74 protein-coding genes, 3 tRNA genes, 1 pseudogene and 1 CRISPR repeat array (1 of these 79 cut by a window edge) are annotated in these 109,297 nt (G+C 58.0%); of the genes and pseudogenes, 42 read left to right on the top strand and 36 right to left on the bottom strand.

The window, feature by feature from the left end; all coding sequences use genetic code 11:
- Positions 1-526: 526 nt before the first annotated feature.
- Positions 527-1,129 carry a hypothetical protein gene (locus H6650_19060; GenBank protein ID MCB8954109.1) on the top strand — a complete coding sequence of 201 codons (603 nt, stop codon included), beginning with the start codon at positions 527-529 and terminating at the stop codon, positions 1,127-1,129.
- Positions 1,130-1,137: 8 nt separating this feature from the next.
- On the opposite strand, the gene H6650_19055 is transcribed toward H6650_19060, so the two are convergent.
- The 12 genes from H6650_19055 to H6650_19000 all read right to left on the bottom strand — a co-directional run bounded on the left by H6650_19055 (position 1,138) and on the right by H6650_19000 (position 13,645).
- A complete protein-coding gene (locus tag H6650_19055; protein ID MCB8954108.1) occupies positions 1,138-1,749 on the bottom strand; it encodes a histidine phosphatase family protein in 612 nt (203 codons plus the stop codon).
- Positions 1,750-1,760: 11 nt separating this feature from the next.
- Complete coding sequence (locus tag H6650_19050; protein ID MCB8954107.1) at positions 1,761-2,006, bottom strand: YggT family protein; 246 nt, start codon at positions 2,004-2,006, stop codon at positions 1,761-1,763.
- A gap of 394 nt (positions 2,007-2,400) precedes the next feature.
- Positions 2,401-3,147, bottom strand: coding sequence for a YggS family pyridoxal phosphate-dependent enzyme (locus H6650_19045; GenBank protein ID MCB8954106.1), 747 nt, complete (start codon positions 3,145-3,147; stop codon positions 2,401-2,403).
- 104 nt (positions 3,148-3,251) lie between these two features.
- Positions 3,252-4,670: a PQQ-dependent sugar dehydrogenase gene (locus H6650_19040; GenBank protein MCB8954105.1), complete on the bottom strand. Its 1,419-nt coding sequence runs from the start codon at positions 4,668-4,670 to the stop codon at positions 3,252-3,254.
- A 10-nt stretch (positions 4,671-4,680) separates the two neighbouring features.
- The gene (locus H6650_19035) at positions 4,681-5,118 is read right to left on the bottom strand and encodes a D-tyrosyl-tRNA(Tyr) deacylase (GenBank protein ID MCB8954104.1); all 438 of its coding nucleotides are present in this window, start codon (positions 5,116-5,118) and stop codon (positions 4,681-4,683) included.
- Between the two features lie 5 nt (positions 5,119-5,123).
- Complete coding sequence (locus tag H6650_19030; protein MCB8954103.1) at positions 5,124-5,768, bottom strand: hypothetical protein; 645 nt, start codon at positions 5,766-5,768, stop codon at positions 5,124-5,126.
- Between the two features lie 5 nt (positions 5,769-5,773).
- Positions 5,774-6,994, bottom strand: coding sequence for an ATP-binding protein (locus H6650_19025; protein MCB8954102.1), 1,221 nt, complete (start codon positions 6,992-6,994; stop codon positions 5,774-5,776).
- Between the two features lie 236 nt (positions 6,995-7,230).
- Positions 7,231-8,298, bottom strand: a complete 1,068-nt coding sequence (locus H6650_19020; protein ID MCB8954101.1) for a glucose-1-phosphate thymidylyltransferase — start codon at positions 8,296-8,298, stop codon at positions 7,231-7,233.
- A 139-nt stretch (positions 8,299-8,437) separates the two neighbouring features.
- Positions 8,438-9,583 carry a DUF2029 domain-containing protein gene (locus H6650_19015; protein MCB8954100.1) on the bottom strand — a complete coding sequence of 382 codons (1,146 nt, stop codon included), beginning with the start codon at positions 9,581-9,583 and terminating at the stop codon, positions 8,438-8,440.
- Positions 9,580-11,316: a hypothetical protein gene (locus tag H6650_19010; GenBank protein ID MCB8954099.1), complete on the bottom strand. Its 1,737-nt coding sequence runs from the start codon at positions 11,314-11,316 to the stop codon at positions 9,580-9,582. Before H6650_19010 ends, H6650_19015 begins: the two co-directional genes overlap by 4 nt.
- A gap of 209 nt (positions 11,317-11,525) precedes the next feature.
- Complete coding sequence (locus H6650_19005; GenBank protein ID MCB8954098.1) at positions 11,526-12,173, bottom strand: CpsD/CapB family tyrosine-protein kinase; 648 nt, start codon at positions 12,171-12,173, stop codon at positions 11,526-11,528.
- 206 nt (positions 12,174-12,379) lie between these two features.
- The gene (locus H6650_19000; protein ID MCB8954097.1) at positions 12,380-13,645 is read right to left on the bottom strand and encodes a hypothetical protein; all 1,266 of its coding nucleotides are present in this window, start codon (positions 13,643-13,645) and stop codon (positions 12,380-12,382) included.
- A gap of 299 nt (positions 13,646-13,944) precedes the next feature.
- Between H6650_19000 and H6650_18995 the strand changes: the two genes are divergently transcribed.
- The gene (locus tag H6650_18995; protein ID MCB8954096.1) at positions 13,945-15,069 is read left to right on the top strand and encodes a hypothetical protein; all 1,125 of its coding nucleotides are present in this window, start codon (positions 13,945-13,947) and stop codon (positions 15,067-15,069) included.
- Between the two features lie 114 nt (positions 15,070-15,183).
- Here the strand turns inward: H6650_18995 and H6650_18990 are convergent, their stop codons facing one another.
- Entirely contained in the window at positions 15,184-27,489 is a 12,306-nt protein-coding gene (locus tag H6650_18990) for a hypothetical protein (protein MCB8954095.1), read from the bottom strand.
- Positions 27,490-28,266: 777 nt separating this feature from the next.
- On the opposite strand from H6650_18990, the gene H6650_18985 reads away from it, so the two are divergent.
- Complete coding sequence (locus H6650_18985; GenBank protein MCB8954094.1) at positions 28,267-31,833, top strand: glycoside hydrolase family 13 protein; 3,567 nt, start codon at positions 28,267-28,269, stop codon at positions 31,831-31,833.
- A gap of 47 nt (positions 31,834-31,880) precedes the next feature.
- On the opposite strand, the gene H6650_18980 is transcribed toward H6650_18985, so the two are convergent.
- On the bottom strand, positions 31,881-33,479 hold the full coding sequence (locus H6650_18980) for an NAD(P)-binding domain-containing protein (GenBank protein ID MCB8954093.1): 1,599 nt from the start codon (positions 33,477-33,479) through the stop codon (positions 31,881-31,883).
- Positions 33,480-33,786: 307 nt separating this feature from the next.
- On the opposite strand from H6650_18980, the gene H6650_18975 reads away from it, so the two are divergent.
- The 5 genes and pseudogenes from H6650_18975 (at position 33,787) to H6650_18955 (ending at position 44,511) form a co-directional block, all read left to right on the top strand.
- Complete coding sequence (locus tag H6650_18975) at positions 33,787-34,020, top strand: hypothetical protein (GenBank protein ID MCB8954092.1); 234 nt, start codon at positions 33,787-33,789, stop codon at positions 34,018-34,020.
- A gap of 113 nt (positions 34,021-34,133) precedes the next feature.
- The gene (locus tag H6650_18970) at positions 34,134-34,715 is read left to right on the top strand and encodes a hypothetical protein (protein ID MCB8954091.1); all 582 of its coding nucleotides are present in this window, start codon (positions 34,134-34,136) and stop codon (positions 34,713-34,715) included.
- 58 nt (positions 34,716-34,773) lie between these two features.
- Positions 34,774-35,980 (top strand): annotated as a pseudogene (locus H6650_18965) (IS630 family transposase).
- A 413-nt stretch (positions 35,981-36,393) separates the two neighbouring features.
- Complete coding sequence (locus tag H6650_18960) at positions 36,394-43,212, top strand: peptidoglycan DD-metalloendopeptidase family protein (protein MCB8954090.1); 6,819 nt, start codon at positions 36,394-36,396, stop codon at positions 43,210-43,212.
- 27 nt (positions 43,213-43,239) lie between these two features.
- On the top strand, positions 43,240-44,511 hold the full coding sequence (locus H6650_18955) for a PD40 domain-containing protein (protein MCB8954089.1): 1,272 nt from the start codon (positions 43,240-43,242) through the stop codon (positions 44,509-44,511).
- A gap of 313 nt (positions 44,512-44,824) precedes the next feature.
- On the opposite strand, the gene H6650_18950 is transcribed toward H6650_18955, so the two are convergent.
- Positions 44,825-45,232, bottom strand: a complete 408-nt coding sequence (locus H6650_18950; GenBank protein MCB8954088.1) for an IS5 family transposase — start codon at positions 45,230-45,232, stop codon at positions 44,825-44,827.
- 8 nt (positions 45,233-45,240) lie between these two features.
- Positions 45,241-45,561 carry a transposase gene (locus H6650_18945; GenBank protein MCB8954087.1) on the bottom strand — a complete coding sequence of 107 codons (321 nt, stop codon included), beginning with the start codon at positions 45,559-45,561 and terminating at the stop codon, positions 45,241-45,243.
- A gap of 248 nt (positions 45,562-45,809) precedes the next feature.
- On the opposite strand from H6650_18945, the gene H6650_18940 reads away from it, so the two are divergent.
- Positions 45,810-46,706, top strand: coding sequence for a hypothetical protein (locus H6650_18940; protein MCB8954086.1), 897 nt, complete (start codon positions 45,810-45,812; stop codon positions 46,704-46,706).
- A gap of 305 nt (positions 46,707-47,011) precedes the next feature.
- On the opposite strand, the gene H6650_18935 is transcribed toward H6650_18940, so the two are convergent.
- On the bottom strand, positions 47,012-47,977 hold the full coding sequence (locus H6650_18935; protein ID MCB8954085.1) for an IS630 family transposase: 966 nt from the start codon (positions 47,975-47,977) through the stop codon (positions 47,012-47,014).
- A 149-nt stretch (positions 47,978-48,126) separates the two neighbouring features.
- Positions 48,127-48,411, bottom strand: coding sequence for a hypothetical protein (locus H6650_18930; protein ID MCB8954084.1), 285 nt, complete (start codon positions 48,409-48,411; stop codon positions 48,127-48,129).
- Positions 48,412-48,946: 535 nt separating this feature from the next.
- Here H6650_18930 and H6650_18925 point away from each other — a divergent pair.
- Entirely contained in the window at positions 48,947-49,990 is a 1,044-nt protein-coding gene (locus H6650_18925) for a hypothetical protein (GenBank protein ID MCB8954083.1), read from the top strand.
- Positions 49,991-50,039: 49 nt separating this feature from the next.
- Here the strand turns inward: H6650_18925 and H6650_18920 are convergent, their stop codons facing one another.
- A complete protein-coding gene (locus H6650_18920; protein MCB8954082.1) occupies positions 50,040-51,257 on the bottom strand; it encodes a hypothetical protein in 1,218 nt (405 codons plus the stop codon).
- Positions 51,258-51,505: 248 nt separating this feature from the next.
- On the opposite strand from H6650_18920, the gene H6650_18915 reads away from it, so the two are divergent.
- From H6650_18915 to H6650_18870, 10 genes are all read left to right on the top strand, one after another.
- Complete coding sequence (locus H6650_18915; GenBank protein ID MCB8954081.1) at positions 51,506-52,366, top strand: CRISPR-associated protein Csx14; 861 nt, start codon at positions 51,506-51,508, stop codon at positions 52,364-52,366.
- A 195-nt stretch (positions 52,367-52,561) separates the two neighbouring features.
- Entirely contained in the window at positions 52,562-53,830 is a 1,269-nt protein-coding gene (locus H6650_18910) for a DUF1887 family protein (protein ID MCB8954080.1), read from the top strand.
- A 522-nt stretch (positions 53,831-54,352) separates the two neighbouring features.
- Complete coding sequence (locus H6650_18905; protein ID MCB8954079.1) at positions 54,353-55,525, top strand: hypothetical protein; 1,173 nt, start codon at positions 54,353-54,355, stop codon at positions 55,523-55,525.
- Complete coding sequence (locus H6650_18900) at positions 55,522-56,292, top strand: RAMP superfamily protein (protein ID MCB8954078.1); 771 nt, start codon at positions 55,522-55,524, stop codon at positions 56,290-56,292. The genes H6650_18905 and H6650_18900 overlap by 4 nt, the downstream gene beginning before the upstream one ends.
- Entirely contained in the window at positions 56,273-57,883 is a 1,611-nt protein-coding gene (locus tag H6650_18895; protein MCB8954077.1) for a hypothetical protein, read from the top strand. Before H6650_18900 ends, H6650_18895 begins: the two co-directional genes overlap by 20 nt.
- On the top strand, positions 57,883-59,388 hold the full coding sequence (locus H6650_18890) for a hypothetical protein (GenBank protein MCB8954076.1): 1,506 nt from the start codon (positions 57,883-57,885) through the stop codon (positions 59,386-59,388). The genes H6650_18895 and H6650_18890 overlap by 1 nt, the downstream gene beginning before the upstream one ends.
- A complete protein-coding gene (locus H6650_18885) occupies positions 59,375-59,896 on the top strand; it encodes a TIGR03984 family CRISPR-associated protein (protein MCB8954075.1) in 522 nt (173 codons plus the stop codon). The genes H6650_18890 and H6650_18885 overlap by 14 nt, the downstream gene beginning before the upstream one ends.
- Before the next feature lie 8 nt (positions 59,897-59,904).
- Positions 59,905-62,535: a TIGR03986 family CRISPR-associated RAMP protein gene (locus H6650_18880; protein MCB8954074.1), complete on the top strand. Its 2,631-nt coding sequence runs from the start codon at positions 59,905-59,907 to the stop codon at positions 62,533-62,535.
- A 9-nt stretch (positions 62,536-62,544) separates the two neighbouring features.
- Entirely contained in the window at positions 62,545-64,029 is a 1,485-nt protein-coding gene (locus tag H6650_18875) for an AAA family ATPase (protein MCB8954073.1), read from the top strand.
- 3 nt (positions 64,030-64,032) lie between these two features.
- Complete coding sequence (locus tag H6650_18870; GenBank protein ID MCB8954072.1) at positions 64,033-65,127, top strand: hypothetical protein; 1,095 nt, start codon at positions 64,033-64,035, stop codon at positions 65,125-65,127.
- A 126-nt stretch (positions 65,128-65,253) separates the two neighbouring features.
- Here H6650_18870 and H6650_18865 read toward each other — a convergent pair whose 3' ends face one another.
- Both H6650_18865 and H6650_18860 read right to left on the bottom strand, forming a co-directional pair.
- The gene (locus tag H6650_18865) at positions 65,254-65,640 is read right to left on the bottom strand and encodes a type II toxin-antitoxin system VapC family toxin (GenBank protein ID MCB8954071.1); all 387 of its coding nucleotides are present in this window, start codon (positions 65,638-65,640) and stop codon (positions 65,254-65,256) included.
- On the bottom strand, positions 65,637-65,867 hold the full coding sequence (locus tag H6650_18860; GenBank protein MCB8954070.1) for a type II toxin-antitoxin system Phd/YefM family antitoxin: 231 nt from the start codon (positions 65,865-65,867) through the stop codon (positions 65,637-65,639). Before H6650_18860 ends, H6650_18865 begins: the two co-directional genes overlap by 4 nt.
- 460 nt (positions 65,868-66,327) lie before the next feature.
- On the opposite strand from H6650_18860, the gene H6650_18855 reads away from it, so the two are divergent.
- From H6650_18855 to cas2, 9 genes are all read left to right on the top strand, one after another.
- On the top strand, positions 66,328-67,056 hold the full coding sequence (locus H6650_18855) for a hypothetical protein (protein ID MCB8954069.1): 729 nt from the start codon (positions 66,328-66,330) through the stop codon (positions 67,054-67,056).
- A 97-nt stretch (positions 67,057-67,153) separates the two neighbouring features.
- Complete coding sequence (locus H6650_18850; protein MCB8954068.1) at positions 67,154-67,474, top strand: type II toxin-antitoxin system Phd/YefM family antitoxin; 321 nt, start codon at positions 67,154-67,156, stop codon at positions 67,472-67,474.
- A complete protein-coding gene (locus H6650_18845) occupies positions 67,462-67,923 on the top strand; it encodes a hypothetical protein (GenBank protein ID MCB8954067.1) in 462 nt (153 codons plus the stop codon). The genes H6650_18850 and H6650_18845 overlap by 13 nt, the downstream gene beginning before the upstream one ends.
- Positions 67,924-68,102: 179 nt before the next feature.
- Positions 68,103-68,873, top strand: a complete 771-nt coding sequence (gene cas6 / locus H6650_18840) for a CRISPR system precrRNA processing endoribonuclease RAMP protein Cas6 (protein MCB8954066.1) — start codon at positions 68,103-68,105, stop codon at positions 68,871-68,873.
- The gene (locus tag H6650_18835; GenBank protein MCB8954065.1) at positions 68,870-69,250 is read left to right on the top strand and encodes a hypothetical protein; all 381 of its coding nucleotides are present in this window, start codon (positions 68,870-68,872) and stop codon (positions 69,248-69,250) included. The genes cas6 and H6650_18835 overlap by 4 nt, the downstream gene beginning before the upstream one ends.
- A 385-nt stretch (positions 69,251-69,635) precedes the next feature.
- The gene (locus H6650_18830; GenBank protein MCB8954064.1) at positions 69,636-70,028 is read left to right on the top strand and encodes a CRISPR-associated endonuclease Cas1; all 393 of its coding nucleotides are present in this window, start codon (positions 69,636-69,638) and stop codon (positions 70,026-70,028) included.
- The gene (locus H6650_18825; protein ID MCB8954063.1) at positions 70,015-70,290 is read left to right on the top strand and encodes a DUF370 domain-containing protein; all 276 of its coding nucleotides are present in this window, start codon (positions 70,015-70,017) and stop codon (positions 70,288-70,290) included. The genes H6650_18830 and H6650_18825 overlap by 14 nt, the downstream gene beginning before the upstream one ends.
- Entirely contained in the window at positions 70,244-70,741 is a 498-nt protein-coding gene (locus H6650_18820) for a ribonuclease HI family protein (GenBank protein MCB8954062.1), read from the top strand. The genes H6650_18825 and H6650_18820 overlap by 47 nt, the downstream gene beginning before the upstream one ends.
- A 1,294-nt stretch (positions 70,742-72,035) precedes the next feature.
- Positions 72,036-72,308, top strand: a complete 273-nt coding sequence (gene cas2 / locus H6650_18815; GenBank protein MCB8954061.1) for a CRISPR-associated endonuclease Cas2 — start codon at positions 72,036-72,038, stop codon at positions 72,306-72,308.
- Positions 72,309-72,319: 11 nt separating this feature from the next.
- Here cas2 and H6650_18810 read toward each other — a convergent pair whose 3' ends face one another.
- A complete protein-coding gene (locus tag H6650_18810; protein ID MCB8954060.1) occupies positions 72,320-73,747 on the bottom strand; it encodes a WYL domain-containing protein in 1,428 nt (475 codons plus the stop codon).
- A gap of 362 nt (positions 73,748-74,109) precedes the next feature.
- A CRISPR array of direct repeats spans positions 74,110-77,849; the repeat unit is 37 nt; unit sequence GTCCGAAAGGATGCTCCACCCTTTGAGGGATTAAGAC.
- 218 nt (positions 77,850-78,067) lie between these two features.
- The gene (locus tag H6650_18805; protein ID MCB8954059.1) at positions 78,068-79,777 is read right to left on the bottom strand and encodes a transposase; all 1,710 of its coding nucleotides are present in this window, start codon (positions 79,775-79,777) and stop codon (positions 78,068-78,070) included.
- A 462-nt stretch (positions 79,778-80,239) separates the two neighbouring features.
- Here H6650_18805 and H6650_18800 point away from each other — a divergent pair, with 462 nt between their 5' ends.
- Positions 80,240-80,584, top strand: coding sequence for a hypothetical protein (locus tag H6650_18800; GenBank protein MCB8954058.1), 345 nt, complete (start codon positions 80,240-80,242; stop codon positions 80,582-80,584).
- Between the two features lie 198 nt (positions 80,585-80,782).
- On the opposite strand, the gene H6650_18795 is transcribed toward H6650_18800, so the two are convergent.
- The gene (locus H6650_18795) at positions 80,783-82,270 is read right to left on the bottom strand and encodes a site-specific DNA-methyltransferase (protein ID MCB8954057.1); all 1,488 of its coding nucleotides are present in this window, start codon (positions 82,268-82,270) and stop codon (positions 80,783-80,785) included.
- A 12-nt stretch (positions 82,271-82,282) separates the two neighbouring features.
- Here H6650_18795 and H6650_18790 point away from each other — a divergent pair, with 12 nt between their 5' ends.
- Positions 82,283-82,471 carry a hypothetical protein gene (locus H6650_18790; protein MCB8954056.1) on the top strand — a complete coding sequence of 63 codons (189 nt, stop codon included), beginning with the start codon at positions 82,283-82,285 and terminating at the stop codon, positions 82,469-82,471.
- A gap of 6 nt (positions 82,472-82,477) precedes the next feature.
- Here H6650_18790 and H6650_18785 read toward each other — a convergent pair whose 3' ends face one another.
- Positions 82,478-82,678 (bottom strand): hypothetical protein, encoded by a 201-nt coding sequence (locus H6650_18785; protein ID MCB8954055.1) that lies wholly within the window; start codon positions 82,676-82,678, stop codon positions 82,478-82,480.
- Positions 82,679-84,480: 1,802 nt separating this feature from the next.
- On the opposite strand from H6650_18785, the gene H6650_18780 reads away from it, so the two are divergent.
- The 4 genes from H6650_18780 to H6650_18765 all read left to right on the top strand — a co-directional run bounded on the left by H6650_18780 (position 84,481) and on the right by H6650_18765 (position 91,342).
- Positions 84,481-86,499, top strand: a complete 2,019-nt coding sequence (locus H6650_18780) for a (Fe-S)-binding protein (protein MCB8954054.1) — start codon at positions 84,481-84,483, stop codon at positions 86,497-86,499.
- Positions 86,500-86,802: 303 nt separating this feature from the next.
- Positions 86,803-87,471: a hypothetical protein gene (locus H6650_18775; protein ID MCB8954053.1), complete on the top strand. Its 669-nt coding sequence runs from the start codon at positions 86,803-86,805 to the stop codon at positions 87,469-87,471.
- A 10-nt stretch (positions 87,472-87,481) separates the two neighbouring features.
- Positions 87,482-89,941 (top strand): transketolase, encoded by a 2,460-nt coding sequence (locus tag H6650_18770; protein MCB8954052.1) that lies wholly within the window; start codon positions 87,482-87,484, stop codon positions 89,939-89,941.
- A 93-nt stretch (positions 89,942-90,034) separates the two neighbouring features.
- Positions 90,035-91,342, top strand: coding sequence for a 2-oxo acid dehydrogenase subunit E2 (locus H6650_18765; protein ID MCB8954051.1), 1,308 nt, complete (start codon positions 90,035-90,037; stop codon positions 91,340-91,342).
- A gap of 128 nt (positions 91,343-91,470) precedes the next feature.
- Here H6650_18765 and H6650_18760 read toward each other — a convergent pair whose 3' ends face one another.
- The 6 genes from H6650_18760 to H6650_18735 all read right to left on the bottom strand — a co-directional run bounded on the left by H6650_18760 (position 91,471) and on the right by H6650_18735 (position 97,682).
- On the bottom strand, positions 91,471-91,812 hold the full coding sequence (locus tag H6650_18760; GenBank protein MCB8954050.1) for a hypothetical protein: 342 nt from the start codon (positions 91,810-91,812) through the stop codon (positions 91,471-91,473).
- Positions 91,813-92,109: 297 nt separating this feature from the next.
- Complete coding sequence (locus H6650_18755) at positions 92,110-92,925, bottom strand: RNA methyltransferase (protein ID MCB8954049.1); 816 nt, start codon at positions 92,923-92,925, stop codon at positions 92,110-92,112.
- 80 nt (positions 92,926-93,005) lie between these two features.
- Positions 93,006-95,141 carry a DUF3160 domain-containing protein gene (locus H6650_18750; GenBank protein ID MCB8954048.1) on the bottom strand — a complete coding sequence of 712 codons (2,136 nt, stop codon included), beginning with the start codon at positions 95,139-95,141 and terminating at the stop codon, positions 93,006-93,008.
- A 24-nt stretch (positions 95,142-95,165) separates the two neighbouring features.
- On the bottom strand, positions 95,166-95,510 hold the full coding sequence (locus H6650_18745) for an HIT domain-containing protein (protein MCB8954047.1): 345 nt from the start codon (positions 95,508-95,510) through the stop codon (positions 95,166-95,168).
- 99 nt (positions 95,511-95,609) lie between these two features.
- Positions 95,610-96,521, bottom strand: coding sequence for an NUDIX domain-containing protein (locus H6650_18740; protein MCB8954046.1), 912 nt, complete (start codon positions 96,519-96,521; stop codon positions 95,610-95,612).
- 234 nt (positions 96,522-96,755) lie between these two features.
- Positions 96,756-97,682 carry a hypothetical protein gene (locus tag H6650_18735; GenBank protein MCB8954045.1) on the bottom strand — a complete coding sequence of 309 codons (927 nt, stop codon included), beginning with the start codon at positions 97,680-97,682 and terminating at the stop codon, positions 96,756-96,758.
- Between the two features lie 129 nt (positions 97,683-97,811).
- On the opposite strand from H6650_18735, the gene H6650_18730 reads away from it, so the two are divergent.
- From H6650_18730 to H6650_18710, 5 genes are all read left to right on the top strand, one after another.
- Positions 97,812-97,892, top strand: a tRNA-Leu gene (locus tag H6650_18730).
- Positions 97,893-98,081: 189 nt separating this feature from the next.
- Positions 98,082-99,443, top strand: coding sequence for a trigger factor (gene tig / locus H6650_18725; GenBank protein ID MCB8954044.1), 1,362 nt, complete (start codon positions 98,082-98,084; stop codon positions 99,441-99,443).
- A gap of 275 nt (positions 99,444-99,718) precedes the next feature.
- On the top strand, positions 99,719-100,327 hold the full coding sequence (locus tag H6650_18720) for an ATP-dependent Clp protease proteolytic subunit (GenBank protein MCB8954043.1): 609 nt from the start codon (positions 99,719-99,721) through the stop codon (positions 100,325-100,327).
- 231 nt (positions 100,328-100,558) lie between these two features.
- Complete coding sequence (locus H6650_18715; protein ID MCB8954042.1) at positions 100,559-102,247, top strand: PPC domain-containing protein; 1,689 nt, start codon at positions 100,559-100,561, stop codon at positions 102,245-102,247.
- A 43-nt stretch (positions 102,248-102,290) separates the two neighbouring features.
- Positions 102,291-103,649 (top strand): DUF4352 domain-containing protein, encoded by a 1,359-nt coding sequence (locus H6650_18710; GenBank protein ID MCB8954041.1) that lies wholly within the window; start codon positions 102,291-102,293, stop codon positions 103,647-103,649.
- Between the two features lie 4 nt (positions 103,650-103,653).
- Here the strand turns inward: H6650_18710 and H6650_18705 are convergent, their stop codons facing one another.
- Both H6650_18705 and H6650_18700 read right to left on the bottom strand, forming a co-directional pair.
- Complete coding sequence (locus H6650_18705) at positions 103,654-104,139, bottom strand: hypothetical protein (GenBank protein MCB8954040.1); 486 nt, start codon at positions 104,137-104,139, stop codon at positions 103,654-103,656.
- Positions 104,140-104,300: 161 nt separating this feature from the next.
- Positions 104,301-104,374: transfer RNA gene (locus tag H6650_18700), tRNA-Pro, on the bottom strand.
- 131 nt (positions 104,375-104,505) lie between these two features.
- On the opposite strand from H6650_18700, the gene H6650_18695 reads away from it, so the two are divergent.
- Both H6650_18695 and H6650_18690 read left to right on the top strand, forming a co-directional pair.
- The gene (locus H6650_18695; protein MCB8954039.1) at positions 104,506-106,794 is read left to right on the top strand and encodes a DUF389 domain-containing protein; all 2,289 of its coding nucleotides are present in this window, start codon (positions 104,506-104,508) and stop codon (positions 106,792-106,794) included.
- A gap of 122 nt (positions 106,795-106,916) precedes the next feature.
- Positions 106,917-106,988, top strand: a tRNA-Lys gene (locus tag H6650_18690).
- A gap of 424 nt (positions 106,989-107,412) precedes the next feature.
- Here H6650_18690 and H6650_18685 read toward each other — a convergent pair.
- The 3 genes in view from H6650_18685 to H6650_18675 are tightly spaced (at most 1 nt apart) and all read right to left on the bottom strand, a layout consistent with a single transcriptional unit that may run on beyond the window.
- Entirely contained in the window at positions 107,413-107,676 is a 264-nt protein-coding gene (locus H6650_18685; GenBank protein ID MCB8954038.1) for a YdeI/OmpD-associated family protein, read from the bottom strand.
- The gene (locus tag H6650_18680; protein MCB8954037.1) at positions 107,673-108,770 is read right to left on the bottom strand and encodes a YcaQ family DNA glycosylase; all 1,098 of its coding nucleotides are present in this window, start codon (positions 108,768-108,770) and stop codon (positions 107,673-107,675) included. Before H6650_18680 ends, H6650_18685 begins: the two co-directional genes overlap by 4 nt.
- 1 nt (position 108,771) lies before the next feature.
- Positions 108,772-109,297, bottom strand: partial view of a SpoIIE family protein phosphatase gene (locus H6650_18675; GenBank protein ID MCB8954036.1) — the final stretch only. It continues 1,622 nt past the right edge of the window; the window shows 526 of its 2,148 coding nt (coding positions 1,623-2,148); the start codon falls outside the window, past its right edge — the gene reads right to left on this strand; it ends in the stop codon at positions 108,772-108,774.

Below are 109,297 nucleotides of genomic sequence, written 5' to 3'. Positions count from 1 at the left end.
GTCATCGGTCAAATCGCTGGTGTATGAACGCGTTTTTTGGGACAATGTTTACACCTGCTTGTGAATTGTTTGGTTTCGTTGCCTCACAATTATACAAGCAGAAATATTGACTCTACTGAAAAAAGGTCAAAAACCGGGTTTTTACACATGAACCACTCTGGTAATTTTGGCCGGGCACTCGAAAAACCCGGTTTTTTCAGTGAACGAAAAAAAGCCGACAAGTTGAGGCGAAACCCATATATTCTGGTTTCTGCGTCAAAAACAAAGCGGGAAACCACCATATGTGGGTTTGCTCATTTTAAGACATCCTTTTTTCGGAGAAGTCACCTCTTACACATTCAAGTTGCCGGCAAGTATAAAACAGCACGGACGTCCACGCTATAATCCGCGCGCGGGGTGGATTCCGGCAATTGGCCTGCTGCCGGCATACGCTTTCCATCTATCGCGCCCGATTGTCATGAGCCATGCTATAATCAACATAATCCACGCTTTCATCCCGACAACTGAGGCGATAGGTGAGAAACGCATGTCTAAGTCCAGATTGATCCCATGGTTTGCATTTCTGATTAGCTTGCTGGCGCTGGCGGCGCTGGCGTGCAATGCGCCGATTGGCGGCAATGAGACGCCGCCGCTGCCGCCCCCGCCCACGCTGACGCCGGGAGGCGCGCCCCCCACGCTGCCGGCCACGGCGACCACGGAAGACGGCGCGCCGACGGGCGAACGCCCCACGGCGATCCCCCTCCCCACTTTCACGCCCATCCAGACGCGCGCGGTGGGCACGCCGCCGCCGCATGGCGCGCCCACGGTCACGGCCACGCCAACCGTGACGGCCACGGCCACAATCACGCCGACGCCAACGGTTTCCGGACCGTTAGGGTTCAACTACGCGATTGTGTGGACGGGTACGCCGGACGCGGATGGCAACGTCGTCGCCCAGGTGACGGTCACGGCGTATGGTGGCACGGGCGAGTATCGGTATTATCACGATGATCTGTTGCAGGATGGTCCCGTTTTTCGGTACAAGTGGGCTGCCTGCCGCGACAATCCGGGGAGTTTGCGCGTGGATTCGGGGAGCGAGAGCGTGCGCGTGAATTATTTCGAGAAGCCGCCCTGCCCCGCCGGCCCCTGAGGCGCCGACTACAGGCTCAATTCCAGGTGAGCCGTGTCGTTGAGGAGACTGACGAAGGGGGGACGGTCGGGGCGGACTTCGATGCGGCTGAGGCCGGTGTTGCCGTGCAGGACGAAGGGGGCGAAGCTCTCAAGGGGGACGCCGAGAACGTACCCCAGGAGCATACGCAAGGTTCCCCCGTGGCTGACGATAGCGATCATCTCCCCCGCGTGGCGTTGCAGCAGGTTTTGGTAGGCACACATGACGCGCTGGTGGACGTCGGCGTGGCTTTCGCCGCCGGGGGGGTGCATGAGTAGGCCGTTTTGCCGGGCCTGGGGATAGTGGGCGGCTAGTTCGGCGGTGGTCATGCTGTGGAAAATGCCGGCATGTCGCTCCCGCCACGCCACATCCAACACCACAGACACCCCCAGCGCCCGCCCCACCACACGCGCCGTCTGCGCCGCCCGCCGCAAATCACTGCTGTAGACAGCCGTGATCGGATAGTCGCGCAAACGCCGGGCCAACGCCCCCGCCTGCGCCACCCCCGTCTCATTGAGAGGCACATCCATTTGCCCCTGCCAGCGCCCGGCCACATTCCAGTTCGTCTGCGCATGGCGAATGAGCAAAAAGTGCGTGGTCATCGCCGCCACCCTCACACCAGGCTCAGCAGCAGCCGACGCAGCAAATCCAGCACCACCAGGGCAATGATCGGGCTGAAATCAAGCCCCCCCGCCGGGGGAATCAGGCGCTGGAAGGGAACCAGGATGGGGTCAGTTACTTCGTAGAGCATACGCACGAGCGGGTTGTAGGGGTCAACCCGCACCCATGACAACAGCACACGCACAAACACGAGCAGGCTTATCAGGGAAAAGATAGTGTTAATGACTTGGTACAGCATGGGGAACTCCTTCGAAAATGTAGGGCGATTTTCCAAATCGCCCGCCCGATTTGGAAAATCGGGCTACGACGGCACATCATTTTCATTCATGGTGGTCGGCGGCAGCCGGTGAAGTCTCCTCTGAAAATGTAGGGCGATTGGGAAAATCGGGCTACGACGGCATATCATTTTCATTCATGGTGGTCGGCGGCAGCCGGTGAAGTCTCCTCTGAAAATGTAGGGCGATTGGGAAAATCGGGCTACGACGGCATATCATTTTCATTCATGGTGGTCGGCGGCAGCCGGTGAAGTCTCCTTCGAGAATACCACGTAGGGCGAGCTAGAAGCTCGCCCCCTGCAAAAGTGGAACGCGGATACAGATAAAAAGGCAGAAGGATGACGGCAGAAAGCATGGTTATCGCCGCACTCGTTCGCCGAAGATGGCGCGCCCAACGCGCACGTGCGTGGCGCCTTCGGCGATGGCGATCTCGAAGTCATCCGTCATGCCCATGGAGAGGATGCGCCAATCTGTTTGTAGGGCGTGGGCGGTCAGCCATTGCGCCAGCCGCCGCGCGCGGGCAAAGGTGGCGTGGAGGTCGGCGGGGGGCGCGTCCCAGGGGGCCATCGTCATCAGACCGCACAGACTCAGGCCGGGCAGTTGCCGTATTTCGGCGATGGCCGCCAGCAAGGCGTCTTGTTGCGCCGGGTCGGTTTCCCAATGGGTGCAGTCAAAGCCGGCTTTGCTGGCCTCGCCGGTGATGTTAACTTCCAGCAAGGTGGGCAGTTCGCGCCCCAGTTCGCTCAATTGAACCGAGAGGCGGCGGGCTATTTTCAAGCGGTCAAGCGCATGAAACACATCCGCGCTTTCCGCGACCAGTTCGGTTTTGCGGCTTTGCGTGGTTCCGATGCCGTGCCAGACGATACCGCTGTTCGCGCCCAGTACAGATTCGACAGCCTGTCGTTTGGCAGCCATTTCTTCGGGGCGGTTTTCGCCAAAGTGGCGCATTCCCACTTCGTAGGCCGCCAACACGACTTCCGCGGGCCAGGTTTTGGTGACGGCGACGAGGGTGATTTCTTGGGGGTTTCTGCCGGCATTTCGCGCGGCTTGTTCGATTCGGTCTTGTACGGCAGCGTAATTGCCGGCAATGGCAGCCAGATTCATACTCCTGATTATACCCATCCCGCGCCCGGAAAACACAGGCGACAAAAACCATCACAGATTTCGCAGATTTCGCAGATTTGGATTTATCCGTACCCGTCCACGCCCTATTCTCCGTAAAAAATGCGGAAAACCACCCCCGTGGCCCAATCCGCCACATACAGGCTGCCATCCGGGCCAACCGTCACGTCCGCAGGCTCGGCAAACCCCGTGGCAAAATCCGTCATCCCCTCCCCGCCAGGACCAAAACGCACTATCTTTTGCGCCCCCTCAAACGCGCTCCACAGTGCGAGGAATATGTTGTTGTAATAGCCGGGGAACTGCTCCGCCGTGTACGCCGTGATGCCCGTGGGGGCCACATGGGGGAGCAATTCGTACAACGGCGGCTCAATGGTCACGTCCGCGGGCGCGGGGAAGCAAGTGTCACACTCGTACCACGGATAGCCGTACATCTTCCCCGGCAGCACCAGGTGAAACTCGTCCGGCGGACCAAAGTCGGGGGCATTATCGGCGGCAAACAGCCTACCACTGGCGTCCCAGGCGATGTCGTAAGCGTTGCGCAGCCCCTGCGCGTACACCTCCACTTCCTGACCATCCGGGCTGAAGCGTAGCACGCTCGCTTCCCACGGATGCAGCGTGTCTTGTTGGTCCGTGTCCAGCACTTCCCCGTGGTCCGCGCGCGCGCCCACGGCCACGTAGCCGTATCCATCGGGGCCAAAAGCAAGGCCATTGGCGGCGTGCAGCCCGGCGTAGCAGCAGGGAATGCCGCCCAATACCTGCTGCGTCGCCCCCTCGGCGATGACGGAAATTTGCGCCTCGCTCCCTCCGGCGCGGCTGGAGACGTAAAGACGATCCGTGCCCGGCTGGAAGGCCAGCCCCACGGGCACGACGAAGCCATCTTGAAACAGGGTGGCCTCGCCTTGTGGGTCCAGAGTCCAGATCGCGCCCTGCATGGTGGCGATGTAGAGGAGGTCGTCCGGGCCAAAGGTGATGCTGTTGGGATTGCCGGCAACAACGGCAAAGTGGCGCACGTGAAAACCGGGGGGAACCTGGATACGCGCCTCCCAGCCGGCGGCGTCATCGGGGCAGGGGTAATCCTGGCAAGACGCGCCCCCTTTGGGCAGCGCGGGCACGGGATCGTTGAGCGGGCCGGAGGTGGGCGTGGGGCTGGGCAGCGGCGTGGAAGTAGGCGAGGCGGGAGGCGGCGTGGCCGTGGGCAGCGCGGCAACGGCGGCGGGCGAGGGCACGGGGGTGGTGGTGGGCGCGTCCGTGGGGGCGACGGTGGCCGTGTGCGCATCCGTGGGTGGCGGGAAGGGGGTGGGCGTGGCGTTGGTGGACGCGCCGCCACATCCCGCCAGGATGCCGGCAACGATGAGGACGAGCAGTAAATAGCGAGTCATGGATTGGTGTCTGTTCATGGGCACGGTTGCTCCCCCGGCGTGATACATGAAGGCGGATGAGCCGTCCACGGATTGCGCGGAGTTTTTTATCTGCGTTCTGCCGCGCTCGTCCGCGTCCTTTTGCATTTCGGGGAGTTCATTTTTCCAGCATGAGGGTGACGGGGCCGTCGTTGTGGATTTCCACTTGCATGTAGGCGGCGAAGATACCGGTGGCCACGGTGAAGCCAAGATGCCGGCATTGCGTCACGAAATAGTCCACCAACGGCTCCGCCTGCTCCGGGCGGGCCGCGTCCGTGAACGAGGGGCGGCGACCTTTGCGCGCATCCCCATACAGCGTGAACTGGGAGACCACCAGCAAGCTGCCGTCCACGTCCGCCAGCGAGCGGTTAAACTTGCCCGCCTCATCTTCAAACAAGCGCAGCCCGACGATTTTTTGCGCCAGCCAGTCCGCCTCCGCCGTCGTGTCGCTATGCGTCACGCCCAGGAAGACGACAAACCCCGGCCCGATTTGCCCAACCACGCGGCCATCCACCGTGACGCGGGCGGAACGCACCCGCTGCAACAAAGCGCGCATAAGGTTCACGAACTCCTGTCCGCAACTGTGATGGTCAGCATCAATTCGCTCCAGGTTATGCGGCAATCACGGACACGATTTGATGGCATCATGGTAATAATGGCGGAGTATGTCGCATTTTCTATGCGCCGCGTGTAATTGCTACGGGAGATACCACGTATGCCGGCAGGCGCAACGACAATTCCCGCAACCTTGTAACGCTCTGGTTGATCGCACGCCTGATTGAAAACGGCAACATTGGTGACTTGCTCGTTCAGATGGACCAGGATTTGAGCAATAGAGTTTTCGAGTTGATCGAGCTTGTCCTCACCCTGCCACTCGTTGACGAGAATGTCGCGCAGTTCGATGACCAGCAAGTAACAGTCGCCCCCATACCATCCCAAGGCCATGTAATCCGCGCGTCGCCCTACCCAGTCCCCGGCACTCTCCGCCAAGTTAGCATATTGTTCCAGGTGACAAGCGCACAAAGGCGTGTCATCCGCGTGTAGAACCACCCAGTAATAGGGTCTACCTTGTTGCTCTTCATGGAGTAAAATCTCATCATCAATTCCCACGAAATGGCAGCAATCGGCCAGTTTTTGTGCATCTTGCCGGCATCTGACCGCAGGAATATCGGGTAATTGGGGGCCGCTGCATGGCAAAGGCATCAACACACCTATTCCCACAGAATCCCATGGGCCATCAAATGGTTAAACTCTATTTCCAGATTGCCCAGCACCCGACCTAAGACCCCTTCATCTATTTGGCTTGACTCCGTCATAACAGGATATGCCGTGCCATCCGTAAACAGGTAAGCTATCACATTCTCAGGATTCAATCGCACTTGCGAGGATGGAAACCCATTCTGTAATTCGCTCTCGCCCAAACGTTGATACGCCAGTATCAGATTGTTAATGGCATACAGAAGCTCTAGCGAGTGCGTTGTAATGACAAGTTTGAAGCCACGATTCACAAGGAAAGCCAGCATCTTGACAATGGCAACCTGGGCAGCGGGATGTAAATGCGTTTCCGGTTCTTCGATATGGATATACTGGGGGCGCTGAGAAGCGGGCCAGCCCAACAAAGCCTGAATAGTGGAAACAAGTGGCCAGGTCCCCATCTGTCCTGAGGAAGCCATCTCAATTTCTAAAGGTTGCTGGCTATTCTCCGGCAACCATTGCCATTGTCGCGCAAAACGTCCTCTCGTAGCGATGGTCGCGCGACCACCCAACTCAGCCGCTACAATATCGTTAATTTGCTGAACTTCCGGGGGAATTCCTCTCTCGCGCTGCCACATCTGGTGTGTGTCCGCCGCTCGACTCAACGTCTTGGAGAACTCCCGCATCGTTATGGGAAGGGCGCTTTCCCCCAAAAGCGCCGGGCGAACATTGATAAACCGGGAATAAAATGTCCGTTCCGCCGGCACGAATAGCGCTTTCGCAAACAATCTACCTGACACGGAGGGATCATCGATCACCTGCTGTAACCATGCCGCCACATCGTTTTTGAAGGGAGACAAGGGATTGATCTGACGGTTAGACCGATAAAAAGCAATCTCTTTTTGATCGCCACGTTCGCTGCTGTAGTGGACGCGCACTTTGGGTGTCGTCAAAAAAGAAGCCAAAGCTCTATTCGTCAACTCTCCAGCGCGAATTCCTTCAACGACCTTCCTGACAGTGGCATCAGGGCTTTCCTGACTAAAATGATTAGAAAGGAGGTATTGGGCGTCACGGAAAAAATAGAGGAGCTGGCTCAACAAAGATTTGCCCGTTCCTTGTGGCCCAATGAAGACAGTCAGCGGCTTGATGTGAAGCTCTAATGGTATTTCCTCTTTGAAAGGTCCTAAGCCGCCTTCAACCGAGATTTTCTCTTGGGCAATTTCTGGATGCATTGACATGTCGCCATCCTCCACAAGATGACAAATATCGACTCTACTGAAAAAAGGCCCAAAACCGGGTTTTTACACATGCTCGAAAAACCCGGTTTTTTCAGTGAACTACGAACCTCGACCCACCAGATTTCGTCGAGAAGCAGCCCCGTAAACAAGCAAAACCTGGCAGGTCTTGCTTGAGAGGCTGGTAGTCACCCCAAAGTAATTTGCAATAGTGCCGGGAACCGTCCAATACGAATTTGTTACAGTATACCCACCTGACTGTAATCGCCCAGGGCGAGTTTGTGGGAGGTGGGACGGCTGGGGGAGCGGTTGATGGTGGCGTGGCGACCAATCAGGCTGTCCTGGATGCGCCCCTGGATGTCCTGGATTTTGGTGTGTTCCAGAACGATGGAGTGCTCGATCTCGCTGTTTTCCACGAGGACGTGATGGTAGATGCTGGTGAACGGGCCGATGTAGCTGTTGATGATGCGCGTGTTCTCGCCAATGATGGCCGGGCCGCGCACGATGCTGTTGATGATTTCCGCGCCCCGCTCCACAGTGACGCGGCGGCCTACCTGGCTGTCGCTGTCTACGAAGCCGTCAATATGGTAGTCGATTTCTTCCAGGACCAGGTCGTTGGCCTCCAGCATGTCGTCGGGGCGTCCGGTATCAATCCACCAACCCGCGTGAATGTAGGGATGGACGGCGAATTGATGGTCCACGAGCCATTGAATGGCGTCGGTGATTTCGTATTCGTCGCGCCAGGAGGGCTTGATGCGCCGCACCGCTTCCAGCACGTTGTGGTCGAACATGTAGATGCCCACGAGGGCGAGGTCGCTGGGCGGGTCTTTCGGTTTTTCGATGAGGCGCTTAATGCTGCCGTCGCTGTTGAGTTCGGCGACGCCGTACTGCTCCGGGTGTTCGATGCGGGTGAGGACGATCTGGCTGTTCCAGGCGCTGCCGGCAAATTCGGCAATTAACGGACTAATCCCACCTTCAATGACGTTGTCCCCCAGAAACATGACAAACCGGTCGTCGCCGAGGAAGTCGGCGGAGATGTGGACGGCGTGGGCCAATCCTTTCGGCTCCGGTTGGGGGATGTAGGTGATTTTGACGCCCCAGCGCGCGCCGTCGCCGACCGCTTCCATGATCTCCGGCGCGGTTTGCCCCACGACGATGCCGATGTCGATGATGCCGGCATCTCGTATCGACTCAATCACGCGAAACAGCACCGGTTTATTCGCCACCGGAATCAACTGCTTCGCCTTTGAATACGTCAGCGGATACAACCGCGTCCCCTTCCCCCCGCTCAAAATCAATCCTTTCATCAGTCTCTCCAATAGTTATGAGTGGCGAGTGGCGAGGCGCATCCTTCTGCCTTCCGCCCTCACCCTTCTACCTTCCCCCTGAGAGTATCACCACATGGAAATGCCGGCAAAACGCAAACCCTACGACTCCCCTCATACCTCATACCTCATACCTCATACCTCCCACTTCCACCAACAACGTCAGCAGCGGCACAACCAAACCATACACATCATTCACGCGCACCACCGCCAGCAAAAAGACGACCCAGGGCACGAGCAACGTCTGCGCCAGCCAGCCCAAACGGGCGCGCCCGGCGCTGGACTGACGCGCATACCAGGCCGTCCAGGGCAAATAAAGCAACACATGTTCATACGTCCAGACGTAGGGCGTCACCAACAGGGAGGCCGCCAACGCCAGCGCATAAACGGCGGCATCCGGCAGGCGCGGCGGGCGAAAAACGGCCAGCCCCACGCCGGCGGTGAGCGCGATGGTCAGCAGCAGCCCCACCAGCCACCACGCGGACCCGCCCCACTCCGCCGCCAGTCCCCAGAGGGTGGGCGTGATGGTGACGACGGCGGCTTTTTCGGTGACATTCAGCCAGTCGAAGAGCCAGCCGGGTTGAATGAGCCAGGTGATGAGGAACAGGACAATGGTGGTGAGCAGGGCGGCGGCGATGGTGCGCCAGCGCCGTTGCCAAAGGAGCCATAATCCCAACAGGGGGGCGAAGAGGATGAAGGGGTTGGGTTTGAGGAGGATGGCGGCGAGGAAAATGCCGGCACGCCCCTCCTCCCCTCGCCCCGCATAAACCACGCCCAGCGCCAGACACGCCAGCAGCACAAACGTCAACTGCCCGTTAATCAACGCCAGGATCGTGGCCGGCGAGAGAAACGCCCCCACCACCAGCAACCCCAGGTCCACCGGCGCGAGCGTGGCGCGCTCCCGCTCCCGTAACAGCCAGAACAGACTCAGCGCCAGCAGCCCCTCCCCGAACGTGAGCCAGGCCGCCGCCGCCCACGGCAGCGGCAGCAGCGCAAACGGAGCCGTCAACAGAAATGTCCACAAGGGAAAGGGCGCGCGCGGGTCTGGGAACCAACGGCTGCCATATTCGGCCCGCAGGGGTCCCCAAACGGCGGGATCATACGGGTTCAGGCCGCGCCACAATGCCTTGCCCCCCGTCCACAGACTCATGAAGTCTTTGTTGGCATAATCCAGCGGCGTGACGACAAACCGCCAATGCAGCCAGACGACGCCCGCCGCCAGCAGTGTGACGAAGAGAATGCGTGCCGGCATTTTCAATCGACTCAATACGCCCTCCCATACCTCGCCGGACGAGCCAGCCGCTCGCCCGAAAAGCGTTGCCCGCCGGCAGTTTGTCGTCCATTTTCGTGGATCGTCGTTGCCAACGGGCGCAGATCATAAGCCACCAGATACGCATCCGCAAACACCGGCGGCAGCGGGATCAGCTTCTCCCACGCCGCCGCGTCAAACTCGTAATCCGCCGGTTCCAGCGGCACGGCAGTGCGCGCAATCACCAGGAAGCCAACCCCCTGGCGCGCTAACTGCTCCACACCCGCACGCGCCGCCGCCGGCGTAGGCAGGGGACGACCATCGTCCAGGCGACTGGCCGCCAGCAGTGGATTGTTGTCAATGAAGGCGAAGGTGTTTATGCCGGCACGAGAGATAACCCCGCCAGTAATCGAATGCTGATGATACGTCTGATAGTACAAGTAGTATTTGTCCACCTGCCGCCCCACGGGCAGCGTCGCCAGAGGCACATCTGCCGGCACGTCCGCCAGATAGGTTGTGTAAAACTCAGACACTTGCGCCGGCGCGCGGGGCATGGGCAGCGGCAGATAATCGGCGCCCAACAGCAGCAGCGTCACGCCCCACACGACCCAGGCCAGACGCGGCTGCCGTATTTGCTGCTGCAACGTCTGCCACCCCAACGCTGCCAGCATCGCCAGCGCCAGTCCCAACAGGATATTCAAGCGATAGGTGTTGCGCAGGATGGGCACCAGGATGGTGGACCACGGCAGTACCACGTTCAGGTTGCTGCCCAGCAAGGTCGGCACGGGACCAATGCCCAAGAGGTAAGCGACCAGCAGGAGCCAGTACCAGAGGCGGCTGCGCGGCGACTGCTTGCGCGCCAGCCAGGCCAGAGCGGTCGGAATGATGCCGAAATAGAGGCCGCGCTTGAGCCAGACGAACCAGTGCGGCAGCAGCGGGGCGATCAGGTCGGAAACGATGGAATTGAGGGGGGAGATGAGGAAGTTGGTGTTGCCCGCGCCGAAGGCTTGCGCCAATTGGTGCGCGGTCAACGGCAGCACGAGCAGGCCACTGAGGGCGACGTAGATGAGCAGGATACGCCACCAGGAGCGGGACCATTCCCGCGCCAGCAGGAGGTAGAGGAGGAGGAATCCGCTCCAAAGGATGAGCATGAACAGAAGGATGGTGCTTGTTGCCGCGCCGAGGAAGACGAAGATGGCGGCGACGGCGGCCAGGCGCGGGCGGTTTTCGCGCAGGGCGCGCAGGAGGTAGAGGGTGGTCCAGGGGAAGCACCAGATGCTGACGAGGACGGGGTGGCAGCTCTGGTAAAGGCTGTGGGAGTTGAAGGCGAAGATAATGCCGGCAATCACCGCCGCCCGCCGCGATCCAGTCCAATAACGGGCAAGCTGGTACATCGCCAGCGCCGCCAGTGGATAATTCAGCAAAATCGCCACATTATACGCCCTGATCCGCCCCAGCAATGGGCGCAGCAGCAGGGAAACAGCCGTGTTCAGGTGGCTAAAACTATGGTACGTCAGGTCCGCCCCCCGTGGATAAAAAAGGTAATCTGTATGCCACAACGACAGGTCGGGGTCCGTGAGCGCCTTCTCCGTCCACCAATCCGCCCACGGATTGATGTACACGTCATTGTCGAACCCCACCAGCACCGGCCGCGTCGCCGACCACATCCCCCGGCTGAGGAACGCCGTCAGCAGCAGGTATAGTCCGCCCACCAGGAGCGTTTCCACGAACGCGGCACGGCGGGGAGGCATGGCGGCATCGTTCCTCATGGCATACACGGAGATGAGAGCTTTAAGTCGTTACGGCGGCGGATTAGCAGACTACGCTTTTCTATGTCTATCGCCAATCCTTAACTCGAGTCTGGCGAAATCCGCATAGGGTGATCGGCGTCGCGGCTTTAGCCGGGTCAAGCCAGATGGCCGGCTAAAGCCTCCACTCCAAAAACGCCACTGCCCTGGCCCTAACCGTAATAGTCTCCGACGCCGGCATCCTGGGGCGCATTGGTGAGGGTGGCGCCAATGATGCGCACGTTGGCGGTTTCCAGGAGTTCTTTGGCGCGAATGGCGTGGTCTCGGCGGGTTTTGCCGGCACTGATCACCAACATCACCCCATCCACCTTCGCCCCCAGCACCGTCGCATCCGTCACCGCCAGCACCGGCGGCGCATCGAACAAAACAAAGTCCGCCTGCTCCATTAGCGCGGCAATCACGCGATCAATCATCTTCGACCCCAGCAGATCGGCGGGGTTCGGCGGCACGGGACCGGCGGGCAGCAGCAACAGATTCTCCACACTCGTCTGCCGCAGCGGTGGCTCCGACATCTCCCCCAACGCCAGATTCGTCAGGCCCGGCTCACCTGGCAGCCCCAACAGCGTATGCAGCGCCGGGCGGCGCAAGTCGCAGTCCACCAGAATCGTTCGTCGGCCACTCTGCGCCATCGTCACCGCCAGGTTCGCCGCCGTGGTACTCTTTCCTTCGTCCGGCATGGGCGAAGTCACCACCAGGCTGCGAATCGGGTGGTCCAGGCTGTAAAAGGAGAGGTTGGTACGCAACCGGCGGTAGGCTTCAGATGCCGGGGAACGGGGGTCAGTCAGCGTAATCAAGTTCATAAGTTATTCCTTAAGTTGGCAATGGGCGTGTTTCATCTTAGTTGACTGTTGCTTGCTGTAGGACAATTCGCCGAATTGTCCGCCGCCGTGAAGGGACAATTTAGGCAAATTGTCCTACGGCGCGGGCAGCCGGAGCAACCCATTTGAAACACACCCGTTAGCAATAGGCGATTGTTCGCGGACAACGGATCAGATCGTTTGTTACGTTAATCGCCGCCTTGTGCTTGCTCGTTCATGAATAAGGCGATAATGAGGGCCTGTAGGATGAAAATGAAGTAGTTGTCACTAAAAAAACGGGAAAAATACTGCACCGTGAAGGAGAAAAGCGCGTACCCCATCCAGACGTTTGACAACTCATTCGCCCCTCGCTGTCGCCGCAAGAGCCAGAACAACACGGGCAGCCCCAATAATAGCTCAAATAGGCCGAAGGGAAACGCCGACTCCGCCACGGGAATCATGCCCAATGCCAACAGCAGCGTACTGAATCCCCATCCCTTGATGGGAAAACTATCCGGGCCGGACCCGGTGATGTATAGTACCGTGTCATCCACGAAGGCGCGCGCGTCCCAGAGCAAAAACGGCAACAGAATGGCCGCCACGACCGCGGCCATCGGCCACGTTTGCCGCAGCAAGTTGCGCAGTCCACGCCAACTGAGGCCATCGGGCAGCAAATACCAGAAATAGAAGGGAAGGAAGAACCAGGCGGAGTGCTTCACCATCAACGTAAAGCCGAGGATGATGGCGGAAATAGTGATGCGGCCCCGCAGCAGGAGGAACGTCGTCAACACCAGCCCGGCCAGCACCACCACGTCATTACGCCCATCCGCCAGGTAAAAATCAAAGAGGAAGTTGAGGCCAAAGGCCGTCAGCAGCGCCAGCTTGCGTCGCGGCTGGCGGGCAAACTGGGGCAGCAGCAGCAGAATGAGAAAGAAGGCCAGCAGGTAAACAAATCGCTGGTCGTACCAACCCCAGGCGGCCTGACTGAGTTTGTAAAAAGGGAGGGAAAGGATGAAGAGGAAGGGGAGGTAGGCATTGTGGTAGAGGGGGGCGGTGGTTAACGGCGGTTCACGTCCGGGGAAGTCGGCCATGGGGGTGTTGACGTAATCCTCGGTGTAGGGATTTTTGCCCGCAAGAAGGAACTTCACCGCCTCCTCTGTCTGAATCAAACCATCGTGGGCGTGCGTGGCCGGCCCTTCCTGCAACCGCTGCATGATGTTGAGACCTGCCGGCAGCGCCACCGCCATCACCACCGCCAGCAGCACAATCGTCAGCCGCGCCAGGTACAGCCACCGCGCCACCACGCCGCCCACCTCCTCCGCCCGCGGAAACGCCATGTCCAGCGCCACGTAAACGACCATCCCCAACACCAACAGGGCGTTACTCACCGGATTGAACCACAGATGTGGCAGCAGCAGCAGCAGCAGCAGCAGCGTGTCCAGGGAAAGGGGGATGCTTTCGCTAATCTTTGTCATCAAAAATCACTCTTCGCCTGAATTTCGCGCCGTTCCAGACGGGCTGGAAAGACGAAGCCCAATTTTAACGCGAAAACCTTCCGGCGCATCCCTCCAGGAGGGCGCATCCGTTAATGGATTTGTTAATGACCAACCCGTGACTCTACTGAAAAAAGGCCAAAAACCGGGTTTTTACACATGAACCACTCTGGGGTAGCACCACAGTAAATCGTGGTTGACCGTCAAAAACGGCCAATTTTGCAAAAAAGGATTCATCATGCATACTGGTAAGTTTTGCAGAACCGAAATCAGTAGGAGACATGATGAATCCAGAACAACTATTTTGCCCTAATATCGACTGTCCGGCTAGAGGACAACGGGGTGAAGGCAATATCACCGTCCATAGCCAAAAAGAAAAGCGATGTCATTGTCATGTCTGCAACACAACATTTGCCGTCAGCAAAGGGACATTGTTCTATCGCTTGCGCACCGACCCGCAAATAGTGATGTGGGTCATCGTCTTGCTGGCGTATGGCTGTCCCGTCCAGGCCATCGTCAAAGCCTTTGGGTTTGATGAGCGCACGGTCAAGAATTGGTGGCAACGAGCGGGTGTGCATTGCGCACATGTCCATGAAGCGGTCATTGCCAGCCAGCCACTGGACTTGCAACAAGTGCAAGCGGATGAAATCAAAGTCAAGGTACAAGGCGGTTCGGTGTGGATGGCGTTGGCGATGATGGTATCCACCCGACTCTGGTTAGGTGGCGTCATCAGCCCGCGACGGGATAAGCGCTTGCTGCAAAGCCTGACGGACAAGGTGCGCCAAATGGCCTTGTGTCGTCCGTTGTTGTTGGCGGTGGATGGCTTGCCCGGCTACGTCAAAGCCTTTGGCCGCAGTTTCCGCAGCAAGTTGCCCCGCTGGGGGCAGCCAGGTCGTTGTCAATGGCACGCCTGGTCCGAAGTGGCTATCGTGCAAGTCATCAAACGGCGTCTGCCATCTGGACTGGAGGTTGAACGACGAGTGGCTCAGGGTGACCCGCAACAGGTAGAGAAGCTGATTGCCACGACGCAAAATGGAGTGGGTGTTATCAATACCGCTTTCATTGAGCGGCTCAATGCCACCTTCCGCTCTCGCCTAAGCTGGTTGGGCCGGCGCACGCGGCATCTGGCGCAACAAACGGCGACCTTAACGGTGGGTATGTATGTCACAGGGTGTTTGTACAACCTTTGCGACCCCCATCGCTCTTTGCGTTGTCGTCTGTCTGTGGGCGAAAGGGGGTATCGTTGGGTGCCGCGCACGCCAGCTATCGCAGCGGGATTGACAGACCACATCTGGACAGTCGATGAATTGTTAATGTATCGTGTGCCACCACCGCGTTGGACACCACCCAAGCAACGTGGGCGGCCTTCTAAAGCGTTGCTAGAACTGATAAATCGATGGTGTTAACCGACCACGATTAACTGTGGTCTCACCCACTCTGGTAATTTCGGCCGGACACTCGAAAAACCCGGTTTTTTCAGTGAACTCAACCCGTTGTCTCCCGCCTGTCTCGCCCCTACGCTAATGGGTTTTCACGACGCGGCGGCGGCGGAAGGTAAGCCAGGTGGCCGCCAGTAGCAGGGCGAAGAGTCCGCCCCACAACGTCGGGGCCGCGTCCGGTACGCCCGTCGCGCCCGTCTGCAACTGAATGACGGTCGGTTCGGCCACTTCCAGTAGCGCCGTATCGCTGTCGCTGACGGAGCCGGCGGTGGCTGTGCCGTCGAAGGTGTAGACGCCATAGTCTGGCGGGATGACGGTGACGAGGAGGTTGGCGGAGTCGTGGGCGGCGAGGGTGATCACATTGGGGATCACCTGTGCTTGCAGCAGGCCAAACGCGCCGGCTATGTCGTAGGTGGTGGGCAGGTTGCCGGTGTTGGTGATTACCAGGATGTAGGAGACGGGGATGATCTCGTCTACGAGTTGTTCTGGCGGATCCCAGGCCACGTCTACGTTCACGCTGCCGAGGAAGGTGACGGGGGTCTGGTCGGCGTCCTGCACCTGGGCGTCGGTGGCCGAGGTGGCGATGGCGTGCAGTTGGTAGGTCTGCGCCAGGGGGAAGTAGAGGGGAGTGGTGTCTAGTTGTACGGTCTGGGATGCGCCGGGGGCCAGGGTGACGGTGTCGGGGGTGAAGGTGGCGTAGGGGGCAAAAATGCCGGCACTCGCCAATCCATACGTATCCCCCACCGACCCCATATTCGTCACCTGCACCTGCCAACTTCCCGGATCGCCCGGATTCAGCACCGTTTGCGCTGTGGGCAGAATGGCAATATCCACCCCCAGCGTCGTCAGCACCGCCGTAGCATTATCCGTATCGGACACATCCGCATGGGAGGTGGACACCGCCGTCACGCTCAGCGGGTAGCCACCGGGAGCCGCGCCCGCCGGGGACGTGACCACCAGCGACAAGTCGGCGCTGTTGAAGAGGTAGGGCGTCAGGGTGAGGCCGGTGACGGGTACGTTGTTCGCCGTCAGTTCGTAGCTCCAATTTGCCGGCACAATCACCGACAACGCATACGAATCCGCAACCGTGCCCAGGTTCGTCACCGTCACCGTGTACGGGATGGGCGACGCCACGCCGCCGCTGGCGCTGGCCGGCGTAATCGCCACATCCACCTGCTTCTCGCCCACCACATGCAGCACCGCGCTGTCGCCGTCCGTCGCCCCCGTTTCCTGGCTCACGCCATTAACGCTAAAGGAGAACGGGCCGGGCACGGGGCCACTAACCCAGACGGGCAGCGTCGTCGTGGCCTGCGCCGCCAGCGCCACCGGTCCGGGAAGGACCACGACGGGTGCGCCCACGGCGCTCAGGTCCACCGTCTGCGCCGTATCCAGGCGGTTGGTGAGGGTGAGGGAATAGCTGACCACCTGGCCGGGAACCGCGTAGCGGGCGGGTGGGTCCAGCGTCAGGTCGAGGCCGTCGCTCACAGTGAGCGCCGCCCCCGCCTCGTCCTGCCCGCCGCCAATGTTGACCACGCTGACCACGAACAGATGCGCGCTGTCTGCCGCCGTCACCGGCGGTTGCACCACCAGCGGCACGTCCACCACGCTGTTGGCGGGCATGTTCACGCTGGCGGGTAGCGCCACCCACTCCGGCGGCAATCCCGCCAGGGAGAGGGCATAAACGTCCGCCGTGGCGGCGGGATTGGTGAGGGTGACGGTGTAGGTCGCGCTGCCGCCGGGGGAGACGGTGCTCGTGGGCGGGGCCACGGCGATGATGTGCAGGGCGCTGACGAACAGCGGCGGCAGGGTGAGGTGGTTGCGCCCACTGGGCAGGCGGTAGACGACTTCCGTGCCTTCGCTGATCTGGCGCAGTTCGCCGGGGGTCATGTCCGGCAGAACGGCGTCGAACCGGTTGCCCCGGTTGGCTTCGTACCAGCGTTGCGTGTAGCCCCAGGCGTAATCTTGCCCGGCAATGGTGGGGGAGATGACGAAGGTGTCGGAGAGGACGTGGACGCCGGTGATGGATGCGGTGTGGGTGATGGTGACTTGATATGCCGGCAGAACCGTGTTCAACGGCGTCTGCGTGCGGTACGTATTGTGTACCAGCCAGCTTGGCGGCTCCGTCGGTGGCACGCTCAAGTCATCGCCCACATTGGTGATCGCGTAGTTGTACTGGTTCCACAGCGGGCGCGACGGCGCCCACACCGGGTCGAAACCCACCACGTAGAAGCCCTGGTCGTCGTTGGTGACGATCTCCGCCGCGCCGTCTCCGTCCACGTCGGCAATAATCGGGTAGTCAATGCGCGTGGTGGAGTTGATCAGCGGCTCATTGAACAGAATCGCCCCGTCGCTGCCGCGGAAGACGGTCAAGCCCTGGTTAAAGCCATTCCAGACCACTTCCCACACCCCATCGCCATCCAGGTCCAACACAGAAACGGAGTTGGCCGAGGTGGTATCGACCGCGGGCGCATTCCATAGCAGCGTGCCATCCGCGTTGAGCGCGTACAGCGTGCCGCCATCCACCTGGGCACTGGCGATGATTTCCACTTCGCCATCGCCATCGGTATCCGCGATGGAAACGCCGCCGGGCGCACCCGCCGCCGTCGCGTAGGACCACAACTCCGTGCCATCAGCGTCCAACAGGTGAATGGCCCCGCTGCTGACCACGACAATTTCCGGACCATCGTCACCGCCGGGCTGCTGCCCGTCTACGTCGGCGATGGCCGGCGTGCCGCGTCCGTCAATGGTGGCGGGGAGGGTGGTGGACCAGGCCAGGGTGGGCGGGTTGGTGCTGGTGTCGTAGAGGTAAAGCGTGCTGCCCGACCCGGTGAGGATGTCCAGGCGGCCATCCCCGGTGAGGTCGGCCAGGTTGGGCGTGAGCGGGTAGTTGAACGTGCCACGCCAGGTGACGGCGGAGCCATCCGGCTCGATCACGCAGGGGCAGTTCTGACCTGTGGTAACGATTTCCGGTTCGGGATCGTCGTCCAGGTTGCCGATGGAGATGGCCCGCCAGGTGCTTTTGACGGCGTTGGTGAACCAGTAGAGGGAGCCGTCGGCGTGGAAGGCGTAGAGGCCGGTGGGGCTGCCGACGACGATTTCGCTGCCCGCCTGCCCGTCGAGGTCGGCGAGGGCGGCGCTGTCCGGCTCGCCACCGAGGGCCACGCTCCAGATGAGGGGAGAACCTGTGCCGGCATCTTGCCCATCCCCGCGATACACATACATCGTGCCATTGCTGGACGTACTCACCAGTTCCGTCACGCCATCACCGTTGATGTCGCCGGCCACTGCCGTGTTCAGCACCGCACCCGTGATGTCCACATCCGCCCACTCCACCAACGGCACGCCGGGATCAAACGCCGTTGGATTCGCCTCAAACGCATCCAACCCCGGTTTCGTGAACCCCTGGAAGCGCAGCACGTGCGGTCCCGCATCCAGCCCCGTGTAATGGAACACCAGCGGCGAGCGCGTCCACTCGTAGTTCAGGTCCAGCACGCCATAATCCACGCCATCAATCCACACCTGGGCGCTGGCGGCGTCATTGCCATGCCCAAAGGCACGCACCGTCACCGCCTCCCCCGTGAAGCGGAACCAGGCGTTGCTGCCATCTTCCCAGAACGCCCCACCGCGCGCGCCCACATCGTTAACGATATCCCAATCGGCGCTCATATCCACACGGTCGTTGTCCGCGTAGGTGCGGTCCGCCTCGTACCAGCCATCCGCCTCATCCACGCCGTTCCAGACGTCAATGTAGTCCAGGTGAACGTAGGTGTTGCCGGCACTGGGGTTGGCATCATCCAACACAATCACCTCCAGCGTGTGCGTGCCGGAAACAAGACCGCTGTAGTACACCTCGGTCACGTCGTTGGTGGCGCTGTAGGTGTCCACAATGCCCCGACTGACACCGTCGAGGCGCACTTCCACATAGCCACTGCTGGTAGCCGTGACAAAGCCCAAACCGGCCCATGTGCCCGCGAAGGTGAGGCTGACGGTGTCGCTGAGCGTGTTGCTACGGGCCACGTAGCCGCGACTGGCGCGTGTGGCCGCATAGGAGCCGCTCCAGGAAGACGCCGTTTGCGCGATGGGGACACCGTTGAAGCGCAGCGCGGGGTGATCTTCTTCGTAGCGCACCAGCCCATCGGAGGAGGACGGCGTGAAGAAGGGGCCGCTGCCGGGCGTGATGAAGGTGTCCACGTTGGCGTTGCCGCGGTAGTTGGAGACTTGCAGCACATGCGGCCCGTCGCCCAGGCCGTCAAAGGAGATGGTGCGGCTGATGGTGGCGGGGCTGTATAGGTCAAAGTTGGTGATAAACTGGCCGTCAATGGTGACGCGCACGTTGCCCGCGCCGGTGAAGGCCAGGCCGCGATAGCTGATGGCGTCCCCCGTGAACGGGAACCACAGCTCCTGCCCATTGCGGATGTAGGCCCCTTCGCTGGCTTCCGGGCTGGCCGCTTCCGCCCACGAACTGCCGCGCCAGATGCGCCCGCCCACGTCTAGCACGCCCTCGACGACGCCATCGGGCATGGCCGTGCCATCCCAGGCGTCGAAGAAGTCCACGTTGACGCGCGCCTGGGTGGAAAGCGGGTTTTTCGTGCCCAGGACGGAAACGGAAATGGTGTGCGTGGTGCTGATCAGGTCGTCGTAGTAGAAGCTGATAGCCGTATCCGTGGCGCGATAGGCGTCAACGACGCCCCGACTGACGCCGTCAATGAAGATTTCCGCTTCGCCGCTGGCCGTGCCGGCAGCGAGGCCGACGCCCACCCACGATCCATTGAAGGTGAAGCTGGCCGCGTCGCCGGCGGTGCTGGAGCGTAGGAAGTAGCCATCGCTGGCGCTGACGCTGCTGACGAGGCTCCAACTGGTGCTGGTGCGCGTCACGGACACGCCGTTATACAGGATGGCGGGGTCGTCTTCCTCGTAGCGGGAGACGCCACTCCGATCCGGTGGGGTGAAGAAGGGGGGCTGACCGGGCGTGAGCAGGCGGTCAATGGTGGTGTAGCCGCGGTAGCTGTGGATTTGCAGCACGTGCGGGCGGTCGCCCAGGTTTTCGAAGGAGATCGTGCGCGTGACGGTAGTGGGGGAGTAGAGGTCGAAGTCCGTCAGGTAGACGCCATCGAGATAGAGTTGGGCCGTGCCGGCACTGCTGTAGGCCAGCGCCTGATAAGTGAAAGAGTCGCCCGTGAACGGGAGCCAGGCCACGCCGGTGGTGGAGCGGAGATACTGGCCACCGCTGGCCGCCGCGTTGCTGACGTAGGACCAGCCGCCGCTGCGCCAGACGCGAGCGTTGTCTTCCTCAAAGGCACCGTCGTCCATCGGCGTGCCGTCCCAGACCTCGAAGTAATCCAGGTTGACGCGCGCCTGGCTGGCAAGCGGGTTCTTCGTGCCCAAGACGGAGACGGAAATGGTGTGCGTGGCGCTGATCAAGTTGTCGAACGTGAAGGACACGTCCGTATCATCGTGACGATAAAGGTCAACCACGCCCTGGCTGTCGCCGTCAATGAAGATTTCCGCCTCGCCGCTGGCTGTGCCGGCAGCGAAGCCCACGCTCACCCAGGTTCCATCGAAGGTGAAACTGGCCGTGTCGCCGGCAGTCGTGGAGCGGTGATGGTAACTACCGCTAGACATGGTGGTGTTGATGTCCGCCCAGGTCGTGGCCGTTTGCGTGAAGGGGACGCCGTTGTAAAGGATAGCAGGATCGTCCTCCTCGGCGCGGATCACCCCCGTGGGGGCGGGCGGCGGGTAGAAAGGCGGCTCGCCCGGCGTGACAAAGCGGTCCACGGTGGTATAGCCGTGGTAGCTGCTCACTTGTAGCACGTGCGGCCCCATGCCCAGGTTTTGCAGGGAGAAGGTGCGGGTGATTGTCGTGGGGCTGTACAGGTCGAAATAGGTGAGGAAATTGCCATCGAGGAAGACGCGGGCTACGCCGGCGCCGCTGTAGGCCAGTGCCTGGTAGGTGACGGAGTCGCCGGTGAAGGGGAACCAGGCGGTGGAAATCGTGGAGCGCATATAGCTGCCGCCGCTGGCGACCACGTTGTTGACCGTACTCCAATTGGTGCTGCGGAAAACGCGGGGGTTATCCTGCTCGAAGGAGCCGTCGGCCATCAGCGTGCCATCCCAGGTGTCGAAGAAGTCCAGGTTGACGTATTCGTTGTTGGCGAAGGGATTGCGCGTGCCCAAGACGGAGACGGAGATGGTGTGTGTGGCGCTGACCAGATTGGCGTAGGCGACGTTGACGGCGATGTCGTTGTTGCGATAGAGGTCAATGACGCCCTGGCTGACGCCGTCAATGAAGATTTCCGCTTCGCCGCTGGAACTGCCGGCAGCGAAACCCACGCCCACCCAGTCACCGACGAAGGTAAAGCTGGCGCTGTTGCCGGCCACGTCGGAGCGGCGGGCGGTTCCGCCGCTGGCGCGGCTGGAGTTGATGTTATTCCAGGTTCCGGTGAAGATGATGGCCGCGTCGGTGTCTTCGGTGCGCGTGATGCCGTTGCCGCTGTAGACGGCGGGCAACAGCGGCGTTTCGTCGGCGAGGTCGTTCCGTTCCCCAACCGTTATGGGCGGGTCCGCGAGGGGGGCAGCGGCAGGGCTGCCGCCGTCGGGGTCGGCGGGGGCGGGTTGGGGGCCACGGCGTTCGTGGGCGGCCTCGTCCGGCAGCGGGGCGCCGGTTTCGACGTACCCATCGGGCAGGCTGCGCAGCCCGGTGGGGGACCAGGGGGCGTAGGGGAGGGGGGCGTCGCCGAAGATGTCCACATGTAGTTCAGTGGTGACGTAGGTGGTGACGGTGACGGTTCCGGGGGGAAGCAGGCTGGGGATGGCGGCAAGACTGGGGATAAGGGCCTGCCCGACGGAGAAGTAGCCATAGCCTGTGCCGTTGGGGATGAGGTTGCTGTCGTTCGGGTTGCGGAGGGTGACGGTGATGGTGTAGATGCCGGCATTCCATCCCGACGTTTCTACCGTACCCAAACCATACGCCTGTGGGTCGCCCACGCCCACCAACAGCGGCGCATCCGTCGTGTAGCTGACCGCCCCCGTGGGCGCCAACACCTGCGCATGAGCCACGGCGGACAGCGGCAGCCCGGCGATGTTCGCCACCTCCACGCTGAGCGTCGTGGAACTGACCCCCGTTTCCACGAACGGCGGGTCAGCCGTCACTGACGTCACCTGCACGAAGCGATCCACCACGTTCAAGCGCGCCGACGCGCTCAGGGAGAGGTCCAGGTCGGGCACGCCCGTGACGGCGGCGGTTGCTGCCAGGCTATACAGCCCCAACGCGCCCGGATTGACGGGATAGGTGGCGCTGGCGCGACCGGCGGGAGGCAGGTTGGTGCTGAAGGTGTCGGAGCCGCCGGGTAGCGCCACGGTGACGGCGTAGGTGGTGGTGATGGAACCGAGGTTGTCCACGTCCAGGGTATAGCTGACGACCTGGCCGGGGAGGGCGGCGTTGTAGCCGGGGGTCCAGGTGAGGGCGGGGACGTATTGGCTGAGGAGGCAGACGCGGTCGGCGAGGGGCGGGATGGCGGCGGTGATGAGGGGGATGGCGGCTTGAATGCCGGCATCATCCGTCTCTCCCGCCAAAGTATCCGCCGCCACCCGCAGCGCCGCCGTATCCGCCTGCCCGCCAAAGCGGGCATCCACCAGGTCCGCCGCCGCCTCAGCCGTCGCGACTACCTGGTCGCGGTGCGCCGGCGAGCAAGCGCCCGCCGCGCAGCTTGTCTCCAACTGGTCAATCCCTTCCGCCAGCGCCGTCACCGCCGCGCCGATGTCCTCATCCGCGGCGCAGAAGGCCAGGTCATCCCCCGCGTCGTAGATGGGGTCGCTGTTCGGGCTGACGATGGTGATGATCGCGTGCGCCGCGGGCAAATAGTCACCCGCCGCGCTCTCCGCCTTCACAAAGTATTGGTCGCCCAGGGCCAGGCCGGTCGTGGAAATCGCCACCGTTTGCGTGACGTCGCCGCCGGGGAGGAGCAACGGCGTGCCGCCACTTTGCCCGGCGAGGATCAACGTGTCGGTCAGGGGCGAGGTGTCGAACAGAACGGGATAGACGGTGGTGGTGTAGGGGAAGGAACCGGCCACGTTGCCCACGTTGGTCAGGCGCAAGGTCAATTCCGCCACGGTGTCCGGGGCGGCGTGTGCGTCTTGCGGCAGGAGTTCCGGGTAGGGGAAGGCCAAACCGGGCATGGTGAAGGTGAAGGTGTCCGTAGCCGTCAGCGCCGGATTGTCTTGCGCCGTGGCCGTGACAGTTCCCACGTAGGTGTCGCCCGGCGGCAGCAATTCGGCAGCGGTGGGGGAAACGTAGAGGCCCAGCCGCCCAGCCCCGCCCGGCGGCAGCGCCAGGCTGGTGTTGGTCGCCGGCCCCACGTCGCTGAGGATGGTCCAACCGGCGGGCAGCCCGACGACGGCCATGTCATAGGTGTGCGCGGCGGTGGAGAGATTGCTCAGGTCAATGGCAAACGCCGCGCCGTTGATTTCCGCCTGCCCGTTGGGCACGTGCCCGCCCAACACGGGCACGTCCGCGTCGGCGTCCGCCACCGGTCCCATGGGCACGGTCAGCAGCGGGTCCGGCGTCACCGTCAGGCTGAGATCGTCCACGGCGGGAACCGTCACTTGCCGCAAGGCGGTCACGAACAGGTCCGGGGCCTGCGCCGACTGCGCGGACACCCAGAGGGTGTAATCGCCGTCCACGATGTTGGCGGGTGGCGCGGCCGTGATCACGCCGGCAGGGGTGATGTCCACGACCCAGCCGGCGGGCGCTTCCACGGTGAGGGTGAATGCGCCGCCGAAACTGGCGGAGATGGTGGGGGTGATGGTGGCCGTTTCGGTGGGCAAAATGATGGCGGCGGGCGCGTCCAGGTCGAGGGTGAAGAGGTCCGCCGCGCCGCTAAAGGCGACCTGGGTGCTGGTGCCGCCGGCGCCGACGGTGACGGGGCCGCTGAAGCCGACCACGCCAAGGCCATTGGCGGCGGCAATGGGGCTGCCATCGAGGGTGAGGACGCCGCTCAGGGGGCCGAGGTTGAGGTTGGCGTTGGTGGTTTGGAAGATGGTTGTGCCGGCAAATGCCGGCACAAGGCTCTGTCCTGCTCCCTCCACCTGGCTGTCTCCCGTGACCACGGCGGTGAGCGTGCCGCTGTAGTAAGCGGTGTCGTTCATGGTCACGGCGGCGTCAAAAAGGGTGAAGGTGTAAGGCGTGGTGGCGGAGAGGGCGGCGGTGTAGCTGATCCATTCCGTGCCCGCGCGGAGGCCGGTGGCGGCGGCGGCGGAGAAGGTTTGCGAGCCGCTGCCGACCAGGGTGATGGACAGGGGTTGGCCGGTGAGGCTGGCGGGGGCGGGGGTGGTGAGGGAGAGAATGCCGGCATCCAACAGCGCGCCGCCCGCATCATACAAATCGGCACTGGCGGCGGTGAGCGTGTCCGCCGTCAGACCATGCGCCACGTTGTCGCTCCAGGTGGCGAAGACCGCGCCATAGCCGGTGACGTGCGTTGTGTCCACGTTCGCGGCTGCCACGCCCCCACCCCAGGTGGGCGAAACCGCCAGAGCGCGCTGCGCCCGCGGTTGGGCGGACGGGAGATGCGGCGGAGCCAGCCAGCCATCATCAAATGTGGGGTCGCCCGCCAACAAGCCTATGATGATGGCGTGCCCTAGCAGCGAAGCAAAGGCGCTGATGGCTAAGAGACAACTGGCGCTGGCATCCGGCGGCTGCAAACCCTCACAAAAGGCAATACCCAGGGCAATCGTGTCCACCAGGATAATGCCCAGTTTGGCGGCGGTAGCCCACTTGCCTTCCAGGAAGGAATCGATATTGAGCAGAATCAAATTCAGGAAGGTGAACATGACGAAGATGGCGCCGGCCCAGAAGCCGCCGACTTTCGCCGCCAGTTCTTTTGCCAGTTTGCTGAAGAACCCTTCTTCCACGGCAGAGGCGCGGCGGCCATATTGGTCTACGAAGCTGGCGCTGCCGTCCGCTTCCACTTCCAACCAACCAACAGCGTGCTGCCCATTGATGATGACGGGATCGCTGGGCACAAAGACCGTCTTGCCCTCGTTCACGGCGGTGGTGATCAGGGCTTTGGCGTCGGCGGGGATGTCAATGCCCTGCAAAAGCTCCAGGTTGTAGGCGTTGATCAGGCTCAAGGGGGCGTTGTCGTCGGCGACCTGGGCCATCACGGCGTAGGCGGAGGTGGTTTCGCCCAGCGCCTCGCTCAACAACGCATATTCCAGCCCCTTGTCTTCCATGGTGCGGTTCAGGTTTGCCAGGAAAGCGGCGTTTTCCGCCTGCCCCGGATAAGGAATGGCGCGTTCCTTGATGTTCAGCAGTTCAAAGGTAACGGTGGCCGTATCCGTGAGGGAGGTGCTGGTCATGAGGAGCAGCTTGGCGGCGTCGGGGTAGGACTTGACCAGCATCCCTTCGGGGCCGAGGGTGCGGGTGGCGTTGCTGCTGATGACGTTGAAGAGCGTGCCCAGCAGTTCCAGACTGAGCATCTGGCCGGATTCGATGGTTTTGCCGTTGCGCTGGATGTACTCCGTGACCTGGGTGGCGTTATCCGTGTCCAGGCTGCTCACTTCCTGATAGGAAGCCCCCCAATCGGGGGCCAGTTCCAGGATGGCCGCTTGCAGGCGGGTGGCTTCGCTCTGGGGGACGTAGCTTTGCGGCACGGCCTGAATCTGGGCCAGGTCTCCTTGCTGAATGACGGGCGCGCCATCCAATGGGGGCAGTTCGACCACGCCGCCGCCCTGGCGCGCGGCGGGGCCGATGATGTCTTTGATGATGCGTTCATAACTGGCGCTGCTGCCGTCGGGGCCGATTTGCTCCACTTGCAGCCAGAGTCCGGTGGTGAAATAGGAGGCGAGGGGGAAGTTGGTGATCAGGTCCTGGAAGGGCGTGCCTTCCTGGAGTTGATAGGTCGTGCCCAGGCGGAAGTAGGGGGTGTAGGTGTGGATGTAGTTGGTGAAGACGAGGCCACCCTGCCCTTCCGTTTCCACCCAGAAGCCGAGGTTGACGGGCTTGCCCACGAGTTCGACCATGTTGTAGGTGGCGGCGAGGGGGAAGGTGGTGTCTGGGGGAGAGGGGAAAACGCTGTACTGCTCCACGCGCAGGGTGAGGTGGAGCTTGTGGCGGGTGGCGTCGGGGAGTTCGGCGATCTGGTCGGTTCCGTCGCTGGCGAAACTGGCGGCGATGATGTCGCCCATGGCGGCGTCGGGGAAACTGGGATCGAGGTTGGTCCAGCCGCTGCCGGGGAGGTAGGCTTCTACCCACCAGTGGTCGCGCACTTCGGCGATGAGGGCGGGGTTGTTGAGGGGGTCGCTGGTGGGCGTGCCGGGGGGGATGGTTCCCAGGAGTTGGGTGGGGGTGGGAAACATGCTGGCGATGAGGGCCTGGGCGTCGGCGGTGTCCAGGGTTCCGTGGCGGTAGCGGGCGGGGATGCCGCTGGCGCGGAGCATGGCGATGAGGAGGCTGGATTGGTCGGGGGAATTGCCGGCATTGCTCCACAAAGTTCCCCGCGTCCCCCGCAAGGAGCCTGGGTACGCCTCGTAACCGGCTGCCTGCACAAAAGCAAACAAGGCGGCGGGCGTCTGGCCTAATTCGCCCGCCTGCGTGAGCATCGCTTCATCGTAGATGTCCGCGTCCGGCGTCCAGATAAGCCAGGGGGCGAAGCTGTCCGGGGCCAGGGTGGCGGGAGCCGTTTGCGCCTGCGCCGCGCGCCCTTGCACAACTCCGTAGGCGGCGGCGCCACCGTCGAGGTCCGTGAAATCGGCGATGGAGCCGTTGAGGGTGAGGGCGGCGGTGATCACGCGGCTGGTTTGCGGCGGGATGTCGCCCAGGTTCCAGAGGAGGGCGTTCGCCTGGCGCGCCGGGGGATGGCTGGCAACGCTGAAGGCGACGGCGTTGGTGAGGGTGTCCGCCAGGATGACATCGTGGATGGTGTTAGGGTCGCGTGCAAGGTCAATTGTCGCCAGGATGTCCGCCGTTTCCGTGAGGGTGGCGGAGGCGGGAATGTCGGGGAGGATGGTGGGGGGCAGGTTGTTGCTGACGGTGAAGGTGAGGACGAGGGTGTTGTCAATGGTCCCGCCAGGGACGTAGGTGGATTGCACACGGGAGACGGCGAGGGGGCGGCTGAGGATGTCGGGTTCGGTGGCGGGGGCGGCGGTGAGGGCGTTGGCGTCCCACAACATGCCCTGGGGCTGCCCGTCTGGTCCGAGGAGGTTGCCGGGGAGTTGGGGCAGGGTTTGCGCAAGGAGGGGGGTGTCAGGGGGGATGGGCGAGATGCCGGCATAAACGGCGTTGCTCGTGGGGTGAAGAATGCCGGCCCAGACACGCTGCGGCCAGAGTCCGAAGAGGATTGCCAGGGTGAGTACAATCGTTACGAGCTTGTATCGCCGTCCTTGTGTATGCATGGGGTCTCCTTCGAGCATAGTGGATAGTGGATAGTGGATAGTGGATAGTGGACAGTGGACAGTGGATAGTGGGTAGTTGGCGGTGGTTGGTGGCGGCGCTTCGGACTGTCCGCGGGGTCAATCCGCGAAATGGCGAATGACGCAATCGTCATTCGCCATTTTGCCGGCATCAGGCATGTATGGTAGGGACTGGGCAGCTTTTTCGAATTGTGATGTGAATATGTACGAAGATAGCGCGTCAGGCAGGTGGCACGCGAGTGTCGCCTGGCGCGTCGGTTTGCGGGTTGTCTGGCTGCATCTGTTCTCCAAGAAACGCGGTAAGTTGGGAGATTCGCAAAAAACCGCACCGTTCGCCCGTGTGCGCGTTCTCCAAAAGGATGCGCCAGGGAGAATCGGGGGTCTCTTGCCACAGACGCAAAAGAAAGACGTGATAATTCGGGTGTTTGTGCATGGCGATTATAGCATAAGATGCCGGCAAAAAGTCTCACCGATCCGAGTTTTTGTATCATTCTAAAGATGGTTTCCAGTGTACGCGGCTGGCGATCCGAAAACGATCACTACCGCCTGGGCGCATTTTGCGGTATCTTCATGCTATCTACAATCGTAACGGCTAAACCGGGTTGGACCAATTTTCTCTGGTGAAATTGGTCCAATCTCCAAGTAGTTACCTTCAATCCACCTCGTTAACGGCTGCTGGGCGGCGTGTTTATGCTGGTGATCGTCGGCCAGCAGCGTTTCAATGCCAAACCTCATGTCACTGCACAAAAAGGAGACATCATGCACCCATTTCCCCATTTTTTGCCCCGGGAACGCCGCTGGCGACATCCGGGAATCCTTGTCTTTCTGGCCTTCCTCCTCACACTTCTCACCGTTCAGCCCTCCTACGCCGCCCTCGGCTGGGTCGGCAACATGTGGCCCGGCGGCGGCTCCTTCAACACCATCAACGCCGGCGATCCCTTCAATGTGTACGTCCAGGTCTGGAAAGGCGGCGTCACCGATATGCCCGGCCAGGGAGCCGGCATCACCTGCACCCTGCACTGGGGAGAGGTAGCTGCCTGGGGCGACACCTGGACCAACGTCACCGACACGCCCATGGCCTACAACACGGACGTGGGCAACAATGACGAATATGTGGGCACAATTGCGCCGGGCGCGGGCATGTATGAATACACCGCCAACTGCACGGACACCACCGACGGGCAAACAACCTGGCAGCAGGACGGCAACGGCCACCTCACCGTCATCGGCGGCGGCGGCGGCGGGCATGATTGCAGCGTGCAATGGGACGCGGTGCTGCACGACAGCTTCAACGCCGATTATCGCTCCACGGTTGGCCCCACTACCCCCAACGACATCATCACCCTGCGCCTGCGCGTGGCCCAGGATGACATCACCACCGCCCGCGTGCGCGCCTGGGATGATCGCCTGAACACGGAAACGTACTACGACATGGCCTGGGATGGCACATTCGACACCGACCCGGATACCTACGACTGGTGGGTGACGGACGTGCCCGTGGGCGGCAGCCCGACTATTGTTTACTACTTCTTTGAAATCAACGATGATGGGGATGGCGGCTGCTCCCCCGCCGATCAGGATTTCTACGTGGATGACAACCCGAAGTTCTACGGCGGCGGCTACGGAGCCATGAGCGACGCCTATGACGATGGACGCAGCTACCAGATCACCGTTTACGATCCCAACTTCACCGTGCCGGCATGGATGCAGCAAGCCGTCGTCTACCAAATCTTCCCCGACCGCTTCCGCGATGGCCTGCCCGCCAACAACAACGGCATCGGCGAATTTTCCTACAACAGCCCCACCGGCACCATCTACCGCTCCACGCTCAACCCGGACACGCCCTGGAACACCGCCGTCTGCGATCCGCGCCAACTCGGCACGGATTGCACCGCCAAATATGGCGACAACTTCTACGGCGGCGACCTGCAAGGCATCCTGGATAAAATCAACGAAGGTTACTTCGACAACCTCGGCGTCACCGTCCTCTATCTCAACCCCATCTTCGAAGCCCCCTCCAACCACAAATACGACACCGCCAACTACCTGTCCATTGACGACAACTTTGGCGACCTGGCAACCTTCCAGGCGCTCGCCAGCGCCGCCGAAGCGCACGGCCTCCACCTCATCCTCGACGGCGTTTTCAACCACACCTCCGCCGACAGCACCTACTTTGACCTCTACAGCCGCTACGATGTGAACGGCAACCTCACCAGCCCCGGCGGCCCCGGCGTCAACGATGGCAGCGGCGCCTGCGAATCCGTCAACTCCCCCTTCCGCCCCTGGTTCTACTTTCCGGACATCGGCAACCCGGGCACGGACAACGGCGTTCCCGTCCTCTGTGATGGCGGTCTTTCCTATGAAGCGTGGTTTGGCTATTTCTCGCTGCCCAAGCTGCAAGCCAACGCCACGGACGTGCGCGATCTCGTCTGGGCCGATGGCCTCAACTCCGTGGGACCGTTCTGGACCAGCGAGGGCGCGGCAGGCTGGCGCTTCGACGTGGGCAACGAAATCGATCCGGGTCTGACCAACGATCCCAACAATGATTACTGGGAAGGGTTCCGCGCCGCCGTGCGCGACAGCGGCGTGACCGGGCGGGATGATACGCTGATGTTGGGGGAATTATGGGAAGATGCGTCCCCGCTGCTGTTGGGCAACGAGTGGGACAGTGTGATGAACTACCGCTTCCGCTCCGCCATGTTGAGCTGGTTGTTCACCGGCTGTGCCGGCAACGGCTGCAACAGCGACGCCAATGGGCAATACTTCTCCGACAACGACAGCAATGCCGGCAGCGCCAGCGGCGAAATCCGCTACGTCAGCCCCTCCCAGTTTAACGCCCGCCTCCTCTCCATCTGGGAAGATTACCCGCCGATGGCCTGGAAAGCGATGATGAATCTGGACGGCTCCCACGACACCAACCGGATGCGCTTCCTTCTGAAAAAGGTGAACAACGACAACGACAGCGCCGCACTGCAACGCATGAAGGAGTGGTGGCTGTTTGCCTTCACCTATGCCGGCGCGCCCACGATCTATTATGGCGACGAGGTTGGCCTGAGTCACGATGGCGTCTGGGACGGGCTGCGCTGGGAAGACGACCCGTACAATCGCGCCCCATATCCGTGGAGCGACACCCCCGGCGACTACGTGGCGGACACGGGCCTGATGACGTTCGTGCAGAACCTGGCGGCCATCCGCAACGCTAATCCGGTGCTGCAAGATGGAGACGTGCAGCATGGTCTGGTGATTGACGACGCCAACAAGCTATACGGCTTTGGCCGCACCAATGGCAGCGATACGGCGCTCATCGCCCTCAATCGGGACGGTGTGGTGCATGATGTCACCTTCTCCGGGTTGAATGGCGCGCCGTACAATCTGGCGGATGGGACGGAACTGGTGGATGCGCTCAACGGTGGGGTCTATGTTGTTGTCGGCGGAGAGGTGACTGTGCCGGCAAATCCGACCTGGGGCGCGATCTTGTTGGCAGACAAGACCACACCCAATAGTAATGTTCAGCTCTTCAGCCTGGCGACAGATGGCTTCGTGGGTGGCGTGGCTTACAGCAGCAGCGACATTGTGCGCTACAACCGGGGCACAAATGTGTGGAGTATGTACTTTGATGGCTCGGATGTGGGGGTAACGGTGAACTTGGATGCTTTCGCTTATGCCGGCAGCAGCGCCATCCTCATGAGCTTCGCCGAACCCACCTCCCTGCCCGGCATCGGCGCGATAGACGACTCCGACATCGTCCGCTTCACCCCCACCACCCTGGGCGACAACACCACGGGCACGTTCCAGTTTTACTTCGACGGCTCCGACGTGGGTCTCTCCACCGACGACGAAGACGTCAACGCCGTCATGCCCCTGGCCCAGGGGCGCTTCATGCTCAGCACCAGCGGCCCCTTCTCCCTCAACAACGGCGCGCTCACAGGAACCGCCTCTGACCTGCTCCTTTTCCTGCCCACCCAACTGGGTGCGAACACGGCAGGGAACTGGTGGTTCGCCTTTGACGGTTCCGACGTGGGGTTGGACGGCATAGGCGAGAATGTGGAGGGCGTCACCTTCTTCGGTGGGCAGTTGCACCTGACCACCGACGGCGACTTCGCCGTCAGCAATAGCAGCGGCGACGCCAGCGACATCTTCCGCTGTCAACCTGCCGGGTTTGGGCAGAACACCAACTGCGCTTTTACACCTGGCCTCTATTGGGACGGCTCCGTGCGCGGCCTCGCCGGGCGCGTCGTTGACGGCTTCGCCATTCTGTCCGGCGCGAATGTCACCCCTGAATTATGGTCGGGTCCCCAACCTGTATCCAATACATTAGGGCGCTGACCTCTGGCACTAAAAAAACCCGGTTTCCAAAAGAAACCGGGTTTTTGTCAAATCCAGGCCGCGGACGGCGCGAAATGTCCCAGGCCGGGCAATTTGCTCAACTTATCAAACAGCGATATCAAATAAAGGTCTGTGGAATTGCGCCCCAGAGGCAGTTGCATCAGTATCTCCGTGGCGACCTCCGGTTTGGCCCCGGGACCCCGCAAACGATACTGCGCGGTGCAGATCGGTCCCAACACAATTTGCCGCCACAGACGCGGATTCCGTTTTTTCAGCGCGGCGAGCGGTGGGGCACAGCCAATAATCCGGGCCATATCGTCAAGGTAGTCGAGAAAACTGATCAACGTCGTGATTCGTTCCGCCGTTGCGCCGAAACGGTCAAAAGTTGCCTGGCTATCGGCGGCAATCGCCTGCTCCATTTCTTCTATTGAAGGCAGGGTCAGGTCGCCCTTTGTCAGCAATGCAAACCAACGTGCCTGCATTTCGGAAACCGGCGGCAACGCGCCGAAGTGAGGCCGCGCAAACCCACAGAAGAACATCGTCTCGCCAATCTTCGGGTGAATACAGTGCTTATACAAACGGCGCGACACTTTGAGGTCATCCATGTAATCGCCATAGGCTTCTTCAAGAAAGGGGAAGTGGTTTTGGAACCCCGTGGCGCAGATAATGACATCGCAATCAAACCGACTGCCATCCGTGAAGACCGCTCCCCGCGCATCCAGGTGATCTATCGCCGGTTTGAGTTCACAGCCATACCGGGTCATCGCTTCTACCATCCCCAGGTTTTTGGTACCGAACGTCGTGAAGGCGCTGGGGTGGCGGCGCAATTGCAGTCTGGCCCAAGTTCGCAACAAGGGAGCTTCTGCTTTCTTTTCCGGGGAGCCAAAAAACTGGTATCCCAGAGACAGCGGGAAGATGCTGTAAAAGCGGGCGCTGTGGTAGTAACGTCCCCACCAAACAGGGAAAGAATAATGCGAGCGCGCGGTGTCAATATCCGCCGGGTTGCCCATGAAATAGCGCGGGACCAAAAAACCGGATTTGCCGCGAATGGAAATGGCGCTGGCAGCGGCAACCTCGGCCACCGCCCGGGAAATATCCGAGCCACTTTCGCCACCACCAACGACAAGCACACGCCGTCCTGTGAAGGGGGAGGGATTTTGATACTCCGCCGAGTGGAGAATGCGGCCTTGAAATGCTTCCGCTCCGGAGAAATTCGGTCTCGACGGCTCCTGGTGCGTGCCGGTGCATACCGCAACCCGATCAAATCGATGGGTCCTGGTTTGTCCATCGGATGCGCGCGTTATGACCTGATACCCATCTCCGGTTCCATCTGATCTTACTTGTTCTACACGTGTAGAGAACTGAATGTAGGCCGCCAGCTTAAAATGGTCAACATAACGCCGCAGGTAGCCTAAATACTCATCAACCATCCATATTCTTGGGGCTATGGAATCCGGATCGTCGAAATCCGAAAATCGCGTGACAAGCGTACTCGATGTAAGCTGACAATTCTCGTAGGTTGTCGCAAACACACCGCCAATGGCATCACCTGCTTCAAAGCAAGTCACGTCAAATCCCTGCTCAATAAGTTCCTTCGTCATCACAATGCCGGATGGACCAGCACCAATAACAGCAATCTTGGTCATGTTTCCCTTTCCTTACAACGACAACATTACGGGTTTGTTCTCCGAGTATAGAGGCACGGTAGAGGTCTGACAAGGACACTCCGGTAACGGGTTGCCGGCAACAGGATAGGGTGCGCGGGGAAATTGTTGATGAGATAATAGGTGGCGAAGAGGGAAGGGAGCAAGGATGAAGAAGCGAGGCAATGGAACAGTGCCATTGCCAGAACTCAATAAAAAGATGAACAATTAGCGGCAAAAGCATCTGCAAGCTACCTTGTGCGAAAGCGAATAGGTGATTACAGGCCAAAGAAAGAGGCGGATAGAAGACATGAAGAAGCAGAATAGCTGGATAGGTTCGTTCCGAGAAGCCAGTGATGAGGTGAACAACTGGCGCGAAAGGCATCCCCAAGCTACCTTCAACGAAATCGAAAGCCGGGTTGATGAGAAACTGGCACGCATCAGGGCGCGGATGATTGAGGACTTGGTGATCGAGAGCCAATTGACAGACTTCAAAGAAATGCCCGCAGCAGAGCGACCGAAGTGGGCGGCAACTGGCGAGTAACGGAAGCCAATCACGATACCTGACCACGACGCATGAGCAAGTCATCGCGTTGAAACGAAGCAAGGGATACTGTTCGCGCTGCCGGGTCAGCTTTTTTCCCCCTGGATGAAGAATTGCGGTTACTGCCAGGGCAGTACACGCCGCAGATACAAGAGGTGATGACGCGATTGGGGAGCAAGATGCCATTTGCGCAAGTAGCAGAGGAAGTGTGGCTGAACCAACGCACGCAGGTCACCGAAACCACTTTGCGCGATACTACCCATCGATATGGCTATGTAGCCGAGGCAATAGAACATGCCGAAGCAGAACGAATCGAGCAAGAGGCGCCGCCGTCTCCCGTGACACCGGAACGGTTACTGATCAGTACGGATGGCGCATTCGTTCATCTGACGACGGGAGAATGGCGCGAAGTGAAAACGATGGTGATTGGCGAATTCGCGCCAGCGTGGCAGCAGCGGGCGGGGAAGCTGGAAGTCAAGACAGAAAACCTGAGCTACTTTTCGCGCAGTTACAGCATCCGAGCATTTGAGGGGGGTGCTCTGGCGGAATTACACCGTCGTGGCCTGCCTAACGCGCGACAGATTGTGACCGTTAATGATGGCTCGGAGTGGATACAGAGCTTTGCCGCCTATCATTTTCCCCAAGCGGTGCGGATTCTCGACTTTTCTCATGCGCTAATGTCTCGTCAAAGCTAAATTGATAGAAATAAGTTTATCAGGTATCTTTCTCCGAAACTGGTCATGGAGGAAAAAGATGCCTAGAAAAAAAGTGTATGAAGTCAAGTTGGGTTCATCAGAGCGAGACCACCTGGAAAACCTGGTCTCAACCGGTGAGGAAAAAGCCCGGAAACTAACCCGAGCGCGCATATTGCTCAAGGCTGATGAAGGTTGGCGCGATGAGGTGATCAGCCAGGCGTTGGATGTTGGTACGGCCACCGTAGGACGGGTGCGACAAGGGTATGTCGAGGGAGGACTGGATGCCGCTCTCAACCGCCAGCCAACGAGTCGGTTATATGAGCGCAAGATTGACGGCAAGACGGAAGCCCATTTGATCGCGTTGGCGTGTGGGTCAGCTCCTGAAGGATATGCCCAGTGGAGTTTGCGTCTGTTGGCTGAACACTTGGTCAAGCTAGAGCAAGTAGAACTGGCGTCGGTTTCCCATGAAACGGTGCGCCAGACGCTAAAAAAAATGAACTTAAGCCCTGGCAGAAGAAGCAATGGGTGATTGCTCCCCAAGCCAATGCGGCGTTTGTTTGCGCCATGGAAGACGTCCTGGACTTGTATCATGAACCTTATGACCCCTTACGACCAGTCGTCTGCTTTGACGAAGGCACGAAGCAACTCATTGGCGAAACGCGCACGCCCTTGCCGATGCAGCCAGGTGAACCCCAACGCTACGATTATGAATACGAACGCCATGGCACCTGCAATCTCTTCATGTTTAGTGAGCCCCTGGCTGCCTGGCGACAGGTGGAGGTGACCGCCCGTCGCACCAAGCTGGAGTATGCCCACTGCCTCAAATACCTGGCCGATGAACGTTATCCCCAGGCCACCGTCATCCGCCTGGTTCAAGATAACCTTGACTCTACTGAAAAAAGGCCAAAAACCGGGTTTTTACACATGAACCACTCTGGTAATTTCCGCCGGACAATCAAAAAACCCGGTTTTTTCAGTGAACTCATGAAGCCTTTGCACCTGAAGAGGCGCGTCGGCTGACCCAACGTTTTGAGTTCCATTACACACCTGTTCATGGCAGTTGGCTGAATATCGCTGAAATCGAGTTGAATGTCCTCAACAATCAATGTTTAGACCGTCGGATTCCCGACAAGCAGACGCTATGCCAAGAGGTGGCGGCTTGGAATGCTGACCGTAACCAACGGGCTGCCTCCGTCAATTGGCAGTTCACCACTCAAGACGCTCGCATCAAACTGAAGAGACTTTATCCATCATTTCAGACTTGACAGGACACTAGGGCGATTGCATGGGTTAATTTTCTAAACCGTGCTTTCCGATAAACGCACAACGTCCAGAGAAGAGCCTGTGGCAAAAGGCTGCCCTTGCACATACGTGGTTAATAATTCGCTGAAAAACGGTCGGTTTAGTTTCGATCATGTTGAGTATGCAATCACCCTAACCGATGACCAATGGAACCTTATTTAACCGCTTTTGCCGGCACGCTCTACGACTGCGCCCCGCCCTGATCGCGGACGGCGAAACGGGTTACATGGCTGACCCAAAGCCCCAACCTTAAAAAATAGCGTAAATGTTCTAAAACGGTTGACAACCGCCGTCAAATGGCCTAAACTTCCGGCCATTGTTGCCAAAGAAGAGCCAAATTGAGCCAAAGCCATAAGCCAGGAGGAGGAGGAGTCCCATGGTCCCTACGGTCGGTCTGTCCTTGCGTGCCGGCACGCACCTTATCACCACGTTTGCCCTATTGCTGCAACTATTGCTGACACCGTTCGCCACGCCCCCCAGCGTGCCGCCGACCCCTGGCCTGCACCAGGCGACGGTCGGCAGGGACATGGCGCCTCGCCTCGCCGCGCCGCTCGCCGGTCCGCAACAGGCGGCCCCCCTGCTGCCCCTGGCGATGAGCCTCTCCCCCGTGACCACCACAGTGGACCTGAACACCCCCCTCACCCTCACCCTTCGCATCACCAACAGCAACCCCATCACCCTCTCCGCGCCGCGGCTGCAACTGCCGGTCAACCCCGCCGTGCGCTACCTCTCCGGGCCAGGGCTGACGGGGGAAGCGGTCCATGAGGCGACATTGGAAATGCCGGCATTCCCCCCCACCAGCACCCACCTCCTCACCCTCACCCTCCACCTCATCGCCGCCCCCGACGCCGCCCCCATCACCCTCCCCTTCCAACTCCACACCGTGGAAACCACCGCCACCCTCACAACCATTACCCTGCAACCGACGCAAGCGCAACCACTGCCGGCACAAGCCCCCGCAGAAAACAACCCCACCCCCTGGGAACCCACCTACACCCCCCCCGGCGCCGCCGCCTACACCGGGGCCGCCACCCACGCCTACAACATCCCCATCCCCCCCGGCAGCGGCGGCCTACAACCCTCCCTCACCCTCGCCTACGGCAGCCGCGGCGTCGACAGCCTCACCGCCCCCCTCATGAGCGACGGCTTCGGCCTCGGCTGGTCGCTGGCGCAACCACAAATCAGCAACGGCAACGCCACCCGCCTGTTCAGCTTCGACGAAGGCTTCACCCCCCACCGCTTCACCCTCAACCTCAACGGCGCATCTTACCGCCTGCAACCCATCGCCCTGGACCCAGACAACCGGCATGGCCGCTACGTCGCCCTGGGTGACGCCAGCCTGCTCATCGAGTACGTGGCCGACATCACCGGCCCCAACAGCACCGGCGAATACTGGCGCGTACGCACCGCCGCCGGCATCACCTACCGCTTCGGCTACAGCGCCGACGCCGAACAAGCCATCGCCCCCATCAACGGCCAACTCAACGCCGGCCAGCCCAAAAACCCAGACATCACCGCCTCCGCCTGGAAACTGGACCGCATCAGCGACCTCTACGGACGACACGTCGTCTACCAGTACGCCACCGCCTGCGGCAAAGCGTACGGCAACCCGAACCAATGCCGCAGCCCCTACACCGAAGTAGACGTCGCCCTCCAGACCCTCTCCTACAACTACATCAACGAAGCGCCGACCACCGTCATCTCATTCAACTATGACGACGCCGCCGGCAACGACGTCTGCTACAACAACGACGCCGCCAAACAAGACACCTACATGACGGCCGGCTGCTTCCGCCCCCGCCGCGTCACCGTGCATCAAGACAACCACCTCGTCTCCGCCACCACCTTCACCTACGACGCCGGCTACACCCATCACGACGACAGCCACAACGTCAGCCTGCACTACTGGTTCCTGAGCGGCATCACCCCCTACGGCGCCGACTTCAACGAGCAAACCGGCAGCGGCACCCCGCTCCCCGCGCAAACCTTCACCTACGCCCAGAACACCCACTACACCAGTTGCCAGGGCGACGACTGCGCCCGCCTGCTCACCCGTGTCAACAACGGCTACGGCGCCGTCACCACCCTCACCTACGAACGGTGGGACAACAGCGACATCAACGCCAAACACCCCGCCGGACGCTGGTTCGCCGTCGCCCGCCTGGACACCTGGGACGGCGTCATGCAAAAATATGGCGTGGAACCGGCCAACATCGCCACCCAGTACACCCGCGAAGACGGGCACGGCTGCTACGACGTCATCAATTCCGGCTGCTACCTCGCGGACACCCTCGCCAGCAGCGCCCTCGTCGGCTTCGACACCGTGACCATTAACACCAGCGAACCCGCCCACGGCGACACGCCCATCTCGGAACAGAGACAGGAATTCCTGGTCAACAACTACTGGCTCAACGGCAAAAACAGCTACACCGCCCTCTACCATGAAGACAACCCGGGGTTAAAACAAGTAACGGAAATGACGTGGGACGTCGTCACCGTGGCTGGAGCTGCCTTCGCGCAACAGCGGCAAGAAGCCCACTACACCCAGGACGGAACCACCCAACACCAACGCACCGAAGACAACTACACCTACTACCCCATCGACTTCAACCCCGGCACCTTCAGCGCCGGCGCCATCCATCGCATCGCCAGCTACGGACCGGGAGACCCGCCCAACGCCCCCCACCACTGCGTCGAATACGCCTACGCCCACAACGTCAGCGGAAGCAACTGGCTCGTCAACCGGCAACTGCGGCAAAGCACCTATGAAAACAGCAACGAAGCCTGCGGCGGCGGCAACCGAATCGCCATGACCCTCTACCGCTACGACAACAGCGCCAACCCCACGGACACCACCCTGGGAATGCTGGGCCAATTGAAATGGACCATGCACTGGTCGGCGGGAGACAGCTACCAGACCACCTACACCAACTACCACGGCAGCGGCAGCGCCTACGACGGCCTGCCGCGCCAGACCAAAACCTTCAACAGCTACAGCCACGACGCCGCCTACGCCAGCGACACACGCACCACCACCACCATCCAACAGTACAACCACCTCGGTCTGCCCACGCAAACGCAAACCACCGCCGCGGACGTGGCCGCGCAAACCACGCAAATCAGCTACGACGCCGTATTCCCCTGGCTGCCGGCCACCATCACCGACGCCAACAGCGCCCAGACCCGCTACGAATACGACCTCTTTGGTCGCCTCACCCACATCTACGCCCCCGACCCCGCCACCGGCGCGGCCACCGAGTTGCAAGCCAGCACTGACTACAGCTACGACCCCGGCGCGCAAGTGTTAACCATCACCCAAACCGCCCACCCCGACCCATCCGACCCGGCGCAAGACCAGACCAGCCGCCGCTTCTACAACGGCCTTGGCCAGGTCGTGCAAGAACGCCGCCTCAACGCGGAAATTGCCGGCAGCGCCGACACCGTCATCTGGAGCCACACCGCATACGACGGACGCGGCCTCCCCATCTGCCAGACCACCCCCCAAAGCGGCGGCGCGCAAAACTTCCAACCCAAAACCTGCGCCAACTACAACCACACCAGCACCCAATACGACCCCTTCGGTCGCGCCACCCACATCACCGCCCCCGACGGCAGCGCCACCACCACCACCTACGGCTTCCCCACCATCACCCCCGCCGCGCAGCCCGAACTGGCCAAAGTCCAGGTCACCGACGCCAACAGCCACACCATCACCTCCTACACCAACGCCTGGGGGCAGCTTTCCGTGGTGCGCGAGTTCTTCGGCGCGGCGCTGGCAGACAACGCAGACACCGTTTATACTTACGACGTTGCCGGCAACCTCACCCAAGTACAAACCTACGACGCCTTCAACGCCGGAACCGGCAACCTGCTGCGCCAGAACAGCATGAGCTACGACACCCTGGGGCGCAAAACCGACATGACCGACGCCGACATGGGTTACTGGACCTACACCTACGACGCCAACGGCAACCTCCTGCGGCAGGAAGCCAACCCCGGCACAGCCGACCACATCACCCTCTGCTTCTACTACGACAACCTCAACCGCCTCACCCACAAAGGCAAACCCCCGTCGCCGAGCGGCAACTGCCAAAACAACCCGCCCCTCTCCGGCCCCAACCACCTCGCCAGCTACGAATACGACACCGCCGCCAACGGCCTCGGACGCCTCGCCGCCATCCGCTGGGGCAGCGACCCAAACAACAACCACGAAACCTTCGCCTACGACCAACGCGGACGCCTCACCGGCCACACCCGCACCATTGACAGCCACCCCTTCACCCTCGCCATCACCGCCTACGACAACCTGGACCGCCCCCTCACCACCGTCTACCCCGACGGCGAACTCGTGCAGACGACCTACGACCAGGAAGGCGAAAACACCCTCACCGCCGGCGCCAACGCCATCATCACCGACATCGCCTACAACCAGCGCGGCCAGATGACCACCCTGGCGCGGGGCAACGGACGGGACGCCACCTACAGCTACTACAACGCCACCGGCAGCAACGGCAACAGCAACTTCCGCCTGCAAAGCATCCACACCGCCACCCTGCCCGGCAAAGAAGACCTCCTCTCCCTCACCTACGAATACGACCCCGTGGGCAACATCACCCAAATCGTCGATAATCTGTTGGCGACAGACAAAAAACAGGAATTCGAGTACGACGCACGCAACCGGCTCACCCACGCCTGGACGCCCCCCGCCGCCATCGACCCCTACGACCACGACATCGTCTACGACAAACTGGGCAACATCAGCCACTACGACGGCGCCAGCTACACCTACCATCCCGTGAAAAAAGACGCCGTCATCGCCATCAGCGGCGGCCAACAGTTCGCGTACGACGCCCACGGCAACATGATAGACCGCAGCGACAGCACAGGCGACTACACCCAACTCTTCGACAGCGAAAACCGCCTCATCAGCGTCACCACCGGCGGGCAAACCACCCAATTCTTCTACGACGCCGCCGGCCAGCGCGTGCAGACCATCCACCCCGACGGGCGCATCACCTATTCCCCCTTCCCCCAATACGAAGAAGAACACATCCCCATCCCCCCCACGCCCACCCCCACCGCCACCAACACCCCCACCCGCACCCCGACGCCCACACGTACGCCCACGCCCACCCGTACCCCTACCCCAACCAACACGCCCACTCGCACCCCCACCCCAACCAACACCCCTACGCGTACCCCCACCCCAACCAACACCCCTACGCATACCCCGACGCCCACCCACACCCCTACGCATACCCCGACACCCACCCACACGCCCACCCCATCATCCACCGCTACCCCGCCGCCAACAGCCACGCACACGCCGACAGTCACTCCCACCCCGCTGCCTGCCTGTCCGCCAGCGTTGACCTCGCCCCTCAACGGCGGCATCGCTCTCGTCAAAACCTTCTCCTGGCAGCCCTGCGCCGCCGCCGTCCGCTACGCGCTCAACATTCGCGGCGACGGCCTGCCCCCACAAGGCATCACCATCCCCACCGCGGAGACCAACACCACCGCCCCCTGGCTCAACCTCATCCCCGGCGGCAGCTACGCCTGGAACGTGAAAGCGTGCTACACCCCGGATTGCAGCAGCGACAGCGACTGGTCCGCCCCCTTCACCTTCTGGTACCTCTACCAGCCCACCGCCACACCCCCCGCCGCCACGCCCACGCCCACGCCAGAAATAAGCACCATCGCCCCCACCCCCACCCCCTACGAATGCCCCACCACCCTACAAGAGCCACCCGACGGCTCCACCCAAAACGAACCGCCAACCCTCCTGTGGACCGACCCCTGCGCTCCCGGCGGCGGCGGCAACGGCCCCCTCAGCGGCGGCTGGTATGAAGTGGAGATAACCGGGCAGAACCAGCCCCCCATCACCCTCATCATCGCCGCCGAGCAGCTCGACACCGGCTGGCTGCTCCTCCTCCCCGACAGCTACACCTGGCGCGTCCGTGCCTGTCAGGACGAAGACTGCGTCCAGGCCGGCCCCTGGCCCGACGCCTGGTCGTTTACCTACCAGGAAGCTCCCACCCCCATGCCGCAAAGCCCGCAAGCCCACGGAGACGACGGCGGCGGCATCCAAACCGAATACGGCATCACGCGGCGCAAAGTCTACTTCCTCACCGGGCAAGCCGTCGCCGTGCGGCGGATTGTGGAAAACGGCTCTACCAATCTCCTGCACATCCACGCGGACCATTTAGGCAGCAACAGCGTCATGAGCCTCAACAACGGTGGAGACATAGTCAACGGCAGCCGCACCCGCTACCTCCCCTTCGGCGCCTACCGCACCGCCCCCACCCAAACCTATACCGACCTGGGCTACACCAGCCAGAAGCACAATGACGACCTCGGCCTCATTTATTACAACGCCCGCTACTACCTGCCCGGCGTGGGGCGGTTCCTGAGCGCGGATACGATTGTGCCGGATGCCGGCAATCCACAAAGCTTCAACCGCTATAGTTATTCCTTAAATAATCCCCTCAAATACGTTGACCCGTCGGGACATCGAAGCTGCACAGCTGAACAAGCATCCTCTGGTGATGAAACATGTAACCAAAACTATCCAGAAGAAATACCCGAAGATCAGAATCTTGCTTACTGGCAAGAAAGAGACAAAGCATTGCAATACTACTGGGCTAACTTTCGCTATCCCTTCGATGGTGGACAGCGTTTGACTTCAAGATTTAGTCCGGCACATCCAACAGGTGTTGATTGGGGCGGGGATATCACAGTGCTGGCGCCAGCTCCTGGTACGGTAACAAGGGCAGGTTTGGACTCACCAGCTGGCATGTGGCGAATTCAGCACATCGAGACCGGAGAAATACGAACGTACGGTTCGGGGGTATTGCGCGAAAGGGATCGAGGCGAAGATGGATTGCTCGAACCAGAGCGATTTCTGGCTACGGGTCAATGGCGAGATTTGGAACCTGGCTGGAGCCACACAACAGGCACAGTAATCAATATAGATCATGGACACAATCTGCAAACTCGTTATCATCATCTTGCCATAGACGATACGACAATCGCAGTGGGTACAGTTGTAAACCAGGGAGATCTCCTGGCAGTGACTGAGAATAACGGCTGGAGCACCGGTGTACACCTTCACTATGGGCTTTGGTTTCAATACCAGGGGCGAGGAGAGTGGCTTAACCCAACACGGCCGACAGTTCGTTCAGGGCCGTTTCAGTAACTGTAATAAAGGAAACGAGGAAATACTATGAGGATAAACACTTCTTTCACCTTCTGTGTAACCTTTATCTGTTTTTTGCTGCTGGTTTCAGCGTGCCAACCGGTAACAAACTCAAGTGACAGTGAAAAGCATACACCAGGTGGAAGCCCCGAGGTGGCGGTTCAACTAACTGAATCACCTCGCGCAACCCTAACTTTAATTCCGCCCCCGTCTCATACTGAGACGCCTACTCAGCCTGCCACCTTGCCAGTGCCGTCACCAACACCTGAAGCAACTCCCCTGGCTACGCTGATGCCAACTAATAGACCTACGCGTACTCCATTAGGAGGATGGTTGGTCTTTCAATCAAGGCGACACGACACCAATGGTGATGGGGTCATTGACTTACAAGACGGTATTCATCTGTATACCTTGAACCTGGCAACCAACGAACTCAACCAGTTAACGTCAGGTGATCACTTTGACAGACATCCGGCGTGGTCTCCGGATAGAACCCACATAGTTTTTGTGTCAAATCGCGATGGAAACGATGATCTATTCACTATAAATGCGGACGGGACCGGCCTGGAGAAGTTAACAAATACAGATCAAGGAAAGGAGACACCGAGTTGGTCTCCCGATGGCACACAGATTGCTTACACAATCGTTGATAGGCTTGACTCAGGTGTAGAGAGACGAAGCCTTCACCTGCTATCAATTGAAGACAAACAGACACGGCTTCTTGAAACCAGTGGTCTAACGAATAGTTTCGAACCTCAATGGTCCCCTGATGGACGATACCTGCTTTTTACAGGACAAACAGAATTGAGAGAGGGGGAAGAAATAAGTTATGATTACGCAATCTATCTTTTTGAGATGTCCACAAATGCTATGCACCGGTTAACTTCATCTTGGCCTCGAATTGACCAGCCTAAGTGGTTACCGCGTGATGATTATTTTCTCTCCTTCCTGCAATCGCCTGGGATATTCTCATCAGTAAGCGTTAACGTTTTTGAACTTCGGCGGAATGGAGAAAGTTTCCTTTTACATCCGGTATTTGTTATGGAAGACGCTACCGGTCAATATGTGTGGGGATCCAATGGTGAATGGTTCATATCCGTGCTAGAGAACAATCTTCAAGGAACATCAGTAGAAGCGTATTTCAGTTCTCTGGATTTAGCGGTTGCGCCAGTTGATTTTGCAAGCCAACAACATCCACCGTCACCGCCTGGTAGTTCCTACGCATATTCGTTTGTTGAGGAAGGCAGGCTAATCACTGAAAACGAATTCTATGATGACCATCCAGAATGGGCACCTTAACCATAGAAGGAACGGCGGCACCCAGCGGGATGGAAGTAATATACTCCCCAACCTGCCATGGGCGGGTCTTCATGGTGGGCGGTGGCATGGCCTCTGGCCGCGTCACTTGTCTCGCCGGTCGCGGGTTTTGCGTAATCTGTAACCACTTGTTCTTTCTTTTGGCATTGCCCAAAAGAAAGAACCAAAGAAAAGGCTAGGCCCCCGCACCCCTGGCTTGTTTCAGGGCAAGAGTAACGGTTGTACGGAAAACGTCATTGGCTCGTTAACAAAATGATTTATCTCCCTGGCTGTTCCATTAGGTTCCGTTGACATTTCAACGAAGCCAAATAAAAGCACCGGCAAGGTGCAAAAAAGCCATATATCGTCGCGCTAACTTTTCAAAACGAGTGAAAATCCGACGATACCACTTGATTTTGTTGATAAAGCACTCGACCAAATGACGCTCTTTGTAGGCATGCTTGTCATATGCTCGTTTTTCTGTCCGATTGGACTTGGGCGGGATAATCGCTTCCGCTTCTTTTTCGGAGATAAAGGCGAGCAACTCGTCAGAATCATATGCTTTATCGGCAATAGCCCGGTCAAATTCATATGGTTCCAGCAGGGCTTCGGCCTGAGTCACATCATGTCGTTGCCCACCGGTTAGGATGTACTGTAAGGGATTACCCAGTGCATCGACGACAACATGGATCTTGGTAGTAAAACCACCACGACTACGACCCAGAGCTTGCTCTACCTGAGCGCCGTTTTTTTTGCTCCACCAGCCGCGCTCATATGAGTACGAATTACGGTGCTATCAATGATTGCACTTTCCATATCCGGGTCTAGCACGAAATGGTCGTGCAAGGCTGCCCAAATACCATGCTCTTCCCAGCGGGAAAAACGTTTATAAATGCTATTCCAGTTACCATAGCGCTCTGGTAATTCGCGCCACTGAATTCCTGTTCGCATGAGCCAGTGAACACCTTCTACAAAACGGCGGGTGGCCTCTTGATTATTAGCGTAGGTACGTGGATGTGCCTTTAAGAACCTGTATATCGGGCGTTCGCTCATTTTGCCTACTAAACGCCAAATATGGCATAAGGATGGAGAAACTCGGCTTTATCGCCACATGTGGCAGTGCCATATATGGGCAAATTTGAGATAATCCTCGATTTCAGCCACATATTGCACGTTTTTTCGAAATAAGCGAACGGTGGGTGTATATTTTTCGCCATTGATCATCGGCGATTTTGATAGTTGACATTGTAACATTATCGGGTTTTTTCCCTTTTTCTTCAAATGTCAACGGAACCTAGTATGTGAAAACAAACACCAACACCAACACGCCCACAGCTATCCATTATCAGGTGCAACAAGCAATTGAGCAAATGGTTGCCACGCTGCCGAAAGGAACCGATTTAGGAATCTGTGATGTCATCAGCGCGATGTACAGCGGATACTTTGTCGAATCAGGCGGTGGCATCATGCCCGCGGTCGACCCGTATTTGAGCGCATTCATTGATGATGAGGCAGAACGAGCCGCAAGGAGTCGTCGGGCAGCCAAAGCGATCACGTACGGTCAGTTCAATCTGGCGGAGTTGCTCGACGAGTTGAAAAAGCAAGTAGACGCGGCTGGTCAATGGCAGGCAACGGTGATTCAAGGGTACCAGCTGAAACCCGTCGATATGACGGCATACAAAAGGGCACGAGTGAAAGGGCTGAAGAGCAAAACGTATGATTCAGATGCCCACAAAGCGGTGCCCGGTGTGCCATTTGGCATGATGGGGACAACAGGGCGTGTTGGAGAACAACGGGTCGCCATCCTGGAACTACTGGTCCGCGGGAATACGAGTCAAAACGCGCCATCCGCGGAGATGGAAAAGGTGTACAAGCAGGTCGGCAAAAAGCTGACGGAGACAGACCTGGCCCTCTTTGATGCTGGATTTTCATTGGTAGATGCGGTTAGACATGGGGTGAATAACTGTGTGGTACGGTTAGCCAAGAACTGCACCTTCGGCAAAACAGCAGGCAAGATACCGCCGCGAACCTCCAACAAGGGGCCAACGCCCAGCCGCCACCAGGCTGAAGTGGTGCGCCCATTGGCGCGAAAGCATGGGGACAATCTTCTGCCTGCGTCCAAACCAACGCAAACGCACACGCTTGTTGCTGAGGATAGCGTCGAAATAAAGGTTGAGGTCTGGTCCCCCGTCTACTAGCGGCGGTCGGCATTATGTCCACCACCCGACCGCGCTCACGCGCTTGCCGGCACTGACCATGATTTTCGGGTCGCTATTGAAATATCTGGCGGCGACCCTACCGCCAATCCGGACTGGCTTCTGGGACAGAGCTGCCAAACCGACGTATGGACGCCTGATGAAGCATTTAAAAAAAGTTGGTCTGCCACTTTCCAACCAACTTTCTAAGAAGGCTTCGGTTACGGCACATTTGCCGCCTGGATACGAAGCTATCCGGCTCGCAAAGGCCTGATTTCGGGTTTGAAGCACCAAAATTCAAACCCCATTTACGGAAAACTAAAGTTAAGCCAACTGGCATGAGTGGGCAGGTGGACAGCAACCAGATTGGGATAAGCGGCCTGCAAACGGACGGGAGAGGTATGGGGATGATGGGAAGAACCATTATCCAGAATCCAAAAAACGCGGGAAGCGGAAGCATAGGGTTCTTGCTGCATCACCGCATCAACCAGTTGACCAAAGGGGACAATACCTGTTGTATCCCCCACCTGACCAAACACCTTTGCCCGAAAAACATCCAGGGCAGCCAGATAAGCGACGGTCCCATGTCGTTTGTATTCAAACTCAAGCAGCCCCGCCTGCCCGGGTTGGGGTGGTACGGTTGCATGGCGTCGTTCCAAGACCTGCAAGCCAGACTTCTCGTCGGCAGAGATGACATAATCCTGCTCTCCTAAGGGAGACCCTTGCCATTGGCGATGATACAAGTCCACCACTCGCTCGGCCTTGACTTGGAAGTCTGGGTCGCGGGGAAACAACCAGAGACGATACAACCAGGGGCGGATGGCATCGTCATGGAGCAATCGCCACAAGGTACTCAGACTCAGGTGCGGCACGATGCCCGCTTCAATGACCCAGTTCCGTATTTCACTGAGCGAGAAACGGCTCAATGGTTTCTCCAGTAGCGCCGGACGCTCGCAGACCACCGCTTTGATTTCTGCTGTCTGCAAGGGGGTTCTCTGCACGGGACGACCAGGACGAGGGGCATCTTGCAGACAGGCGGTGGCTGCTTGTCCAGCAGCCCGCCTTTGTAAAAACCAACGATGCCAATTGATGACCGTACTGCGATGGCATTCCAAACGGATAGCAATCTCAGCAACAGCAACCCGCTTGTTTGTCCACAAGACAATACGGGCCCGGTCTGCGAGGCGTCGTTCTGTTTTGCCGACGCTTTTGAGTTGACGCAGTTCTTGTTTTTCCTTGCCGCTCAGATGGATATAATACTTGTAGGGTGTCATTAGTGCCTCCGTAATGGGTGGTCGATACACTAATGATGCCCTTTGATTGTTAACATGCCATTAGTTTGCTAATCATGAAGTCGAAAAACTTTTGAAAAGGTGTACTAGATGCGGTGGCCGCGGCAGGCCAGGTGGCATATGGCGAGGGTTCAGAACCGTTTCGGCAATGGTTTGCACGGATGGCCCATCAACTCAAACCACCGCAACGAACCATAGCGGATATTTGCCTGCTGCCATACCACGTCGAGGGGGATGAAAAACGGGCACTCATTGACCAGTCCCGCCGTTACTTGCAAACACGGACGGAGATGATTGATTATGCCCACTTCCAGGCGCATGGCTTTCCCATTGGTTCTGGCTCGGTAGAAAGCAGCCACAAATTGGTTGTACACAGCCAAATGAAACAGGCGGGGATGCGTTGGGCGAAACATCATGTTGACCCCCTGTTGGCCCTGCGTAACCTGGTCTGTAATGGGCGTTGGTCGGATGGTTGGTCACAAATTGTCACCGCCCACTGGCAACAAAGACGCGCTGCGTTTCGGGCCCAGGCCAAACGGCAACGCCCTTCAGCATCGCCAATCACCTTTGCCTCAGTCAAGGTAGCGCCTGTTTCATCACAGCCACACCCGCCACAACCAGACAGGAAAAGGGGAGAACCCTATCGTCCGGCGCCTGACCATCCTTGGCGGCGAGACATTTGGCCCACAAAAGAGGTTTGGCGCTGGAGTTAGTTCCCGTCAACAAAATCCCGCGCACCCATAGTCTTGACAGCCCGAAGCTATTGTGCAGCATCATGGTGGACGCGGCGTCTTCCCTGTCACCGTCGCTATTAGCGGCGAACCAGAGACTTCTTGCCTTACGTGCTCAGGTCCAGGTCCGGCACGAGGTAGATCGGCGTGCTATGGAACAGGCAGAAATGCCGTCGCCATCTACTATCTCCTTCATGGCCGCCCACCCGGACCACCTGGGGTGGGGCAGCCACGCCCTCACTGCCGCCCTGCGCCGCCAGCGCCCGCCATCACCCCGCCGGCGTCGCCGCCGCCAGAGACGCCAGCGCCCCCCACGCCCCCCGCCGCCATCACCCTGTACCCCGACATCGCCCTGGCTATGTTGCGCCAGGAGCAAGCCACGCCCGGCCGCCTCTGGCTGCTGCTGCAGCATCTGGACCAGGATGGCCGCGGATGGATTCGCATAGATCTGGCGCGAGCGAGGCTGACGCGCGCAGACGCCCCCCTGCGCATCTGCGGCTGGCGGCAACTCCGCAAGGTGCTGCGCGCCGGGGAGGGAACGTTCTGGCAGCGGGACGCAACGCGCATCTGGCTGCGGGCTACGGTGAAAGTGGCCCTGTCCCTGGGTGTGACGCGGCTGACCGGGCGTCCCGTCGAACTGCCCGTGACGGGCCTCACGGCCAGCATGGGCGTGGTGCGCGCCCATTTCTACGCCAGCTTCCACAGTGGGCGGGGCAGCGAGCGGCAGCCGGGCAGCAAGCCGATTGCCCGCGAGACGCTGGTGCGGGTGACGGGGGTGAGCCGGCGCTGCCAACGGGAATACGAGAAAATCGCCCATGTCCACGCCCAGACCAATTACGCCATCGGTCCCTGCCTGGATGGGGAAACGGCGCAAGAGCTGGCCTGGGAACAAGGGCAGGCGCTCTTTACATTGAAGGATTATCGCGGCTACCAGGGCCGACGGCGACAGCGTTACCTGGCCTGGCAGTTGCCCAACAGTTATCACGCCCCCCACGCTCCCCGCGGGCGGGGCCGCCAGAAACACCTCAATCGCCGACTCAAGTTGGCGCGCCAACAAGACGACCTGCGTGAAACAAGGGACGCGGGCAACGTTGCGGCGGCGGAGGAGGGGATGGCGGCACGCCGACGACGGTACTATGACCGGGGGGCGGCCGCCGCGCGCGCGTTCAGTCGCCAGCCAAAGGCCACCGTTTATTGGCCGGGTGGGGGCGGGGGCGCGGCGCAGCGGGGGATGTGGTACGCCCTGGCGGCAGCGCACGCATGAGTGCTGTCTCGGTCTTTTTTTCACGCCTCTGGCTAAAGGATTCCCTGTATTAGTCACCGGCGGACAGGCAGGGGAGATCCGGTTCGCGCAATAAGGTTCCTACTGGATAGGCTGGATCGCTGCTGTGGACAATGACCGCGCCGCTAAGGGGTGGCTGGTAGACGGCGAGCCAGCGGCTGTGGGGGGCATAGCGGTGGGCCGCGCCTACGAGTAGCCATTGGGGGAGGCTGCCGCTGAGGAGGATGTTGCTGGATGCCGGCATTTGGGGCAGCGGCAGCCGTTGCGGTTGGTACAGGTCCAGGTACTGACTGTCGCGGCCCATCTCGATTAGCCAGGTGCTGCCATCCATTTGACTGGCAACGGACCAGCCCCTTTGGCAGGCCGCGGGTGGGGGGAAGTCGTGGCGCGGATGCAGGGTGAGCGCGGGCGGGGCGATCCAGCCATAGCGGGGATCAAATAGGAAGAGGGATGCCGGCATTCCCCGCAATGCCGCTGCTGTTACGGCCCAATTTGGCGCGCGTCCGTACAGGGAGCGCGGAGCATGGGGCGGGATGGTGGCGAGAAATGCCGGCAGCATCTCCGGTTTCCAGAACCGGATGCCCGTTTCCCCCGGCGGCGGCCACATTTCCAGGTCCATGACAACCTGCGTCGGCGCCGTCGCGAAATTTTCCGCCGTCAACGCCGGGCGCGAAAAGGCGAAAATAGATTGCAGCAGCCGCAGCAAGGCGACAAAAACAACATCGCCGTCCATCTCACCGGGCGTTATCTTTCCTAACACGCCCTGCAATATGGGTGTCCGTGTTGTCGCTGTGGAGACGGTTGTGCTATCTGAGAATAGTTCCGCGATGATGGGCACGTGGTTGCGCCGCATGATGGCCCGCCACGTCGCCAGGTGTTGCTGATGCACCGTGGGTTGTTCTTGGTTTTTGCCGATAAGGAGAACGGCGTGGGTGCAGGCCTGGAAGATCGTTTCTTGCCACGGTTTGGGTTTGCCGCCGGCGTCCACCAGCAGGGGATAGTGGCGGCGTTGGATGGCCGCCGTTATGTGGGTGACGAATTCCGGGTTCCATTGGCCCGGATACCGCAGTTCTTGCACTAATGTGCGGTCTATCTGGTGAGACCAGTCGCCTTCTCCGTCGGGGGCGGCGCGGATGACGAAGTGGGCTGTTTGCCGCGCGCGCAATGCTTGGGTAAGGCTATAGGTGAGCAAGGATTTGCCCGAATTGGGTGGCCCCCCGATCAAGATGGCGGGAAATGGGATGTGCATTTCCTTTCTCCGTGGGGTTGATCGGTTGGAGAGGTTGTTTTGATTTTGGGGTGAGGTGCGGGAAAATGCCGGCATCAGCCCATTTCCCACATTCCTGTACAATACGCCCTGGCAGGCGAGAAGAAGCTTTGCGGACATTATACCGCCGATTTCTTAAACAGTCTGTAACTGCTAAGCCAGATTGGACCCATTTTCTCTGGTGAAATTGGTCCAATCTAGTCGTTCACTACTCAAACAGGCAGGCGCATATGGCGGAGGCACTGATAGCCACACTTGGCAGCGAGGCACAAGTCGTGACAATTGTGCTTGATTTGCTGGCCGCCGCGGGGCATTCCGTCGCGGTACTCCGCGTTATTCACACCGATGCGCGCCAGGAGCCAACCCGCTCCGCGCTTGCTCGTCTGCGACCAGAGATCGCCCAGTATCCCCACCTGGATTACCGGGAGGTTGCGGTCACTTTTTCTGGCGAGCCGTTAGCCGATATTGAAAATGAACTGGGGGCGCAGGCGACTTTTGCCACCATTTACGAAGAGGCGCGCCGTTGCAAGGTGGCGGGACACCGGCTGCATATTTGCGTTGCCGGAGGGCGAAAGGTGATGGCCGTCTATGGTATGACGACGGCGCAACTGCTTTTTGACGAGGAGGACCGGTTGTGGCATCTGGTCTCTTTTGGCGCGTTGCTGGCGGAACGGCGAATGCACTTGCAAACGGAAGACAGGGCTTTGCTCATCCCGATTCCCGTCCTCGGTTGGAGTGATGTGCCTGCCGCACTGACGGAGGTGGGGCGGGCTGATTCGGCTGTTGTTGCCGTGCGGGCGGCGCAAATGAGAAAGCAGGCGCAAGGGGCGCAACGGGTAGTTGCTTTTGTTGAGCAGACATTAACGCCGAAGGAGCGCGAGGTGGCACGGCTGGGGACGCTGAATCCTGATTGGACTTATGAGCAGATTGCGCTCTTTTTGGGGAAGCGGCCGAGAACGGTGGATAGTCAGTTGCAGGCGGTTTATCGGAAGTTGGAGGAGGCTTTCGGTATCCAGGGGGCCAGCCGGGGGGCAATGATGCGGATGTTGGGCCGTTACTGGCGAGAGGATTTGTTTAGGGGAAGTTCCTGATTCGCGAGGGGGAAATTTGGGATAGGATTGGGGATAAAGATAAAAGCGGGTTTTTGGCCGGGAGATGCCGGCATTTTCCATGAGGCGTTAAGATGGGCAGCTTGAAAGATATGCAGCGCCAAAGGTTTTGTTTTTCGCCGTCTGGCGCTGTTGTGTTTGTGGATATTGTGACGGGTTTGGGTAGAGAGGAGAGAAATGCCGTTGGAAACGATTCCAGACAGACTCAAAAGTGATCACCTGTTCTTGTTGGTAGGGGGGAATCCGCTGCCGAACCTGGTATCAGCCTTGTTGTTGGCCAGATCAACAGCTACCATTTGGTTGCTTCATTCGAAGGGCGAGGACAAGGAGCCAAGCACGCAGAAGTTGGCCGAAAATCTTGAGGATGCCTTGCAGAAAAAAAACGGTGATTGGACAATACGACTGGAGCCTGTTCCTACCGTGAGCAATCTGGACATAGAGAATCGGATTGCAGAAATCCTCAAGGAAATAGACAAGCATCCACCCGGACGAGTTGGATTTAACTATACGGGTGGGACAAAACCCATGGCCATTCATACTTATCGGGTTATGTCCGCCAAGTGGGAACAAAAATCTCCTCCACCTGTTTTTTCCTACCTTGATCCCCAATGTCTGGCGCTGCGCATTGATGGAGGAAGGGGTGTTGAAGAGGCGGAGTTTTCGGTATTGAAAATGCCGGCAATCCGTCAGGCTGTTGCCTTAAATGTCGATGAACTTGCTGCCCTGCACAATTTTACGCCGACGAATAACCAGGAAAAATGGGCAACGACAGATGATGTCCCAGAACTGATTAACTTGTGCCGTGCCCTACTGGATTTACACATGACCCCGATAGGCGTGGAAACCTGGCGGAAGTGGATGTTTGACGAAAAACTTCGCGCCGTACCAGATCCAGCCCAATACCCGTTATTGAGTGGGGTGCGGGCGGCCATGGATGGTTTATGTGGAGGAACAGCTACGCCAGAATGTATTGCCGGCATTTTGTTGCCTCACAAACCCTCCCTGCCATCTTGCGCCAAATGGTTCATTGGTGGCTGGCTGGAGGCATACGTCCACGCATCGCTGCGCCAACTACAAAATGATTTTCCGGTTGAAGTGAGTGTGGGGCTCCAGTACAAACAGCCAGGTTTAGGCATGAGTCTTGATTTGGATAATGCTATGATGTTTGGCTACCAGCTTTTCGCCTTATCTTGCATGGTATCGGATGGGAAGAACAGGAAAGGCACGGTAAAGGAACATCTTCTGGAAGTTTATGTCAGGGCCAGGCAGTTGGGCGGCGATGAAGCCCGGGTTGCGTTAGTTTGCTATTATGATAATGCTCGCTTGTTAGAACAGGAGCTAATGCGGAGTTGGGATGCGAAGGGAAAGATTCGGGTTTTTGGTAAGTCAGAACTGCCAGAGCTTTCCCGCCACTTGGCTGATTGGCTGCGCACTACCAATCTATGAGGAGGATACGTGACCACAAAAACCTTGACCCATATTGAAGTGACCGGGATCCAAAACTACATATTTGGCAGCAACAATTTGCAGCAAAACATCGGGGCCTCCGAGCTGGTGCGGCAGGTGACGCAGGATTGGGTGGCAAATACACTGAATGAAATGGGGAAGCGCCATAATTTGCGGCAGGACGAGAAAACAAGGGAATGGCTACCCGTGGCTGCGGCTGCTGATGACGAGGCAGAGGTGATTTATGCCCGTGGTGGCAATGCCTTGATCCTGTTTGCCGGCATTCCCGATGACGTCGCCATCCCCTTTGTGCAACAGCTAAGCCTGAAAGCGATCCAGCAAGCCCGGCAACTGTCCCTGGTGGTGGGACATTGTCCTCTCAATTGGGAACGTGACGCCCTTTCTCAAAAACATGTGGCCTTGCGGCAACAGGTGGCCCTGCGCAAACAGGCCCGTTCCGGAGATACCCCTTTATTGGGGCTGGGGGTGACGGCGGCGTGTGTGTTTACGGGAATGCCGGCAGTGAAGCGTGACAGAGAAAATGATGATGGAGAAAACGGACAACGCATTTCCACGGCCATCAAACATAAACTCTGTGCCACTCAAAACGGCAATGATCGGTTAAAACGCTCACTTCCTCTGGACACTGACATCGTGGACGAATTTCTGTCCGATTTCACCCTCTTTGGCGACCGGGGAGAAGCTTCTTATATCGCCGTCGTCCATGCTGATGGCAATGGCATGGGGAAACGGTTTGCCGCCCTGAGTGACGCCTTTCCCAGAGCGGCGGACAACGAAAAGTACATCCAGCAGGTACGCCTGCTGAGCCAAAAAATCAACGAACAGGCGCTCCATGCCCTGCGGGAAACGGTACGCTTCTTGCTGGACAATTATGATGCCCGCACAGACACTTTCGGCGGTGAGGTGCAAGTGCCGGAGAAAAATGAAATCCGCTATCTCCCTTTCCGCCCCCTGGTGTTTGGGGGAGATGACACCACCTTTGTTTGTGATGGCCGTTTGGGGTTGTCGCTGGCGGCCCATTATCTGGAAACATTGGCGCAGACCCCCTTGCCCGGCCCCAAACCCGATTCTATCGGAGATCCGCTCTATGCCCGTGCCGGCATTGCCGTGGTCAAAAACCATTACCCCTTCTCCCGCGCCTATGAACTGGCAGATGACCTTTCAAGTTCGGCTAAAAAAGCCATCAAGAGAATTACCGCTAATGATAAGGGGGTAACGATAGATTGGCACTTTGCCACCGGCGGAGTCATTTTGCCCTTGGCGCAACTGCGGGACAGAGAGTACACCGCCGATAATGGCAAAAGCTTGCTCATGCGTCCAGTACGGCACGATTTGGGACAATCGCCGCCGCAGGGCAGTCGTTATTGGCGTTCCTGGGATAACTTCAAAAAATTAACTTGCGAATTTCAGGAAAACAAAATTTGGCACCAGCGGCGCAACAAGGTAAAGGCCCTACAGGAGGCGCTGCGCCGGGGGGATCAGGCTGTAACGCTTTTCCTCAATCAATATGACATTCAGGATGAGCATGGGAAGAAACAATTGCCCGAAATTCCCGGACAAAGTCCAACCATGATGACCAGCGGTTGGAGCGGGGAAGATTGTGGTTATTTTGACGCCATCGAAGCAATTGATTTCTTTGTGCGGCTGGACAAAAAGAAGGAGGCGGAAGAATGAATGAGCCAGATAGACATTTGTGGTTAAGCATTACGCTGTTGAGTGACACCACTTTTGGCCGGGGGGATGGGGTGGCCGGCATGGTGGATGCGGAAGTGCAATATGACGCTTATGGATTGCCCTATCTCAGTGGCAAAACGTTGAAGGGGCTGTTAAACGCAGCCTGCGCTGAGGTCTTGTATGGGCTGCAAAGCAGTGGCTGTGCGCTTGAACTGTGGCAAGAAGCAGCAGATTTCCTGTTTGGTCAGCCCGGCAGCGGAGGGGAGATGGCGAAAATGCAGGTGGGGGATGCGCAACTGCCGGCAGATTTACGTGCCTGCATTCAGGAAGAGTTTCGTACACTTTCCGTCAAGCATCAACACAAACCAACTACCCTGGAAGCAGAGTGGGGCCGGCTGCGAAAAAAAAACCTGGAAACATTGACCGATGTGCGCCGGCAAACGGCCATGGACGGGAAAACCGGTGCCCCCAAACACAACAGTCTGCGGGCCATGCGTGTGATTGTGCGGGAAACCCTGTTTGTTGCTGAACTGAATTTCAATCAACAGCCAGACCCTCGTGCCAAACAATTGCTGGCGGCGGTAGTTTGTGCCTTAACACGAGTCGGCACAAGCCGTAACCGGGGGTTGGGTCGGGTGAAAGTGGCGTTGTTTGATCAACCCATGTATCGCTGGGATGCTGATAAACCTGTTGCCGTGCAGGCGGTTACCAGTAATTGGCTTGCTAAGTTTGCTGAGGAGGTGCGCCGTGAATGCGCTGACGTTTAGAATCCGTTTACTGGAACCGGTGTTGCTGGGGCAAGCAGAAAGCGGCGAGCCAAACAGCCGTGTTTCCCTCAATTACCTGTCTGGCAGCGCCATTCGGGGGGCGGTGATTGCCCAATATATCAAGGAAAACGGAGAGATAGATGCCGGCACTTCCCCCGCCAGCGACCTCTTCTTTAATGGCCAAGTGCGATATCTCAATGCCTATCCCGCCCACCCAGAAACGGGAGTACGCGCTTTGCCCCGTCCCCTCTCATGGCTGCTGCCTAAAGATGAAGCTTCTGATTTGGCTCCTGGTACATCATTGTATGATTTTGCCATCGCTATTCCAGACTGGAGCAAACAGGAGCCACCCAAACCTCCAGGAAAAGACAACTATTGCTGGATAGATCAGAAAGGGGTGCAGTTGATCAAGCCCACCATGCACATCATGGTGCATAACACCAGCACGGACGCCAATCGCAAAGACCAAGACAGCAGCAATGTCTTCCGCTATGAAAGCATCGCCCCTGGTCAGGAATTTATTGGCGTGATTGTGGCCGAAGATTCCGATCTGCTGCAAAAACGGATTCAACCACTGCTGCAAAAAGGGGGATGGAATCTGGGCGGGGCGCACACCGGTGGTTATGGCCGGGTGCAGATTGACCAGGTAGCTTTTTCTGCCAACTGGAAAGAGTACGATGAGGAGAAAAAGGAGGAGCCTGATCCAAAGGATATGAGTTTTGAGGACCTTGAGGCAATGTTTGCCCAGGCCGAACTCAAGGATGCAGCTATTCTTACCTGCCTGAGCGATGTCATTTGGCGGAATGGCGATGGACAAATAAGCGCAGATTTAGCTGGTTTGATTGAGGGGGTTAAGCCAGATGAGATCGAAGCGTTTCGGCGCACAAATGTGACCGGGGGGTTTAATCGCAAATGGGGCTTGCCCTTACCACAGGCGTTAACCATTGAGGCTGGCACGGTGATGGCTTTTCCGGGCAAGTATTATGAGACGCTGCGGGAAATGGTGGATGCCGGCATTGGCGAGCGGCGGGTGGAAGGGTATGGACGCATTGCCGTAAACTGGCATACCAAAACAGAACGGATAGTGCAATCACCGCCACCTCCGCAGGTTGCCGTTCAACTGCCGGAACGGCTGACCCCCATCAGCGAGGCTTTAGCCAAATGGATGGCCCAGCGCCAGTTGGAAAACCAGATCGAAATGAAGCTGGTTGAGCAAGTACATACCCTGACGGGCCGGGGATTTCGCAGCTTGCCCGCTGCTTCCCAGCTTTCGCAGGCCCGGTTGGCCGCCCGGCGGGCCTGGTATAAGGGGGATTTGCGGGAAGTACTCACCTTTTTTGAAAAGCAATCTGATCTTTCCCAACGGAAGTGGCAGGATGCCCGAATGGGCGGCGATAAACTCCGGAATTGGATTGAGCAGCAGGCGAAGGGGGGAAATCTGAACTGGGTGGGGGAAATGCCTACAGTTGCCGGTGTCAAAGCACCCATGGACCTGGAACTGCGCCAGCGCACCCTGGCCCGCTTAATCGAAGACGTGCTGCGTCAGGCTGTTCGGTTTGCCAAAAAACAACGTGAAGGAGGGAATAGCTGATGAGTGCCCAACCGAAAAAGAGCCGCACTGTCGGCGAACGGATATTTATTCGCGGGCAATTGGTGCTGGAGACGCCAGCCTCCTTTGGCAGCGGCGACAAGGATGGCTCAACAGATATGGCCCTGCTCTACGATTCAGTGGAACGGCAACGCCCATTGCTCACCGGTGCTTCCATTGCCGGGGCACTGCGTAGTTATTTGTGGGAAGCAGAACGAGGCTATGGCCGGCAGGAAAACCCCAAAGCAGCTAAGGAAAAGAAATCCCTGACCGAAAGGCTGTTTGGGCATTTGGATGATTCAAATCCCGATCAGCGCAGCTCGGTGCAAAGCTGGCTGGCTATTGATGATGCCCTGGGTACTTTGCCCGAAACGGGAGAGCCGGTGGAGTTTCGTGATGGGGTGGCCATAGACCCTAAAACGGGTACGGCGGAAGACAAAAAGAAGTTCGATATAGAGTTGCTGGCTGCTGGCACAACGTTTGATTTGCATTTTGAACTGTGGTTGCCAGATGAGGACAAAATGTTATTGTCGGCATTGGCCCGCGCCCTCCATGGGCTGGAAACGGGCCAAATTGGCCTGGGACGGCGAAAACGACGGGGGTATGGACAATGTAAGATTACAGGCTGGTCTGTCTCCCGTTATCCAATGAACCAGATTGAGGGTGTGATAGGCTGGTTGAGTGAAGCGGCAGACCGGCAAGTAACGTACCAGCCGGATATTTGCCATTTGTTGGGGGTTCCGCAGCCGGGAGAACATGCCGGCATTTCCTTCCACCTCAAAGCCACCTTCACCTTGCCCGATTCACTTCTCATCCGTTCAGACGGTGTTGGTGATAACCCGGTGGACATGGTTCATCTGCGCTCCTGGCGCAAGGGCAAAGACCGGCCCATTCTCTCCGGAACCAGCCTGGCCGGAGCCATTCGCAGCCGGGCACGCCGGATCGCCATTACCGTCAAGGGAGAAGATGCCGGGCGTCTCCTGGTCAACCAGATGTTTGGCAGGCGCATTCGCAAAGCCAACGACGAACCCAGCGGCAGCCGGGTACTCATGGCCGAAACCGAAGTACAAAACCCCATTGACCATCTGGTGCAGAGCCGGGTCAAAATTGACCGCTTTACCAGCGGCGCCTATCCCCAGGCATTGTTCAGCCAGCAGCCCCTCTTTGGCAGCGCCAATGGCAAAAACCAGGTGACCATTCAGCTTGAACTGCGGCAATGGGCCGATGAGAGCGACCTCTTCAAGGCTCAGGTAGGATTACTTTTGCTGGTTCTCAAAGATTTGTGGACTGGTGATTTGCCGCTCGGTGGGGAACGGAGCGTGGGGCGGGGACGGCTTCAGGGAGAGTCAGCCCATCTGTTGCTCCCAGACCAGCACTGGGAATTGAACCAGCAACCTGATAGCACAATGAAGATAGCCGGGAAGGGTACAGCCACAGAACTGGAAAGCTATGTAACCGCCTTTCATGCCTGGCAGCCGGCCACAAGGAAGGAAAATGATGGCAACTAAACACCCATTTGAAGAAAACCCCCGTCAATGGCTGGTTCAACAGGCCCAGACACATAATCTGACTTACCTGCTCGCCCACACAGATGATGGCGTTATTTGGGGCAAGGTGAATGATCAGGGGCAACTCATCACTTCCGCAGATGTTTTTGCCGATTTGGCCATCCCGCTGCGAGCCGTTACGGTGCAACAGCTACGCCTCTTTGGCAAAGACGGGGAACTGTTGCTCTGGAAAAATGACGATGGCTTTCAGGACCGCTTGTTAACGGACAGCACAGCCCAAACCAATGAGGTTGAGGACGAGGCCTATCTACTGTGGGGCCAGGGCAAAAAGACAGAGAATGGTTTTACCTGGATGGAAGAAGGCGCTCAGGGATTTTATCATGCGGTTCCATTATCCATTGGACAGAACCAAGAGGTGCGATTAACCATCCGCCATTACATCCAGTTTGATTCAAATGGGCAGGCTCACATTGCCCTCAGCCGTCTGGTTTCGCTGGATGCGGCTTAGGAGGAAAAATGGCTATTAAGCACGACAACCCCACCCAATCCCGTATTGACCGTGATCGCAATCAGATTTGGGCCAGAGCGCCCTATAACTTTGTCCCACTGCCGGCACGGGTCGCGCCGGCAGCCGCCCCCCTGGATCAGGATCGTTATCAGGGACTGAGCGGCTGGATTGAATGCCAGTTGGAAACACGCTCCCCACTCTACATTCGTGGCATGTTGACCGAAAGCGATTACAAAGCGTTTGGGCAAAAAGGGCCAGACGAATTAACCTCTGAACAAAAGGAAAAACAATCCCCCTTCTTTGCTCCCGGTGAAAAGAACAGTCATGGTCACCCCCTGCCTGTCATCCCCGGCAGCAGTTTGCGCGGGATGATTCGCCAACTGGTGGAGATCATCAGCTATGGGCGCATCCGTTGGGTGGGCAACCAGCCTGTGTTCACCTACCGGGCTGTAGCCGCCTCCAAAGACGATCCCTTGCGCGATCCCTATCGGGACATCATTGGCGCATTGGGCAAAAATGTCCAGGCGGGTTTCCTGAAACAGGAAGGGGAAAATTGGTTTATCGAGCCGGCCCAGACACCGCAAGAAAAAGGGTGGTCAACAGGTGACAGCTTTCTCAAAGTAAAGGAACGGCAGATAGGGGGCAAAGATATCACCGGCCTGCGACGTTTCAACAGCCCAAATTATGAACCCAACTGGTATCCTGTCAGTTTTGAGGTGGAAAACAAACGTGGGGCACGTGGCAATTATCTGGCCGTTACCCAGATTGGTGACCGTGGCCGTTACCGGGAGGAAGGCGTTCTGGTTTGTTCCGGCAATATGCTGGAAACCCAGACGGATGATAATGAGTCAAGAAGTACTCCCCGGCAGAAAGCGCCACGCCGCAGCCATGTTCTGATTTTGCTGCAAAACAGGAAAGCCGAACGACTGTCCATTGAGGAGCAAACGATCAAGGATTATTTGGCCAGCCTGACACCGTTTCAGCAAAAATTGGATCATTGGGGGGGTAAGCAGGGTTGTCTCAAAGATGGTGCCCCGGTTTTTTATGTGGCTGATGGTAAGAAAGTGAAGTGGTTTGGGCACTCGCCCAATTTCCGAGTGCCGGCATTTTTGACCCTCCCCGGCGAAAACAGAGCTGCCAGACCCCTGGACTTTGTACCATCCCACCTGCGCACGTCAGAGCAGCCCGATCTGGCTGATGCCATTTTCGGCTGGGTCGAAGAACAAGATGAAAAGGGAGAAAGGGTGGGGCCAGCGGAACAAAGGGCCGGGCGTGTTTTTATTGGCAATGCCCATCTTCTGCCAGACCAGAAAGACGTCTGGCACAGCAAGGATGCCATCATTCCCCACACCCTATCCGGCCCTAAAATAACTACCTTCCAACATTATCTGGTGCAAAATCAACGGATGGGACACAGTCCGGATCGCAAGGAAAACCTGGCCCATTACGGCACATCCCCCAGCGAAACGGAAATTCGGGGGTACAAACTGTACTGGCACAAAGGCCGCCAACCCAGTATTGAAGCCACCGCCAAAGAGCAAAAACATGAAAAGCAGCTCACCCGCATTCGGCCCATCAGTCCTGGTGTGCGCTTTACTTTCAAAATTCATTTTGACAATTTGCGGGAAGAGGAATTGGGGGCATTGTGCTGGGCTTTGTCTTTGCCCGTAACAGATGGGCACACTTATTGCCACAAACTGGGCATGGGCAAACCTTTAGGCATGGGGGCCGTTTCCCTCGTGCCAACCCTGAACCTGATCAACAGACAGGAGCGTTACCAATCCCTGTTTCAGGGGGAACGTTGGAAAAGTGCATCCTCTACGGCAGAGATGACAGCCTATGTAGAGGCTTTTGAAAAGTATGTTTTGGTTGATGGTGGTATTGGGCCACAAGCAACTCACCTGGCTGAGATGGAACGAATAAAAATGTTGCTGGCCATGTTGCAATGGCGGGAAGGGGATGCGGCCTGGCTGGAACAAACCCGCTATATGGAAATTGAACGGGATTCAGGCAGAAACAAGACCGTGGATGAGTTTAAGGAACGTCCGGTGTTGGGGGATCCGTTGCAAGTTGCCGGCAATACCACACCTGGCATTGGTCCCTCCAGCATTGAATCACAATTACCGGTGACCAAAACGTCCAGAACAGAAACCCCGACACCCAAAGCTCCATCTCGCCCGGCCAAACCTGTCTCCGATACACCTCCATCTCTGATTCACACCATGATTACTGGCTCTGTATATCACATAGACAGCAAAGGTGATGTCTTTCTGGAAATTGAGAATTCTTCCTGGCATGAAGATGTATTGGGATGGATTCCAAATGATAAGTTGGGTGGAATTCAATATCAATTGGGACATAAGGCAGCTTGTATTGTACTGGCTGTAGATATGGACCGGGAAAGAGTTGAATGCGCCCCGGCCAAGACTTATTATCTGACCGGCAAAGTCACTGTTTTTGAAGCGCCATCTCCATCTGGTTGGATCCAGCCAGATGGCAGCCATGATCCTATCTTTTTCCATAGCCGGGATATTTCTGGCAAATTGGAGACGCTGAATGTTGGTGAGCGGGTTCAGTTCCGCTTGAAAAAAGGGTTGAAAGGTCAACTGGAAGCCCGAAACATCCGGTTAATGGATTAGGAGGAAACAATGACCGTTCAGGCCATTCGGCTGGAAAATTTTATGGCATTTGCCGACACCAATTGGATTGAACTCCGCCCAATTGTGCTTTTATTTGGGCGTAACTCATCCGGCAAGAGTGCCATTTTCCGTGCTTTGCGGTTGCTGCGCCAAAGCTTAGACATCCCGGCAAATGATCGGCACCTGGTTTTTGTTACAGAACATGGGGTTGACTTAGGCTCCATTCAAGAGACCATCCACAAGCAAGAGTTAGAACGAGAACTGGCTTTTTCCTTTCGCTGTGATCTAACCGATGCTCTCGATGTCCTCAAAACAGTGGGGTTGTGGCAGGGTGAGCCAATAAAGGAAACTTTTGCCGAATTGCGCCTGGGTTTTCGATGGGATGATGCCAGACAATGGGTCGCGTTATCCTCTTTCCAGATAGATTTGCCCTGGGTAAAGGCAGCACAGGAAGAAGGACCCACCCTTTTCTTTGCTGAAGAATGGAGCCTGGATCAGCAGGCTGAAAGGGGAGAACGTTGGTACTTCAGCAGCGACCTGTTACATGGACATGAATCCCAGCCAGATTCTGTCTGGCCAGCCATTTATGTGGAAATGCGGTCAGGGTTCATGCCCCAGTTGAGTGTTGTCGCTTCCCAGCCGCATTCACCAGCCCTGCAAGATGTTGCCGCCGTGCAAGCTGTTTTGGATGAGGTGTGTCATCAAGTCGCCATCTTTCTGCAACAAATTGAATATTTGGGGCCAATCCGTCCTGAACCTGAGCGGGTATTTAATCTGGATGTTGTGACGCAACAGAAATGGCGACAAAAAGGGTTGGGATCGTATCTCGACTTCTTGTTAGACCGGAGTGCAGATGCTGAAATCTTTCAGCGACTGGATGAATGGCTACAGATACTTAAACTGGCCGACAGGGTTGATCCGGAAAAAGTGGTCTATCGTCATCCACACTTGAAACTGTCTAATGTCAAATTTCGTGAACTGCCAGGTGAAGAACCGCCCGCTATCAATTTGCTGGATGTTGGTTATGGCGCGTCTCAAGTGCTACCTGTGTTGATTCACAGTTTGTTAGCGCGGCAAGGTTCGTTAGTAGTAATCGAACAGCCTGAACTTCATTTACATCCAGGAGCACAAGCCCAACTTGGTGACCTGTTTGTCGAAACAGTTAATCCACCAGATTTTGAATCAACAAACACTGTGCGTTTCTTTTTGGAAACACACAGTGAACACTTGTTGCTCAGGCTGCGAAGGTGGGTTGCGGAGACCGCCGCCAATAAAGGAGATTTGGTTAGCAAAAAATCTTGGCGACTGAAACCCGATCAGTTGGCGGTTTATTTTGTTGACCGCGATCCCCAAAAGGGAGAGAGTGAAGTTCATCCCATTCAGGTCAAACGATCCGGTGAGTTTGGAGAAAAGCCTGTTGGTTTCAAAGATTTCTTTGCTGATGATCTCAAAGAAGCAATTGCCCTTACTTTAGCAGGAGCCGAGGTGGATTAAATAATGATAATCGCTATATCGCCGGACGTTTTCGCTCTCCCAGATGCAGCTACGAAAATATTGGCTGATTGGATATTTAGTCGACGCAAGGATTATAAATTCGCTTTCGATAAGAAAAGGGCACTGGATAAGGCTTATGCAGAAATGCTGCAAACTCAACTGTCACATCTCGACACTGATGCTCATACTTCTGCCGCAAAATTGCTTCAATACCTGATTGTAGAAATTCGAGATGATGTTTTGCGATACCCATCGCATCTCACATATAGTGTTCAGAGCCTGCTTGATCATCCCGGCTGTCAGTGTAATGATCCTCTTGAACAGATACTAATTGGCATGGCTGCACATGTCCCCAAACTGGGATTAAGGGTTTTGCTGCCAGAAAATGCGGCTCATCCGTGTCACAGGTTGTTTGATCCGGATTGCCGAGCAAGATTAGTCAAAGAGATTCCGAAATTGAAAGTGGTATTTGCCAATGATGCAGAGCCATATTATCCGGCTTTAATTGAAACACCTGATAAGAGCGATGCAGATCGACTATTTGAAAGCAAAGTGGAATCAATTATTCGAGATTGCTTTGGCTGCCCTCGCTGCTATCCGAAAACGCCTAAAATTGTTGAAGATGCGGAAGGATCAGGTGAAATCGATGTTTATGGCTATATGGTAGATGAAAACGGAAACCGGCAGATATGGATAGCTGAATGTAAACACCACGAAAACCCTGACAAGCTGGTAGATGAAGAAAACGTAACGAAGTTCTTTAACAAGAAGCTGGGAGCTGTTTTAGAGTATGAAGGGGGGAAATGCACTCGCGTCAGTGAAATAAATGTCTTTGTAGTCAGCAACGCTGTGGATATGGTGCCTGAGTTTTGGAAACGCGCAGGAGAAATTCAACAGAAAATAGATATTGATATACCAAATGATACCCGGATAAGGGTTCGGTATTTAAGAACGGTGATAAGTGAAGGAGGCAACTGGCGAATACATACAGTGGAGGAGTATGAGCCAATTAGCAAGCAGGAGACAAAAGATCCAGAGGAAGCGGTTTGGCAAGGCCGGCTAGTACAGAGGATTTTACTTTATCCACATAACTGGTAAGTAGAGTTTCCTATCCCATTGTCCCCAAAGCCCAGAGTCGTACACGGTGGCGGAAATGAAATTATGGTTTTGTAATGACTTAGGCCGTTTTGTAAAAGCTAAAGTGGTTATTACGGGGATACCTTTCTACCATAATGTTTCGACGCCGTACAGGCCGATGTTTTTGTCCCGGGTGAGGATAACCAGCCCTTCATGCCTGGCCTGGGCCACCAGCAACCGATCAAAAGGGTCTCCGTGAATGGCCGGCAATTCCACCACCCCCTGACAATGCTCTTTTTCCAGCCCCAGCCGGCGAATACCGTTCGCCTCAATTTCCCGATCAAACACCGCTTGCCAATCGGTAGCCAGTGCCAGCTTGCCAATGCTATGTTTGATACAAATTTCCCAATAGCTGACGGCGCTCAAATAAAGCGTGTTGCTTCGCTCCAGAAAAGCCTGGCTGGCTGCCGGGCTAAGTTTTTCACTGCCCCAGATGTCCAACAGAAAGGCGTGGGTATCAAGCAAAAGATTCATGGCATATATTCGCTCAACTCCGGCAACGGCTCATCAAAATCATCCGCCATCCCCAGAATCGTTTCGCTTGCTCCTCCCAATCGTCGCTCCGGCTGTGCCTCTGGCAGCACAACCAGTTTCACCAGGGGTTTATTGCCTTTGGCAATGATAATCTCTTCTCCCGACAGCGCTTGCCGGATTAATCTGGAGAGGTGTGTTTTTGCTTCATGGATGGTTACTTGAGTCATGACTCTATTCTAGTCTGGTCATTTGACTTAGCCAACGACTATGCAGTTGTCTTATTTGGGACACCCACGCTCTCACAATTCCTGATTCAGCTTTATCCCGCCCCCTTGCCAGATGCCGGCATTATCCGGCCCCACATAACCACCCATCGCCTGTAGCGCCTGAAAAGCACAACCATGTACAATCCTAATCAACGAGTTGGTATATCCTCAATATCTCGAGGGAAACGCCGCCTGAGCTTGTCGAAGGCCATTGGTTTCGACAGGCTCAACCAACAGTCCCACCCTTTATTGAGAAGATACACGAATTGCAATAAAACAAAAATGACTCTACTGAAAAAAGGCCAAAAACCGGGTTTTTACACATGAACCACTCTGGTAATTTTGGCCGGGCACTCGAAAAACCCGGTTTTTTCAGTGAAATTAACGGCCCTGGTTTTGACGTGAAAATCGAGGAACGCTAATGGAAACCCTTCGCAATCGCTGGTTGGCCTTTTTTGACCCGACCCGCTCCATTCCGCTCTACATCATCGGCACCGCCGCCCTCACCCTGGCGTTGCAAGCGGCCTATGATCTGGCTAACGACCCCGCTCATTTTCAGGGTGGCTATTGGCTGGCGGCGGTGGCGGTGGGCGTGGCGGTGGTTATCCTTCTCTATACGGCTATCAGTCGCCCCTCCGTGGGGCAGGTCGCCATAGCCGAGGAACACAAGCCCGCTCCCCGCCAGGGATTGGTTCTACTCGTTGGCCCCACCGAAGCCGCCGCGCCACACGCCATCGAGTACCATTTGCCCGCCCTAAAGCGGTGCTGGCTTATTGCCACGGCTGAGTCACTGCCTGTCGCCGCCGCCCTGGCGAAACGGTATGGCGACCGCGTGCGGATGTTCCACGGCAGCCCAGATTACGTGGTCCATCCTGACGAGATGAAATCGACTTATGAGGTGGTCACCAAAGTGCTAACACGGGCCACTAGTCAGGCCGGCGGTCTGCCGGCAAAAGAATTAATCGCTGATCTCACGGGTGGCCTGAAACCGATGACGGCGGGCATGACGCTGGCTTGCCTGGCCCGGAACACCGATTTACAGTACATGAAAGCGCCGCGTGACGCGGATGGTCAGGTTATCCCAGGAGCTATCCCTGAGCCTATCCGCATCGATACAACCTTTTTCCCATCCGTGAATATGCCGGCATAATCCGCGATTTCATCACCATTTGCCTGCTCACCCCTCCCCCTTTCTGCTATAATGTTATCTAACATAGACAAATCAGGTAAGATTAAGAGGTGAACAGATGCCCTTGATGCTCAAATCCAGTGAAGTGCAGCAGAATTTTGGCCGCGTGATGGACCAGGTATTAACTGAAAACGAAGTAGTGGTCGAACGTTACGGAGAACCCCGTGTAGCCATTCTTAGCTACCAACGATACCAACAGCTTTTACAAGCAGAGGCCAAAGCAGATCGACCTTATGTAATGTTGCCAGACCGTTCACCAGAGGCGCAAATCAGAGGTCAAGAAATTGCTGCTCAAGTGCGGCAGGAGATGCAAAATCAATCCGAAGCGTCATTAGATGACGTCATGGGTGAATTGCGAGGACGTGCATGGTCGTCGTAGATACGGATGTGTTGCTCTTGGCGTTTGCTTTTCAGTCCGATGCCCGGCAGGCTGATAACGCGCTCTTTTTGCAGCAAGTGCAAACGGCCGTTCCCGCTATTACGCTCTATACTTTGATGGAATTATTAGGGAAGCTTTCCTTTAACCTGTCGCCAGAACGTTTAGAGCAGTGGCAAACCTGGCTCATCGCCGCCTATCAGTTAGAAGTTATCTGGCCCGTTTCTCCCGTCACGCCAATTTCTTATCTGTCATGGTATGAATTAATGTTTTCCCGTCCATTCAATCGTATGCAGACTGTTCAAATGCCGTACATGGATGCCTTGATTCTGGATTTGACTGAGCAAGTGCAGGCTGACAGTTTTGTGACTTGGAATGCACGTCACTTTCGAAACAAAACGCCAGTGCCTGTTTGGACACCTGCGGAATTTATAGCGAATGCAAGGATCTAAACTATGGCCAGACCGTCATTCCTGCCCCTGTTCGACATCAGTTTAACCTTACACTGGCTAAGTGGCTGCCCGCAATTAAATTAGCGGAAATGTGCGGGCAGCTTGTCAGTAACCGCCCGTAAAAAGTGTGAAGTTGTTTTCGGGCGGTTACTAACTGCCTGGAATGGATCAAGGTCACTATGCAACAACTCACCATCACCTTCCAACCCGACCGTGCCCCCATTGACGGCCAACACGTCACCACCAGCGGCCTGCATGGCCTCCTCTTCCACGTTCTCAAACAGGCCAACCCCGCCGCCGCTGCCTGGCTGCACGACCACCCCGCTCCCAAGCCGTTCACCATGGCCCCCTACTACACCGACGCCGGCCACCTGGCGGGCCTGCGTTACACCGCCCTGAACGACGAAGCTGCCGGCATTCTCCACCACGCCTGGACCACCACCCACCAAAATCAACGCCAACTCCGCCTTGGCCGCTACCAGACCTTCACCGTCTGTGCCATAGAGCAAATGCCGGCATCCTCCTTCCCCCAACTCATATACGAAAGCATGCCGGCATCCACCATCACCCTCCACTTCCTCTCCCCCACCTCCTTCAAGCAAGGCCCCGGCGACCTCCCCCTTCCCTTGCCCGCCAACGTCTACAGCAGCCTCTGGCGCGCCTGGAACGCCTTCGCGCCGCCCATCTTACACCTTGAAGAAGCGTGGCTTGACTGGTGCGCGCAAAACATCTTCATCATCGCCCACGACATTCACACCGTCGTCGTCCCCTTCAATCGCCACGCCGACTTCACCGGTTTCGTCGGCCAGGCCACCTTCCGTGCCCATCAAGGCAGCGAGGTCCAACGCGGTATCTGGCACGCCCTCAGTCAGTTTGCCGCTTATGCCGGCATTGGTCGCAAAACCGCCATGGGCATGGGCATCGCCGCCTGTGAACCCACCCAACCATGATCGTCATCAACTTCACCCACCCCCTTACCCCCGACCAACAAGACCAACTGGCGCGCCTGGCCGGCCGCGCCATCGCCGAAATCCGCAACATCCCCTGCCAGTTCGACAACGCCCAACCCTTCGCCATCCAGGTAGCCGCGCGCGTGGATGCCGCCGCCCTCACTCCCCGCCAATGGCAAACCGCCCCCATCCTCATCAACCCGCCCGCATACGCCCCCGCTGCCGGCATTCTCATCGCCGAACTCCACGGCCGCATGGGCTACTTCCCCGCCCTCATTCGCACCCGCCCCCTCCATGGCAGCACCCCACCCCAATTCGAAATCGCCGAAATCATCAACCTGCAAGCCATCCGCGACCACGCCCGCACCCGCAGATAACCGTACTTTTATTACCCACCGCCGTTATTCTGAATGACTACAGGCTGCTTTGATGCTGCGCTTGCCGGGCTTGGCGACTGTTTCAGAATCCGCCATACTATAACGTACCGTTATTCAAGGACGCATTCATGTCCGCCACCTGATGACACTTGAACGCTTGATAATCCTGGCAAGCTTCTATTTGGAATATGACTATGCTTCCCGATAGCCTGGCCGACATACCCGAAGCGCCTCGTCTTTATCGCCGCCGTAACGCGCGCCTCTTCTTTCTTCCTCTCACGCAAACAAATGGCTTCCCAGTTAGGCCGCAGAGGAGAAAACGACTTTGATAACCTGGTCGAGGTTCTGTTGGGACGAACAGACGAGGGATTGAGCACGTTTCTGGATTTACGCCAGCCGGGTTGGCTGCGCCAAAAGCCCGCCGCATTGGCTTGCCGAAAGCCGCCGCCACATAAGTGATCACAATCGCGAACAGGAACAGCAGCGCATCAATCTGGCTCAATCTGAAGCTGCCCTGACTCAGGCATCCACCAGTTTGTCCTGGGGCCGTGGTGGGCGCATCCAGCAAGCCCTCGACCAATACTTCCAAATAGCCGCCGCCTATTACTTTCAAGCTCTGGGAACGCTCCTGGATCCGACCTGGAATTTCACTGGTCACGTTTACTACCCTCCACCAGATCCCTTCAACGCCCTGCTTAGTTTTAGCTACAGCCTATTGCTCAAAGACGTTTTGGCTGCCGTCAACCAGGTTGGCTTTGACGCCTATGTTGGCTTCTGACGAACAGGGGCTACTCTTTGTAGAACGTCTCATAGCTGTGGGCCCAGCAGACTCCGCTGCCATGCGCCGCTTTCTTTCCGCTCTCCCCCTCTCTCAAATTGTCAGCCTCACCGGCGGACAGAAGCGCCGCACGATACTGATTATGGACACGGGACATGCCATCATCACGGCCCTGTCCCTGGAAGCACTGGAACGCAAACTTTGGGAACAACAAAATGCCCTTATTGAACAACGCCACGACGCGCCTGACCATTTTCGTTGATGGCGGCACTGCCGGGGGAACCCACACGGGCATTGCCGCGGTTGCTCGTTCCCATCAGGGATATTTTCTCGGTTGGGAGAGCCGTCAATTGCCCCCCATGAGTAATAATGAGGCGGAGTATAAAGCCGCCCTTCTTGGACTCGAGTTAGCCCGACAGCTACACGCCGCTACCTGTGAAATCGTTTCCGATTCCGAAATCCTTGTCAACCAGATGCGCGGGCGTAGTCGCGTAAACAGTCCCCATCTACAGCCATTACACCAGCAATTGTGTCACCAGGCTGCTTATTTTCACCAGGTCTCCTTTCGCTATGTGCCTCGCGCGGAAAACCAGTTGGCGGATGCCTTGGCTGCCGAAGCCTTGCGGGGGCGATGTGTTTCGTTGCGTCCCGGACATACCCGTCGCTTGACTGCCTGGCTCAGAACCCTTTCTCTTTCCCGGAAGCTGTTGTGATGCCAAATGATCTGAATGCTGAGGCGTTTCGGAGTCGAGACTTTAGCCGGGTCAACCCCATAGGGTGATCGGAGTCAAGACTTTAGCCGGGTCAACCCCATAGGGTGATCGGAGTCGAGGCTTTAGCCGGGTCAACCCCATAGGGTGATCGGAGTCGAGGCTTTAGCCGGGTCAACCCCATAGGGTGATCGGAGTCGAGACTTTAGCCGGGTCAACCCCATAGGGTGATCGGAGTCGAGGCTTTAGCCGGGTCAACCCCATAGGGTGATCGGAGTCGAGGCTTTAGCCGGGTCAACCCCATAGGGTGATCGGAGTCGAGGCTTTAGCCGGGTCAACCCCATAGGGTGATCGGAGTCGAGGCTTTAGCCGGGTCAACCCCATAGGGTGATCGGAGTCGAGGCTCTAGCCAGGTCAACCCCATAGGGTGATCGGAGTCGAGGCTTTAGCCGGGTCAACCCCATAGGGTGATCGGAGTCGAGGCTTTAGCCGGGTCAACCCCATAGGGTGATCGGAGTCGAGGCTTTAGCCCGGTCAACCCCATAGGGTGATCGGAGTCGAGACTTTAGCCCGGTCAACCCCATAGGGTGATCGGAGTCGAGGCTTTAGCCGGGTCAACCCCATAGGGTGATCGGAGTCGAGACTTTAGCCGGGTTAACCCCATAGGGTGATCGGAGTCGAGACTTTAGCCGGGTTAACCCCATAGGGTGATCGGAGTCGAGGCTTTAGCCCAGTCAACCCCATAGGGTGATCGGAGTCGAGGCTTTAGCCGGGTCAACCCCATAGGGTGATCGGAGTCGAGGCTTTAGCCGGGTCAACCCCATAGGGTGATCGGAGTCGAGGCTTTAGCCGGGTCAACCCCATAGGGTGATCGGAGTCGAGGCTCTAGCCGGGTCAACCCCATAGGGTGATCGGAGTCGAGGCTTTAGCCGGGTCAACCCCATAGGGTGATCGGAGTCGAGACTTTAGCCGGGTCAACCCCATAGGGTGATCGGAGTCGAGACTTTAGCCCGGTCAACCCCATAGGGTGATCGGAGTCGAGGCTTTAGCCCGGTCAACCCCATAGGGTGATCGGAGTCGAGACTTTAGCCGGGTCAACCCCATAGGGTGATCGGAGTCGAGACTTTAGCCCGGTCAACCCCATAGGGTGATCGGAGTCGAGGCTTTAGCCGGGTCAAACCCCATATGTGGACCGGCTGAAGCCGCCACGCCAAAAACGCCAGAGTCCAGTAGTTTTTCTCCTTTTTTGCCACGTCGCTGACAATGGATGGTGGTACCCCCGAGGCCCAATATGCGCATCGTCATCAGTTACGACATCAGCAATGACAAACGCCGTCGCCGTATTGCCAGGATAATGGAAGGGTACGGCTATCGCGTTCAATATAGTGTATTCGAATGTGATCTGGATGCCGGCAAACTGGCTGAGCTACAGAAACGCCTGACCCCGCTGGTCAACACCAGAGAATGGGAAAGCGTTCGCATTTATCCCCTAACCCTGGATTGCGCCGACCGTGTCATTGTCATAGGCAAAGACCTGCGCAAAGTATTAAAAGGTGTAGAAATCGTCTAAACCCGTGCGAGTCACGTTGCCGCCGCGCAAGCCTTTATGCGATCAAGACGAAATACGCGATTATCTTCTGCCTGATAACAGTAAGCAACAAGATAGTAAAGTTGACCCCGCTGTTCCAACCGCAGCGGTTGGATGCAACGCCACCGCGCCTCAATGTCGCCCAGCGACTGATACTGAATGTGCAACTGACCTTCTGCCATAATTGTTGCTTCTATATGTGCGGTCAAAGCTGGCGGGGGCGTCTCGGAAGCCGGAAAGAACGCATCCCGGCCACGAATGGCTATTTGCACACGAGAGAGAATTTCCTCTACCACATTCTCTAACTCGCTCCGCCTCTGAGCGTCCAATGTCTCGCCCACAGCGTTCAAGCGCGCGTAGGGTGGGGGATACGGTAAAGGAACCATCGTTCCCAAACCAATGAGCAGCCGTAAACCAAGCCAGTCGTAGCCGGTTTCTTCTGCCTCAGGAGACAACAAACGGTTGCCCCCATTGGGGATCGTAGCGGACAAGGCATAATCACGTTTCTGTAGCCATTTTGTCAATACGGGAATCATTTCGCCAGCAATAATCGCGTGACGGGGTGACAATTGCCGTTGCACGTAGCGGCGAAAGCGATTTTGGCGCAGCAAATCCGCAAGCCGCGATGGTTGTTTCACGCTTAGCAGATAAACTTGCTCTACTTGATAAGCTTGATCCCGTTTTTGCCAATCCTGCAATTGCTGTTCTGCAACAGACGGCAGCGGCGCTTGCGTCGCCGTTTCCAACAGCCAGCGAATCATTTGCGCACCATATCCGCGCCGCATAGCTTGCCCCACCGTGAGCGCGGTGCAGCGCAACAGCTTTCGTTGTGGTTGCCAGTGACCCAGTTGCAGTAAATCAAAGGTCAGCCACGTAGGTAGCGCCGGGGATAGGCATAATGACCATACCTGCTTTGACGCCGCTACTTGCAGCCGCGCGTGCACTGACGATGGGAGTGGCGCGTCATCCTGGCGTTGGAGGACTTGTTGCAGATACGTTGTGTAATCCGGCTTGAGTACTGTTTGTAATCCCAATTCAGTCAACGCCTGTTGCCATCTTTCTCCCTCCAGTACAGCAAGCAAGCGATCAATTTGCGCGTGTGTTCCCGCATGAAGCCAGGACGTAGCCCCTGGCAAAAGTATCGTCTCCGCGCCAGAAAAGGATACAAATCTGCTGGCGTGCAGCAAAGCAAAATGCGCTGCTAACGGGTGATGATGGCGAATCGAGCGCAAGTCGGGCCGGGGATAACCAAGCCAATTGGCCATCTCCCGCAAGTGCCTGGCGGCAACCAGGCGGCGGCGGGGTAAGATGGCCGGTGTATAACGATGCAGGTACGCCAGCGTGATCGTTACTGTATGTGGGGAGAGAACGGGACGAGAAAACTCGGTTTCGTTGTGCATGTCAACTGTGATAAAATACATTAGTTATTCTGCGTTGTTATCTGTTAATGTGTGTATGGTTGTGACGTTGATTGTCGGCAGCCGGTAGAAAATTGGCTTACCGGCGACTATAACAGCCGCTATTTTTCTTGGCAAGTCGGTGACGTTTTGGTGACAATCGCCATCTGAACCCAGAAAACCGTGATTGAGCGCGAAAAGAAGCGAAAACGGGCGAAAACAGGGTACAAAATGACCACCATGAACATTAATGCCACATTAGAAATAGCCCTTTTTGCAGTTATAAACGACGAACCCAGGAAAACGCGATCCGGTGGATCAAGCGGGGCTGAAAACAGGCGAAAATCGGCAAAAAAAGCTAATTTGGCAACCTGTGGATAACTGCCGTCCGAAAGGATGCTCCACCCTTTGAGGGATTAAGACTTTTCAGACATTTCACGCTCGCGACGCATACGCTGTCCGAAAGGATGCTCCACCCTTTGAGGGATTAAGACTTTCAATTCTCCTTAAGATAATAACGGAACTCCGCAGTCCGAAAGGATGCTCCACCCTTTGAGGGATTAAGACTTCGGTACGCTTGATGGGCCAACCCGTTTTGCGTTCGTCCGAAAGGATGCTCCACCCTTTGAGGGATTAAGACAAACACGCATGGCAATGGCAATGTAGTCAAGCGAGTGTCCGAAAGGATGCTCCACCCTTTGAGGGATTAAGACTCAGTTGAAAAATTCTTGAAAGTTTCAACTTCCAGGTCCGAAAGGATGCTCCACCCTTTGAGGGATTAAGACTGGGAATTCGCCCAGGATTGCGTACAACTTGCGGGCAGTCCGAAAGGATGCTCCACCCTTTGAGGGATTAAGACATTTCCAACCTGTTCCATTGTCAAACCTTTCCCGCGTCCGAAAGGATGCTCCACCCTTTGAGGGATTAAGACTCCAATTGGGATTACGATAAGTCTGTGTACCTTTCGTCCGAAAGGATGCTCCACCCTTTGAGGGATTAAGACAAAACCACGGCATACTGTGTACTCTCATCTGGCACGTGTCCGAAAGGATGCTCCACCCTTTGAGGGATTAAGACCAACTTACCGGTGCCGTCCGAAAACGTACCGTCACGTCCGAAAGGATGCTCCACCCTTTGAGGGATTAAGACTTGATGTCCAGCAACCTGGGCCTGCAATGAGGCAATGTCCGAAAGGATGCTCCACCCTTTGAGGGATTAAGACCGGTTTAGAAGCAGCCTTCGGCTTGGGTTCTTCGAGTCCGAAAGGATGCTCCACCCTTTGAGGGATTAAGACTTTGAGTGCACCGATTTCAGCGGATTGCTGAGCGGGTCCGAAAGGATGCTCCACCCTTTGAGGGATTAAGACTTACACCCGAGGGCGAAACCTGGGGGGGTGCGGTTGTCCGAAAGGATGCTCCACCCTTTGAGGGATTAAGACGACAGATTGTTCCATTTGAAATTTGTTGACGTTCACGTCCGAAAGGATGCTCCACCCTTTGAGGGATTAAGACCATCGATTACAACACTTCTCAGCTTTTCGATCTGCGTCCGAAAGGATGCTCCACCCTTTGAGGGATTAAGACGGGTAAGGGTACCTCCCATCAAAGCGAAAATGTTACGTCCGAAAGGATGCTCCACCCTTTGAGGGATTAAGACAAACAATCGAAATTTGAATTTCATTTGGTTCACAAGTCCGAAAGGATGCTCCACCCTTTGAGGGATTAAGACGTTTCTTCAGCTACGGGTTCAATTCGATCAGGTTCTGGTCCGAAAGGATGCTCCACCCTTTGAGGGATTAAGACGAATTTCATTTGGTTCACAAATCCTGTTTGTAAATGAGTCCGAAAGGATGCTCCACCCTTTGAGGGATTAAGACCTTTCCATTGGTCTTCATAAGTATTGGGATTACTGAGTCCGAAAGGATGCTCCACCCTTTGAGGGATTAAGACAAAATCTGCACCATCGCCAAGGCGATGAGTATCATGTCCGAAAGGATGCTCCACCCTTTGAGGGATTAAGACTATTCCAGGGCGGAATGCCCTTTTGTCTTGCGACAGTCCGAAAGGATGCTCCACCCTTTGAGGGATTAAGACGATTTCCGTACGGTACAGGAGCTTGGTCAAGCTTATGTCCGAAAGGATGCTCCACCCTTTGAGGGATTAAGACTCTTTCCCGAGTTATCTTGTGGAAGCTTTTCCAGCGTCCGAAAGGATGCTCCACCCTTTGAGGGATTAAGACACCGAAGTTCGAACCGCGCGGCGTCGCCCGGTACCGTCCGAAAGGATGCTCCACCCTTTGAGGGATTAAGACCCAGAGGTCTTCCCCTTTGGTAGTCAACTGGCCAGTCCGAAAGGATGCTCCACCCTTTGAGGAATTAAGACCATATCCGGCGAAGACCGGTGAAGCCCAAATCAGTAGTCCGAAAGGATGCTCCACCCTTTGAGGGATTAAGACGTAGACTGTTTGGGAAGTGACCATGGTCATCCCAAGCGTCCGAAAGGATGCTCCACCCTTTGAGGGATTAAGACATTTCTGCCTCGAGTTTTTCCTGCTCGAGTTTTTCGTCCGAAAGGATGCTCCACCCTTTGAGGGATTAAGACCGCCAACGGGGGCAGGTGCTGCTGGGCCTCCGGCGGTCCGAAAGGATGCTCCACCCTTTGAGGGATTAAGACCGTAATGACCTCACCAGTTGACGACCGACTCACGAGTCCGAAAGGATGCTCCACCCTTTGAGGGATTAAGACATGTAGTAATGACTACTGCATCCCCCCTCCACGGGATGTCCGAAAGGATGCTCCACCCTTTGAGGGATTAAGACTAAAACCTGCCCCACAACCTCTTACGCTTCTGCAAGCGTCCGAAAGGATGCTCCACCCTTTGAGGGATTAAGACTGTACGACCCTCTGTGGTCGTGCTCCCACCACTCTGTCCGAAAGGATGCTCCACCCTTTGAGGGATTAAGACAAACAATATCTTCCTCATGGGGTCACCTCCAGGGTAACGTCCGAAAGGATGCTCCACCCTTTGAGGGATTAAGACGGGATGCGGCCGGAACGCATAACGATGTCCTTAAACGTCCGAAAGGATGCTCCACCCTTTGAGGGATTAAGACGAGGGTCTGCCGGACATTGCCAGACACCACTAAAAGTCCGAAAGGATGCTCCACCCTTTGAGGGATTAAGACTGGCAACCATGCGCCAAACCATGTATCCGGACTTCTCGTCCGAAAGGATGCTCCACCCTTTGAGGGATTAAGACAAGATTGCTGATATCCGAAAGTTCCGAAATCACAATGTCCGAAAGGATGCTCCACCCTTTGAGGGATTAAGACTCAGAATCGACCCCTAGTAATACGCGGTTTGGCGCGTCCGAAAGGATGCTCCACCCTTTGAGGGATTAAGACCCGCTTCCATCAGTTATGGTGGTAGTTTCAGACCAGGTCCGAAAGGATGCTCCACCCCTTGAGGGATTAAGACCGCACACCCCAGACCCTAAGTTGGTCCAAAAAGCGTCCGAAAGGATGCTCCACCCTTTGAGGGATTAAGACGGTTATGCGCGATCCTAAAAGCCTTTTCCAGGTCTTGTCCGAAAGGATGCTCCACCCTTTGAGGGATTAAGACTTGAAATCTCATCATAGGGGATCGGGCTTAGCCTTTGTCCGAAAGGATGCTCCACCCTTTGAGGGATTAAGACCAAAACGGCGATTGCGAGATCACCGTTTTGCTCAGTCCGAAAGGATGCTCCACCCTTTGAGGGATTAAGACATCGAATTCGGCCACAGCCCAGCTCGTCCGATGCTGTCCGAAAGGATGCTCCACCCTTTGAGGGATTAAGACAAAGCACGCCGTGCCGACAAACGCGTTCCCTAAAAGGTCCGAAAGGATGCTCCACCCTTTGAGGGATTAAGACAGCTATCATGGCAGCTCCATTTGCATCTGCACATTGTCCGAAAGGATGCTCCACCCTTTGAGGGATTAAGACAAGACGCCAGCCAGCGGGCAACAATCAAGCCATCGTGTCCGAAAGGATGCTCCACCCTTTGAGGGATTAAGACCCACTGTAACAATCGGGCCTTCTCCGAAACCAGCTGTCCGAAAGGATGCTCCACCCTTTGAGAGCGTGTTGCAGAAGTAGCGGATGGGTTGGGTGAATTGTGGCGGAGTCGCTTCAAAAAAAGCGGAAAATGGGGCGGCACGGGTCAAATTGTGCCAATGTCGTTGTTTTGTTTACATAATTACCGGTTTTTGCTGTTTTTGGCCGTCAAAACGGCCGTTTTTGCCCATTTTGTGCCAGCCGACAGCCAGCCGAAAGCGGTAGCCCGGCGTCAGAACAACAGACGTATGGTTAAGCGGTGAGCAGCGCCAAGACAACTTCGACGGCTGTTCGCCGCTGGCGCCTCCTGTAATTCGGGTCGCTCAGGTTCAGCCAGCGCTTCAAGTTGTAAGCGGTGGCGCACATCTTCGCCTGGAAGTCTGCCTTAGCCAGTCCGCGAAAACGGGCGTAGCGCGCCCCGCAGTGTAAAACCAACCCGGCAATGACCCGCTCAATGTGGGGGCGCAATTTCATATCCGCCCTGAATGCCGTCGTTTCCACATAGCCCCAGGCGGCCAAAACGGGTTCGCGGTAGTCGCTGATGAACCAGTTGCGCGGCTGGTTCTCGCTGGAAACCCTGTCGCGGCAGGGGCTGAACAGCGGGCAGCCCGCGCATTTGTCACCCGCCATCCGGTAATACCAGCCGGGAGAGGAGGTCGCCCGGTAACGAACGGTCGTCGTTTGCCCGCTGGGACAGACCAGGGCTGATTTCAACTCGCCCGTTTCCAGGTCAAGCTGCTCCTGTAATTGACAATCCAGCGGCCCCAGTTCGCTGCTTCCCTTTTTCTTGGCCGCTTGAACCGGCTTGACAACCAACTGCGTCTGCCCCTCGGTCGCCACAGCGACAGCGGCAATTGTCTGACCATGACCGCCGGCCTTGTCGTAGATCAGCTTGGATGGCAAAACGCCGCGATGTTCTCGCTGCGCTTCTAATAAAGGCACAATGCCGGCTGCGTCCGGCTGGCTGCCGGTGGCGGCTTGAATCTCACAGATAAAATGGGTGGTGGCGGCCACATGGATGTTGTAGCCGTTGTCCTGCCCTTTGCCGTGGTTGCGAATCGTCGCGTCCGGGTCAGTCGCCGAGGTCGGGCGAAACGTCCCCCGCTCCTTTTCGCCAAACTGCCGCGCGCTCACCACCTGACCGGCCTCATCCACCGTCAGTTCCACTTCCTTATCTAATACCGCTTGCAGCATCTCCTGATAGCGGCGCACGTCTCGCCCGCGGGGGCAAAGGAGAGCCACCTGACGCAACAACGGAACGACCTGAGCGACTGTTTCCGTCAGCCGCGCCTGTTTCTCGGCGGCGTTCAGCAGAAACTCCGGACGCTCCCTCTCGTCGCCGACCAACAGGGGCAGTTGCCGCGCGTCCGCCAGGGTAAAGAATTGCGCTGGTTCGTGGCGATGGACGTGCAGCAACAACAACGCCGCCCCATGGCGCAGCCGACCGGTCAATGTCTCCAACTGGGCATTCGCCAGCATGGCAAACGTATCCGCTATTTGGGGTTGGTGGCGCTGTTCAGGGAAAGCGGCGTCAATCTGCCGCAGAATGGTATCGAAGAACAAACGGGGATGATTTTCCAGGACGTAGGTTTCAAAGCGATGGAGCGTGACATGACTCACGCCCTGGCTGGCCAGGGGGTACCCCACAAACCACTTGACGGGAATCTGTTCCCGCGCCATGGTGATACACTCGCGTAAACTGACATTGAAGAAGTAGCGCACCAGTAGCAACCGCACCAGGCGCGCGGGAGTGTGGACGATGGGGTGTCCCTGACCATTCTGTTGATGAAACCCCTGGCACGCTGTTTCCAGCGCGCTCAAGTCCAGCAACGTTTGCAAACGCACCAGCGGGTGGTCGGGGGACAGGGACAGCAGGCGTTGGTAGACATAGTCGCTGAACCAGAGCAGCAAAATGTCGAGATCAGGGTTTTTCAGTAGTCGTGAATTGATACAAAAAATCACCTCATTCTGTTAAGATCGTGTTTTCTCACAAACCCCAAAACAGAAGAGGTGATAGATGAAGAATATCATATTGGAAGCGAAAAACACAGATGCCGTGGTTTTAGACCAGGGTTTTTCAGTAGTCGTATCGAGGGCAGATTTTCCCGAAGTTGCGGTGATTTGCCACACGAGTGAGAAGCAAGCGCGATTCGCTCAAATTCGCTCCCACATAGCAGATTTCCGGACTACTGAAAAACCCTGCCAACAGGACAGTCCACATTGACGCCGTTACGCCGCCTATGCTAAAATGGCTCTGTGATATTTTTCACAGCACCAGCCTGTCGTATCACCCACACGTATCCACTTGCGGCAAGCGGGGCGGGAGAAGCTATACTGATGCGTCCCCTACGGCGTCTCCCCTGCTCTTTTTTATCTTATCCGCCAGCAGCCACGGCAGTTGCGTCTGCCATCCAGGAGGTCACTATGCCAGAGAATGAGTATTGTCCCTTTTGCGCCATATTAAATGGCGAAGAGCCTGGCGTTTTCATTGCCAGGGACGATGAACGTCAATTTGCCCTGATTGAAAATATCCATCCCGAAGGTTCGGTGCATTGGATGGCCCTGCCCTTTGAGCATGTAGAAAGCACGGAGGTGCTGCAAAAGGGGGACCCAGATCGCTTCATTGATCTGGTGAAGTTCGCCATCAAGGAAACCAAAGCGCATCGGGGCGATTACCCTTATTTGACACAGGGGTACACGATTAAGATGCACTTTGGTTCTTACGAAACAATCCCGCACGCCAAGTTGCACGTTCTTTCCGTGGAGTAATCGTCAGCGCCAGCGGCGGCGTCCATAAGCCATTTTTACAGCGGCGGCGAGCATCAAGGCGATGCTCGCCGTTTTGCTTTCTTCAGATTGGTTCATTCGCCAAGAATGAGCCAATCTTGTGCGGCGCTCCTGGCCGGAAATTGAGCTTCCGGAAGGGTTTGTTGGCATATGTTCCGCTCGGGTTAAATTGTGCCGGCATTATTTGCGCCGCCGCGCATCTTCGCTTCCCAGGTCAAAGAAACTCAACTGCTTTGCGCCATTTCCGTTGTTGTTTGCTTCCCGTGTTTCCGTCATCCCGTCATGGCGAGCCGCGGCGCACACTTCCCCCCAACTAACGAAATATTCATCGTAATAGCGAATGGGATACGCGCCAAACTGGATCATCTCGTCGCGGGAGGGCAAATGCCCCAGGTCTTGGGCAACACGTCTTACTTCCAACTGCAACCGCTTCTTAGGCACCTCATATTTTCGCTTTGGCATCCGTTCAACATGGCTGTTTTTCTCCGTCAGTTTCCGCTTTGCCTTGCGAAACGGGTCCAGACCCGAGACTATTTCTTCGTGTCTTGCGGCAGCCAGGGCGTGATACTTCCGCGAGAGTTCAATGCCTATATAGCGACGATGTAGTTGGTGGGCGGTGAGCGTCGTTGTGCCCGCGCCATTAAAGCAATCCAGAACGGTTTCCCCCGGTTGGGTGAAAAGTGAAATGAGTCGATACATCAGGCCTGGGGGAAGTTGACAGGGGTGGTCTACGCGACGGCTGTTATGCTTGAGGCGATGAATGTCTGACCACAGGTCCGTGAGTTCCATCCTGTCGTCAATACCTCGCACCGCGCGCTCTTTGACGCATTTGGCGCGCAGGCAGAAGCCATCGGCCAATGGCTGTAGGGCGTCAAAGGTCTTGGGGGTATGATACGGTTCCGGGGAATTGGCGAGGCCGGTTAGTCCGGGGAGGGGCCTGGATTGACCTTTACTAAAGCAGAGGATGGCGTAGTGTGCCGGCATTATCCGCCGCACCGGAAATGATAACGCATCCCAGGCGATCCAGGATTGAAACGTTAAAACCGTCTCCATGTGCAAAAAATGACGAATCGCCCACAGCGGGATATTCAACAGTGCCAGTGTACGCCCTGGTTGCAAAATCCGGGCGGTCTCCGTTATCCAGGCATCACACCAGGCAAAGTACTCCTTAATCGACAGGTCATCCGCGTAATCGTTGTAATTTTTGCCCAGGTTATAGGGAGGATCGATAAAGGCGAAATCCACCGAGTTTGCCGGCAAAAGGCGCAAATGTTCCAGGCAATCGCCAACCACCAATTCGCTTTGGGCAGCAATTTCCGCCAGTTCCGGCTCCGGCGCAAGAAAGCCCTGAGCATAGCCTGATTTTCGTTCCGCATCCCTTAATTCCGGCACGGATGCCTGCGTGAACCAGTCGCGGCAATCAAGGATAACCATGTCCTGATACGGTTCCAGACCAAACAGATCGGCAAAACGGATGACCACAGGCTCCAGGTTGCCTTCCAGATCACAGGGTATGTCCCGCCAGACATCGGAAATCAACGTGCCATAGGAATTGTAGGTGTGTTTTTTGCCGCCGTAATCCTTTGTTGTTTTGTCGCAGGCCGGGCAATACGTGTATGCCAGTCGCGTTTTCGTGTGTCGCAGAGAACCTTCATAGCGTGTATGCACGAGCGCGCCGAAATGTCCTTCAGGCAAAGCGGTATGATCATCCACGACTTTACTGATTTGCCGTTTGATGGCTACCCACAATTGATAGTGCAGCATTGGCGAAACGGAGGCATGCACATGGACCAGATCGATGGGTTCTCCCAGTGTAATCAGCGTGGCATTTTCGCCGAGATGAGCGGCGATGCGTTCGACCAGGGATGATAGTCCCTAGTTCAATCGTTTTTTGTGGCTACACCTAAACCCCTGATTAGATGAGGCAACCAAGAGGTTTTCTAGCCAGTTTTCTCGATAAACAAATCCATTCAGCTTGTGAGCAGGTGACTGATACTCCTTGCTCACTTTTGATCGCGGACAGTAAGGGCGAAAGTTGTGCAACAACGCCCACGCACGTGTCCTCAGGTCAGCCACTTGTAGATTCCCATGAAAATATCGTCCACCCGCTAGCCAGCGAGCCATAAGCCCCATGTGGCGGTCAAGCATATTGCTGGTACGGTGGGCTGTAGGATGGTCAAATGCGAGACAGTATTGGTCAGCTCGCTGACATAGTTTGTCTATGGCCTCGATTGCATAACCACTTAACTTGTCTCGATTGTGCATCACCCACTGCTGAAGCATGGTAATGCCCTGTTTGAAATCGGGACGACTTGTCGCCTGGTAGATACCCCACACTTGCTGTTTGATTTGGGTGTAGGTGTTACCCAATCGCTTGCATCGCCCCCGTATTTTGATGAAGGCATGTAAAAAGCACAGGATAATTGTGATGGCTGGAAACAGGGTCTGCCATGCCTTACTTGTCGCTGCCCATCCATCTACATTGACCGAATCGGGTTTGTAACTGGGGTTTAGCTGCTGTGCTTCTTCTTTGAATACCTCGTAAGCAGCGGTCAACCCTTCTGCATCGGCGCTCTGGGATACAGCCGCCCCCAGTACGCAATCCTGGGCTACTGTCGTGGCTACGTACCATTTGCCGCCATGGGCTTTGGCATGTTTTTCATCTGCTAACAGATCAGTTGGCAGCTTTTCTGCTTCTTTCACGGTCGTTCCCACTAGACTGAATCGACCAAACGACTCGGTAAGACGGTACCAATAGCTATCGTTGCGCCCAAACACGTAAGTCAACGCCCAATCGGGAACACCGAACTGCTTCAAGAAGAGCGCCTTCTCTACTTCTGTTACCGTTCCTACCAGATAAGGCAGCAGGTCGCATGGGGCAATGGTGTAGGCCAGCTTTTGCCCCGCTTCATTCTCTATCTGTAACCGAATGCGGCGCAAGTGTACTTCTGGCATTTTCTTCGATGGCCTTGTCCATCCGTGCAGTTTGTATCCGGCTTGCATAGCTGGTGGAAACAATTCGGGATGGCTTGCCATTTGTTGTTCAATGTAGGTTTTGGCTTGTTGTGGGTCGGTCATCGTTTCTTGGTACTCTTCGTACTGCATTGGAATCACAATCCGTCGTGATTCCCACCGAGCGTTGTTTTTGTCTGTGCTATACTTGCGTTGCTGAGGGATTGTTGGTTCTGTCACAAGCCCAACAATGCCTCAGTTTCCTTTCAGACACAAATTCCGTTTGAACTAGGATAGTCCGACCAGGGTTTCCGCGCGCTGTGATTTGGAATGTGCCGGCAAAACAAGCAAACACACGTCATCCAACCCAAACATCGGCTCCGAGGCCAACAACGCTTCTATTTGAACATACTTGATCGAAAGCCTGCGGCACGCCTCAGATAAGTGCGTCATGTAAAATACTCCCTGATAAACTGACATAACACTTCCAATTCCGCGCGTGAGAACGCCACCGTTTGCGCAGGGTGACCACACCGATTCGTCAGCCTGCGGCGTTTGTGACCTGTATCCACCTATGATACACTGTGCCGCGCCAGAATGAAGGGAAAATGAGAAGATTTTTTGGTCTCCCCGAAGTGTACTGATACAATAACGGCTTATGACGCACTGCGTAGTAAGGCTTTTTCGGAATTTGAAGGATCCTATACCATACCGAAAAAGCCTCAAGCCAATCCAGAAAATCGCGCCTTTTCTGGATCGATATTTTTCTGGATTGGCCTAAATCGTGTACTATCCAGGCTGTCCAACTTCATCGCGTTCTATTCTTCCTCGCGCCGGCGGTTAATTTACGAACCGGGCGCGCCCAGCTACCCCATCGTGCCTCTGCCATCACCCCACCAGAGCGCACCTCAACAAGGTAGGACATTATGCTGACCACCGTCGAAAAACTCCTCTTTACGCTGCTCGTCCTTGCTTCTTTGTCCGCCGGATACATCGCCTTTGAGCGCATGTATAAGATCATCATGCGCGGCGAGGGTGAATTACGCCTGGACCATTTGCCGCAACGGTTGCTCAAAGGCACGGTAGCCCTGTTCACGCAAGGCGACATCCTCAAGAACCGCAAAATTACGTCGATTTTCCACTATGGCGTGGCCTGGGGATTCATTTTCTATGGGTTGGTGAATATCGTGGATGTGTTGGAGGGGTTTGTGCCCGGCTTTCACTTCCTGGGGGACACGGTGTTTGCCGGCATTTACCGTCTCCTCGCCGACCTGTTTAGTGTAACCGTCCTCGTGGGCGTCATCTACTTCATCATCCGCCGCTTCATCGCCCGCGCCCAACCCCTGCAAATCCGCGAAAACGTCAAACTCCACCCCAAAGCCCGCCAGGGCGGCATCAGCCAGGACTCCTTCATCGTCGCCTTCTTCATTCTCTTCCACGTCGGCTCCCGCTTCACCGGACAGAGCTTCCTCCTGGCCCACGAAGGCCGCGAACTGTGGCAGCCCTTCGCCTCCATCGTCTCCGGCCTCTGGTCCGGCTGGTCCCCGGCAGCCCTCACCGTCGGCTGGCACGCCGCCTGGTGGCTGGCCCTCGGCCTCATCCTCCTCTTCATCCCCTACTTCCCCGCCACCAAGCACGCCCACCTCTTCATGGGGCCGCTCAACTTCATGACGCGCCCGGAGCGGGCCGCCCTCGGCGCGCTGGACCCGCTCGACTTCGAAGATGAAACCGTTGAACAGTTCGGCGTCGCCACGCTCACGCAACTGCCCAAAACGCAAATCCTGGACGCCTTCGCCTGCATCATGTGCAACCGCTGCCAGCAGGCGTGCCCCGCCTACAACACAGGCAAAGAGCTTTCGCCCGCGGCCATTGAAGTCAACAAGCGGTACTTCCTGCGCGAACACATGGCCAGCCTGGCGGATGGCGCGGACGACACCATCCCCTTGCTCGATTTCGCCATATCCGAAAGCGCGCTGTGGGCCTGCACCACCTGCGGCGCCTGCGTGGAAGCGTGCCCCGTGGGGAACGAGCCAATGTTCGACATTCTGCAAATGCGCCAGGACCGGGTGATGATGGAAAGCAGCTTCCCCGACCAGCTAAAGGCAGCGTTTACGGGCATGGAGCGGCTGCAAAATCCGTGGGGGATGACGGAAGACCGCATGGCCTGGACGGAGCCGCTTGACTTCCAGGTTCCCACCGTGGAAGACAACCCGGATTTCGACGTATTGTACTGGGTGGGCTGTGCCGGCGCATTTGATCCCGGCGGACAGGCAATTGCCCAGGCGATTGCCACGGTGCTGCACAGCGCCGGCGTCAATTTTGCGGTTTTGGGGGGCATGGAGACTTGCACGGGAGATAGCGCCCGTCGTGCCGGCAACGAATACCTCTTCTTTGAGATGGCTATGGGAAATATCGAAGTCCTGAACGAAGTCGGGGCGGACAAGAAAACCATCGTCACCGGCTGTCCCCACTGCCTGCACACACTGGGAAAGGAGTACCCGGCGTTGGGCGGACATTATCGCGTGCTGCACCACACGCAAATGATTGCCGACCTGGTGGGCAAAGGGAAGTTGCAACTCAACGGCAATCGCCTGGAGAAAGTCACATTCCACGATCCCTGCTATCTGGGCCGGCACAACGGCATCTACGACGCCCCCCGCGACGCGCTGGCGCAGGCCGGGCTGACGCTGCTGGAAATGAACCGCCATAAGAATAACTCCTTCTGTTGCGGCGCGGGCGGAGCGCAGATGTGGAAAGAAGAGGAACACGGAACCCAGGCGGTGAATATCAACCGGTATGAGGAAGCAAAGGGAACGGGCGCGGAGGTGTTGGCAGTTGGTTGTCCGTTCTGTTCGATTATGATGAAGGATGCCAACCAAAATGCCGGCAGCGCCATGCAAATCAAAGACGTGGCCCAGGTAGTCGCCGAGGCCATTCGCGCCTGATATAGTCCGTCGTGTCAGCAATCGCTTACCCTGGGGGTGCAGAAACTGCACCCCTTTTTATTTTCCCAGGCGGTTCTCCCGGCCAGGACCATTCTGGGGTTGCGCCAACGTGCGTATTCGGGGTAACATCCGAAGTAAAATAACGGATTTTCACAGGCGTTCCCCCTGAACAGGGTTCACCGCCACGAATGTAAGCATCTTCCCGGAAGTTATTTGCCAGGACCTCTGCCATCTACTACCAACGGCAAACTGTCAACCATCCACTATCCACTGACCACTATTCTCAAAGGAGCTTTCTTGCACATGAAACAACCCCGGCCCCTAAGACTATCTCGCTGGTCCTTCCTCGTTTTGCTCTTGCTTAGCTTCGCTATTGTCAGCTGTGGCAGCCGCGATTTCACGGAAACTTTCGACAGCTCCGGCTCCTGGGGACAGGGTGACGACGCTGACGCCACGGGTCAGGTCGCCAATGGCGTCTATGATATGTACGTCAAAAGCGATTCCGGTCTGTTCTGGTCTACTGCCGGCAAAAGCAACCTGGACATGGGCACATATGAACTGGAAGCCACGCAAACGGAAGGCCCCCTGGACAACGGCTACGGCCTGATCTTCCGCGTTGACAATGACTTGAGCAACTTCCTCCTTTTTGAGATCAGCAGCGATGGTTTCGTCTGGATCGGTTGGTGTGGCAATGGCTGCGAAACTACCGCCGAACCACTTGTCGGCGATGGTTGGTTTGAGTCGAAAGCCATCCGCGAAGGGCTAAACGCCGCCAACAATCTGCGCGTGGTCTATGACGCAACCGGTCTGGTCTTTTCCGTCAACGGCCAGGAGGTTGGCAGCGTGTCCAGCCTGGACCTGGCGGGCCTGGGAATGGGGGACGACATTGGTTTGCTTGTGGAAACGCTAGGTCATGGCGGGGTACGTGTCGCTTTTGACAACGTCCGCTATACCCCTCTGGTAAAGGAGTGATGAACGTATAATGCCGGCAAAATCCCCCACCCAATCCCAACTAAACAACAACGCGCCCGCCGACTTTCTCCCCCAAGATGATATAGAAGTGGACCTCCCCACGCCAGCCGAAATCCTGCGAGATTATCGGCTGGCATACCAGAGTCGTCAGGCCAGCCTCATTGGCCGCCGCGAAGTCCTCAGCGGCAAAGCGAAATTCGGCATCTTCGGCGACGGCAAAGAGATCGCCCAGATCGCCCTCGCCCGCACCTTCCGCAACGGCGACTTCCGGTCCGGCTACTACCGCGACCAAACCTTCGCCTTTGCCACGGGCATGAACACCATCCCCGAATTCTTCGCCCAACTATACGCCCACGCCGACCTGGAGGCGGAACCCGCCACCGGCGGGCGTGCCATGAACGCCCACTTCGCCACCCGCCTGCTCAACCCCGACGGAAGCTGGATAGACCAGACCCAGACTAAAAACACCGCCGCCGACCTCTCCCCCACCGGTTCGCAAATGCCCCGACTGCTCGGACTTGGCTACGCCTCAAAGCTCTACCGCCACCTCCCCGATCTGCAATCGCTGACCCAATTCTCGCGCAACGGGGACGAAGTCGCCTTCGGCATGGTCGGCAACGCCACCTGCGCCGAAGGGCTGACCTGGGAGACCATCAACGCCATCGGCGTCACCCAATCCCCCGTGGTTCTCTCCATTTGGGACGATGGCTACGGCATCTCCGTACCCAATGAATACCAGATAACGAAAGGGGACTTATCCACCCTGCTACAAGGGTTCCAGCGCACGGAAAGCGAACCCGGATTTGACATCTACACCGTGAAGGGTTGGGATTACCCCGCCCTGCTGCGCACTTACCGGCAAGCTGTCGCCAATGCCCGTCGGGAGCATGTGCCGGCAATTGTCCACGTCATCGAAGTCACCCAACCACAAGGACACTCCACCTCCGGCAGCCACGAGCGATACAAATCAGCGGAACGACTCGCCTGGGAGGAAACCTATGATGGCCTGACGCGGATGCGCGCCTGGATGATCGCGCAAGGCATCGTCACCGCGGCGGAACTGGATGACATGGAAAGCGAAGACCGCCAGACCGTCGAAGAACTGCGCCGCCAGGCGTGGGAAGCCTTCCTCGCCCCCATGCGCCAGGAACGGCAAGAAGTCGCCAACGCCATCGACGCCATCGCCGTCAGCTCGCGCCACGCCGGCGACTTGCAACAGATCAAGCGCGGCCTGCTGCGCGCCCCCAATCCCCTGCGCCGCCAGATCATGAGCGCCGTGCATCAGGCGCTGCTGGCCGTGAAGGACGAACCCATCCCCGCCAAACAGGCGCTCATTCAATGGAAACGACAGCAGGACGGCATCAACACCACCCGCTACAGCTCCCACGTCTACAGCCAATCCGCCGAATCCGCCCTCAATGTGCCCGAAGTCGAGCCTATTTACGCGGATGACGCCCCCCTGGTAAGCGGCTTCGAGCTGATGAACGCCTGCTTCGACGCCATGCTGACCCGCGATCCGCGCGTGATCGCTTTTGGCGAGGACGTGGGCAAGTTGGGCGGCGTCAACCAGGCGTTTGCCGGATTGCAGGAAAAATATGGGTCGCTGCGCGTCTCCGATACAGGCATCCGCGAAGCCACCATCATCGGCCAGGCCATCGGCCTGGCGATGCGCGGCCTGCGCCCCATCGCCGAAATCCAATATCTCGACTATTTACTCTACGCCCTGCAAATCCTCTCCGACGACCTGGCCACACTGCACTGGCGCACCGTCGGCGGCCAGAAGGCCCCCGTCATCGTGCGCACGCGCGGCCATCGGCTGGAAGGCATCTGGCATTCCGGCTCCCTCATGGCCGGAGCCATCCACCTGCTGCGCGGCATGCACGTGCTGGTTCCGCGCAACATGACGCAGGCGGCAGGCTTCTACAACACGCTGCTCATGGCCGATGAGCCGGCCCTGCTGGTGGAAGTCCTCAACGGGTATCGCCTAAAGGAACCGCTGCCGCAAAACATCGGCGAGTACACGATCCCGCTGGGCGTGCCCGAGATTCTGCGCCACGGCCAGGACATCACCATCGTCACCTACGGCGCGTGCTGCCGCATCGCCCTGGAAGCCGCCGATTTGCTGGCGCAGGCCAACGTAGACGCGGAAGTAATCGACGTGCAAACGCTACTGCCTTTTGACCTGGATGGCGTGATCGTGGAATCGCTGGAAAAAACGAGCCGCATCCTGTTTGTGGACGAGGACGTGCCCGGCGGCACAACCGCGTACATGATGCAAGAAGTAATCGAGAAGCAAGGTGGCTTCTACTGGCTGGACTCGGAGCCGCGCACCCTGTCCGGGCAGGAACACCGCCCCGCCTACGGCTCCGATGGCGATTACTGGTCAAAACCGAACGCGGAGACGATCTTCCAGGCGGTCTACGAAATCATGAATGAGGCGGACCCGGCCCACTATCCGGTTTTCTATTAAAACCTTCCAGGAAGTTTGGAGCTTCCTAGAAGATAGGCGGAACCTTCCAGAAAACTTGGAGCTTCCTGGAAGGTGGAGAAATGAGGGAAAAACATGGCTTTTGAAGTTGTTATGCCCCACATGGGGGAAGGTGTGATTGAGGGAACGGTCAGCCGCTGGCTGAAGGCGGAAGGGGAACCGGTGGCCCTGTATGAGCCGATTCTGGAGATTGAAACGGATAAGGTCACGACGGAAGCAACATCAGAGAATGAAGGCATTCTCCTGCAAATTCTCGTCTCCGAAGGCGAAACCGTCCCCGTAGGGACGGTGTTGGCCTACATCGGGCAGGCCGACGAAAGCGTGCCGCCGGGCGCGACCCCCGCGACGCTGCCCGCCGCCGCCCACGCCAACGGCCAAAGCCACCCCGCTCCTGTGGAAATAGAGCCACCGCTGCGCCAGGGCGTTGGCCGTATCAGTCCCGTTGTCTCCCGCATTGCCGCCGAACACCGCGTGGACCTGATGAAAGTGCCGGGCACGGGGCGCGATGGGCGCATTACGAAGAAGGACATCCTGGCCTACGTGACCACGCGCGAGTCCGCCGCGGCGACCGTTCCCGCTGCCGCGCCCGCGCCTGAACCGCCCGCGGCCAAACCCCAGCCCGTGGCTCCCGCGCCGCCGCCGACCTCCGTTGCCCCACCTGCCCCCGCTCCGACCTACACGCCGCCCACCGTCTCCACGACTCCCCTGGGCGCGGAACTCATTCCGCACAGCAATATGCGCCGGTCCATTGCCGAACACATGGTGCGCAGCAAGCACACCAGCCCGCATGTCACCACGGTGTTCGAAGTGGACTTCAGCCAGGTGGCGGCTCATCGCGCCGCGCACAAAGCGACCTTTGCCCGCGACAATGCCAACCTGACCTTTACGGCCTACATCATCTCCGCCCTGGTGGAGGCGCTAAAGGCGCACCCGCGCGTGAACAGCAGTTGGACGGACGAGGGGTTACTCTTGCGCCGCGACATCAATATCGGCATGGCGGCAGCCATTGAGGGCGGTCTGATTGTGCCCGTGATCAAGCACGCGGACAGCCTCAATCTGTTGGGGTTGGCGCGCGCCATCAACGACCTGACCGAACGCGCCCGCAACAAGCAACTGCGCCCTGACGACGTGCAAGGCGGAACGTTCTCGCTGACCAATCATGGCACGTCGGGCAGCCTGTTTGCGACGCCGATCATCAATCAGCCGCAGTGCGGCATTTTGGGCGTGGGCAAAATCGAAAAGCGCGTGAAGGTGATCAACGATGCAATTGCTATTCGTCCGCTGGCTTACGTCAGCTTCACTTTCGACCATCGCATTTTGGATGGGGCCAGCGCCGATGCTTTTGTGAGTACGTTTAAGGATTTGATTGAAGGCTGGCAGTAGTCACGCACGGCTGTCGGCGGCTGCCCGTCCCCGTTTTTAAGTTTGAGGATTTGATTGAAGGCTGGCAGTAGTCACGCCCCCAAAGCCGCCGCCGCCGACATGGGCATGTCGGCGGCGGCGGCCGGCCGTCATTCCAGGCCGTCTTCGACGTTGGCCGCGTGGATGGCGTCGGTGTCTTCAGGGGTGAGTTCTAGTTTTTGGATGCCGAGCCGCTTCATGGCGGCGAGTAGTTCCGTTTCGCTCAGGTCTTCAGCGCGCCGACCGGTGGTTTGTTCGATGCGGCGCACATCTCTTTCATGCAGCTTGATGGCCGCGTAAGTGCCGGCAGCAGCCGTCCCTCCCAGCAGTAAAACAACCCCCGTCCGCAGTACCAAACGTCGCGTCATGCGGCGAAACATGCGCCGCCGCCGCAGTGCGCGACGCGCGGGCATTCCGATCAGCGGTCGCCTCATCAATCTTCTACGTCTCATGGTCATACCTCCTTCGAAAATGTAGGGCGATTTTCCAAATCGCCCGCCCGATTTGGAAAATCGGGCTACGACGGCACATCATTTTCATTCATGGTGGTCGGCGGCAGCCGGTGAAGTCTCCTTCGAGAATAGGGGTCAGTAGTCAGATGCGCCGCCTGCCAACTATCATCAAGACAAATCCGCGTCATCTGCGAAATCTGTGATTGTTTTCATCCATCGCGGTACGGACCCGCGCATGGGAAACTCGCCACATTATACAGGCAACAGGCCTCATATGTTGCGTCGCGCCGCATCTTCTCATCCATCGTTCGCGTCTGGTGAAGGACGCTGCTGGCGGGCGACTTCGTAGAGCAGGAGGGAAGTGGCGATGCTCAGGTTGAGCGAGGTCACGGAGCCGTGCATGGGAATGCTCACGCTCAGGTCGGCGGCAGCCAGGGTGGCGGGGTCCAGGCCGTGGCGCTCGCTGCCCATGAGGAGGAGCAACGGCGGGGTTAGGGGAGCCGACCAGTAATCTTGCGGTGCATGGGCGGAGGTGGCGACGACGCGCGCGCCACACTGCCGCGCCCAGTCTAATACTTCCGCCAGCGTCGCCACTTCGCAGAGAGGCACGGTAAAGAGGGACCCCATGCTGGCTTTGACGGCGGTGGGGTGGAAGGGATCGGTGGTCTGGCCGATGAGGATGAGGCCCGCGCCGCCAACGGCGTCCAGGGTGCGTAGGATGGCGCCCACGTTGCCGGGGTCGGCGGCTTCGACGAGGGCGACGAAGATGCTGCCCGATTGGACGGAGAGGGTGTGTAGGGGGGTGTGGGCGGCGGTGATGATGGCACCGATGCCGGCAGGATTCTCCCGCTCCGCCACCGCCGCAAACACCTCCGCCGACAGTTCCAGGCAGGGTACGCCTTGCCGCTCCAGGGCGGCGATGGTGGTGTAACAGATTTCGCTGCGGAGGAAATGCCGGCAATAAACCACCGACTCCACCCGCGCCCCCGTCTCCACCGCCGCCAAAAACGCGCGCGGCCCCTCCACAAAAAAAGCCTGCTCCTGCTGCCGGTACTTACGCTGCCGCAGTCGTTTTATCCGTTTGACCAATGTGTTACGATGGCTGGTGATCATAGTTGATAGTTGGTAGTTGGCAGTTGGTGGTTAGCGGCCCCTTGCCCCTCGCCACTCGCCCCTTGCCCCTCGCCACTCCCTCATGGCGCCAGGTAGGAGCGCATCCAGGGGGCGGGTTGGGGGCGCGGGGTGAGGGTGGGCCAGTCGGCGCGGGGAAGGCGTTGGTCTGCCGCGCCGCCAAACTGGTAGCCGCTGAAGACGCCGCCCACGGCCAGCACGGGCTGCCCGTCAATGGGCACAATCACGTAGATTTGCCACGCTTCTCCCACGCCGACCTGGAGCGCCTGGCCTGTGTTGGGGTCGGTGTAGGCGTCAACGAGGGTGGGCGGCAACGAGGCGGCGAGGCCATCCGTGAAAGTGACGAGGCGCTGCCAGTCGTCGCCAAAGGTTTGCATCAGGGACTGTTCCTCCGGGCTAAGGTTCTCCACGCCGGCCAGTTCTTTGGCGGTGATCTGCTGGCATTTATGCAACAATTCGGCTAATTGCGCCAGTTTTTTGCCCATTTCCGCGTCGAGCAAATCCCGCTGCGCCAGGCCATCGCGGACCTGTTGGGTGAGGGCGGCGAGGTGGGCGTAAAATGCCGGCACTGGCTCCACATACCCCCACTCCACATTGCCGGCAACCAGCGGCAGCGTCGGCGTCAGCGGGGATGATGGCTGCCACGCCAGGTCAGCCTGCGCCAGCACCCAACCCCCCATCCAGGACATCAACTGCTTATCCATCCAGGCGGGCGCGCGCATAAAGGAAGGCGCATCCGCCGCCGGGGGCGAGAGCAGCGGCAGCAAACTATAAAGCCACGCACCATCCAACGTCTCCGTCCATGTCGCCGCGTCCCAGGCGTCTATCCGTGCTTGCAGCGCGGCAAACTGGGCGGCAAATCCCTGGTACTGCGTGTCGCCGCCGCTCTCCAGCACCGTCCATGCCGCCGCCGAGCCAGAGAGCGCCGCCAGGTCCAGGCCATGCGGACGGCCGCGCACCACGCCAATGGGCGTGACCACGCCCGTAAATGGGGCCACGTCCTGGGGGCCTTCGTAGCCGCCGACGCGGTTGAAGAGGAGATCGGGCAAGAGGGCGTCGGCCAACGGACGCGGGCGCGGCAACCAGCGCACAACTGCGCCAGGGGAAGATTGCGCCCGCACTGTGGCGATGAAGTTGTCCAGGCGGGCCGTGTCCGCCAGTTCCACCGGCAACGGCCAACCCCCATAAACAGCCTGCGCCGCCGCCGCCAGTTGTGGCAGGGTCAGGTCGGCGGGCTGGGCGCCCATGAAATAGGCCTGCGCGGCGACCACACGCTGCCAGCGGGTCCAGTTCTGGCTGGTTTGCAGGCCGCGCCCCAGCAGTAGGAGTTGGCGCGCCTGTTGCCGCAGTCGCTCCAGGTCTGGCTGATCCAGGTCGAAGGCAACCTGTTGATACCAGGTCGTGGCGCGGAAGGTGCCAGAGAGGCGGAGATCGGCGGCGTAATGGCCGAATGGCCGATAGCGGCTGTAGTCGTGGGGTTCTCCCAACAGGGGCGAGACGAAGATGCCGCCACGATCGAGCAAAATCAACTCGTCGGCGACTATCTCCGCAACCGCTTCCGGCACGGGAAAATCGACGTCGAGTAAGCGCCCGGCAATGGTGAAAAAGGCCAGGTTTTGCCGCGCGGCTTCCCGCACGGGCGAGACGGCGTCTTGCTGCTGCCGCGCCGCCGCCTCTTGCATGCCCTGGCTGAGCGCGTACAGGTCGTCGGTGAGCGTGCCCTGTTCGGCGCGCTGCCAGGCGGCGGTGAGCAGGGTGTCGGTGAGGGCGAGGACGGCGTCGGTGGAGATGAAAATGGGGTCGCCGGTTTCGCGGGCGCGCTGGTAGACCTGGTAGAGTTGGGGCCAGGGGACGGGCAGGACGACGAATCCGTTGCGGCTGAGGAGGAGTTGCTGTGAGGGGTTGAGGCGGGTGAGGAGGCCGGGGTCCAGCAGGGTGTCGAAGGTGAAGGGGTAGTCGATGGGGGCGTGGGCGCGGTTGATGGGGGCGAGGGTGTAGGGGGCAAAGGGGGGCGCGGGAGCGGTGTCGGGGGCGGTTTGGGGGATGCCGGCAAATGCCGGCACAACCCTCGTCTCCACCGCATCAGGCAAAACGGCAGGGGTGGGCGTGGGCGCAAGCGTGGGAAACGCGCAGGCCAATAGCGGCAGCAGCCCCAGCAACCACCAGCGGCGGCGCACGGCAAACCAAATGGAGATCACGCGGCGCACAGACAGGTGCCGCGCCTACTGCTGCAGCATGGGGCCCAGCGGGCGCCCGCCGAGCAGGTGCATATGCAGGTGAAACACCTCCTGCCCGCCATGCCGATTGCAGTTGATCATCAGGCGGTAGCCATCGGCGGCGATACCTTCCTGCCGCGCCAACTGTCGCGCGGCCAACACCATGCGCCCGGCCACCAGCGCATCCTCTTCCGTGAGGTCGTTGACGGTGGGAATTTCCTTGTTGGGCACGATCAAGATATGAACGGGAGCCTGCGGGTGAATGTCCCGAAACGCGGTGACCCATTCGTCCTGGTAAACGATGTCCGCGGGAATTTCTCCCCGGATTATTTTGCCAAAAATGGTGGTCATGAAATGCTTCTCCGAAAGAAGTGGTCAGTGGGTAGTGGACAGTTGGTGGTTGGTAACAAGCGGAGCTGTTTTTCGTTGATTGTTGACTGTTGCCTGTTTTCACGTTTTCTGGCGGTGGAAGTAGAGGGGGGGAGGTTGTGTGGCGTGCTGGAGGGTGGTGAGGTGTGCCGGCATTGCCTCCGACGGCGGCTGCGCTATGGGGAAAAACGCTGCTTCCTGGTCGTCCTGCACACGGGGAAGCCGCGTAAGCGTTGTTGTCGTAAAAGCAAGCGTCATGTGATTGTGCGCGGCGACAGTTGCTCCCGCGAAATGTTCCAGTTGTGCCGGCACATTCCAACCCGCCATCACCCGCGTCGCCGCATCCCAGGGCGCTTCCCGCCGCGCCCGGTAGCCAACCGGCAGCCGCCATAACCCATCATCAGCCCGCAGCCACAACACCTCATCCGCCACGTTACGCGCAATCAAGCGCGTTTCTATCGTCCAGCCGCGTGGCTTCCGGTACGGCGGCTCGCCCCGCCGCCACCGCTGCCAATCCATGTACCGATAAACAAACGGCAGTAACAGACCGCGCGTCAAAGTCGTGTTCAGCGCCGGACGCTGCGTGCCCCAATAAGGTTGCGCGCCATCGTGCGTCAGGCCACGTATCAGTCGCTGCCGGTGGCTGGAAGCGATGCGTCCGGGGGGCTGCGCCGGATTGTAGAAACCCACGGCGGGCGTTTCCCGCGAGGGGGTCAATTCTCCGCCGCGCCGCAGGCAGCGAAAGCCAAAGGACAGGTACTCATTCCGCCAGAGGCGCATGTAATGAAGGCCAATCAGGCGCAAGGGCAGCACCTTCAAACCGGTCTCCTCCTCCACCTCGCGCGCGGCGGCATCCGGGGGCATCTCGTCCGCGTCCACCCCGCCGCCGGGCGGCGCCCACGTGCGCGAATCATCCCGCCGCACCATCAGCACCTGCCCGTACTCATCCACCACAATTCCATACGCGCCCACTGTCAGGGTCGTATCCTTCATCTTGCCCACCTTCCTCGACAAGTGATCGACAAATGGTCACTCAAGCGTGGCGCACTTTTCAAGATATGCAGCAACAAGCCATCCATCGTTTCGAAAATGAGCAACGACCGCCGTCAACGTTTTTGCCGCACGCCAGATCGTGAAACGTTCCGTGCGCCGTTTCGTTTGCAGCCAACCATGAATTATTGAAATGTTGCCGGCATTCCGCACCCAACGAGGGAAGCAATACAAACGCTACCAATCATCATCGTCGAAAGGGTCCCCCATAACGATGACTTCCTGGCCATCGGGCAGGCGCACGCGGCGGCCCACGGCGTGTTCAAACGCCCGGATAGATTCCGCCGTCTTCTCTAATTTGCTCAACCAAAGGAAATCCGTTTCGGTAAACGGTAGGGTGTCGGGCAAGTCAGGCAAGGTGAGAACATGTTCCAAGAATAGCTGGCGAGAACGCACCAGGTCGCGCGGCAGGCGGATCTTTTCGCGGCGATTGACATCCAGGCATTGGATGATAATCCGCTTTGCTTCCGCCGCTCCCACCTTCTCCAGCTTCAAACCACGCTGCATCCAGGGATTGACGTAGCGGCGCACAGCTTGCTTAAAGGAACATGGGGGCAAGTCTCCGATGTCCTTGATGGCTCCTTCCCACGGGGGATTATAATCAATGAGAAAGCTCATGCCGGCAGCCTTTCGTCTTTGGGCATCGCTAAACCAAAGCAAAATAATGATGCCTTGCGAGTCATCGGAGTAGTGATACGCCTGATAAAAGGAGATGTCGCCTGCTGCTTCCACGGGGGCCGTTGGGGACCAGGCGGCCTGCATCCACAGACGGGCGCGTTCACGGACCACGGCGCTGAGGTCGCGGTTACGCATCAGTTTGGCTAAGAGGCGACTTTCGTTGCGTTCATACAGCCAGGGAGGAACGTGGGTATCTAGCTGGTTTTGTATTTCCGGGGAGAGGATGGGGTAGAGTTCGAGCAATGCCGGCAAATACGCATCCAGCGACACCCCCTGCATCCCATCCTCCAGACGCGCAATCAGATCAGATTCCCCTTCCGTAGCTAAAACAACCTGACTCAGCTCTTGCTCTAGACGCTGCCTCAACTCCAACCGGTCCGACTCAATTTGTTGCGTCGATTGACGCTTCTCTTTCCGTTTTTTCATGACAATCGTCCTTTCGTATCACGCCGTTGGGACAATGCCGGCGCGATTTTTCGACCAGAAACGCCTTTATAGCACGCCCCGCCGCGCTTGGCAAAGCAACTACCAGTGATATAATTCTCCTGTTAAGTTGGGGAAGTGTCGGAATGGAAGACGAGCATGACTTAGGATCATGTGCCGCAAGGCGTGCGGGTTCGAGTCCCGCCTTCCCTACTGACTTAGAGCGTTGCCCGTCAACGCTTTTTTGGGCAGCGTTTGCATACACAATTCGCCCCATTCCCGTTTGACAGAAAAGAGTGTACCAGGAACACCCGGCGGGGTAGGACTTCGTTCCCGTTGTTCCTGTTTCCTTTATGTATCAGTCACCGACTGATGTGGGTGAATTTTTAGCATGATTGAGGGATGATCGTGATTCAAATAATCAAGAAAGAAGAAGATGACCAGCGACAACTGCACATCACGGTGGAAGTTCCTGAGCAGGAGGTGCAGAAGGAACTGCGCGTAACGGCGCGCAAACTGAGTCGTCAAATGCGCTTCCCCGGCTTCCGTCCGGGCAAAGTACCCTATCCGGTCATTTTGAATCGCGTGGGCGAAGACACCCTGCGTGCCGAGGCTTTGGAGGATATGTTGGACCCTCTTTTCCGGCAAGTGCGCGCGGAAGTGGAAGAAGAGCCATACCTGCAAGCGGAAGTGAGTAGCATGGAATTGAACCCGATGCAGGTTTCTTTCATCTTTCCCTTGCAGCCCGTGGTTCAACTTGGCGACTATCGCGCGCTCCGCGAAGATATCACCTCGGTGACGGTGACGGAGGCGGAAGTCGATGCGATTTTACAGGACATCCGCGAGCGACACAGTGTCGCGGAAACCGTCGAACGCCCCGCGGATTTCGATGACATCATCACGGTTACAGGTCTGGGCTTCCTGGTGGATGAAAATGGGGAAGAGGGCGAGACGTTTTGGACACCGAACGACAATGATTTGCTGCTGGACAACAATCGCCAGGACTTTGGTGGTGAGTTCGTCATGCACCTCATTGGGACAGTGGCAGGGGATGAGAAGCAGTTTACGATAACGCTTCCTGAGAATTTCTTGCCGGAGGAATATGCCGGCAAACTCGCCCAATTCACCCTCTCTATCACCGCCGTCAAGCAGCGAGAACTCCCCGATCTCGATGACGAACTGGCCCAGGAAGAAGGGGATTTTGAAACCCTGGACGAACTACGCGCCGCCATACGAAACGACTTGTTGAAATACAAAACCGAGGATGCGCGCAACACCAACCTGACTAAACTGGTCGAACACGTCCGGGAAAGTGGCGTTCTCATCTACCCGCCGGCTGCCGTACAACGCGAAATTGACCACCGCATTGAGGAGCTGCAGGAACAAGTACAGCGCACCGGTTGGAAATGGGAAGATTATGTCACATCAACCCATCAAAATGAACAAAACCTGCGGCAAAAACTGTATGAGGTCGCCCAAGAGCAACTAGAATTCGGGTTGATCATGCGCCAATTCATCCATGACGAAATGCTACGAGTGACCACGCGGGAAATGGCCGAGCAGGCCAACAAGCGGCTAGAAGGCATTGATGAACAAATGCGGGGATTCCTGTTTGAATATCTGACGCAAGGGCGCGGCAGCGAATCGGTCGCTAATGAAGTACTTCTGGACAAGGTACACGAACGCTTGAAAGCAATTTTCGGCGGAACCGCCCCAGACCTGGAAGAGTTACGGGCGCTGGCAGAAGCCGAAGAGGAAGAATAGTCGTCCGCCCAGCCGCGAACTCCAACTTAAATCTAATGTTGGATCGGTAAAATCTCCGCCAGGTTACGACTGCGCAAGATTGCAATAACGGGTCCATTGTTCTCGCGTAACTACTAACGCTCTTTGGAGATTGGACCAATTTCACGTACTCAACAGCCATTTCCACCAGAGAAAATTGGTCCAATCTGGCTTAGCGGTTACGTTCTCGCAGGCAAATACCTGGAATTTGAGTCAATGGCCGGCATTTCCGGCCCACCTACGAGGAGATACTTTTGATGAACATTCCTACTTCATTGGTCCCCATGGTTGTGGAAAACACGGGTCGGGGCGAACGTGCCTACGACATTTTCTCGCTCCTGTTGAAAGAGCGTATCATTATGTTGGGGACGCCTATCAATGATCAGATTGCCAATCTCATTGTGGCGCAGCTTCTTTATCTCGCCAGCGACGATCCCACCAAACCCATTCGCCTGTACATCAACTCCCCCGGTGGCGCGGTTTACGCGGGTCTGGCAATTTACGACACCATCCAGCAAATCGAATGCCCCGTGTCCACGGTGGCCGTGGGCTTCGCCGCCAGTTTTGGCACCGTGCTGCTCACCGCGGGGACGAAGGGGATGCGCTACGCCCTACCCAACGCCACCATCCATATGCATCAGCCGCTTGGCGGCGCGCAAGGGCAGGCCAGCGACATCGCCATCCAGGCCAACGAGATTTTGCGCCTGCGCAAGAGCCTCAATGGCATTCTTGCCTACCACACCGGCCAGTCCATCGAGACCATCGAACACGACACCGACCGTGACGTCTTCATGACGGCACAGCAGGCAAAAGAGTACGGCCTGGTGGATGAGGTCTTGCAGCACGTTGACAGGATTCCCTCCTGAGGCTGTCGCTTGTTGAGCAACATGACGCTCAAGGAAGCGTTTCCGACGATATGAGAAGTTTGTAACCAAACGCGCCTGAGAATTTGCAGGCGCGTTTGACTATTCTTATAATGTTACCGTTCCGTTTCAGGGGGTCAGGCATTGCTGGGGCCTCTCTGAGGCAGTGCGTGTGACGGAATTGCCCAGAAACGTTTGCCCATACCAATCGGCTGCGAATCAGCCGGATCCACTATGAATCAACCTTTGCGCCCCCGTTTGCTTCGCCTGACTATCGGCCTTCTGGCTGTGGCCATCCCGTTGATAGCGTTGATTTCCGTGCAGGTGACGCCCAGCGCCGCTTACGTGCCGCCTCCCAGCCCACAAAGCGAAACGAATCACCCCCTGTTTTCGGTCGATACAATTAGCGAGACGGAGACGGCTATTGCCGGCACACAGACCGTCATTGCCGCCACCCAAACCGCCGCCGCCTCGGCCACTTCCGTGGCGCAAACGCTCACCGCCTTCCCCGCTACACAGACAGCGGTTGCCGGCACGCAAACCGCCATCGCCGCCACCCAGACCGCCGCCGCCCGCCCCACCGGCACGGCCCAATTTGGCGACATCTTTGAACCCAACAACACCCTGCAAACCGCATATACCATCGCCGCCGGCGCCGTCACTTCGCAAATCACCCTGTGGCCGCTGGGCGATCTGGACTATTTCCGCTTCTACGCCAAAGCAGGCTCCGCCTACCAGATTCTTACGCGCGACCTGACCGGCGATCTGGACACTATTTTGCGCGCCTACAATACACAGGGCGCGGAGATTGCCCAAAATGATGATTACCGCTTCGGCTTCCGCGATTCCCAGGTGACAATTCAAACACCCATTGATGGCTATTACTTCATCCGCGTGGAAAACAAAGCCCCAACGGACCCCATTAACAAAACATACGCCGTGGAAATCAAGGAAGTGCAGCCCCCCACGGCCACGCCGACGCAGACGGCCATTCCGTCCACCGACCCTTGCGATACGAATGGAAACAACAACTTCTCTTTTGACACCGCCTGCCTGCTGGTGGCGGATGCGGCGGCGGATACGTATGACTTTGTTCCCGTGAACCGCAATGTGCAGGACAACGACTATTTCCGCATGTGGGTACGGCAGGGGAATTTTTACACCTGTCTTACGGACGCGCTGGGGCCGTTCAACGACACGAATTTGATCATTTACGACCAGAATCGGCAGGGAATTGCCGGCAATAATGACCGCGATCCCGTTGCCGGCGACATCCGCAGCGAAGTCACCTATTACGCCACCTATACCGGCTGGCTCTACCTCCTGGTCGGCCCTGTCTATCCTCCCGAATACAATCTCGCCAGCCAGTATACCTACACCTTCGCCTGCACGTCCGCATTTGTCACGCCGACGCCGCCGGCGACCGCCACCCCTACGCCGCGTCCCACTTCCGCGGGCGGTGGCGGTGGTTTCGTGCCTCCGGCAAACACGGCCACCCCCACCCCATCTCCGTCGCCCCTGCCACAAGCGTTCCCCACGGTTCCTGTTTTGGTGACGGAGCCGCCCACACCGCGCCCTGTCGTAGGCATTGTGCCGCTGCCCACCCCTACGGCTGCCGCACCGCCGCAGCAGTCGCTCTCGCTGAATGTGACCATCTACTACGATGAGAATGTGAATTTCACGCCCGAATTGACCGAAGGTATCATGGACGTGGCCGTGGTTTTGTATGATAATGGCACGGGGCAGTTGTTGGCGTTGGGTTCGACCAATGAAGCCGGGTCCATTCATTTTGGCCCGTTGGCGGTCACGGGCGCGGTGCGCCTGGAAGTGCCGTTCCTGGGTTACAGTCAGGTTATTGTCAGTAACGAGCCAGATATTCAACTGCGCGTGGCTCCCACGAACTTACCGGGGTTGATACCCTGATGCCGGCATCAATCGCCGCGCATATCGGAGGATAAAAACTTCCTTGTTTGATTCACTGCTTGAAGGGCGACGTCCGATATATCTGGCCATAGGTATCACCGTACTCGGCTTGCTGCTGCTCATTGCCTTTGCGGTACTGCTGCTGCGGTCGCCCGACGGGAACAAGCCGGATGAAACGGCGGAAGCCACGGCAACCGTGAGTCAGGAGGAAACCGGGGAGAACACGTCGCCCGTGAGTACGAGCGCGCCGGACGTGGTGGTGTTGGGTATCAGCAATTCCGCCACCATCAGCGTCACCCTATCCACGCCCATGACGTTGGGGGTAGATGGAGAGCAGTTTGGCCTGCGGGCGGAGTCAGTGCCGACAGGAGAGCGGTGGCAGCCACAGCTTGTGGGAACCAATACGGCGGTGTGGGTCTATGGCACGGTCGTCAATTATGTCGTAGGTCTGGCGGATACGGCGGAGACGCGGGCGCTAATGGACGGATTGGCACCGGGGGACCTGATTTCGCTGACGACGCGCGGGGGGGCTGTCTCCCAATTCACGTTTGCCAGCAGAGATATTGTGCCGGCATCCAGTCCTGACGTTTTCGCGCAGCATACCCCAGGTATCACCCTGGTCCTCTTGGGAACCGAAGGCGACAATCGCCTGGTTGTCCACGGACGTTACGTCGTTCCGGAAACGACCAGCAGCAGCGCCAGCAGCGTCGTCGAACTGGGCGAAACCGCCCAACTGGATAATGTGCAAATCACCGTCCTGGGGACAACCCATCTGGCCAACGAACCCTCCACGCCCCCCGGGTTCGCCTTCTTCCTCGTGGACTACGAACTGCTCAATGTAGGACGAGATCAGGTGGACCTCAGCCGTTTACGCCTCGCTCTCATCGACCAGTTTGGCAACCAATACGCCGTAAATGCCCTGGCGGGTCAGTTCGGCAACCATCCCCTGGCAACCGGCACGCTGGGCGCGGACCAGCGCGTGGAAGCCACCGTCGGCTACCAGATACCGGCCAGCCTGAATACGCCCACGCTCCGTTGGGTGGCGCAGTATGGCGAAAGCAACGGCAAAGTGGAGGTTAATCTCCCGTTCAGCCGCGGCGAAGACGCCAATGCCGCCGTGGTGACGGTGCTGCAAGCGGAGGTGAGTCTGGATGGAACCAGCCTGACGCTGCAAGGGCAGGTGACGAATCTGGGTGCGCAGCGGCTTGTGGTGGAGGAACGGGTTGTGTCGCTGTCCAGTGCCGGCACGGTCTATCTGATGTTCGCCAATAATCCCGCGTTCCCCTGGGTTGTGGATGCCGGGCAGACTATCCCCTTCACGCTCACGTTCCAGCGCCCGCAGGAAGCCACCGCCGTCCTTTCCATTCTCAACTACCCATTTGAATTAAATGGGCTGCGATAGATAGCTATTTGTTTTCTTCGCCTTTGATGAGGAAGCCGAGGGCGGATTTTTCGCGGGAGCCACGGCTGGTGAAGTAGAGGAGAATGCCGGCAATGATCGACAGAATCCCCAGCACAATCCCCCCCAACTGCAACGGCCCCACATAAGGCCGAACAAAATTCGGCTGCAAATGCGTGCCGATCCCCAATAAGTCTGACAACCCGGACACATAAGCGAACACCAACCCCGTCGCCGCCAGACGCACCCCGATGTCCGCCTGCAACGAACGTGGCGCGCCGTGGCGTCGCGTGGCGCGAATATGCACGAAAGCCGCCAGCGTCAACAGCGTCAGGCCAATCAAGAGCTGCGCCATCTGCACAATGCCAAAGCCAGGCGTCAGATCCAACCCCAACAACTCCGCCCCCAACGACACCAGGCTCAAGATCGTGCCCAACACAAACATGATGAGCGGTCCCGCATGTACCGATTGTTCTTGTCGTTCTGAATTCATTTCGCCCCTTCGCCGCGGATCGCCCGGCAACGATCAAACGAATGCGCGTTCAGTGAAAAAAAGCCATCTATTGCGGATTGTAACTTTCCACCCCGCGGAAGCGCAACCCATCACAAGGGTGAAAAAAAAGACGCCGCAATGATTGCGGCGTCTCTTATTTGTCGGGGCAGCGGGATTCGAACCCACGACCTCTTCAACCCCATTGAAGCACGCTACCAAACTGCGCCATGCCCCGAACAGCTTATTATTGTAGCAAAGAGAATGTAGCGTGGCAAATTTCGCTATGCCAACTGCCCGGAAGCCGTCTGGGAAGGTTCGGTGCGTCTCGCTTTCCTAAAGCCTTCTTTCTGATTATACTTGCGCGCTATGAGGATTATTGACGGACCTCGTATCGAAGGCAAGGCATGGCGGGCGCTGGTTCTGCTCGCGCCAGGGCAAGACCTGGGGTTGACATGGGTGCTGGGCCATCATCTGGCGCGCGCCAACGGGCAACTCATCACGGCTGTGCTGCTGAAACAGGCGGATGAGCCTGCCGTCAGCCGTGCGCGGGCGACCCTGGCGCAGGCGGAAGCCGCCTGCCAGGAACAGGTCACGCATTATCCCTTGCTAATTGAGGCGGAAGATCGCAGTAAGGCACTGTCCAAGCTGGTCCAGGATGCGGATATTGACCTGGTGCTGACACGGGCAGATGTAGAGAGTTGGATTAACCTCAATCAGCTTCCCTGTCATGTCGCCGTCGTACGGGGTCAGATTTACGGACAAAATGTACTGAGTACGGATGCCGAGAGTGGCCGTCCGGCTCCCCCGCCGTTGAATCATATCCTTGTGCCCACGGCGGGCGGTCCAAATACGGTAGACGCACTCAACTTTTTGCTACCGTTGACGCCACGCACGGCCATCACGGCGCTGTACGTCGCCACGCCATACGAAGGCTCCACGGCGGAGGCGGGTGGCTTGGCGCGGTTGCGCCAGATGCTGCAATTCGTGGACGCCGGCGAACGCATCACGCCCAAAGTGGTTTCCGCGCCGACAGCGGTGAGCGGCATCGTGGATGAAGCCAATGGGGATTATGATCTGGTGATTATGGGGGCCAGCCGCGAAAGTTCCATTGACAAGGCGCTGTTTGGCAATATCGTGGACACGGTCGTGCGCCAGAGCAAGAAACCCGTGGTGGTGGTGCGTCAAGCCAGTAACTTGCTGGGTAATTGGAGTAATCGATTGGCCTGGGGGTTGCAGCGGGTTTTTCAGCGAAAGACGCTGAGTGAACGGGTGCAGATTTATTCGCGTATTCGCCGCAACGCGCGCCCGGACACAGATTTCTTCACGCTGATTATGCTTTCTGCCGGCATTGCCGCCCTGGGATTACTCTTAAACAGCCCCGCCGTGATCATTGGGGCCATGCTGGTGGCCCCCCTCATGTCCCCCATCGTAGGCACGGGCATGGCCATCGTCCTCGGCGACGCCCGCTTCCTGCGCCTCTCCGTGGGCGCGGTGCTGCGGGGCGCGTTCTGGGCGGTGGTCGTGGGCTTCCTCATCGGCCTGCTGCGCCCCTTCTCCCCCCTCACGCCGGAAATCCTCTCCCGTACCGCGCCCACACTGCTTGACCTGGGGGTGGCGCTGCTGGCGGGGATGGCAGGCGCATATGCGTTGTGCGAGTCAGATGCGGCAGGGGCGCTACCGGGCGTGGCGATTGCGGCGGCGTTGGTCCCTCCTTTGTCCAGTGCCGGCATTGCCCTCGCCAACGCCATCTTCACCGACACCCCCTTTCGCCTCGGCCTCGGCGCCCTTCTCCTCTTCTCCACCAACTTCATCGCCATCACCTCCGCCGCCATCCTCGTCTTCCTCGCCCTCGGCTTCCGCCCCACCGTCACTCAAAAAGAACGACGCTCCGTCCAGGTGCGCACCGTGCGCCTCGCCCTTGTCCTCCTCGCTGCCATCTCCGTCCTGCTTGGCCTCATCACCTACAGCCTCGCCCAGGCCACCGCCATCCAGACCCAGATTCGCCAGGTCACCACCGCCCGCGTCGCCGAAATCCCCGGCGCCGAGTTAGTAGACGTCAGCATCGGCAGCCTCGAAGACAGCATCCTCAACTTGACCATTGTGACACGCGCCACCCAGCCCATCACCCATGAGGAGGTCGTCCACCTGCAAGAAGCCATCGGCACGGATTTGCAGCGCGAAGTCGCTTTAGAACTAACCGTCATTGACGTCACCAAGTTAGACCCCTTCACACCGCCAACGCTCACCCCAACGCCCACCGCCACCAACACCAACACGCCCGGCCCCACGCCCACGGAAACGGCCACACCTACCCTCACCCCCACACCAACGAGCACGGCCACCCCGACGCCCACCGCCAGCCTCACCCCCAGCTCCACGCCCACCGAAACCGCCACTCCCTCGCCCACAGCCACCCCCACGCCTACGGAAACGCCCACCCCTACACCTCGCCTCGCCACCGTCACCTACCCCTACGGCCTCAACCTGCGCGCCGCACCCGATTCCACCTCCGCCCTGCTGGCCTTCCTCCCCCAGGGCACAACCGTCATCCTCCTGGACGAAACCACAACCGTGGACAACGTCACCTGGCAAGCCGTCATCTACGATGAACAGCAAGGATGGCTGCTGGCGGCATACCTCGAAGCCACCCCCTGACACGCCCAATGACCGCATCTACATGGAACCCCACAAAATGAGAATGGCTGATTGTGGAATTGATCGTGGACGTGCATTTTGACAGTCGGCCAGCATTCGCTATAATTTAACACGCTTTACACGGCCCACTAGCTCAACGGCAGAGCAACTGACTCTTAATCAGCAGGTTCTAGGTTCAAATCCTAGGTGGGTCACAAAAGGGGTTATGCAGTTGTTAACGAGCGGTTTACACATAGCCCCTGAGCAAGCCGGAAATCTGCCAATTTCCGGCTTTTTCTTTTTCAGCCTGGAGCCTGCGGGTCGCATAGGGTTTTACGCATGTCAGGCCGGGCAAGGCGAAGCATCTCAGAGGTGTTGGGGCCTTCGCTTCGCGCCAAATGACAAGACCTCGCCAAGTCCCAAAGACCCAACAAAGCCCGCCCTCTTCACCCTTTACCAGAGACTTTGGACGCCGCGCCCAGGCACATAATCATTGGCGCGCGCCAACGAAACGCACCACCTGACGCTTCCTCAAGAACGGCCAGACGATTTGCCCGGCCATGTCCACCTGGCAACCAGTTACCTACCTGTTGTAAATCGCTGATTGCGGCCAACATTCAAGCACATTCAGGCGTCAGCTTATCCCCCACCGGCATCGGATTGAGTACGATAAGGCATGTTCATATATCGGTCCCCGCTGGCGAGTTCGTCCAGCATTTGCGCCAGCCGTTTTTGCCGCGTCTCTTCCCGTCTGGCGCGGTTGATCCAGCCCAGATAATCGTTCCGCTGGTAGGGCGGGCGGGCTTCGTAAGCCGTCATCAGGTCGGCGCGCAGCAGCGCCTCGCGCACGAAATCTGGCATGGGTTGCCGGGGGCGCTGTAGGCGTGAGCCTGGCTGCTTCATTTGACTTCCCCCTCCGCCACGCCCAGGAATTCGGCCATGCGCGCCAGTTCTGCGTCCAGTTCGCGCGCAAAGGCGACTTCCGCGGGGCGTCCGGCGACAAAGCCCACCTCCGCCGCCATGCGCCCATCCGCCACAGACACATTGGCCCAGCCGATGACGGCGTCCCGCCACAGCAGCGGCAGCGCGTAATGCCCCCACTGCCGCTTTGCCGCTGGCGTGTATGCCTCAAAGCGGTAGGGCCAGCCCCAGAGATGTTCAAACCGCTTGCGGTCATACACAACGGGGTCGAAGGGAGCCAGGAGGCGCACTTGCTCGTCCACCGCACCCGCGGCGGGCGCGGTCGCGGTCGCGGGCCAGACGTAGCCGATGCCGTCCACTTCCGCGCGAATCAGATCGCCTTGTTCTACCATTCGGGCCACCACTTTGCGGTGGTTCTTCACGCCCGGGATGTCGTGCCGTAGCCGGTTCACCAGGTCGCGTAGCGTGTACTCCGTGATAGGCGTATACAGTTTTATCACCACCAGCACCAGATGGCGCAGGCGCGCTTCCGCGTCGTAGGCGCTATCCGGCGGCGGCGCGGCTTCGTAGTAACGCAGATTGCCTTCACGGCGAGCGACGCGCAATCGCCCGCGATAATGAAGCATGTCCAACAAGCGGGTAGTGGCCCTGGCCTGTGTACCCCAACTTCCTCGCGTGCGCGCGCTCTTAAAATGCGCTTCCAGGTGGCGATGGTGACAGGGAGCATTGGCCCGCACAAACGCCAGCACTTCGTCCGCCAGTCCCGGATGCTCGCGCTCCGCCCGCCATGCGTGCTGTGGGCGGGGATGGAGCCACGCCAGGGTGCGCCGGGGGAGAAAACCGTAGACGTGCAGGTTGTCTTCCTCCAGGATCGAACCAGGATAGTGACGTTCCAGGTCGCCCGCCTTGTAGCCGACGACGCGGTGGCGCAGCACCAGGTCTTGCGCCCGCGCGGGGGCGGCAATGGGGTCCGCCTGCACAAAGCCAAGCATCGAAACAGCTGCCGGCAGCGTTGTCGATGGGAAAAGTGTATTCGTGATTGCGCGGCGGCGCAGTTCGTCAATCGTTAAGCTCATATCATCTCGCTGCTGCTTCGCGGGTGACGATCATCAAGGCGATGTCGTCAAATTGGGGGGCGTCGCCGACGAAATCTTCGACGGCCGCGATTAGCTTAAACTCGATCACCTCGGCGGCGCGGCCTAGATTGGCGGCCACGACGCGCTGCAAACGTTTTTCGCCGAACAGGTCTTCGTCTTCATCTTGCGCTTCGGTGATGCCGTCGGTGTAGAGGACGAGGACATCGCCCGAGGCCATGTCCACCTGCTGCTGCCCCCAGGTCAGGTCCGCCAGCACGCCCAGGGGCAGCCCGGTGCGCGTGAGGGCGTGGGCGTGGCCGTTGTTGGTCGCGTGCCAGAGGAAGGGCGGGTTGTGGCCGGCATTGCAATAAGTGAGTATGCCGGTATAGGGATCAAGCACACCGTAGAAGACGGTGACAAACCAGTTGGTGTGCGTGTCGGCCAGGATGCGGGTGTTGGCGGCGGCCAGGACGCGGGCGGGGTTGAGGCCGTATTCCAGAGCATAGCAGCGGATCAGGGTGCTGCAC

Source organism: Ardenticatenales bacterium, assembly GCA_020634515.1.
Taxonomy (GTDB): domain Bacteria; phylum Chloroflexota; class Anaerolineae; order Promineifilales; family Promineifilaceae; genus JAGVTM01.
This window is presented reverse-complemented; position numbering and strand designations above follow the sequence as displayed.

Coding starts and splice junctions, on each gene's coding strand:
- H6650_19060 (MCB8954109.1), top strand. CDS start 527: ATGTCTAAGTCCAGATTGATCCCATGGTTTGCATTTCTGATTAGCTTG.
- H6650_19055 (MCB8954108.1), bottom strand. CDS start 1,749: ATGACCACGCACTTTTTGCTCATTCGCCATGCGCAGACGAACTGGAAT.
- H6650_19050 (MCB8954107.1), bottom strand. CDS start 2,006: ATGCTGTACCAAGTCATTAACACTATCTTTTCCCTGATAAGCCTGCTC.
- H6650_19045 (MCB8954106.1), bottom strand. CDS start 3,147: ATGAATCTGGCTGCCATTGCCGGCAATTACGCTGCCGTACAAGACCGA.
- H6650_19040 (MCB8954105.1), bottom strand. CDS start 4,670: ATGCAAAAGGACGCGGACGAGCGCGGCAGAACGCAGATAAAAAACTCC.
- H6650_19035 (MCB8954104.1), bottom strand. CDS start 5,118: ATGCGCGCTTTGTTGCAGCGGGTGCGTTCCGCCCGCGTCACGGTGGAT.
- H6650_19025 (MCB8954102.1), bottom strand. CDS start 6,994: ATGTCAATGCATCCAGAAATTGCCCAAGAGAAAATCTCGGTTGAAGGC.
- H6650_19020 (MCB8954101.1), bottom strand. CDS start 8,298: ATGAAAGGATTGATTTTGAGCGGGGGGAAGGGGACGCGGTTGTATCCG.
- H6650_19010 (MCB8954099.1), bottom strand. CDS start 11,316: ATGCCTCCCCGCCGTGCCGCGTTCGTGGAAACGCTCCTGGTGGGCGGA.
- H6650_19005 (MCB8954098.1), bottom strand. CDS start 12,173: ATGAACTTGATTACGCTGACTGACCCCCGTTCCCCGGCATCTGAAGCC.
- H6650_19000 (MCB8954097.1), bottom strand. CDS start 13,645: ATGACAAAGATTAGCGAAAGCATCCCCCTTTCCCTGGACACGCTGCTG.
- H6650_18995 (MCB8954096.1), top strand. CDS start 13,945: ATGATGAATCCAGAACAACTATTTTGCCCTAATATCGACTGTCCGGCT.
- H6650_18990 (MCB8954095.1), bottom strand. CDS start 27,489: ATGCATACACAAGGACGGCGATACAAGCTCGTAACGATTGTACTCACC.
- H6650_18985 (MCB8954094.1), top strand. CDS start 28,267: ATGCACCCATTTCCCCATTTTTTGCCCCGGGAACGCCGCTGGCGACAT.
- H6650_18980 (MCB8954093.1), bottom strand. CDS start 33,479: ATGACCAAGATTGCTGTTATTGGTGCTGGTCCATCCGGCATTGTGATG.
- H6650_18975 (MCB8954092.1), top strand. CDS start 33,787: ATGAAGAAGCAGAATAGCTGGATAGGTTCGTTCCGAGAAGCCAGTGAT.
- H6650_18960 (MCB8954090.1), top strand. CDS start 36,394: ATGGTCCCTACGGTCGGTCTGTCCTTGCGTGCCGGCACGCACCTTATC.
- H6650_18955 (MCB8954089.1), top strand. CDS start 43,240: ATGAGGATAAACACTTCTTTCACCTTCTGTGTAACCTTTATCTGTTTT.
- H6650_18945 (MCB8954087.1), bottom strand. CDS start 45,561: ATGAGCGAACGCCCGATATACAGGTTCTTAAAGGCACATCCACGTACC.
- H6650_18935 (MCB8954085.1), bottom strand. CDS start 47,977: ATGACACCCTACAAGTATTATATCCATCTGAGCGGCAAGGAAAAACAA.
- H6650_18930 (MCB8954084.1), bottom strand. CDS start 48,411: ATGATGTTTCGCCCAACGCATCCCCGCCTGTTTCATTTGGCTGTGTAC.
- H6650_18920 (MCB8954082.1), bottom strand. CDS start 51,257: ATGCACATCCCATTTCCCGCCATCTTGATCGGGGGGCCACCCAATTCG.
- H6650_18915 (MCB8954081.1), top strand. CDS start 51,506: ATGGCGGAGGCACTGATAGCCACACTTGGCAGCGAGGCACAAGTCGTG.
- H6650_18910 (MCB8954080.1), top strand. CDS start 52,562: ATGCCGTTGGAAACGATTCCAGACAGACTCAAAAGTGATCACCTGTTC.
- H6650_18900 (MCB8954078.1), top strand. CDS start 55,522: ATGAATGAGCCAGATAGACATTTGTGGTTAAGCATTACGCTGTTGAGT.
- H6650_18890 (MCB8954076.1), top strand. CDS start 57,883: ATGAGTGCCCAACCGAAAAAGAGCCGCACTGTCGGCGAACGGATATTT.
- H6650_18885 (MCB8954075.1), top strand. CDS start 59,375: ATGATGGCAACTAAACACCCATTTGAAGAAAACCCCCGTCAATGGCTG.
- H6650_18880 (MCB8954074.1), top strand. CDS start 59,905: ATGGCTATTAAGCACGACAACCCCACCCAATCCCGTATTGACCGTGAT.
- H6650_18875 (MCB8954073.1), top strand. CDS start 62,545: ATGACCGTTCAGGCCATTCGGCTGGAAAATTTTATGGCATTTGCCGAC.
- H6650_18870 (MCB8954072.1), top strand. CDS start 64,033: ATGATAATCGCTATATCGCCGGACGTTTTCGCTCTCCCAGATGCAGCT.
- H6650_18865 (MCB8954071.1), bottom strand. CDS start 65,640: ATGAATCTTTTGCTTGATACCCACGCCTTTCTGTTGGACATCTGGGGC.
- H6650_18860 (MCB8954070.1), bottom strand. CDS start 65,867: ATGACTCAAGTAACCATCCATGAAGCAAAAACACACCTCTCCAGATTA.
- H6650_18855 (MCB8954069.1), top strand. CDS start 66,328: ATGGAAACCCTTCGCAATCGCTGGTTGGCCTTTTTTGACCCGACCCGC.
- H6650_18850 (MCB8954068.1), top strand. CDS start 67,154: ATGCCCTTGATGCTCAAATCCAGTGAAGTGCAGCAGAATTTTGGCCGC.
- H6650_18845 (MCB8954067.1), top strand. CDS start 67,462: ATGGTCGTCGTAGATACGGATGTGTTGCTCTTGGCGTTTGCTTTTCAG.
- cas6 (MCB8954066.1), top strand. CDS start 68,103: ATGCAACAACTCACCATCACCTTCCAACCCGACCGTGCCCCCATTGAC.
- H6650_18835 (MCB8954065.1), top strand. CDS start 68,870: ATGATCGTCATCAACTTCACCCACCCCCTTACCCCCGACCAACAAGAC.
- H6650_18825 (MCB8954063.1), top strand. CDS start 70,015: ATGTTGGCTTCTGACGAACAGGGGCTACTCTTTGTAGAACGTCTCATA.
- H6650_18820 (MCB8954062.1), top strand. CDS start 70,244: ATGCCCTTATTGAACAACGCCACGACGCGCCTGACCATTTTCGTTGAT.
- H6650_18810 (MCB8954060.1), bottom strand. CDS start 73,747: ATGTATTTTATCACAGTTGACATGCACAACGAAACCGAGTTTTCTCGT.
- H6650_18800 (MCB8954058.1), top strand. CDS start 80,240: ATGCCAGAGAATGAGTATTGTCCCTTTTGCGCCATATTAAATGGCGAA.
- H6650_18790 (MCB8954056.1), top strand. CDS start 82,283: ATGTCCTTCAGGCAAAGCGGTATGATCATCCACGACTTTACTGATTTG.
- H6650_18780 (MCB8954054.1), top strand. CDS start 84,481: ATGCTGACCACCGTCGAAAAACTCCTCTTTACGCTGCTCGTCCTTGCT.
- H6650_18775 (MCB8954053.1), top strand. CDS start 86,803: ATGAAACAACCCCGGCCCCTAAGACTATCTCGCTGGTCCTTCCTCGTT.
- H6650_18770 (MCB8954052.1), top strand. CDS start 87,482: ATGCCGGCAAAATCCCCCACCCAATCCCAACTAAACAACAACGCGCCC.
- H6650_18765 (MCB8954051.1), top strand. CDS start 90,035: ATGGCTTTTGAAGTTGTTATGCCCCACATGGGGGAAGGTGTGATTGAG.
- H6650_18760 (MCB8954050.1), bottom strand. CDS start 91,812: ATGAGACGTAGAAGATTGATGAGGCGACCGCTGATCGGAATGCCCGCG.
- H6650_18755 (MCB8954049.1), bottom strand. CDS start 92,925: ATGATCACCAGCCATCGTAACACATTGGTCAAACGGATAAAACGACTG.
- H6650_18745 (MCB8954047.1), bottom strand. CDS start 95,510: ATGACCACCATTTTTGGCAAAATAATCCGGGGAGAAATTCCCGCGGAC.
- H6650_18740 (MCB8954046.1), bottom strand. CDS start 96,521: ATGAAGGATACGACCCTGACAGTGGGCGCGTATGGAATTGTGGTGGAT.
- H6650_18735 (MCB8954045.1), bottom strand. CDS start 97,682: ATGAAAAAACGGAAAGAGAAGCGTCAATCGACGCAACAAATTGAGTCG.
- tig (MCB8954044.1), top strand. CDS start 98,082: ATGATCGTGATTCAAATAATCAAGAAAGAAGAAGATGACCAGCGACAA.
- H6650_18720 (MCB8954043.1), top strand. CDS start 99,719: ATGAACATTCCTACTTCATTGGTCCCCATGGTTGTGGAAAACACGGGT.
- H6650_18715 (MCB8954042.1), top strand. CDS start 100,559: ATGAATCAACCTTTGCGCCCCCGTTTGCTTCGCCTGACTATCGGCCTT.
- H6650_18705 (MCB8954040.1), bottom strand. CDS start 104,139: ATGAATTCAGAACGACAAGAACAATCGGTACATGCGGGACCGCTCATC.
- H6650_18695 (MCB8954039.1), top strand. CDS start 104,506: ATGAGGATTATTGACGGACCTCGTATCGAAGGCAAGGCATGGCGGGCG.
- H6650_18685 (MCB8954038.1), bottom strand. CDS start 107,676: ATGAAGCAGCCAGGCTCACGCCTACAGCGCCCCCGGCAACCCATGCCA.
- H6650_18680 (MCB8954037.1), bottom strand. CDS start 108,770: ATGAGCTTAACGATTGACGAACTGCGCCGCCGCGCAATCACGAATACA.